The sequence below is a fragment of the Undibacterium paludis genome (assembly GCF_022568815.1).
GTDB lineage: Bacteria > Pseudomonadota > Gammaproteobacteria > Burkholderiales > Burkholderiaceae_D > Undibacterium.
The window spans coordinates 57672-142766 of sequence record NZ_JAKZHX010000016.1 but is presented as its reverse complement, the minus strand read 5'-3'; the positions used below and the strand labels follow the sequence as shown (position 1 = coordinate 142766).

Here is an 85095-nt window from a genome sequence, read left to right as displayed (position 1 = left end):
GTTAAGGGTAAGACTACATAGCGAATCGGAAGTCGATCTGAAAGAATTTTTCTGTATCTCTTTACGATGAAAGGCTGAAAAGCTAAAAACTCCCGGCAAACTGGTAACGCTTGCCGGGATGCCACATCGTCACGCTGGTTGCTATCATACCCAGCGAGCGCGTCTTGCGATGCAATACCAGGCAGGCTTCCTTGCTGGAGATGTGCAGCATTTCAGCGATCTGCTTCGGTGGCTGCATGGCTTCTATGCTGTAATCAACACCCTGCAACGGGGCGACTGCTACCAGGTATTCATTGGGCGTCATGCTGCTGAAGTCTTGTTGCAGGTAGTCAGGCGTCACGCTGGAATTGACCCAGCGGTCCTCCACCTGTATTGCTATTTCATTTTCAAAGTGGACGATGACCGAGTGAAAAAGCGGGTGTCCGGGCTTGACCTGGAATTCTGCCGCCAGTTGCTCGCTGGCTGCTTCGGCTTCCAGCTTGTGCAATTCACTGCGATGGTTATGACCGCGTGAACGGATCTCTTCGGCGATGCTTTTGATCTCTACCAGGGTGGCCTGGTATTTTTGTTGCGCCACATAGGTGCCTGAACCCTGTATGCGGGTCAGGATCTGTTCACTGGTCAATTCCCGCACTGCCCGGTTGACTGTCATGCGCGATACCCCGAATTGCGTCGCCAGGGCGGTTTCTGCGGGGATGGCATCGCCTTCCTTCCATTTGCCGGACTGAATCTCTTTGAGCAGGGTATCTTTGATGATCTGAAAAGCGGGTAGCTCGGGCTTGCTGGGTTTCACAGGGGTAACAGTAAAAATAAAACAGTAGATATAAGTTGGCGCTCATTTTCTCATAGCTGGAGACAGATCGTGAATTTATCCTGTTGGTGTGCCTCACTTTTTTGCTGGCAGGGCAGAAAACTTGCCTGCAATGTCCCGTTCCTTGAAACGCTTGAGGATGAAATCCACAAACAGCCTCGTCCTGGCTGGCATCAGGCGGCCGCTGGCATAATACATGGCAAGCGGGCCGATATCGGCATGCCAGGCCGGCAGCAGTCTTTGCAACTCGCCGCTGTCCAGGTAGGGCAGGGCGTGCAGGCGGGGTACCATGGCGACCCCCATGCCGAGCAGGGCTGCACGGCACATGGCTTCGGGGTCATCCATCATGATGCGCGCCCGGAGTTCTACTGGCGCTTCTTCACCCCTGGCGTTGCGCAGCGTCCATGAGCGTAGTCTGCCGCTTTGTGGCGAGCGTCGCAGAATGCCATCATGCCGGATCAGGTCGTCGGGTCTTGCTGGCATGCCATGCTCAGCCAGATAAGCGGGGGAGGCCACCGGTATGACATGGGCGCGGCCTATTTCGCGCGCTACCACGCCGGGTACCAGTTCTATGCCGCCGCCAATGGCTACATCAAAACCTTCGCCGATCAAGTCAACATTGCGGTTATCAAAATGCAGGTCGGGAATGACTTCGGGGTATTTCTGCACAAATTCATGAACCAGGGGAAGTACATAATCGCGCCCGAACGATAGTGCCAGGCTGATCTTGAGTATGCCGGCAGGCTTGCCGGCGACGTTTTCTACATTGGCCAGGGCTGCCTGTATGCTGTCCAGACCGCTGCGGACCTGGGCCAGGAAGATTTCACCTTCTTCCGTCAACGCCAGACTGCGCGTGCTGCGCTGGAACAGGCGTATGCCCAGGCGTGATTCGAGCTTGGCGACATTCTTGCTGACTGCTGCCGGTGTCAGACCCAGGTTGCGTGCAGCTTGTGAAAAACTGCCGGCCTCTGCACTGCGGACAAAGGATTCTATGCTGGACAGGGTTTCCATGATTTTATTTTCAACTAATGGTTGAAAGTAATGTAATCGATTATGGACTACTTGTCATCATTCACTTGGTCCAGAATGACTCCATCCAATCACGGATTATTTCAGGAGAACATCATGACACAAGCAGCAAACACAAAACTCAACGGTAAAGTCGCCCTGGTCACCGGCGGTTCACGTGGCATAGGTGCAGCGATAGCAGCCCGGCTGGCCAGCGAGGGGGCAGCAGTCGCCATCACTTATTCCAGCAGCAGCGAACAGGCAGATAAAGTAGTCGCGGCCATACGTGCAAACGGCGGCAGGGCCATGGCAATACGGGCAGATGCGCAAGATGCTGATGCGGTCAGACTGGCGGTCAATACGACTGCAGCAGAATTGGGTAGCCTTGACATCCTGGTCAACAATGCAGGTGCGCTGGCAGCGGGCCATATCGCCGACTTCAGCATGGACGATTACCAGAAACTGATTGCCGTCAATGTGACAGCTGTGTTTGTCGCCATACAGGAGGCCCAGCACCACATGAAAGCGGGTGGCCGCATCATCACCATAGGCAGTGTCAACAGTGACTATGTGCCTGTACCCGGTTTGTCCGTGTATGCCTTGACCAAGGGTGCTGTCGCCTCATTTACACGTGGCCTGGCACGTGATCTGGGGCCACAGGGCATCACGGTCAACAACATACAGCCAGGCCCGGTTGATACCGAAATGAATCCGGCCAACGGTGCTTTTGCCGACACCATGCGCAGCTATATGGCGACGGGCCAATATGGCACGGGTATACAGATTGCCAGCCTGGTTGCTTACCTGGCCAGCGAAGAAGCAGCATTCATCACTGGCGCCAATCTCAAGGCCGATGGTGGCTTTGACGCCTGATGGAGTATGAGTTGCTGAACAGCCGGGCCGCCCTCAACGGTTCGGCTTTTTTTGTGTGACAATGATGGCCGAATCCGGCGGGATATCTCCTGCTGTATTACCTAAGATTTCAATGTTTTTTATCTGATTAACATTTGGAGTTTTTCATGACAGCCACGAGCTTCAGTATATTCAAAGAATTACACACCGGCAGTACACCCTTGCTGCTGCCCAATGCCTGGGACGCCGCCAGTGCCGTCCTGTTTGAACGTGACGGCGCCAGAGCGGTAGCCACGTCCAGCGCGTCACTGGCCTGGGCGCTCGGTTATGCTGACGGTGGCACTGTGCCGCGTGATGAATTGCTGGCCGCCGTGCGCCGCATCATGCGCGTCATCAGGGTGCCTTTGTCGGTCGATATTGAAGACGGTTACAGCGATGATGCCGACACAGTTGCCGCGCTGGCGGCAGACCTTCAGCAATGCGGTGTGGCCGGCATCAATCTTGAAGATGGCGGCGGTGCGCCAGAATTGCTGGTGGCGAAAATCAAGGCGATCCGTAACAGGCTGGCTGGCGCAGAATGCTTTATCAACGCCAGGACAGATGTTTATTTGCGCGAACTGGCCAGTGGGGATGCTGCCATACAGATGGCGATTACCCGTACACAGGCTTACCAGGCTGCCGGGGCCAGCGCTGCATTTTTGCCTGGGCTCAGTGATGTGGCGACTGTTTCCACTATCTCGCAGGCGCTGGATATTTCGATCAATATTATGGCCGTGCCCGGCATGCCCGACATCAAACAGCTGTTTGCTGCCGGTTGCCGTCGTTTTTCGTTAGGGCCTGCGCCTTTCCAGCTTGCTTATCACCACGGCAGGCAAGAGGTGCACCAGTTTTTGCACCAGGGCCAGACTGCCGCATTGTTTCAGCATGAATTGAGCTATCCCTACATGAATGCAGCTTTGAGCGGTGAAGCCTGATACCGTCAGAATGATTAAATATAGGTGACGAAAAGCAGATCATCCATGCAGATGGCCTGCTTTTTTTAATTGCGACCCGCCATCACGCCGCCATCCACATCCCACACCGCGCCAGTAACCCAGGCAGCTTTTTCTGACAGCAGGAAAATGATCGTTTCAGCGACGTCCTGTGGTGTGCCGACCCTGCCAATCGGGTGAAAACTGTTAAAACCCTGCAGGGCCTGATGGACTTCAGCCTTGGGGATGAAGCCTTCATAAATTGGTGTCTGTACCACTGCCGGCGAAACGGCATTAACTCGGATATGGTGGCTGGCCAGCTCCATTGCCAGATGCTGGGTCAGTGCATGCAAGCCTGCCTTGGCCATGGAATAGGCGGAAGAGGGCGTGGCTGCAATTGCCTGCTTGCCCCACATGGAGCCGATATTGACGATGGCACCAGCTCGCTCGCTGGCTATCATGTTGATGACGACTTTTTGTGTGATGAAAAAGAAGGCCTTGTTCAAGACCATGTATTGCTCATAATCGCTGATGCCATGTTCAAGAAAAGGCTTGGGGAAGAATACGCCTGCGGCATTGACCAGATGGCTGATGTCACTGTGATCTGCAGTGATGGTGCGTAATAACTCTTGCACACTGGCTTCTTGTGTCAGGTCGGCGAGCAATGCCAGGGATTGCGAGGGGTGGCCGATGCACTTGATGGCATCTTCAAGCTTGTCGGCACGATGGCCGACGATGACTACCTGGCCGCCTTGTTCTGTAAACAGCTTTGCTGTTTGCAGGCCCATGCCGCTGGTGCCGCCAATGACCAAAAGCTTTTTGCCTGTGAATGATGTGAACGATGTGGGGTTCATGATACTCCTTTTTGCTTACCTATCAGTTGGTAGGTATTTGTTTAAAAAAATAAGCGACGATAGTCGCTTATGGCTGCTTTGCCAATGTCTGATGCTTAACTCGTTTGACGTATGGCTTTTAAAAAAGTCTGGCCCACCTGTGCAGGCCCCTGGGTTTGTATGCCTGCTGTCGTGCGCCCGACCGCCCTGCGCCCGACTATCATGGCGCCTTCCATTGCGCATAGCAAAGCTTGGGCAATTTCACCGGCACTTTGTGCCTTGTCGATCTGCCCCTGCTGCTGACCTGCTGCAATGACTGCACTGAGCCAGGTAATATTGGCGGCAAAAAAGCCGTCTACTTCATTGACCACCAGTTCAGGCAGGGAATTGGCCTCTGCACCCAGCATGCCGCAGACGCAGAGTTTTTGATCCCTGATATAAGTTGCCTCGAACAACTCGGTATAGGCAGCAAGACGCTCTGGGGCATGGGCATACTGCCCTTCTATGCGCAGCAACTGTTCGCGAAAACGGTGGGTGTAGCGTTGCGCCACGACGGCGGCCAATTCTGATTTGGTGGCGAAGTGATGGTGTATGCTCGGTTTTTTGATGCCGATCAGGCTGGCGACGTCATCATAGGAAAAGCCGTTGTAGCCGCGCTCTTGTATCAAGCCTTCGGCAGCATCGACAACGCGTTCGGCAGATGCCGATATTTCAGAAAAATGTTTCATGTATTAAGTTCCAGCGAAGTATCCGGTGTCTGTGACTGTAACAGATGCCCGGTCTTGACCAAAATAAGGCAGCCCCGGGTGCTGAAAGGGTGATGTGCACTCATGTGCGGGCTGCGCATCCAGGTACCAGCCGGATATTGACCAAATTCATCTTCAAACATGCCTTCGAGTACAAAAATCTCTTCACCCCCAAAGTGACGATGTGGCTTGAAGCGTGTGCCGGGCGCCCAGCGCACCAGGGCCGTATGCTGGGCTTCAAATTCTGACAACGGCATGACTGACAGGCCAGGCACCAGGCCGGGGAGCCAGTTGCTGGTGTTGATATCAATACGCACAGTTTCGCTGTCATCCGGATCAAGATGACGCAGTTTGACAAACAGGGTGCACCCGGTGCTTGAACCGGGCGCATGGGTAGAGCCGGGCGGGTTCTTGATATACATGCCTGGTCCGTAGCCGCCATGCTCATCTTCAAAAACGCCATCCAGCACAAAAATCTCTTCACCAAGATCATGTACATGTAGCGGGAATTGTGATCCGGCCGCATAGCGGACTATCGACGTTGCCCTGGCCACTTCTTCACCATGGCGTTCCAGCATCTTGCGCTGCACGCCACTTGCAGGGGAGTCTACCCATGGTAAATCGGCAGACTGGATGATGACACGTTGACTGAGGTCTGAGTTGAGTTTCATGATTTTTATAAAATACCGACTAGTTGGTAGGTATTCTAATCGAGATGAATTACGCCGGTCAAGTCTATTCCTGTCAAATTCTTGAAGTGAGGGCGCAGATAATGATCAAATCACTGGGGGCATAAGGTGGGCATCAAATCAATGGCGATTTTTATGCACTGTTTTACGCACTGTTACTTGGGAAGACAAAATCAAATTCCTCAAGCTCAATCTCGTCAGGTGCTTCCCACATATTGCTTGCAATGTCAAAGACATGGTCTGGAACAAGCATTGAAAAGCTGGCGCCCTGTTCCAGATTGCGTCGCTTGACCCGTTCATGGCGGATATTTTTCGGCGCATCCAGTAGATGAATTGAAAAACTGATGCCTTCTTGCTGCAATTGGCGAAGTAACTCCACCCTCGGTCCACGCTGGATGAGCCCAAGTTCAAGGGCAACACTATTGTTGCTGTCAAGAATGGTGCGGGCATAATTGATGATCAATGTGATCAGCCTGGCTTTTCGTTCTGCATACCAGGGGATGAAGTTGTCTTTGGGGCGATCCGGGCTGAACAGCCGGACAAACCATTCATCCAGCGCGATATGAGTAAAACCTCCCCTGGCGGCGAATGCTTTTGCATAGGTGGATTTTCCGGCGCCGACCGGGCCTTCAATGAAATGGATGTGTTTCATGGGGTGAGTGAGTGGTTTGAAAGTCCTGTTATGCTAACAGTAAAGTCGGGCTGGGGAAGTGAGGGGCGTATTCTCTCACCTGCCGCTGCAAGTCTTTAGTCAAACGGCAGAATCCATGCCTCCCAGTCTGTTACAGGTTCGCCGCCAAATTGTCTGTAAAACCGCTTGGCGTAGCTATTGTCTGGCAACACATCCCATTTCAGTCTGCCGCAACCATGCTGTCTGGCTTCATCAACGATGTGCAGCATCAATGCCTTACCCACGCCAAGCTGGCGGACAGGAGCGCTGACATAGAGCTCTTTCAGCCGCCAGTCTGGCCGCAGGTCATAGGTGAACGCGATTTCGACAAGGACTGAATAGCCCAGCAGCTCACCTGATGTTGTGGCAGCGACATAAGCCTTGAACTGTGGATGTTCTGTATCGAGGCCACGTGTGAGCAAATCCTGTTCTGTAACACGGAATGCATCCAGATAAGCTTCAAAGGCAGCCAGTTCGCGCATCAGTTGCAACAACCCTGCCGCGTCGGCGGCAAGGGCTGGGCGTATGCAGAATGGCGTTTTTGTCGCTATTGCACTCATGCCAGCTCAGTGACTTCTGTCGTCAGACTGAAGCCTTCGTCAAGCCAGCCGGTGATGCCGCCTATCATGATTTTCACGGGGCGCCCCAGTTGCGCCAGCCTGATAGCGGCACGGGTTGCACCATTGCAGTGAGGCCCGGCGCAATAGGTGACAAACAGGGTGTCGGCAGGGTAGCTGGCCAGTTTGGACGCAATTATCTTGCCACGCAACAGATTGATGGCGCCCGGTACATGGCCTTTGGCATAGGACTCAGGGCTGCGGACATCAAGCAGGACAAAATCTGCCTGGCCGCTGGAGATGGCGTCATGGGTGTCCCAGCAGTCAGTCTCATAGCGCAGGCTGTCTGAGAAATGGGCAATGGCTTCTGCACTGCTGGCGGCGACGACGTCGGTGACGATGGACATGGTTCTTCCTTTCTGTGGGATATATGCTTGATTGCATGTATCTATTGTCGATGCACGGGCTTTTTAGTAAAAGTGGCGTAAACGTCATAGATCGGTAAGATCGCGCCAATTGCGGCATCTGGAATGGCGTCAAGATGAGGGCAAGCCTGCAAAGAGAATATTCACGAGAATTTGCAAAAAATCGCTTGCGTAAGTTGTATATACAACTTAAAATTTCTCTTAATGATTTGCTTGGGTGTATTTTTTGACCTGGCTGGAATTTCCAGGGACTTTGATTTTTTTATATGTAGCTGCGGACCGTGCCTGTTTCCGGGTTTTTGCCGCTACCCTGTATTTAACTGATGGAGAGAGACAATGAATAACGATCCACGCTGGGATGCCAGCCGCGAAATCCATGCACCACGCGGCGCAGAAAAAACCTGCAAGACCTGGGTAGCCGAAGCGGCCTACCGCATGATCCAGAACAATCTGGACCCTGCCGTTGCAGAAAACCCCAAGCACCTGGTGGTGTATGGTGGCATAGGCCGTGCTGCCCGCAACTGGGAATGCTATGACCAGATACTCGCCTCGCTGAAACAGCTGGGCGAAGATGAAACCTTGCTGATACAGTCCGGCAAGCCCGTTGGCGTGTTCAAGACCCACGAAGATGCACCGCGCGTGCTGATCGCCAATTCCAACCTGGTGCCGAAGTGGGCGAACTGGGAACACTTCAATGAGCTCGACCGCAAGGGCCTGTTCATGTACGGTCAGATGACAGCGGGTAGCTGGATATACATAGGCACACAGGGTATTGTCCAGGGCACTTATGAAACTTTTGCCGAGGCAGGCCGCCAGCATTTCAATGGCGACTGGGGCGGGCGCTGGATCCTGACCGCCGGTCTTGGCGGCATGGGCGGCGCGCAGCCTCTGGCCGCCAGCTTCGCCGGCGCGGTATCCCTTAACATCGAATGCCAGCAGTCGAGCATAGACTTCCGCCTGCGCACCCGTTATGTCGACAAGCAGGCTAAAGACCTTGACGACGCCTTGGCGCTGATCAAACATCATTGCGACCGTAAAGAGGCTGTGTCCATCGCACTGCTCGGCAATGCGGCAGAAATATTGCCGGAATTGGTCAAACGCGCCAAAGCCGGTGGCATGAAACCAGACCTGGTGACTGACCAGACTTCTGCCCATGACCTCATCAATGGTTACCTGCCCATAGGCTGGACAGTGGAGCAATGGAAAGCCGCCCAGCAAGACGCCGCTCAGCATGCCAGGCTGACTGCTGACGCATCACAAGCCTGCGCAGTCCATGTGCAAGCCATGCTCGACTTCCACGCCATGGGCATACCGACTGTCGATTATGGCAATAACATCCGTCAGGTGGCGTTTGATACCGGCGTCAAGAATGCCTTTGACTTCCCGGGTTTTGTACCTGCTTATATACGTCCCCTGTTCTGCGACGGCAAAGGCCCGTTCCGCTGGGTAGCCCTGTCTGGTGACCCGGAAGATATCCGCAAGACCGACGCCAAAATCAAGGAATTGTTCCCGCACAATAAAGGCGTGCACAAATGGCTGGACATGGCAGGTGAGCGTATTGCCTTCCAGGGTTTGCCGGCACGTATCTGCTGGCTGGGCCTGGGCGAGCGTCATATCGCTGGTCTGGCCTTCAATGAAATGGTCAAAAATGGCGAATTGAAAGCACCGATCGTCATTGGCCGTGACCATCTGGACACAGGTTCAGTCGCCAGCCCCAATCGAGAAACCGAAGGCATGCGCGATGGCACCGATGCCGTATCCGATTGGCCATTGCTGAACGCCTTGTTGAATACTGCCGGTGGTGCAAGCTGGGTATCGCTGCATCATGGTGGTGGCGTGGGCATGGGATATTCCCAGCATTCCGGTATGGTCATCGTCGCCGACGGCAGCGATGCAGCGGCCAAACGACTGGCCCGTGTGCTGGTCAACGATTGCGGCTCCGGCGTCATGCGTCATGCTGACGCCGGATATCAGCAGGCGATTGATTGTGCCAAGCGTGAGGGTTTGAATTTGCCAATGATGGGTAAGGCTTGAATCACGGGTTAATTGCAGGACCTTTCACCACAGTGTGTAGATTGAGCTAAGTGTAGGTTGGGCTAAGCTTTACCAGCCCAACACTCGGCGGTCGATAAGGGATACGGTTGTTGGGCTGATGGAACCTAGCCCAACCTACGAATAATTTGTGCACATGTCCGGTAAGTGAAGAATCGAAAATAGTAATGCAATCGGCGATAGCGGGATACATCGCTAGCTGAGGGGGCAGTATATTTCCAGCCAAAAAAACAGCGACACCAAGACCAGGAATGATCTGTACCATGTCTGCGTGCTGTCTGGTTTTAAAAACACAGGAGACACACTATTTTGAACACGCAAGCCAGTCCGCTTTCAGGTAATGCAAATATAGAGAGGCGCACCATAGATATGGTGCCGGAAGCAGAACGCTATGGCTCTTCAAACAGCCAGTTCACGCTATGGATGGGCGCCAATCTGCAAATCACGGCCATCGTTGACGGTGCGCTGTCCATTGTGTTTGGTTCTGAAGCCCTGAGCGCCATCATCGGCCTGTTGCTCGGCAACATACTCGGCGGTGCAGTCATGGCCCTGCATTCTGCGCAGGGGCCGCGTCTGGGTTTGCCACAAATGATATCGAGCCGTGTGCAGTTTGGCGTCAAGGGTGCAGCCCTGCCTTTGCTGCTGGTGATTGTCATGTATCTGGGCTTTGCAGCGACTGGCACGGTTTTGTCCGGTCAGGCCATCAACAAGATGTTTGGTTTTGAGACCGCACAGACTGGCATGATCATCTTCGGCGCACTGACTGCCATACTGGCGATTGCCGGTTACAGGTTCATCCATATCCTGGGGCGAGTGGCGACAGTGGTTGGCATACTTGGTTTTGCTTACCTGGCATTGCAACTGTTCGGGCACTACGATGTCGCCGCTGCCTTTGGCAAAAAACCTTTCAGCATAGGCACTTTCTTGCTGACAGTCGCCTTGTCAGCGGGTTGGCAGCTGACCTTTGCCCCCTATGTGGCGGATTACTCACGTTATCTGCCTTCGCATACCACGATCAAATCCACTTTCTGGTCCACCTTTCTTGGCACGGCCATAGGCGCCCAGGTGGCGATGACATTTGGTGTACTGGTGGCCGCATCTGGTGGTGCTTTCTTGAAAAACCAGGTTGGTTTTCTTGGCGAACTGGCGGGGCCTGCGATGGCGGTGGTGATTTACCTGGTCATTGTTACCGGCAAGCTGACAGTCAATTGCCTCAACGCGTACGGCGGCTTCATGTCCATCCTGACGACTGTCAGCGGTTTCAATAACAGGTCGCAGATTTCGCCGCGTGCACGGGGTTTGTACATCATTGCCTTTGTGATTTGCTCCGTATTGATTGCAATTGCCGCCAGTGCTGATTTTCTCAATAACTTCAAGAACTTTGTCCTGCTCCTGCTGGCCGTATTCGTGCCTTGGAGTGCGATCAACCTGGTTGATTACTACCTGGTGTCGAAAGAAAAAGTCGATATCCCGGCCCTGTACGATGCCAGTGGCCGCTATGGCGCCTATAACATGGTGGCGCTGGGCTGTTATGCCCTGGGTATCATCGTGCAAATTCCTTTTTTGAATCAAAAGCTGTACACCGGCGCGCTGGCTACCATGATGGGCGGCGCCGACATATCCTGGATAGTCAGTCTGCTGGTCACCTCGCTCGTCTATTTGCCTTTGGCAAAACGCACGATGCGGGTACCCGCCGCCATGATTTATCCCAAAAATTAATTTACCTCCATTGTCTGAAAGAGCAGGTCTTACCCATGAATACGTCCACCTTTACCATAGAACCTGGTCAAATGCGCCTGGCAGACTTGCGCGCTGTCTGGGCCGCAGCCCGGCCTTTGAAGCTGGTTGATACTGCTTATGCGGCCATCAATGCCTCGTCTGCAACGATAGACAAGATAGTTGCCAAGGGGGACGCTGCATACGGCATCAACACTGGTTTTGGCAAACTGGCCAAAACCCGCATCCCGGATGAACAGCTTGAGCTGTTGCAGCGCAACCTGATTTTGTCGCACTCCGTCGGTTCCGGTGAGTTGATTTCTGATGAAGTCGTGCGCCTGATACTGTTGATGAAGATTGCCAGTCTGGCCCGTGGTGTTTCCGGCATACGTGCTTCGGTCATTGATGCCATGATTGCCATGTATAACGCCGGCATCATGCCGACTATCCCGGTCAAGGGGTCGGTTGGCGCATCTGGTGATCTGGCCCCATTGTCCCACATGACGCTGGCGCTATTGGGTGAAGGCGATGTGCGCGTCAACGGCAAACTGGTCAATGCCAAAGAAGCACTGGCAGCGGCAGGCATTGCACCTGTCGTTCTGGCCGCCAAAGAGGGTTTGGCACTGATCAATGGTACACAGGTATCGACCGCACTTGCACTGAACGGCCTGTTCCTGGCAGAACGCCTGCTAGAAGCGGCGACGATCACCGGCGCCTTGTCTGTTGATGCAGCCAAGGGCAGCGATGCGCCATTTGATCCACGTATCCACACCAGTCGTGGTCAACCCGGGCAAATTGCTACCGCACAAATTTATCGCAATCTGTTGTCTGGCAGTGAAATCCGCCAGTCCCACCTGGTCAATGATGAGCGTGTGCAAGATCCATACTGCCTGCGCTGCCAGCCGCAAGTCATGGGCGCCTGTCTGGACATCATTAACAATGCCGCACGCACACTGTTGATAGAAGCCAATGCAGTGACTGATAACCCGCTGGTATTCGTTGAAACTGGCGAAGTGATTTCTGGCGGCAACTTCCATGCCGAGCCTGTGGCTTTTGCGGCAGACACCCTGGCGCTGGCGATTGCCGAGATAGGCTCCATCTCTGAGCGCCGCATCGCCTTGCTGATTGACGCGTCGATTTCTGGTTTGCCACCATTCCTGGTGCCTTCGTCTGGCCTCAATTCCGGCTTCATGATTGCCCATGTGACGGCAGCAGCATTGGCTTCGGAGAATAAGTCACATGCCCATCCATCCAGTGTCGATACCATACCGACTTCAGCCAACCAGGAAGACCATGTCAGCATGGCTACCTATGGCGCACGTCGCCTCCATGAAATGGCGCACAATACGGCCACCATTGTTGGCATAGAATTGCTCGCGGCCGCCCAGGGGGTGGACTTCCATGCGCCGCTGCAAACCTCTGCCATGCTCAAGCAGGTTCAACAGCTTTTGCGTGACAAAGTGACTTTCTATGACAAGGACCGGTATTTTGCGCCGGATATCGAAGCTGCAAAAAAACTGGTGATTGATGGTCAATTGAGCGCACAATGCCAGCAATTGTATCAAGGCCTGTATCTGGCTTAAGTACTTGCTAAAGTGCCTGACTCAACTATCTGGGCCGGGTCTGACCCAATATTGGCCAGATAGTTTGACGCTTGTTGGTTTAAGATAATGGCTTGCCCGTTTTGGGTAAGCCATTATCTGTTTGTTTGCCTGAAGAATTGAATAAATTATGCCCAAGTTGACAGCCAGGTCAGCAAGTAAGCTGACGCATAAGTGGTCAAAACAAGACTATCAAACCATGCCGTGGAAAAATGGCGGTGGCAGCACGACTGAGCTGGCGGTGTTCCCGGCAGGCGCCGGTCTTGAACATTTCGTCTGGCGCCTGAGTACTGCGACAGTCAGCAGCAATGGCCCGTTCTCGCATTTTGCCCAGATAGACCGGACGCTGGCCATCCTGTCAGGTGACGGCCTGATCCTGCATGGCGATAGTGAACAGGCCCATGGTAGCAGCGTGTTCCTGAAAAAAGACAGCTTGCCCCACCAGTTCCGGGGCGAAACACCGATCAATGCTGAACTGCTGCATGGCACCGTACTGGACCTGAACATGATGACGCGACGCGATGTCTGCACCCATCACATGCAAAGGCTGGGCGCAGGCAATCACCTGATCGAAGCCGATGATGCCCAGCAGCTGTTATTGTTTTGCGCTGAAGGCGAGGCAGAGCTGTCCACGGGCGAAACCTTGAAAGACCATGATTGCTATCTGTTTGAAGAAGAGCATGAGCATGGTGGCATACGTCTGAAACTGCGCGCCGCAGAAGAGGCCGTACTTTACCTGGTACGCATACAATTTTTGAGCATGGGTGACAGTTGATGCAGACCACAGAACACAATTGGGACAGTCTGTGGATCAATATCCACCTTGCCTGCATGGATGCCGGTTATGGCGAGATCAGGGATGCGGCGATTGCCGTCAAGGACGGCAAAATTGCCTGGCTGGGCAAGCAGACTGACTTGCCTGCACAGCATGCGGCGACCAAGACCCACGATGGCAAAGGTTGCTGGCTGACACCTGGCCTGATCGATTGCCATACCCACCTGGTGTATGCAGGCAACCGCAGCAATGAATTTGAGGCTCGCCTCAATGGTGTGGCCTATGAAGAAATCGCCCGACAGGGCGGTGGCATTGTCTCCACCGTACGCGCCACCCGTGCTGCCACGGAAGATGAATTGCTGGCGCAAAGCCTGCCGCGCCTGCATGCCATGCTGGCAGAAGGCGTCACCACGCTGGAAATCAAATCCGGCTATGGGCTAGACCTGGAAACCGAGGCGCGCATCCTGCGTGTGGCGAGACGGATAGGGCGCGAATTCCCTCTACGGGTCAAAACCACTTTTTTGGGGGCGCACGCCTTGCCGCCAGAATATGCGGGCCGGACAGATGATTACATAGACCTGGTATGCGGGCAAATGCTGCCTGCTCTGGCAACTGAAGGCCTCGTTGACGCAGTCGATGTGTTTTGCGAGAAGATAGGCTTTAGCCCGGCCCAGACCGAGCGCGTATTCCAGGCTGCGCAACAACATGGTTTACCGGTCAAACTGCATGCCGAGCAATTGTCTGATCAGGGAGGTGCCGCCCTGACGGCAAAATACCAGGGTCTGTCTGCTGATCACCTGGAATATCTGTCAGAAGAAGGTATCGCCGCCATGGCGGCCAGCGGTACGGTGGCCGTGCTCTTGCCGGGGGCTTTCTACTTTCTTCGTGAAACCAAGTACCCACCGCTGCAAGCCTTGCGTGACGCCGGTGTACCTGTCGCCATCTCTACCGACTGCAATCCCGGCACCTCGCCGATGACGTCTTTGCTGCTGGTCATGAACATGGCATGCACACTGTTCCGCATGACACCGCTTGAAGCCTTGCAGGGCGTGACCTGTTATGCGGCGCGAGCGTTGGGGTTGCAGGCAGAAACCGGCAGCCTGACAGTTGGCAAGGCTGCTGACTTTGCCCTGTGGGCGATTGCCAGGCCGGCTGACCTCGCCTATCACATAGGCGGCAATCCCTTGCAGGCCAAGGTGTTTGCGGGGACAGTGCTGGCCTAGACATAATGTGTTTCAGTTGTGTTTCACATGCTTGTCCATCCTTAAGTTTTTTGTATTTGTTGACATAGGGTTCACATTCTTTAACCCCGCATTGGCGGGGTTTGCTTTTTATGGCCGAGGTCGGGGGCTATAATGCGGTGAAGTAAATAAGTAAGTTAATTAACAAGACAAAATACCTGCACAAAGAGACAGCGTAAAATCGACAATAATAATCACAAGAGGAAGATGCTTTTTCTCTGTGCATCTCTGTACCCCCTCTGTGTCTCTGTGTTGAGATGTTCGGTCTTGTAATAAAGCCACCGTATCAACCAAAAAAAGCAATAAGGCCGCATCATGACAAAAGTAAAGCAAACACTGACCATCGCCTATCATCGCTGGCATCTGGGGCGCTGGGCTGCAGGCTTGTCTGGTTTGCTGGTGTTGCTCATTGTCCTGAGCTGGGCCTTCTTGCCCGGTCTGGTCAAGCGCATCGCCGCTGAGCAGGTACAGCAGCAGATAGGGCGCAAGCTCGATATGGATGATATCCGCTTTTCACCGTTCAGGCTGGCACTGACCATCGACGGCCTCCGCCTGTATGAGGCGGATCAGCATACTGCCGCTGTCAAGGTCAGGGAACTGGTGCTGAACCTGTCGCTGGCATCCCTGTTCCGCCAGGCGCTGATCATTGATGAAGTCAGAATCAAAGAACCTTATGTGCATATTGTCCGCACTTCGGGTGACGGTTACGGTCGCTATAATTTTACCGACATCCTCGATAAAATCGCCGCCATGCCCAAGAGTGATACGCCCGCACGATTCTCGCTGGCGAACCTGCAACTTGAAGGCGGTAAGATCGATATTGATGACAAGGTCGTCAATGAGCAGTTCAAGATAGAAGCCTTGCAGATAGGCGTGCCGTTTGCATCCAACTTTCCCAACCAGGTTGACAGTTTTGTCGAACCGATGTTGTCCGCAAAAGTCAATGGTTCGCCATTTTCGCTGAAGGGCAGGGCCAAGCCGTTTACCAGCTCCCTTGATACTGCGCTGGCAATTGATCTCGACAAGCTTGATCTGACACAATACCTGCCTTATGTGCCAGTGAGCCTGCCGGTAAAAGTCCAGAGCGCCAAACTGTCGACCAAACTTGACCTGATCTTCAGTCGCAAGAATGCCCATCCAGAGCTCTTGCTGGCTGGTGATGTGCACCTTGATGATGTGACTGTCAATGACAAGGCTGATGCTGCCTTGCTCAAACTGGGCAGCTTGCATACACAGATCAAGCAACTCAATATCATGACCGCTGCTGCCAGCCTGACCAGGCTGGAATTGACGGCACCAGAATTGTGGATGGATATAGACCAGCAAGGTCAGCTCAACTGGGTAAAAGCTTTGGCTGCTGAAGAAAGCAAAAAAACTGCTGCCAAACCTGAAACCAAGGCAGCGGCATCTGCGCCCAAGGCTGCTTCCGCTGCTGCTTCTGCAGAAAAACCCGCAGCGCCGTTACTGCAGCTGGCAGAGCTGCAAATCGACAAGGGGCGGTTCCATTTGCGTGACGCCCGGCATGCCTCGCCTGCGCAGACGGTGAATTTGCAGGATATCAGCCTCAAGGCCCAGCATTTGTCTTCAGCGGCTGATGCCAAGCCTGCGGCTTTTCAAATGGCACTCAGCGGCGAGCATGATGAAGCTCTTAAATTTGATGGTGAAGTCCAAGCTGTCCAGGCTGCCCTGAAAGGTCAACTGGCCCTGAATGCCTGGTCACTTGCCAGCTACCAGGCATTTTTTTCCCCTTTCCTGACAGCCAGTGTCAGCGGCCAGGTTGACATGGGCGCCCGCGTGCAACTGGAAAAAGGGATTGTTCAGCTTGATGACCTGAACTTCAAGTTGAGTCAGTTTACCATCAAGGGCAAATCTCCCGATGACGGCAGTATCAGCCTGAAGACCCTGGCGCTTGACAAGCTCGCGCTCAATACCGAAAGCAAGCAAATCAACATAGGCAGTGTGGTGTTTGACGGTTTGACCAGCGACATACGACGTGATGAGCAGGCGGTGCTGAATCTGAAAAAGTGGTTGCGCAATAGCGATGCCCCCAAAAAAGCTGAAGTTGCCGGCAACCTCGACAAGGCAAGTACCGGCACACCTGCGCCAGCCTGGAAAGTCAATCTGGCCAGCCTTGATTTCAAGGGAGCGGCAGCCAGCTTCAGTGACAAGTCCATGCAGCCGGAGGTCAATCTTAAGCTGGATACCTTCAATCTGCACGCAGAAAAACTCAGCAGCGACCTGTCACAGGCAATCAAGCTGACTCTGCAAACCAATATAGGGCGCAAGGCCAAACTGAATCTGGATGCGACAGCCAGTGCACAACTGAAAAATATCAGCTTGAACCTGGATGGTCAGGCATTGCCAGTCTCAGCATTCTTCCCTTATGTATCACCGTATGTGAATGCGCAACTGACACGCGGCCGCGCCGATGTCAAGGGCAAGCTTAGCCTCAACAACATTCTGGATGCAGGCAGGCAGATCAACTATGAAGGCATGCTGGCGCTGACAGATTTTCACCTGCTGGAAAACGGCGCCGAAGAAGATTTTCTCGAATGGAAGAGCATTGCCATGGATGGCGTCAGCGCCCAGATCGGCGGTGACAAGCAACTGGTGACCCTGAAAAAACTGGCCCTCAATGATTTTTATGCGCGCGCCATCTTGTCATCCAAGGGCAAGCTGAATATACAAACCATACTCAGCACCAAGAAAGCCAGCGATGATGACGCTGCACCGGTCCAGGCTCAAAATGATAATAATGCTGATGCCACCAAAGCCGTGACCAGCAAGACAGCGACGACCAATATTGTGACCGTACCCTTGCCAGCCAAGCCAGAAAAGCTCAATCCCGTCGTGATACGCATTGCCCAAACCACACTGCGCGGCGGCAATATCAACTTCACTGATAATTTTGTTAAACCCAACTATACGGCCAACCTGACTGGCGTGACCGGCACCATTGGTGCAATTGCTTCGGACAACCCGCAGCCGGCGACCATAGAATTGACAGGCAAGGTTGATGACGATGCGCCGCTGGTTATTTCCGGCAGTCTGAATCCCCTGGCCAATCCTGTTTTCATGGATGTCAAGGCCAGTGCAAATGGCCTGGAGCTGACCCGGCTGACACCTTATGCTGCCAAGTATGCAGGCTATGTCATAGAAAAAGGCAAACTGTCCATGCAGGTTTCTTATCGTATAGAAAACCAGCAATTGCAGGCTGAAAACGATGTGCGCCTTGATCAACTGACTTTCGGAGAGAGAGTGGAAAGCCCGTCGGCCACCAAGTTGCCAGTCATGCTGGCGGTGGCCTTGCTGCGTGATAACCAGGGGCGTATCGCCATCAATTTACCGATTACCGGGTCTTTGTCCGATCCGCAGTTTTCAGTTGGCGGCATCATCTTCAAGGTATTTGTCAATATCATCACCAAGGCAGTGACTTCGCCGTTTGCCTTGCTTGGCTCCATGTTTGGCGGTGGAGGTGAAGAACTCGCCTACACAGAGTTCCTGCCAGGCCAGACCAGTTTGACCCCGGAAGCTACGGCCAAACTCGACAGCCTGGCCAAGGCCCTGAAAAACCGCTCGGGCCTGAAGCTGGACATTACGGGCCGGGTTGATACCGCAACGGACACCGATGGCATACGCCAGTTGATCCTGCTGCAAAAAATGCGTGAACTGAAATGGAAAGATGTCCACCAAAAGGATCGCACCATTAAAAAAGACGACATCACCATCTCGGAGGCAGAAAAAGCAAAGTATGTGGAAGAAGTTTATCAGGCAGAGAAATTCACCAAGCCGCGTAATGCCATAGGCATGGCCAAAACCCTGCCTACCGCAGAGGCCGAGAAAATGATATTGGCCAATACAGTAGTTACCCCGGACGCCCTGCGCAGCCTGGCGCAAAAGCGTGCTGATACCGTACGTGATTATCTGGAAGACATCGCCGGCATAGAGAGGGAGAGGCTGTTCCTGATTGCCCCGAGGTTGAATGCCGATGGTATCAAGGACAAAGGTGTCCCCAACCGGGTTGATTTTTCTCTCAAGTAATCGAGACAGGTGTTTCGCCGTAAAAGAATTCGGCCAGGTCAGCAAGTGCTGGCCTGGCCGTGTCTTCACTATGTCATTTCACAGGCTTCAGTGACAATTATTTGATAATCCTGGCATATACAAAATATGAATAAGCGACATTGTCGGCCGGTTTATTGAAACGATTCGATGTGTGGCAGGATATCTGTTTACTTTGGGTGGCATTATCGATACCGACGATCACTGCGGCATGATGGAAATCAATGGCCTGTGCCGGTTTGATGAATTGATTGTCATTGGTATAGAAGATGATATCGCCCTGTAAGTCAGGGAAGGGCACATTTACATTCGCCTGGTTGCTGGTCTGGTGATAAAACAGGTCATCTTGCAGGCCACCCTGGTCATTGAGGAATTTGATTTTATTCGTCAGCTTCAAATACCTGAGCAGGACGTTGGGTATGGTCATGCCATAAGGTTCTGGCGTCTTGCCCTTGAAGAAACCGGCAGGGTCAAGGAACAGGCCGCCGCCGCTGATCTGGTTCATGTTGTCTTTGGGCGGCTGTCCAATACAGCAACTGACAAAGTGGGTGCAGTCATTTTCATTCGGAACCGCGGCCGCCGCCGGATCGGCAAAATAGAATGCATCGGTCTGACTGAACAGATAATTGTCGCTACAGGTACGATTGAAATAGGTTTGTGCATAGATGACAGCAGCGTTTCTGTCGTAGGGTTTGGGCGCGCCGACTGATTGCGATTTGAGGTTATAGGCAATCTGCAGGAACAGCGGTTTGTTCGGATCGGCCTGACTCGCCATTTCTTCAAATTTTTGCAGGAACTCGGTGAACGGGTATTCTGCTTCACCGGCAGCAGCCGGGTCCATCAGGATGAATTGTGTCTTGTCAGCACTTCCATCGCCTTTGATACCGACCAGGATAAAGGCATGTGGCGCGATGGCATTCGGTGCCTGGTCATCGTCCAGTGTCAGCCATAACGGACCATAGGTTTTCAGCAGATTGGCATAAAAATCGATAGTGTAATTGGCTGGTGCCGCATAGCCCATACCCAGATTTTCAAAAAAAACTGGCATCTGTTCTGATTCCAGTCCCTGGCCCGCATCGAACAGGGCACGGTAGCTTGGCCCGGCTTTGTCCATGACTTCGGTGATGCTGAGCGCCTTGCCTTCTTTCCATGAGCGCAGCATTGTGGCCGTAGCAGCCCAGCAGGTATCGGATGAAGGCTGTTTGATGAATGGTACGGCCGGTGTGACATGGAAGTTGTACAGGCTGTTATTGGTGGTGTTGCCGTTACTGAGATTATCGACCAGGGCTTCAGTCAGCTTGGCCTTTTGTTCTGCCGACAGGCCAGAGTTCTTGATGGCATTGCTCCAGTCCATCAGTTGCTGCGGTCCACCGGCATTGCTACCGGGTTTGCCTATACTACCGTTGCCTCCGCCACTACTGCCACCACCACCGCTACTGTCGCTACCGCCACCGGTGCCGGTTGAACCACCGCCTGAGATGTCGCGCGCTTTCTTGCCGGCTTCTGCCATACTGATGGAATTGCTGGCCAGTTTGCCGAGCAGGTCGCTGACTTCCTTGCTCATGGACATGTTGCGGAAAATGTCGGATTTGCCCAGCAAGCCCAGCGCACCCGCCATGGCAGTTGGGTCAGGGGCCGGGCTGGGGCTGACGATATTGACAATGGCACTGGGCATTTGTGCCGGTGTGAGGTTCTTGTCGTCGTTGCGCGAGTCTGTGCTGGCTGGGGCGATGGGTGGGGCTTTCTCTGGTATGGGTGAGGTCTGCCAATCCCAGAAGCGGGTGTTGTCGATGATCTCGCTGGCGCTGCAATGACCTAGCTTGGCTTCGGCAAACACGCCACGGGTAGGCAGGGTCATCAGTTTTTCTGACTTGCCACTTTCAAACAAGGGGATGGGCAGGAGTTCGTCATTGGAAGGGAATGCGACAAAATCGCCCAGCACATCAATCGGGCGGTTGTCGATCAGGTCAAGCAGGGCCTTGCCGCCAAACTGCGTGGCTGCAAAACGGATAGCGCGTTCATTCGGGTCTTCCAATAGCCAGATGGCGCGGTTGTAATGCAGGCTGTCAGCCAGCAAGTGCTTCTTGAGCTTGAATATCTTCAGTTTTTCGGCTTCAGATAATTTGTCGTCCGGAGTCTGTACGATAGAGTCAGGCGCTGCCTTGGTCGTCAGTGACAGAGAACTGTTGGACAGCAAGTCCGAGCGGGCTGCATCATACAGCACAAAATCCCCTTCAGCAGCTATGCCGGTGAGTGTGACGTGGGCAAGACGCCAGTTGCCGCCGCCATCGAGCTTGATGATCAATTCCTTGATGTCACCCCACCTGATCGGAGTTTTGGGGGTCAACAAATAGGAGTCGTCATCACCCTGCTCAAAATCATTGTAGCCAGAGCGATCCAGGATACGCTTGTCGCTGTCGCCAGACTCATTGAAGAACAAGTCAACCTGGGTATTGTTTTTCAGGTACAGTGCCGTTGAAACATCGCTGTCCGTGCCGTCGTCCCCCGTCTTGATGCGGATCTGGAACATATTGAATTTATAGTCAGACGGTAATTGCGCCGCAACCATTGTCCCTTTGTAAAACAGCAGCTTGCTGATCAGTTCAAAGCCGGGCAACAGGGTTTTGTCGAGCAAGACTTTTTTCAGTATGGTCTGGAATTTTTCGACCGACTTGTCATCGTTGAAATCGACCATGCGACCAGAGTAATTGACCAGCAGGCAGCGCCGGGTCCGCAGGAATTCTGTGGTCACCTTATAGTGGTGCAGTACCTCGTAATACAGTATCGTCAGCGAGTGGGCATGGTTGTAATTGGCGACTACGCGTGTTTTTGCTTCTGCGTGTTCCTGCTGTGCCGACTGGACGACGACCGTGCTGCGCAATTCGCGAAAAGCTGAGCTGGCTTGCGAAAAACCGTCAGACAGTTGTTGCACTGTGGATGCGGTGACATTGCGGTCACCGGAACTGGTGGAATAGCCGCCACCTATCGCAGCTGATGCTCCCATGGACATGGCGCCTGCGCCATAACCCAGCGACCCGCCTACGCCCCCCATGACACTGCCGCCGCGTTGCCATTCTTCGAGGGCGGCTTCAACCGTTTCAGAAATGCTGCGGTCGCGGTGTGTATTGTGCATCAGTTGCTCGGCGACGCTGAGGTCGTCAAAGCGCGAATCAACTGACTTCCTGGACCAGTCCACGATGGAGATATTGGTAATTTCACCCGGCGCCAGCGGCAGGGTGTAGACCAGCTTGCCGAGGGTATGTCCGAGCGGTTCCCATGTACTCTGGTATTCGAGTGACCAGCCGTGCATGACAGGATTTTTGTGGTCGAGATTGTTCTTGCTGCCATCGCGCAAAATCTGATGGAAGCGGAATTCCTGGGTCGCAAAGTTGGCGGGGTACAGGTTTTCACACTGATCCTGTCCGATGAAAAAGGCCGGGTTGATGGAAAAAGAACTAGGCGAGATGACCCAGTCGGTCAGGCTGGGTCTTTGTATGGAAACCAGGCCGTTCCCCTTTTGTGCGGATGCCAGCTCACTATTGTTGAGCCGTATGTCTGCCAGCAGGGCATCCCTGACCAGGCCAAAGCCATGTTTCAGGATGTCGATTTTTTGTTCAGGCAGCGTCCTCAGATTGGCAATGATGCTGAAATTGCCCGGCGCTGAGGCCGGCGGTACAGTTGCTGCGGCAATTCGTGGGACATCCGTGCCGCTTGTCGGTTTCTGCGTGTCATCAAAAGGGCCTGAACCATGTAGGCGCAAATGTTGATCAATCAAGGAGTGCAAACTGCTTTCTGCATGCGTCAGGTCGAAACATGCATAGCCTGTATGGTCTGACACCAGCTTGCCAAACGGGATCGTAATATTGTTTGGCAAATGCGCTGTCAACAATACTTCCAGGCCGCACACAGGCTGTCCGGAGGCAGTATTGGTAAAAAGCAGAGCGAGCCTGTTATAGGCCAGATTGGTAGAGGGATTTTGCAGATTCATTTGATTTGTTCACTCCAGTTGTTAAAGAGACGCGCTAAAGAGAGACGATTGAAAAGGTGGTATGCAGATGACTGGCTGTCGCAGCGCTCGCTCGAAAAATACTGGCCTGACAAAGGTGCTACATACATCGCAGGTCGAGAAATGTTTTCAAAATAGCATTGCGGTCAATCCAATGTAGTATATAAATTATAATTGTCAAATTGGAAATCATTATGTGTTGATTGACACTTGCGGACTTGGGGGCGCGCACGCGGACACTGAAGCGGACAGGCATGTCAGATTTGTTCAGACGTCAGGCGTCTATATGACATGACATGGGAGAAGCTTGCTTTTGCTGGCCTTGCCAGATGAGCAATTTGCAAGAGAGGGAATTCAGGTGGACACGAATTTGTTTCTTATTGGAAATAAGTGACTGCAAAAATCCCCACGACTTTCTGATTATCAATACTGATAACAGGATTATTGTTGTTTTGTGGGTAATCTTGATTTATCCTGAACCTTATGTTTTTCCAATTGCAATAAGGAGTAGTAATGACTTCTGCAACGCTCGCCAGCATACTTTATGTCGAAGACGATGCCGATATACAAACCGTAGCTCAGATTGCTTTGGAAGTGGTGGGTGGATTTACCTTGAAGACTTGTGTTTCCGGGGCGCAGGCAATCGCCGAGGTCAATGGCGGCTTTGTCCCTGACCTGTTGCTTCTTGACGTCATGATGCCCAATATGGACGGCCCTACCACTCTGGCAGAATTACGCAAAATACCAGGCACACAAAATACGCCCGTCATCTTCATGACTGCCAAGGTGCAGTCCACAGAAATGGAGTTCTACAAGTCTCTGGGGGCAATAGGTGTGATTGCCAAGCCCTTTGATCCCATGGAGCTGTCGACTCAGGTGAGGAGTTTATGGCAGGAGAAGCCCTAAATGGCTGAAAAAATTGATAGCCTGCAAGAAAAACTGCGTGCTCTTGAAGCTGTATTTATACAAAAACTACCGTCCAAGATAGCCGAGATCACACAAACTTTGCAGCAGATAGTAGAGCGCCCGGACAACAAGGATGCGATGGTCGTCATGCACCGCCACCTGCATACCATGGCGGGGTCCGCCGGCACCTTTGGTTTCGCAGAAATAGGCAATCAGGCCAGGGCCTTTGAAGCAATACTGAAGCCGCATCTTGAGGGCGCACCCTGGACAAACGAAGAGCTGCAAGCCTATTCGCAGGAGGTCAACAGCTATTTCGATTACGCACTCAAGTACGACACCAAACCCGTCAATGGTGTGGCCGATAGCGTGCAAGAGGAAGAAAAAGATGTCGGCACGCCGCAACTGATTTACCTGGTAGACCAGGATGAAGCACAAAATCAGGAAATCACGGTACAACTGGAACACTTCGGTTATGAAGTGGTCAGGATGAACCACCTGGGCACCCTGGCGACGGCAGTTGCCCGCCGCAGGCCGCATGTGATCGTGATAGAACTGAGCTTTCCTGAAGGCAAGGTGGCGGGCGCAGAAGAAATAGGGCGCATCAAGCAGATCGAGCGTTTCCGCATACCAACGGTATTTGTGTCGCATTCAAACAGTTTTGACTCGCGCCTGCTTGCAGTACGTTCCAGTGGTGATGGCTATTTCACCAAGCCTGTCGATGTCGTCGCCCTGACTGAACGTATAGAAGCGATTTTGCAAAATCATGAAGACCAGGGTTTCCGCGTACTGATTATTGACGATGACGCCGTCACATCCAAGTTCTATGGTGCGGTGTTGCGTGACGCCGGCATGAATGTGTATCTGCTCAATGATCCTACCCAGATATTGACCGTGATGACCGATTTCAGGCCAGAAATTGTCTTGATGGATGTTTATATGCCGGTATGTAGTGGCGTGGAATTATCACGCATCATCAGGCAGGACAATTCGTATGTGGACGTCCCCATCGTGTTTCTGTCCAGCGAATCCGACATGAGCAAGCAGCTTGATGCGGTCAAGGCCGGAGCAGATGACTTCATCACCAAGCCGGTATCGCCGGAATACCTGAAGTCTTCTATCTCCAGCAGGGCAGAGCGTTATCGTTCACTGCGCGCCTTGATCATGCGCGATGGTTTGACTGGACTGTATAACCATACCGCCATCAAGGAACAACTGGCTTCCGAGATTTCCCAGGCCGGTCGCAACGGTGCACCACTGGCGCTGGCAATGATAGACCTGGATAATTTTAAGATGATCAACGATACCTATGGTCATCCGGCGGGTGACCAGGTCTTGCGTACGCTGGCGCGCCTGCTGCGACAACGCCTGCGCCGCAGTGACATCGTCGGTCGTTATGGCGGTGAAGAATTCGCCGTGATCTTCCCTGATACCACAGCTTCTGTGGCAGCACGTGTGCTGGATCAGGTCAGGGTTGCCTTTGCAAAAATCCAGCAGCACAGTGAGGGTGGCGGGCATTTTGCGGTCAGTTTTTCCGGTGGAGTTGCCGACCTGGAAGCGAGTCTTGATGCAGATGAACTGTTTGATGTTGCTGATGCCGCCATGTATGCGTCAAAGCAAAAAGGACGCAATTGTATCAGTCAGGCATGACCTGTCCATGCCAAATAAAAAGGTCGCTCTCGTAGCGGCCTTTTTTATTTGGCCAGACTGCAGAGGGGCACAAAGACGGCGGCAGCTGTATCCAAATGTTAAAAAAGTAAGTCGTTCATGTCTTCAGTGTACACTTGTATATCTTTGTTGCCTCGCAGGTTGAAGCGTGTTTTCAGAATTTCTTTTAGGTAACTCAACCCTGGCTGCCATGGCCATGCTGTATCTCTTGCTGGCGTGCGCGAGCTTTACGGTTGTCAGACATAGTTCGCCGGAGAGCCAGTTACGCAAGCAAGTCAATGCCTGGTGGCGTATTTTTCCCATCGTCAGCTTCAGTCTGTTCATCTATCCGCTTGGCCCGGCCCTGATGGCATTGTTGATCGTAGTGCTGGCAGTGCGCGAGTTGTCGCTGCATTATGTTGGCCCCCGCTGGCAATTTTTTGTACCTTGCGCTGCCTTCATCTTGTTGCAGTTTGCCCTGCCTTATTGGGGCGGGCTTGAACCAGAATTGATCTTGCCGGTGTTATTGGTGGTACAGGCGCTGCAATTCTCCATCTGGCGGCAGCGCAATCAGTTGTTGCTACTGCTTTTCCTCTTCCTTTGTTATGGCCTCAGTTTTATGCTCAATATCATGAACCTGCCATTTTCAAATGAAGTCAGGCTGGCCTGGTTTTTCTATCTTTGTGTCGTCACGGCGCTCAATGACATAGGCCAGTTTGTCAGTGGCAAGACGTTTGGCAAACAAACTATCGCACCCCGTATCAGCCCGAACAAGACCTGGCAGGGCCTGATTGGCGGCATGGTGATTTCCATGATGGTGTCAACGACACTGGGCTTGTATCTGGGGTTGGCCGGGGTTAAAACCCTGCTGATGATGGGCCTGATTCTGTCAGTCGGCGGTTTTACCGGTGACCTGATTTTTTCTGCTGCCAAGCGCTATCTGAATATCAAGGATTTTTCTGAATTGATACCGGGACATGGCGGCATTCTGGACAGGGTGGACAGCCTGGTATTGACTGCCCCCTTACTCTACCTTGGCTTATTGTTTTAAGTTGGACCAGTCATTTGAACTATGGATGAGAGCATGACAAAAGATTTACAGACAAAGTGGTTGTGCAGTGAATCTGGCTTTGACAGCCATGACAAGACACGTTTGTTTTACCGCATCTGGCAGCCACTGGCGATACAGCCAGGAGCGCAACAAAAAGCCCTGGTGTTCCTGCATCGTGGCCATGAGCACTCTGGCCGCATTCAGCCCCTGGTTGAACAATTTGGTTTTGCCAATGACTGGGCTTTTGCCTGGGATGCGCGGGGCCACGGTCATTCACCTGGTGAACGCGGCGATGCGCCTGATTTTCAAACCATGGTGAGGGATTTTGATACTTTCATCAGACACCTGCAACACACTCACGGCATCGCCACAGAAAACATGCTCATCGTTGCCAACAGCGTCGGCGCTGTGATTGCCGCTACCTGGCTACATGACTATGCACCACGTGTGCGTGGTGTGGTCATGGCGGCTGCGGCATTTGATATCAACCTGTATGTGCCCCTGGCCAAGCCCGCTTTGCGCCTTGCCACCTGTTTCAAACCTGACCTGTTTGTCACCAGCTACATACGCTCGTCCATGCTCACGCATTCTGCCGAACAGGCGCAAGCCTATGATGCAGACCCGCTGATCACCAAAAATATCTCTGCCCGTGTCCTGCTGGACCTGGCTGACACTGCCAGACGCGTGGTGCAGGATGCGCAGGCAATAGATGCACCGATTTTGATGCTGGTGGCCGACAAGGACTATGTCGTCAAGCAGGGGCCACAAAAACAGTTCTTTGAAAATATCTCATCCAGCCTCAAGCGGTATGTCTTGATAGACAATTGCCATCACGCGATTTTTTATGAGAGTGACGCCCAGTCGCGGCAGGCGATACAGGCGGCCAGGGATTTTATCGCGGAATGCTTTGCCAGAGACTTGCCGCCATTGCAGCACTACTTCAAGGCGGATACCGAGAGCAAGAGTGCTGCACAATATCAGGCATTGCAGCAGGGCAAGCTGGTCGGTGCCGTAGAGGGTGCTTTCTATGGCTTGCAGAAATTCATGCTTGGCCGTCTGGGCAAACTCAGCAATGGCATGACCATCGGTCTGGAGCATGGCTTTGATTCAGGGGCTTCGCTGGACTATGTTTACCGCAACCAGGCGGGTGGACGGCTGGGCATAGGTGGCATGATAGATCGCGGTTATCTCGATGCGATAGGCTGGCGCGGCATACGTCAGCGCAAGATGCAAATGCAACAGCTTCTTTCTGATCTGATACAGCAACATCCGGCAGACCAGCCTTTGCGCATACTGGATATTGCCGCCGGTGGAGGACGTTATGTGCTGGAAACCATCAAGCGCTTCCAGAGTCGCGACATAGAAATCTGCCTGCGCGATTACGAGCAACATAATCTTGACCAGGCGCGTGAACTGGCTGGGCGCCTGCAATTAAAGAACAGCATCAGCTATCAATGCCGGGACGCCTTTGCCAATACCAGCTATCGTGAAGACGACGGTAGCTACGACATCATCATCGTCTCTGGACTGTATGAATTGTTCAGCGACAATGCGCTCGTGCTGACATCATTGCGCGGCATACAGCAGTTACTGAAAATCAGCGGTCATCTCGTCTATACAGGTCAGCCCTGGCATCCGCAACTGGCCCTGATTGCTGGCACCCTCGACAATCATCAGGGGCAGCCCTGGGTCATGCGGCCGCGCCCGCAAAATGAGATGGACGCCCTGGTTGCCAGCATAGGTTGCAAAAAAGTGGGCACTCAACTCGGTATTGCCGGTATCTTCACGGTGTCGGTGGCGCAGCGCGATGCTGCAATGCCCGTTTTATACGATTAAACAAGGTCCATAAAGACAGTAGCAGGACGACAGCCAAGATCGCATTGAGCCAGATGCCTGCTACCTGTAAGCCAGTCAGCAAGCCCAGCAGGCCAAAGGCAAAGGCCCGGTCGCTCTTACCCATGGGGCCATCAAAGCGGCGGCTTGACCCTGCCAGCAGGGCGGCAACACCGGCAAACTCCACCAGCAGGGCCAACATGGCGACAGCGATCAGCAAAGCCGGGTGAATGCCGGCGACCAGTACAAAGGGTAAAACCAGTGCTGCATCGGATACCTGGTCGCAAATTTCGTTCAATATGGCGCCCAAGGGAGTTTTCTGATTGCTGTAGTTTGCCAGCATGCCGTCTATGGCATTGAGCGCCATCCGTACAAACATGAATACTGGCAGTCCCAGCCACAAGCAGGGTTTTTGCGGATAACAGGCCAGGGCGAGGCCATAGGCAATCGAAAGAAACAACGCCAGTAAGGTAATCTGGTTGGGGGTGACATGGCATCTGGTCAGGCTTGCCAGCACAGGGCGCAAGAGTTGCTGAAAACGCGGTTTCAATTGGTAGATGGAAAAACTCATTGTTTTGACAGATTTCCTTGCGACATGAACAGCTTGGCCAGCAATATACAGCGGCTATAGCCCATGGCGCAATGCAGGTAGACGGTTTTGCCGGCACTGATTTCCGCATTCAGACATTGCAGTACCGCCTGTATCGTGTCGGCCGGGGGCGTGCGCAAGTCCAGCAGAGGGAAATGCCGGTAGTGGCGCGAGTTGTGCTGGCGCAGGGCGGGTGTTTCACTCAATTCATTGGCCAGGTCGATGATTGTGCAATCTGGCGGCAGTTGCAGGGCTTCGGTATTGCTCAGACGGCGCCCTACCCATAATTGCGGTGTCAGCCTGACGATGGCGGGTTTGCGCCGTTCCCGCCAGGCTACCGCCAGCCAGGTCAGTTGATAACCGGATAAATAGGGCGCATACAATAACCATATCCACCATGGATGTCGGCCTTTACACTTGTGCAGAAAATGACTGTCATGCCGCAGGTAAGCCAGCGCCACCAGCGACAGGCTGCACGCTAGGTAAAATGCCAGCCAGCTATGCAGACCGCATACGCCGACAGCCAGGACGATGCCGGCCATCATCAGGTAATAGAAAGCCACCTGAGCCTCACTGACCCTGAGTTCGACAGCCCACATGCAAAACAGGGCCAGCGCGATACCGCCAAAGACGTCCAGCACATGGTGCTGGTAAGTGAAAACCGTCGAGACAGCGGTCAACAGTAGCCACGTTGCCAGCAAGATACGAGCCGGGCCGGGACGTATGCGCAGCCGCAGGCTTTGCCAGAACAACAGACAATACGCCACATGCAGGGACGGCAATTGGTTATATGGTTTATCCATGATATCGAGCGAAGCATACAGGCTGGCAAGCCAGCCTGGTGCAATAACCGGCCGCCCCCAGCTGTATTGCAGCGGATACATGATGAACACCAGCGACGCCAGCACAGTTGCCAGCAGCATGCGCTGGGCGAGTATGCGCAATTGATTCTGGCTGCCCGCCATCAGGAAAACCAGGCAAAAAAACAGGCCCGAACTCATGTAGGGGATAATCATCCACGGCAGGAAAGGGATGGCCGTTTCAAACGGCAGGGCGGCATGGCGTGTTATGCCTGCCTTGTGCGCCAGCAGGTTGGCGCTCGGATAACACAGGCCGAATACCAGCACATTGAGCAACAAATAACGCCAGCGCTGTGACACAGTTGCAGGGGGAGGCGACATGTAAGATATTGTTTGCCTTAACAGTGTGGTATTTTAGCAGTATGAATCAAGCAAAAAAATATAAACGCTGCATGGTATTTGCTGGCGGGGGCTTTCGTTTTGGTATTTACCTGGGGATGTACGCGGCAGCCTGCGAAGCTGGTCGTGCACCCGACATACTGCTGGCCAGTTGCGGCGGGGCACTGGCAGCTTCCATCATTGCCGGTTTGCCCGACGATCAGAGCCGCAGGGACTGGCTGACCTCTGAAGACATGTACCGGTTCTGGTGCGGGCTGAAGTCATCGCCGAGGGCGGGCATAGTCCGCGCCCTTGCCCTGGCGGCAAAGCGCGGCTTTTTACGCGAATCGGCCAGGACCATACCTGATCTGTTCAACGAATACCTGTTTGAAATCCCGCCGATCCTGCCTTTGCCCGCCACACCTGCAAGCGAGCAGTCTGTGGCAAGCGCCATTGTCGGCGGCAAGCTCCTGTTTACAGAGGCAGAAGCCGGGCAGCCACGAGGCCAGCGCAAACTGTTTGCCGAAACCGTGTTTTGTGACCCAAGAGCAGCCGCACTGCTTGACGGCATGAAGTCACCATTGGCAGATAAGCGCTGGGGGGAACATGCCATCGCTGACGATATAGTGCTCGACACTGCGACTGCGACCAGTCTGGCGGCGCGCATATCGATCACTGACATGTTTTATTTCCGTTGCCTCAGTCACGAAGGGGAAAATTATTTTGGCGGTGTGCTTGATCTCTTCCCCATAGAAATTGCCAGGCAGCTTGCAGATGAAGTCATGATGGAATTCAAGCAAAGTTTTGACCAGGCTTTTTCCATTCCCGCCTGGCGTTCAGTACTGGGCCTTGATGGCAATGCCCGCCTGCGCTATGTCAATGGACAGCCTGTTGATGTGCGCATAGATACTTCCGATGTCGCAGACGTATTGGCCAAAGAATCAGCTCAAAAGAAACTGGACTGGCGTCACAACCGCATCCGCCTGCTCATGCCTGTCACCCACGCCGACTATGTCGCGATGATGGACACCCAGTGGCAATATGGCTATGCCCGAGGCATGGAAGCAATGACCAGGCAGAAAGAATATGACGAAGCCAGCATACGCAATCGTGACCGTTACAGCAGGGGCATGGTCTGATGAATATCATGATCATCGGCGGCACCAGCGGCATAGGTCTGGCGCTGGCGCGTCACTACCTGAAGTGCGGTGACAGGGTGGCAGTTTGCGGACGTGACCTGCAACGCCTGCCGAATGATCTTGAAACGACGTCTCCAAAGCTGCATGCTTACCAGTTCGATATCGCCGACAGGGACGCCATTGCGCAGGCCATGGAAGCATTTACTGTTGCTGATAAAAGGATGGACCTGCTCATCGTCACTGCAGGTATCTACTACAATACCCGCAGCCATGTGCTCGATGTTGCCAGTACCATGCACATGTTGCAAACCAATGTCAGCGGTCTTGCTCACGCATTCGAGCTGGCATCGCAAAAAATGCTGAAGCAAAAATCAGGTCAGCTGGTCGCCGTATCTTCCATTGCCGGATTGCTGCATGATTATCCCGGTGCTTCGCTCTATAGCGCCACCAAACGCAGTGTGCTGAGTTTGTGCGATACCTACCGCATTGCCTTGAAACCTTTTTCAGTTGCCGTCACCGCCATCGTGCCCGGCTATATTGATACCGCAAAACTGCGTGCATTGAATGAGGGTGATGCCAGTCATAAACCGTTCATCATGCCTGAAGAAAAGGCTGTAGCTTTGATTGTTGAGGCGATTGCACAGCGGCGTGACAGACTTGTGTTCCCTTGGCAGATGAAGTGGCTCATTACGGTGTTGAACTGGCTGCCTGCGAAGTTGTTGGTGTTGCGACGTTAATGCAAAGCCTTGCTGAAAAATGGACTTGCTCAGCGTCCGTACGTACTGCACAGGAATGACAAGTTTGAGATATGGGGAATGAATAAGAGTCTGGTAAATCGAGCACGAAAATATCAATTTCTTCGCGCGTCTCCCGATGAAACCCGTATGTCAGAGCAGTTGGGATAGCTAAAAAACAAAGCCCGGTCAGAAACCGGGCTTCTTGTTTCAAGACTAAGGAATGATCATTCTTTGGCCGTAATCCTCTGCAAGCCAGAAGCCTTGATCTTCGCTTCCAGCGCCTTACCTTTGCGTGCGCGCTTGCCTATGTGGATGCCAAGCCCGCTGGCGCTGAGGCTGACTTCCTGTGGTTTGCCGCCGCGACCCAGGCCTATGACACGTACACCACGCTGGCTGATGGCCTGCGCCGACAGCAGGCTTTCCTTGTCTTCGAGTTCCATCAGAATTACGCCACGGCCACCGCTGGACAGTTGCTTGATTTCTGTCAGGCCAAAGACCAGCAGGCGGCCTTTTTCTGACAGGCAGGCAATGGCGCTGGCATCTTCCGCCACGATGGCAGGTGGCAATGGCAGGTCACCTTCTTCCAGTGTCATGAAGGCTTTACCGGCTTTCATGCGGCCGACCATGTCGCCGAGTTTGGCGGTAAAACCATAGCCTGCGGTCGATGCCAGCAAGAGGTTGATATCGATGCTGCCTGCGAAGTAATGCAGGATTTTGCTGCCTGCCGCCAGGTCTATCAGCGTGGTGACTGGCACACCGTCGCCACGTGCGCCGGGCAGGGCAGAGACGGCGACGGAATAGACGCGGCCATTTGAACCAAATACCAGCATCTGATCCACCGTGCGGCATTCAAAGGTGCCGTACAGGCTGTCGCCAGCCTTGAAGCTGAACTGGGCATTGTCGTGACCATGGCCGGTACGGGCGCGTACCCAGCCTTTTTCAGAGATGACGACGGTCACCGGCTCATCAATGACTTTTTGCTCAACGGATGCCTTGGCGGCTTCTTCTATCAGGGTGCGGCGTGCATCGCCATATTGCTTGGCATCGGCTTCGATTTCCTTGATGATCATGCGCTTCATCGATGAAGGATTGTCGAGCAGGTCGTGCAGGCCGGCTTTTTCTTTACGTAATTCATCAAGTTGCTGCTGGATCTTGATCGCTTCAAGACGTGCCAACTGGCGCAAGCGAATTTCCAGTATGTCTTCGGCCTGGATATCTGACAGTTTGAATGCAGTGATCAATGCCGGTTTGGGATCATCAGATTCACGGATGATGCGGATGACTTCATCAATATTCAGCAGAACTGCTTCGCGGCCTTCGAGGATGTGGATGCGGTCATCGACCTTTTTCAGGCGGAACTGGGTGCGGCGGGTAACTGTGGTGAAGCGGAAGGCGATCCACTCGCTGATGATGTCGAGCAAACCTTTCTGGCGGGGTCGGCCATCGCCGCCTATCATCACCAGATTAATGGAAGCCGAGGTTTCCAGTGAAGTATGGGCGAGCAGCATCTGCATGAACTCGCCCTGGTCCTGATTTTTGGATTTTGGTTCCAGCACCAGACGTACTGGCGCATCCTTGCCTGACTCATCACGCACACCATCAAGTACCGACAGGATCACCTGTTTCAATGCTGCCTGTTCTGGTGAAAGGGTTTTCTTTCCGGTCTTGATCTTGGGATTGGTCAGTTCTTCAATTTCTTCCAGTACTTTTTGTGAAGAGGTGCCAGGCGGCAGTTCAGTAACGACTGCCTGCCACTGGCCGCGCGCCATTTCTTCTATCTTCCAGCGGGCACGTACCTTCATGCTGCCGCGACCAGTCGCATAGATGTCGGCAATGGCCGATGTCGGCGTGATGATCTGGCCACCACCGGGGAAGTCCGGGCCGGGGATGTATTCCATCAGCTCGGCATGCTTCATGTTCGGGTTGCGTATCAGGGCAACAGCGGCTTTGGCGACTTCTGTCAGGTTGTGCGAAGGGATTTCTGTCGCCAGGCCAACGGCGATACCGGATGCGCCGTTGAGCAGCACAAAGGGCAGGCGGCTCGGCAGCAGCTTGGGTTCTTCCGTCGTGCCATCGTAGTTGGGCTGGAAATCGACCGTGCCCTGGTCGATTTCATCCATCAGCAGTTTGGAGATTGGCGTCAGGCGGGCCTCGGTATAACGCATGGCTGCTGCACCGTCACCATCACGCGAGCCAAAGTTACCCTGACCGTCGATTAAGGGATAGCGCAGCGAAAAATCCTGGGCCATGCGTACCAGGGCGTCATACACGGACTGGTCACCATGCGGGTGCAGTTTGCCCAGTACGTCGCCAACCACGGCGGCAGATTTGCGTGGCTTGGCCGCAGAGTTCAGGCCCAGCTCATTCATCGCGTACAGGATGCGGCGCTGTACCGGTTTTTGACCGTCGCAGACATCGGGCAGGGCGCGACCTTTGACGACAGAAATCGCATAGTCGAGATAGGCACGCTCGGCAAAAGTTGCCAGGGTCAGTGCTTCGCCATCGCCAGGTGGCGGTGGGGTTTGATCAAATAAATTGGCTTGTTCGCTCATAATTCTTTTTCGTATTTTTGATGCTGTTATATTCCATATAGCTGTTCAGAAGTTGCTGAGTAAGCGTAGCGAGTGGCGTTAGTTTGGGTTAAGAAGCGCAGTCGTACGACTGTACGGCGAGCATCGCAGGCCCAAAATCACGTCGCGCAGTAGCTTAATCAGCGGCTTCTTAAATGTCGGCTTCAACGGCATTGCCATGTTCTTCTATCCAGGCACGGCGGGCGGCGGCTTCGCCTTTGCCCATCAGCATATTGAAGCGGCTCTCTGAAAATGCCTGATCGAATTCACCCAGGGACACGGGCAGGAGGCGGCGTGTATCCGGGTTCATGGTGGTTTCCCATAACTGCTCGGCATTCATCTCGCCCAGACCCTTGAAGCGGGAGATGCTCCATGCACCATCCTTGACGCCGTCCTTGCGTAACTTGTCTTCGATGGCGATCAGTTCACCTTCATCGAGGGCATAAATCTTTTGCGCAGGCTTTTTGCCGCGTGCCGGTGCATCAACGCGGAACAGTGGCGGCCTTGCCACACAGATATGGCCACGTGCGATAAGTTGTGGGAAGTGCTTGAAAAACAGGGTCAGCAGCAGGACCTGGATGTGTGAGCCGTCAACGTCTGCATCTGACAGGATGCAGATCTTGCCGTAGCGCAGATTGCTCATATCGACGATTTCATTCAAACCATGCGGATCAACCCCGATGGCGACGGCGATATCATGAATCTCGTTATTGGCAAACAGACGGTCACGCTCGGACTCCCATGAGTTCAACACCTTGCCGCGCAGGGGCAGGATGGCCTGGAATTCCTTGTCACGGCCCATCTTGGCAGAGCCACCGGCAGAATCACCCTCGACCAGGAAGATCTCGTTGCGGTCCGTGTCGCTTGATTCACAGTCAGTCAGTTTGCCCGGCAGGACGGCCACGCCCGATGATTTTTTCTTTTCGACTTTCTGAGCAGAGCGCAGGCGCGACTGCGCCTGTTTGATGACCAGTTCAGCGAGTTTTTTGCCGTATTCCACATGGGAATTGAGCCACAGCTCCAGTGGTGGTTTGGCAAAGGAGGAGACCAGGCGTACTGCATCACGCGAGTTCAGCCTTTCCTTGATCTGGCCCTGGAATTGCGGGTCCAGCACCTTGGCCGACAGCACAAACGATACGCGGGCAAACACGTCTTCCGGCAAAAGCTTGACGCCTTTGGGCAGCAGCGAGTGCATTTCTGCAAAACTCTTTACTGCACCAAACAGGCCTTCACGCAGACCGGATTCATGGGTGCCACCTGCCGGAGTAGGGATCAGGTTGACGTAGGATTCACGCACTACATTGCCTTCTTCTGTCCAGGCGACAACCCAGGACGCGCCTTCACCTTCGGCAAAGCCTTCACTTTCCGAGGTGGCGAACTGTTCGCCTTCAAACAGCGGGATCAGCGGTTCGCCATGCGAAGATTGCGCCAGGGCTTCAGTCAGGTAGCCACGCAGGCCCTGGTCATATTGCCAGGTCTGGCTTTCACCGGACTTGGCATTGGTGAGGGTTACTTTGACCCCTGGCAACAGGACTGCCTTGGAGCGCAGCAGCCGCTGTAACTCAGCCTGAGGGATGTTGGCGCTGTCAAAATACTTGGCGTCGGGCCAGATGGTGACACGCGTGCCATTCTTCTTGTCGCCACGTGGGATAGGCTGGCTGCGCAGCGGTTCTATCACGTCGCCGTTGGCAAAAGTCAGGTTGTGCAGGCCAGCTTCGCGCCAGACGGTGATTTCCAGCCGCTTTGACAGGGCATTGGTGACAGATACGCCAACACCGTGCAGGCCGCCAGAGAAGGCATAGGCGCCGCCTGAACCCTTGTCAAACTTGCCGCCTGCATGCAGGCGGGTGAACACGATTTCGACAGTGGGCACACCTTCTTCAGGATGCAAACCTACCGGGATGCCGCGACCGTCATCTTCCACACTGATGCTATTGTCAGCATTGATGGTGACCAGGATGTTCTTGCAATGCCCGCCCAATGCTTCGTCAGAGGCATTATCGATGACTTCCTGGATGATGTGCAGCGGGTTTTCTGTGCGGGTATACATCCCCGGTCTTTGTTTGACCGGCTCCAGGCCTTTGAGTACTCGGATGGATGATTCGCTATAGTCGGACGGAGAAGTATTTTTTTTAGTGGCCATGCGAATGAAAATCTGTTGTTTTGGTTAATTTTTTGATGATGTTTTGCAATTTTTTTGCGGGACTGGCAGAATTAGGCTGTATTCTTGCAGCGTTTTTGCAGCTATTGTAGCTGCAATGATTGTAGCTGCAATGTGTAGATGGAAAAACGATGCCAACAAAAACTCCAACGATCGCGATCCGACTGCTTGGATTTTCCCCAAAAGAGGAAGAAACCTTTTCAACCGTTCTTGCCGTGCTGCGCGAGAAGGGCTATCGCTATCTGGTATTAAAAACCGGTAGTCTACAAGATGCTGACATACATATTGTCAATGCGGAAGATTTAAAGGCCCTGGCAACCCTGTCCGACCTGAACCTGGGTGGCGCGCAGCCAGTATTGCTTATTGGTAAGACCGAAGTCAACCTTAATTATCCTTCCATGCCGCGCCCGATACGCTGGCGTAAGCTGTTCGATGTGCTTGATGAGCTGATAGACAGGCGCCAGCTCTTGCTGACCACCCTGGCTGCCTTTAGCGAGGTGGCGGTGCCCGAGCGTCGTCGTCGTGAACGCCTGGACATGGACCTGACTGACCCGGCTGAATACCAGAAGATGCGCCGGCCCAATATTCCCCGTGGCGGCATCATGATCGTCGACAAGGACATGCGCTTCCGTGAATATGTGGCCATGATCATGGATAAATATGGCATTACCGTGACGCTGGCAACGGATGAGCGCAGCGCCTTGATGCTGGACAAAAATAATCGTCACGCCATGACGATGATTAATACTTCCACGCCAGATATCGACCCTTATCGCCTATGCGGTGAGTTGAAAAAACAGAACACGGACCGCAGGGCGACCGTGATTTTTCTGGTCGACAAGAGTTTTGTCTATAAACAGCCCCTGGCCCAGCAGGTCGGCTGCGAGGGTTTTCTGACCAAACCATTGTCGCGCAAGCAAGTTCTGGCGACGATACAAAAGTTCCTGCAGCTGCGCTGATGTCCTTTCCTTGGCTTTGCAAGCCTGTCTGAGCCAGCATATTCCCGAAATTTTGAAATGATTGAAACGTTGTTAACTTGCAACGTTTTAACGTGCTGATGCTTCTTCGGACTCTTTGCCGCTTGGGTCAGACATGGTTTGGGTGCATTTTGCAGGTCGGTTTTTATCAATCTGCCAAGCAGTTCAGGTCCGATATACGTTTTTGCATAAATATTTATGCGTCAAACTATCCAAGCACAGACAAGCCTTATATAATCGCGCTACTTGATCGGGAGAGAGCGACGAAAGTTGCCGCCGAAGGGGCTAATACCCAAAAAACTCTCAGGCAAAAGGACCGATCGACGGGGTAGTTAAAAGTTGCCCCAACTCTGGAGAGTGGTAGCGGCGTACATGTGAAATGAGCCAGACTACCCACCGAAGGTGCGCGCGGGAAAGCAAACATACAATGCCCCCGTAATCTCTCAGGTACCAGGACAGAGGGGTATGCGATTTCAGCGCATGTGACGATTCATCCCGTCAACATGCGCTTGTTCGTCCCTTCAACCCGGTAATGAGGCATTCATGACGCAAGCAGCGACATCACTCAAGGCAACTCCCCTCAATGCAGCCCATCGTGCGGCTGGCGCAAAAATGGTTGATTTTGGCGGCTGGGACATGCCTGTCAACTATGGTTCCCAAATCGAAGAGCATCATGCAGTGCGCACCGATTGCGGCATGTTTGATGTATCCCATATGTGCGTCGTTGATCTGCAGGGCGAGAATGTACGCAGTTTCTTGCGCGGCCTGGTCGCCAATAATGTCGACAAGTTGCAGGTGGCCGGCAAGGCACTGTACTCCTGCATGTTGAAGCCTGAAGGCACGGTCATTGACGACCTCATCATCTATTTCTTCAATGAAAACTGGTTCCGCCTGGTCGTCAACGCCGGCACAGCAGAAAAAGACATCGCCTGGATGCAGGCACGCAATGCAGAGACCAATAGCGGCCTGACCATCACCCAGCGCCGTGACGGCGCCAATGCATTTGCCCTGGTGGCAGTGCAGGGCCCGAATGCCCGTGCCAAAGCCTGGGAAGTGCTGCCAGAAACCAAAGCTGCAAGCGCAGAAATCAAACCTTTCAATGCTGTGATCGTCGCTGACACTGCCTTTGGCGAAGTCATGGTGGCGCGCACCGGCTATACCGGTGAAGACGGCTTTGAAATCGCCGTCTCTGCTGATCGCGTGACTGAATTATGGAATGCCCTGGCTGCTGCTGGCGTTAAACCTGCCGGCCTCGGCGCACGTGACACCCTGCGTCTGGAAGCAGGCATGAACCTGTACGGCCAGGACATGGATGAAAGCGTCAACCCGCTCGACGCCAGTCTGGCCTGGACCATTGACTTGGTCAGCGAGCGTGACTTTGTCGGAAAACAAGCCTTGCAGCAAAAAGGCCAGAATGCCCAGTTCCTCGGTCTGGTCCTGCGTGAAAAAGGCGGTATCCTGCGCGCCCATCAGAAAGTGGTCTGCGCCCAGGGTGAAGGTGAAATCACCAGCGGTACATTCAGCCCCACCATGCAACAGGCGATTGCTCTGGCGCGCTTGCCTATGGGCGTGACTGTCGGCGATACTGTCCATGTCGTGATACGTGACAAGCAACTGGCTGCCAGTGTCGTGAAATTGCCTTTCGTGCGGAACGGCAAGATCCTGGTTGCCTGATCAGAAGACAGTCTGTAAAAAATACAATTAAACATTCTATTGAAATAACATTTATCCGGAGTCCAACATGAACGTACCAGCAGACCTGAAATACACTGAATCCCACGAGTGGGTGCGCACCGAAGCAGACGGCACCATCACCGTCGGCATCACGGCCTATGCACAAGACGCCCTGGGCGACATCGTGTTTGTTGATTTGCCAAAAGTTGGCACATCACTGGAAAAAGGCAAGGACTGTGCCGTGGTTGAATCCGTCAAGGCTGCGGGCGACATCTATGCACCAGTGACCGGTGAAGTAGTTGCCATCAATGAAGAACTGGCCGATGCGCCAGAATCCATCAATGCCGACGCATTTGCTGCATGGCTGTTCAAACTCAAGCCTGCCAACATCGCTGATGTAGACGGCCTGTTGAGCGCAGAAGCTTACGCCAAGAACATAGCCTGATTGATCTACGCGGAGGTGGCCTGTGCCACCTCTTTGCGTTTATAGCCTGTTCCAGTCTTTTGATTTTGTTGCCCGGCCTGTGGCCTGGCCAGTTTATTCTCCCGCACCGCACATATCATGACCCGTCCCTCACTGTCACAACTGGAAGCACACGATGCTTTCATCGCCCGTCATATCGGCCCATCTGAAGCTGAACAGGCCGCCATGCTGAAAACCCTGGGCTATGCCGACCGCAATGCCCTGATTGACGCCATCGTCCCGGAAAACATCCGCCGTCACGACGTATTGCCGCTGGCGCAGTTCACTGAAGCCAAATCCGAAACGGAAGCACTGGCTACCCTGAAAGCCCTGGCATCCAAGAATCGTGTCCTGAAGTCACTGATCGGTCAGGGTTATTACAATACTCACACGCCTGGCGTCATCCTGCGCAATATTTTTGAAAACCCTGCCTGGTATACCGCTTACACACCTTATCAGCCAGAAATTTCGCAAGGCCGTCTGGAAGCGATCCTGAACTTCCAGCAGGTCATTACCGACCTGACTGGCATGGACATCGCCAATGCATCCATGCTTGATGAAGGTACGGCAGCTGCCGAAGCCATGACGCTGATACAGCGCGTTGGCAAATCCAAGTCCAATGTGTTTTATGTCGCTGACGACGTACTACCACAAACCCGTGAAATCATCGAAACCCGCGCCAAGCCGCTGGGCATAGAAGTACGCAGCTGCGCTGGTACAGAAGCGCTGGACAATGAATGCTTCGGCGTCCTGCTCCAATACCCAGGTGTAGATGGTTCCATCCGTGACTACCGCGAATATGCCGCCGCCATGCATGCCAAGGGCGCAATGGTGATCGCTGCTGCTGACCTGCTGGCCTTGACCCTGATCGCTTCCCCTGGTGAATGGGGCGCAGATGTGGTCGTTGGTAACAGTCAGCGTTTTGGTGTGCCGTTGGGTTTTGGCGGCCCGCATGCCGGTTACATGGGTACGCGCGATGCCTTCAAACGCAGCATGCCTGGCCGTCTGGTCGGTGTGACCATTGATGCGCAAGGCAACAAGGCTTATCGCCTGGCCCTGCAAACACGCGAGCAACATATCCGCCGTGAAAAAGCAACATCCAACATCTGTACTGCCCAGGTTCTGTTGGCTGTCATTGCTTCCATGTATGCCGTGTACCACGGCCCTGCTGGCTTGCGCCAGATCGCCTTGCGCACGCACCGCCTGACAGGCGTGCTGGCCGGTGGCTTGAAGCAACTGGGTCTGTCTATTGTCAACAGTACTTATTTTGATACCCTGACGATCAATGTTGCCGATGCGGCAGCCTGCCATCAGGCAGCCGAGGCAGCAGGCTACAATTTGCGCAAAATCAGTGCTACCCAGGTTGGTGTTTCGCTGGACGAGACTGTTACCCGTGCAGATATCGAAGCCCTGTGGGGCATCTTCGCCAAGGCCACCAGTGCCACTGGCCGGCTGGACTTCGCTGCGATTGAAGCTGCCGTCAACGATGCCTACCCGGCAGCACTGACCCGTGGCACGGCTTACCTGACGCACCCGACCTTCAATCGCTATCATTCCGAGCATGAAATGCTGCGCTACCTGCGCAGCCTGGCTGACAAGGACCTGGCGCTGGACCGCACCATGATACCGCTGGGTTCCTGCACCATGAAACTCAATGCCACCAGCGAAATGATACCCGTGACCTGGCCGGAGTTTTCCAGTATCCATCCTTTCGCCCCTGATGACCAGACCGTCGGTTATCGTGAAATGATAGACCAGCTTGAGGCCATGCTGTGCGCAGCAACCGGTTACGACGCCGTATCCCTGCAACCGAACGCCGGTTCGCAAGGTGAATATGCAGGCTTGCTGGTGATCCAGGCTTACCATGCATCCCGTGGTGAAGCACATCGTAACATCTGCCTGATCCCGTCTTCTGCCCACGGTACCAATCCGGCATCGGCCAGCATGGTCGGCATGGACGTGGTCGTGGTTGCCTGTGATGACAAGGGTAACGTTGATCTCGATGACCTGAAAGCCAAGGCAGAAAAACACAGCGCCAATCTGGCAGCAGTAATGGTGACCTATCCATCCACGCATGGTGTGTTTGAAGAGGGCATACAGCAATTGTGTGACATCGTGCATAGCCACGGTGGCCAGGTGTATGTCGACGGCGCCAACATGAATGCACTGGTTGGTGTGGCAGCCCCTGGCAAGTTCGGTGGCGACGTCAGCCACCTGAACCTGCACAAGACTTTCTGTATCCCTCACGGTGGTGGCGGCCCAGGCGTAGGTCCGGTTGCAGTTGGCGCACATCTGGCGAAGTTCCTGCCCAACCAGAAATCAACTGGTTACGTACGCGGTGAAGACGGCATTTCTGCCGTCAGTGCTGCACCTTTCGGCTCTGCCAGCATCCTGCCTATCTCCTGGATGTATATCGCCATGATGGGGGCACAAGGTCTGAAAGACGCAACAGAAACCGCCATCCTGGCGGCCAACTACATCGCCAAGCGCCTGGCCCCGCATTATCCTGTTCTGTACAGCGGTCATGATGGTCTGGTCGCGCATGAGTGCATCCTGGACCTGCGTCCATTGACTGATGCCACTGGCATTAGCAATGAAGACGTGGCCAAGCGCCTCATCGACTTTGGCTTCCACGCACCGACCATGAGCTTCCCTGTGCCTGGCACCTTGATGATAGAACCGACAGAAAGCGAATCACAAGCCGAACTTGACCGCTTCATTGATGCCATGATCTGCATCCGTGAAGAAATCGCCAAAGTGGCCAGCGGTGAATTTGACGCCAAGGACAATCCACTGAAATTTGCACCGCATACGGCAGAAGTGCTGGTCGCCAATGAATGGCCTCATGCATACAGTCGTGAAGTCGCCGCCTACCCGGTAGCTTCGCTGCGCAAGCAGAAGTACTGGGCGCCGGTTGGTCGTGCAGACAATGTCTATGGCGACCGTAACCTGTTCTGTTCCTGCATACCTGTCAGTGATTACGAATAATTTTCTTATTCACCGGCTTTAAGTAAAAAGGACATGCTTGCATGTCCTTTTTTTGTCAGGCCTTCAAACCGGCATCAACACGGGTATTGGAGCATGTGCCGTAATTCTTACCCGCAGCATTTTTGCGAAATGATCCGCCGCAAGTGGTCTGGCGAATATATACCCTTGTCCTTCTTCACATTGCTGGTCTTTCAAAAAACGCAGCTGCCCTGGATTCTCTACACCTTCTGCGATGACTTTTTGTTTCAGGCTGTTACCCATTGCAATGACAGCACTGACGATGGCGCCATCACCATCGGTCTTGCCGGCGCCTATCTCATTGACAAATGACTGGTCGATTTTCAGGACATCAATCGGGAACTGATTCAGGTAACTCAGGCTGGAATAGCCGGTGCCAAAATCATCGACCGCCAGTTGTATACCCATGTCTTTCAATTGCTGGAGTATGGCGATACTGTTTTCTGCATCACGCATCAGGACGCTTTCGGTGATTTCAAGTTGCAGGCAATGTGCGTCCAGGCCGGTCTTGTTCAGGATGCTGCGTACGGCTTCAACAAAATCCTGGCGGCGAAATTCAACGGCAGAAATATTGACGGAGATGGAATCTATTTTCAGGCCTTCATCCTGCCAGCGTCTGGTTTGCGCGCATGCTTCCTGCAGCACCCAGCGGCCTATGGGGATGATGACACCGCATTCCTCCGCGATGGTAATGAAGCGTACCGGTGATACCAGGCCCCATTCGGGATGTGACCAGCGCAAGAGTGCTTCAGCACCGGTGATGTCGTTGGTCGTCAGATTGATCTTGGGTTGGTAGTGCAGTACGAATTCTTTTCTGACCAGGGCCAGTCGCAGATTGGCTTCTATGATCTGTCTCTCTACCGCACGTACGTTCATCTCGGGTTTGAAAAACTGGTAATTGTTGCGCCCTTTTTCCTTGGCCTGGTACATTGCGGTGTCGGCATTTTTGATCAGGGTCCCGGCATCCTGCCCGTCTGCCGGGTAAAGGCTGATCCCTATGCTGGTGGTGATATGCAAGTCATTCTTGGCTATTTTGTGCGGCTCAGCCAGTGAACTCAATATCTTGTCGGCGACGACTGCTGCCTTTTCTGCCGATTTTTCTTCCGTCACCAGTATCACGAATTCATCACCGCCCTGACGACTGACCGTGTCTGAATGACGCACACAGGCACTGAGACGTTCTGCCACTGACTGCAGCAGTTTGTCACCGGTTGCATGACCCAATGAGTCATTGATGTGTTTGAAGTTGTCGAGATCAAGAAAGAGCACGGCCACCTGGGTATCGTTGCGTCTTGCCAGGCTGATAGCCTGCTCTATCCTGTCATTGAGCAGGACACGATTAGGCAGATCAGTCAGGAAGTCATGCTGCGCAAGGTAAGCCATTTTCTGCGCCATGGCCTGGGTTGCCGTGACGTCATGGAATACCATGACGGCGCCGGCAATCCTCCCGCTAGAATCATGGATGGGCGCGGTTGAATCCTCTATGGCGACTTCGCTGCCATTGCGCCGCAGCAGTATGGTCCCTGGTGTCAGTGTAGTGGCCTTGTCCTGTTGCAGGACCAGTTCAACCGGATTCGGTTTTGGCTCGCGCGTATCGCTGTGAATCAGGGGCATGACAACGCTGATAGGGTGGCCACGTGCTTCATCCCTGGTCCATTGGGTTATATGCTCAGCCGCCACATTGAGGTAGTCGACATTGCCTGCCATGTCCGTGCCTATCACGGCATCGCTGATGGAGTTGAGCGTTATTTCTGCGCGTGCTTTTTCCCTGTAGGCCGATTCATCGAGAACTTTATGACGCAAAATCTGGCGCAATGATTGTGAGACCAGGTAACTGCTGTAGTGTTCCTTGAACAGATATCCCTGGGCGCCGTAACGCAGGGCTTCGATGGCCAGAGCGTCGTCGTTACCACACAAGGTCACGATGGGGATTTGTGGCGCTGCAGAAGTCAGTGCATTGAGAGTCGCCAGCCCCTGACTATCCGGCAGTGCCAGGTTGACCAGTATGGCGTCCATATGTGTTCCTTGCAGACGCTGGATGGCGTCAGCCAGCTGCCAGGCTATATCGACCTTGTAATGTTGGTCTTTGGCTGTGCACAGTGTTTCTGCCAGTGTCGTGCCATCAGCTATGTCACCGGTAATAATCAGTATACGGTAAGTCATGAGGATTGCTCCTTGTCAGGCGGAGTAGTTGCAATAAGATGCAGATGACCAGCACAACACCCTGGACTTTGTGATTGCATCAATCTTGCAGCGCAGTGATAGCTGAGTTGGTAGGTAAAAATTACCGGAGGACAAGCTCGCGGTCTGTACGATATCGTACACAAACTGGATGTACTGGCAGGGCGCTGGATGAGGTGCTGGGTAGGGGGCTGTATAGGGAGGCTATATAGGGAGGCTATATGGAACTGAATTTTTAACTTGGTGGCTACAGTACCGGATCATTTCTTGATCTGGCCTTGAACGTAAAAATGGGCACGCAGCGTGCCCATTTTTACGATTGCTACTGTGACGGGCTAATTTCGGACAATAAAGGCGCGTAACCAGGTATTTTTCTACTTCCCTTTATAGATCCCGGCTTCGAGTATCACATCATTGCTGCGGACTATATAAGTGCTCTTGTTTTCCATCTGTTTGGTGACCGGATTGTTGAAGCGATAGTCAACCCAGCCTTTGCCCTTGCTCTTGGCCAGGGCAACGATGTCCTTGCGGAAGTATTTGCCGTCAGCATCGGGCAGGTCCAGCATGTTTTTACCTATCAGCTTGGGATTGATGGGATGTGCAACCATGATGCCATCGAGACCGCGTACAGAAAGGTAAATGGCACCATTCATGAATTCCGGGTTCTTGTTATTGATTTCCTGCACCAGGGCATCTTTACCATTCTTCTGCATATAGGCCAGTCCTTTGTCGACCATGGCAATGGCATCAGCAGGATTGTCGTCTGCCCATGCGAGGCTGATGTGAGTCATGAACAGAAATGCGGCCAGCAGTTTCAAGAGTTTCATATGTAAAGTCTCCCTATGGTTACATTCATTATATAAATGATTTTTTATGAGCTGCGTTTTTCTTGTTGCTTGCTTGCCTCTTGCTTCAGGCTAGTAGAGAAGAGGTAAAAAAGCAAAGCTTTCCTGACTTGTGGCAACAATTGTGTATGGTTGTAAGTTGTTTTTGGAAAACAAAACACGGCGTGCATGTGGAGGGAACAATTTTTGACATTTCTGCATAAAAATTAAGCGATTAAATGTTGCCTTGTGGAAAATTCATGCAGTAAAATACGCGCAAGTTTCCGTATGGAAATTTCTCTCTCTGGCAATTATTCGTGTTCGACTTTCCCTGACTTTATCCCATGAAAAAAATTATCCTGGCATCCCTGTTGTGCGTTTCTGCTGTTTCTGCTTTTGCAAATGAAGTCGCTCCCGCCGTAGACAAGCAAACCTGTGAAAAAGCTGTTTATCCCAAATCTGCATTGATGAATGAAGAAACCGGCACTGTGGTGCTGTCCGTACTGGTTGGGCCGGATGGTAGTGTTGTTGATTCCAAGGTGGAAAAATCCAGCGGTTCCAAAGCCCTGGATAAGGCGACACAGAAAGTTTATTCATCCTGCAAGTTCAAACCGGGCGCCAAAGATGGCAAACCACAACAAGCCTGGACCAAACTCGAATATGTCTGGAGTCTTTCCTGATACATGTGACACATGTCTTTATGCATATTTCATCTCCCCAGTCTGCCTGACCACGGTGAGGGTATGCTGAGAAAGTCAGCTGTCGCTTCAAATTGAAAAAAGGGTTCCGTCGGGAACCCTTTTTCATTGCCTGTCCGATTTTATCAAACTGACAGGCCCTGCGTACAGAGGTACTGTACCGTCAGCTCAGCCGTGTTTTTTACGCCCGGCCTTGAAGTGGGCAATCAGTGACTTGCCACTGCGGCTTGGTGCTGCCTGGCGATGCGTCACCTTGATAGCCGGAGCATGGTGACCTGCCTGTACCGCCTGTACTGTCGTCTGGTTGACCTGGGTTACGATAGGTGTTTGTATGCGCAGGGTCTGGCCGCGGGCGATGTTCTCATGCTTGAGATGATTCCATGACTTCAGTTCTGCGATGCTGACGCGGAAACGTTTGGCAACACCTGCGAGGTTCTCATGTTTGCCAACCTTGTAACTGACCTGGCGCATGCTGGTTTTTTCAATGACGATCTGTGCTTTTTCTGCGATGTCCAGCGAGATGTCATGATCAGGCGATTTATCTGATTTGGGGACCAGCAAAGTCGATCCTGCTTTGACCATCATTTTTGCCGGGATCAAATTGACTTCACGCACAACTTCCGGTTTCAGGCCCAGTTTGCTGGCCAGGGTTTCTATGCGCTCGGTTTTTTGTACTGTGTGTGCAGACCAGCTCGACAGTGGACCTTGCCATTTGTTGAGATTGGTCTTGAACAGCGCGGCATTATCTGTTGGCAGCAGTATCTTGGTATTACTGTCGCCGGCAATCACCGGACGATTGAATTGCGGATTCAGCGCCGTGAATTCATCCATGGACAGTTCTGCCAGCTGCGCTGCTACGCGTACATCGATGTCCCTGGTTTTTTCTACGGTGACAAAGTAAGGCTGGTTATCCAGTTTGGGCAGCGCCAGGTTGAATTGCTCTGGGTGAGCAATGATGTTTTTGACTGCCTGCAATTTGGGCAGGTAGTTTTTGGTCTCATTGGGCATGTGCACCGACAGGCTCTGGAAGTCTATCGGCAGGCCCTTTGCCTGTTGTTTCTTGATGGCGCGCTGTACCGAGCCTTCGCCCCAGTTATAAGCCGCCAGCGCCAGTTGCCAGTCGCCGAACATGCCATACAGCTTTTCGAGGTAATTCAGTGCGGCGTCCGTTGAATCAAGCACGCCACGCCTGTCATCCTTGAACATGGTTTGCTTGAGGTTGAAGTCACGACCCGTCGCCGCCATGAATTGCCACATGCCGGTTGCCTTGGCAGTGGAGATGGCTTGCGGGTTGAAGGCGGATTCAATAAAGGGCAGCAAGGCCAGTTCGGTCGGCATGCCACGTTTTTCCAGCTCTTCGACGACATGATAGAGGTAACGCGAGCCGCGCTGTACGGTACGCAGTATGTAGTCAGTGCGGGTGCTGTACCAGGCTAGCTGATTGCTTACCAGCTGGTTTTCCAGATCGGGGATGGCGTAGCCGCTACGTACTCTTTCCCACAGGTCCGTGGTTTTATCCGTGTAGTCAAAATTGGCCACGTCGGCTGGCAATTCAAGGGTGACGGGCAGAGTTGCATTTTGTACCGAGGTTGTGGTTTCTGGTGCCGATGCCAGCGAAAATGCCGTTGCCGGTGCGTCAGCAAGACATATTTGCGGCGTCAGGCTGACTAGCAGGGTGGCAGTGCATAGGCTTGTCAGGCTTGCGGAATGGAGTCGGAATCGTTTCATAGGCAAATAATTGTCTAATCGACCATAGTCGACGTGGATTGCAGGATCGTGAGAGTGTACGCAAGTGCGGTTTGCAGCGTCAAGAAAAATGTCAGTCAAATGACAAGATTTACATGTCAATTTGCCTAAAAAGCAGTCAATGTAATGATGTGAATGAGCAATTTCCTTTCAAAGATTGCTTAATTTCTATTAATTTCAGTGAATTGTCATGAATGTCATCGAATTTGATTGTCTTCGTACTCATCTTGATTTTTGTCAGGCCAGATCATGTTTTCAGTTTTCCCCGGTCTTGTTGTACGTACAAAAAGCGATGTTGTTAAATCATATTCAAATACAATACAGAGCCTGATCAATTTCCTGGATGCGATATGCGCAGAATAAAGTTCACCACTGTAAAGTCCGGCATCTTGGCACTGACCCTGAGTGGAGCAGGCCTGGCACATGCTGACACGATCATTGCGCATGTACGCGGCTATACCTTGAATCAGAAAGGCCAGTTGCAACAATTCAGTGCAATCGCTTTCGATGAACAAGGCAAGGTCATCGACATCGGCAAGGTGGCTGCTTTGGCGGCAAAATTGCCCAGGGCGACACGCATTGATGGCGCTGGCAAGACCCTGCTGCCGGGTATGATAGATGCGCATGGCCATGTCCTCAGCCTTGGCGTCAGCCAGATGCAGCTCAGCCTGCGTGCCACCGCCGATCTTGCGCAGGCACAGCAGGCAATCGCCGACTATGCGCGACGCTATCCCCAGCACCAGTGGATCATGGGCGGTGAGTGGAATCAGGCCAACTGGAAGCTGGGGCGCTTCCCGACTGCGCAAGAAATTGATGCTGTGGTCAAAGACAGGCCAGTCTGGCTATCCCGGGTCGACGGCCATGCAGGCTGGGCCAACAGCCGCGCCATGCAATTGGCTGGGATAGATGAGACAACCCCTGACCCAACTGGCGGCAAGATAGAAAAAGACGCGCAGGGCAAACCTACAGGCATACTGATTGATGCGGCAATGAAGCTGGTCGACAAGGTTTTACCGCCGCCATCAGAAGCCGAGCAAAGAGCTGCACTGGACCTGGCCTTGCAGGAACTGGCCAGAGTTGGGGTGACCAGTGCACATGATGCCGGCGTGTCTGAATCAGCCGACAGATTATTCAGGGAATATGCCGATCAGGGCAAACTCAGTACCCGCATCTACGGCATGATACGTGGCACAGACGGTTTTTTCGACAAAGCGGCGCAGCAGGGCCCCTTGCTTGCTTATGGCAATGATCATTACGCCTTGCGTGCCGTCAAGCTGTTTGCCGATGGTGCCCTGGGTAGTCGCGGTGCTGCCTTGCTGGCGCCATATTCTGATGCGCCGCATACCCAGGGTCTTCTGTTCAAGTCGGCAGATGACATGGCAGCCATGATAGAAAAAGCCGCGAGCAAGGGTTACCAGGTAAATGTGCACGCCATCGGCGATGCCGGTAATCGCCAGATACTTGATGGTTTTGCGCGCCTGCCGGCTTCTGCGTCGGTCAATTTGCGCCATCGCATAGAACATGCCCAGGTCGTTGCCCTGTCTGATATTCCGCGTTTCAGGCAACTTGGCATTTTGCCATCCATGCAACCTACTCACGCGACCTCGGACATGAATATGGCTGAAGACAGGGTAGGGGCCGAGCGTATCAAGGGTGCTTATGCCTGGCGCAGCTTTTTGGAGCAAGGCTCACGTATAGCCTGTGGTTCAGACTTCCCCATAGAATCACCCAATCCATTCTGGGGTGTGCATGCGGCAGTAACCCGTCAGGACATGCAGGGCCAGCCGGCAAAAGGCTGGTATGCCAACCAGGCCATGACAGTGCACGAAGCCTTGCGCTGTTTTACGCTTGATGCTGCCTATGCGGCACACCAGGAGAATATCCTCGGTACCCTGGAGAAGGGTAAGTGGGCAGACTTCATCCTGATTGATCAGGACCTCTTGCATATGCCGGTCAAAGACATCTACAAGATCAAGGTCTTGCAAACCTGGGTGGGTGGCAGGCAGGTTTATCCGGGCAGCAAATAAACCCTGCCAGTCACGCGACTGCAAGCAGCTTATGCCGCCTGCAGTTGCAGTTGTTTTTCCTGTATGGGCATGTGCACCAATGCCGCACCAACGGCCAGCGTGATATCGACGTACCAGAGCACATTGAAATTGCCATTGGCCTCCAGTACCTTGCCTCCCAGCCATGCGCCCAGGAAACCGCCGATTTGATGCGTCAGCATGACGATGCCAAACAGGCTGGCCATATTTGCCGGTCCAAAAAACTTGGCAACCAGACCCGCAGTGGGTGGCACCGTGGACAAGAATGTCAGACCCATGACGGCTGCAAATACCAGTACCACTGTGCCGGTTTTTGGTGCCAGCAAAAACAGGGTAACGGCCAGTGCGCGTGTCGCATACAGCAGCGACAAGAGCGATTTCATGCGCCACCTGCCCACCGCCCAGCCCATGGAAATGCTGCCGATGATATTGAACAGACCCAGTATGGCCAACGCCCAGCCGCCAAATTCTGCTGGCAGACCGCACAGGCTGATGACACCCGGTAAATGGGTGGCGAGAAAGGCCACATGAAAGCCGCAGACAAAAAAGCCTCCCGCCAGCATCAGGTAACTGGGATTTTTCAAGGCGATGGAGATTGCCCTCGACGTGCTGACAGGCACCTGGCCAGCACTGACAGCTTGCACAGGCCTGCCACGTAACAGATAGGCAGCGGGCAGGGCCAGCAAGACGATCACCCCCATCATTTGCATGGCATTATTCCAGCCATACTGGCTCATCAAAGCAATGGCGATGGGCGCCATCAGGAATTGACCAAAAGAGCCGCCTGCATTGACGATGCCAGTGGCAATGCCACGCTTTTCTGTCGGGATCATGCGGGTTGCTGTCGCCATGAGTACCGCTGGGCCAGCCATGCCTGCACCGCCTGCCGCCAGCATGCCAATGGCGAAGATCAGCCCGGCAGTAGTCGTCATCAATGGTGTGATGAAGGTGCCGATTGCCACCAGCAATATGCCGGCAAACAGGACGCGACCCGCCCCCAATTTATCTGCAAAGGCGCCGGCAAAGGGCTGGGTCAAGCCCCACCACAATTGACCGAAGGCGAAAGCCAGGCTGATATTACCCACCCCCAGGCCGGTTGCCGTGTTCATGGGGCTCAGAAACAAGCCCATGCTCTGCCTTGTCCCCATGGTGAGGGCAAAGGTACCGGCGGTGCCCAGCAGTACCAGCCAGATGGCAGGGTACTTGTGCAACAGATTGCTTTCAGTATTCATCGTGTCATCCATGAGTGAATTGGCGATACAGGATTTTAAATGATGGTCATCATGATTGTATATATTACGTTTATAATTTATAATGTCAAGAGAATTTTATTGATGGAGTAATGCCATGAAAGTCAGCAGAGAACAGGCAAATGAAAATCGGCAGCGCATTCTGGATGTGGCCTCGCAACTCTTCCGTGAACGTGGTTATGACGGCGTCAGCGTGATCGACCTGATGAAGGGGGCTGGTCTGACCCATGGTGGCTTTTATGGAAACTTCTCATCCAAAGAAGACCTGATTGCCCAGACCTGCGCACTCAGTCTCGGACGTTCGGCTGAGCGCTGGAAGAAATGGCAGGCAGAATCTCCTGATACTGCCTTGTCGCATATCGCCAGTGACTACTTGTCACCTGCACACAGGGATAAACCCGGCAGGGGGTGTACCCTGGCTGCCCTGGGCTCGGATATGGCCAGGCAAAGCGGGCCAGTGCGTCAGGCGGCCAGCAAAGGGGCGCATGAACTGATTACTGTCCTTGCTGCTTTATTGCCTGGTGAGACTGCTGAGCAGAAAGAAGAAAAAGCCATGCTGGCCTTCGCCAGCATGGTGGGCGCCATTGTCCTGGCGCGTGTGGAAGAGGATGAGGAGTTTTCCCGGCGCATTCTGAGCACAGTTGCTGCCGCGCTCAATGCTGCGAAAGAATAAGCTCTGTGCTGAATACTGAAGCTCTAACCACCCATGTAAAAAGCATTGAGTTTGTTGCCATCGAGGTCGCGGAAATAGGCGGCATAAAAACCGCTGTCACCTCTTGGGCCTGGCGCTCCCTCGTCTATGCCGCCCAGCGCCAGCGCCTTGTTGTATACGGCTTGCACCTGCTCGGGAGTTTTGACAACGAGCGCCGTCATGCTGCCATTGCCCACTGTCGCGGCTTCGCCATTGGAGGCTTTGATAATAGCTTGGGGCTGACAACCCAGGCAACGAACCCTTCTGACTCCATATAACGCCTGGCGCCAATTTCTGCCAGCACGGCATCGTAAAAAGCCGCAGCACGATCGATATCGTTTGTACCCTGAGTAATGTAGCCTTTCATCATGGTCTCCCGCGGATCTGTTATTGATGAGATGCTTATTTTGCCACGCTTTACAGGCTAATTTTTATTCATCATTTTTATGGAGATCAAACTGCAATGCGGCCAATTTTGCGTAGACTCCGCCTTGTTCTACCAGTGAAGCATGGGTGCCGGTTTCCACGATGCGACCATGTTCCATGACGATGATGCGGTTGGCGCGCTGCACAGTTGCCAGTCTGTGGGCGATGATCAGGGTGGTGCGGCCCTGCATGGCCACTTCCAGTGCACCCTGTACCAGTCTCTCTGACTCAGCATCTAGCGCACTGGTGGCTTCATCAAGCAGGAGCAGGGGCGGGTTTTTGAGCAAGGCGCGGGCAATTGCTATCCTCTGTCTTTGTCCGCCGGATAAGCGCACACCACGTTCACCGAGGAAGGATTGATAACCATCCGGCAAGCGCTCGATAAATTCATGCGCAGCAGCCATTCTGGCGGCGGCGATTACTTCGGCATCGCTGGCACCATCGCGACCGTAACGGATATTCTCGATTGCGTTGGCAGAAAAGATGACGGTGTCTTGCGGCACCACGCCGATGGCATCACGCAAATCATGCAACGTCAAATCGCGGATGTTCACACCATCGAGCCTGATCGTGCCATGCTGGGGATCGTAAAAGCGGAGCAGCAACTGGAACAGGGTAGTTTTACCAGCGCCGGAAGAACCGACCACGGCTACGGTTTCGCCCGGCTGTATCTCAAGATTGAGGTCAGCCAGGGCTGCTGTCTTGGGACGTGAAGGGTAGTGGAATTCTATGTCTTGCAGTGACAGTGCGGCGCCCCTGGCATCGTGTTCGGCGCGGGCAGGCAGTCTCAGTGGCTTCTCAGGGTTTTGGATGGGGGATTTCACTTCTATCAATTCCAGCAGGCGCTCGGTCGCGCCAGCGGCGCGCTGGGCATCCCCCATGACTTCTGACAGAGCGCCAATGGCGCCGGCCACTATCGATGCATACAGGATGAATTGCCCCAGTTCGCCACCACTCATGCGACCTTGCATGACCGCATGTGCACCCAGCCATAGTACAAACACGATGGCGCCAAACACCAGCAAGATCGCCATCACCGTCAGCAAGGAGCGGGCGCGTATGCGTCGCATGGCGGTCTTGAATGCACTTTCAACGCTGCCGGAAAAACGACGGGCTTCTATATGTTCATGGGTAAATGCCTGCACGGTCGGCATGGCATTCAAAATCTCGCCGGCAATTGCCGATGCATCTGCGATCCTGTCCTGCGAGTCACGCGACAGCGTACGTACGCGCCTGCCAAACAGAATGATGGGCAAGACCACAACTGCCAGCATAACGATGATGATCGATGACAGCTTGGGGCTGGTCACGAACAGCATCACCAGTCCACCCAAAAACAGCAGGAAGTTACGCAAGGCCATAGAGATACTGGTGCCAACCACAGTCTGTATCAGGGTGGTGTCTGTGGTCAGGCGTGACAGCACTTCACCGGTCTGGGTAGTCTCAAAAAATTCAGGGCTCTGCGTCACTACATGTGAATATACTGCGTTGCGTATATCTGCCGTGACCCGCTCACCCAGCCAGGACACCATGTAAAACCTGGCTGCCGTCGCAATGCCGAGGACGCAGGCGACACCAAACAGGGCGATAAAGGTCAGGTCCACATGCTTGATGTTGTGGTCGCCGCCGCCAAAGCCAAGATCGATCATTTGGCGGAAGGCATAGGGTATTGCCAATGTGGCACCGGCTGCAACCAGCAGGGCTATGCCGGCCAGGACGAATTGCCGTTTGTATGGGCTCAGAAAAGGCAGCAAGCCCTTCAGGGTTTGAAAACTGCTGCGCTCGGAAATGGGGCTGGCAGTGGGAGTGCTGGAAGGTGTCTGGGTCATGCGCAGTCCTGGGTGGGTGACTTGGGGCGAATCGTGACTAAATACGACTAAGAATCTGTTTGCGCTCTGTAGCGCGTGCTAAAGCCCAATAGATGTTGCTGGAACAGCTAAAATCAATAGAGCAGTCTATCCTTTTCTGTATGCATAGTCAGCAGGCCTTGCATTTTCGGCTTGTGTTCGTTCTTGTAAAGACTGATGCTGATCAGGTTTGAATGAGTGTCATTGTTAAAAAGATATGTTTAGTGTTCGACTGGTTTTCAAGCGTATGCCTGTGCGCAGTAAAGCCGGGCGCTGTTGTTTGGTCAGGTTTTGCGTGACTAATTGTCCGCTGATCTTTGCATCTGCCTTTGCGCCGGCTTGAGTGTAAAATTATCAAACGATTTCAAATGGGAAACCGGACGATGAAGCGCTTGTTGAAATGGGTTGTACTCAGCCTGCTTGGTTTGTTGGTCATCGCATTTACAGGTGTGAGCCTGTATATATACAGCAAGCGTGTACAGCGTAGCGGCGAAATCGTCCTGTCCGGTCTGCAGGCTGAAGTCACTGTCAATTATGACGAGCGTGGCGTGCCGCATATACAGGCAAAAAATGAGGCTGACCTGTATCGCGCTCTCGGCTATGTCCATGCGCAGGATCGCCTGTTCCAGATGGAGATGGCGCGCCGCCTGGCGCGCGGTGAGCTGGCAGAAATTCTTGGCCCCAAACTGCTGGATGCTGATCGCTTATTCCGTACCCTGGGTTTGCGTCAACACGCAGATGAGTATGTTGCCAGGCTCGACAAGAATTCAGCAGCCGTCAAGGCATTGTATGCCTATCTGGATGGCATCAACCAGTTCCAGGCCGGTCATGCAGCACCACTGGAATTTGATTTGCTGGGCATACCCAAACGCCCATTCACAGCAGAGGATACCGTTGCAGTCTCAGGCTATATGGCCTATAGCTTTGCAGCTGCATTCAGGACCGAACCTGTATTGACCATGGTGCGAGACAAGCTGGGGCCGGATTATTTGCGAATTTTTGATCTGGAATGGCACCCCAGGGGGGTAGTCAATACACAACTGTCCTTGCAACAGGCCGACTGGGATAAGCTCCAGCGCATCGCACGCACCAGTCAGGAGGTGCTGGAAGAATTTGGCCTGCCACAAATGGAAGGCAGTAATGCCTGGGTCGTTTCTGGCAGCAGGACCGCCAGCGGCAAGCCCTTGCTGGCAGGCGACCCGCATATTGCCTATTCCGCACCGGCTGTCTGGTACGAGGCGCACCTGAACATGCCGGGGTTTGAATTGTATGGTCATTACCAGGCGCTGAACCCGTTTGCCCTGTTGGGCCACAAGTCGTATCACGGCTGGACTTTGACCATGCTGCAAAACGACGATCTTGATTTGATCGCAGAAAAAGTCAATCCACAAAATCCCAACCAGGTATGGGTCAAAGGTAAATGGGTCGACATGCAGAGTCGTGAAGAAATCATCAAGGTCAAAGGTGCAGAGGCATTGAAATTGCAGCTGCGTCGGTCACCGCACGGCCCTATCATTACTGACGCGTTCAAAGATAATCTTGGTGAAGCGTATGCGGGCAAGCCTGTGGCGATGTGGTGGGCATTCCTGGAAACAGAAAATCCTGTGCTGGAAGCATTTTATGAACTGGGACGCGCCAAAAAATCGGATATGGCCGGTGTTGCCGCCAGCAAGATCCATGCACCAGGTTTGAACGTGGTCTGGGCTAATGCTGCTGGCGACATAGGCTGGTGGGCCGCCGCAAAACTGGTCAGCAGGCCGCAAGGTGTCAACCCCGCCTTTATTCTTGATGGCGCCAGTGATGAGGCCAACAAGTTGGGCTTTACTGAATTTGCTGACAATCCGCACGAAATCAATCCCGCACGTGGCTTTATCGTATCGGCCAATCAGCAACCTTTACCCAATGCTGACTTTTCCATACCTGGTTACTACAATTTGCCGGAAAGAGCGCGCCGTCTCGAGGCTTTGCTGGCGCAGCCGGGCATGAGGTGGGATGTCAAAAACAGTCAGACGCTTCAGCTTGATACGCAAACCGGCTATGCGGCGCAGGTGTTGCCGCATCTGTTGCCAGTGTTGCGCAGACAGGTCAGCGATGATGAAGGCAAGCGTCTGTTAGGCCTGCTTGAAAATTGGGATGGCAGTTATCAGCTTAATAGCGTTGCCCCAGTTTTATTCAGCCAAATGCTGTATCAGGTCTGCTTTGTTGCCATGGCAGATGAGCTCGGTGAAGCACAATTCAAGAATCTGTTGCGCTCGCGCGCACTTGATTTTGCCTTGCCGCGCCTGCTCGCTGACGAGCAGTCTCCCTGGTGGGATGATCGTAACACGGCAACAAAAAAAGGACGTGACACAGTCATCAAACTGGCCTGGACAGACAGTATTACCCATCTGAAAAAAGTCCTGGGGGCTGATAGCAGGCAATGGACCTGGGCCAGAGCGCATACGCTGACGCACAAACATCCTTTATCACAACAAAAACCTTTGGATAAATTATTCAATGTCGGCCCTTTTGCTGTTGCCGGTGGACGTGAAGTGCCGAATAACCTGTCTGGTCCCATCGGCCCGGCACCCTGGGAGGTTACTTACGGTCCCTCAACCCGCAGACTGATTGATTTTGGCGATGCCAGCAAAGCCCTTGGCATCAACCCGGTTGGTCAAAGCGGTGTGCTGTTTGATGCCCACTACAATGATCAGGCGGCCAGTTTTGCAGTGGGCAGTTATGTGCCGCAATACCTGAGCGCCAGGGATGTGGCCGCGCATACCAGAAGCACACTGCTGATGCGCGGGAAATGACATTGCATTGAAGGGGCGTTATCTTCAGCGCTTTTTTAAAAAGCCACTTGCCCCTCATTTGCTCAGCAGGCGCATTCCGCGTTCCAGGCCTTCTATGGTGACCGGGAACATGCGATTGCTCATGATCTGACGTATGACTGAAATTGACTGACGGTATTGCCACAAACCCTCAGGTTCTGGATTAAGCCAGATGTATTTGGGGAAAGCCGAGGTAAAGCGCTGCAGCCAGGTTGCCCCGGCCTCTTCATTGTTGTATTCAACCGAGCCACCGGCCTGCAAGATTTCATAGGGGCTCATGGTGGCGTCGCCGACAAAGATCACCTTGGTATCCGGTGTGTATTTGCGCAAGACGTCCCAGGTGGGGAATTTTTCTGCGTGACGGCGCCTGTTATTTTTCCACAAGTAGTCATACACGCAGTTATGGAAATAAAAGAATTCCATATTCTTGAATTCTGTCTTGGCTGCCGAGAATAGCTCTTCAGTCTGGGCAATATGGTCATCCATGGTGCCGCCCACGTCGAGCAGCATGAGCACCTTGATGTTGTTCTTGCGTTCAGGCTGCATCTTGATATCAAGGTAGCCGGCGTTGTTGGCCGTGGCCTTGATAGTGGCGTCAAGCGCCAGTTCTTCTTCTGCACCCTGGCGGGCAAATTTGCGCAGACGGCGCAGGGCGACCTTGATGTTGCGGGTGCCGAGTTCGCGTTCAGCATCATAATCGCGGAAGGAGCGTGCTTCCCATACCTTGACAGCGCTGCGGCCACCCCCTTTACCGCCTATGCGTATACCCTCGGGATTGGCGCCGCCATTACCGAAAGGTGAAGTGCCGCCAGTACCTATCCATTTGCTGCCACCTTCATGCCGCTCTTTTTGCTCCTTTAGCAACTCTTGCAGCCTGTCCATCAGCTTGTCATAGCCAAATTTTTCGATAGCGGCTTTTTGCTCATCAGTCAATTCACGCTCCATGCGCTTCATGAGCCAGTCCAGTGGTATGTCCGGGCGTTTTTCAAAGATGGTGTCTATGCCTTTGAAGTACAGACCGAAGGCTTTGTCAAATTTGTCATAATGCGCCTCATCCTTGACCATGATGGTGCGCGAGAGGAAATAAAAATCATCGAGGGACATGCTGACCAGACCTTTTTCCATGGCTTCCAGCAGCATCAGGAATTCCTTGATGGATACTGGTATCTTGGCGTCCTTTAATGTAAAGAAAAAATCGATCAGCACTTTTTGCCCCCTAAACTATCATTCTTCATATCGGATTTGCATATATTGCAAGTTTCTTTTTACGCCCGGCCATTCAGTATTGAGTATGCTATAGATCACGGTGTCGCGTATGCGGCCATCCGGCATGATCATATGGTTACGCAACACCGCATCACGCTTGGCACCCAGGCGTTCTATGGCTGCCTGTGAGCGCCGGTTGAGCCAGTCAGTGCGAAACTCGACCGCGATGCAGCCAAATACTTCAAAAGCATGTTCCAGCAATAATAACTTGCATTCAGTATTCACCGGGCTGCGCTGCACTCTTTGTGCATACCAGGTGTAACCAATTTCGGTGCGCCTGTTATTCATGTCCATATTACAGTATCTGGTTGTTCCTATGATTTTGCCACTGCTGTTTTCACGAACCACAAAGGGGATCGCCTTCTGCTGTTTTTGCATGTCGAGGGCAGTATCGAGCCAGCGCTGGGTGTTTTCTGGCGAGGGGACCGAGGTATAAAACAAGCGCCATAATTTACCGTCTGCTGCGACGGCGGCCATATCTGCCAGGTGTTGCTGCTCCAGAGGCTCAAGTGTGACGTATTTGCCGCGCAGGGTTATGGGTGTGCAGTTCATGTATTGCCTTTCAGTGTAAGATTTGCGATCTGCTTGATGGGTATCATGCGGGCATCATGCAAAATGCGCTGCCACAAATGGGTGGCTAAATGTGTGGCTTTAAGCACAAGTTTTACATCATCAGCACGGCGAGGATAGATACAGTCAGACAAAATTTAATGATGACAGCGCAGGGAACTGCTTATTTACCCCTGATAGTTACGGAGCGTGGCAGTTTTGTTGAATGAAACGAAGAGTATACTTGCTAACAAAAATAAATCCGGTTATACTGCAAAGCTGTATAGAATTTTTGCGGCGTGGCATTTATAAATCAAATGTTTTGACCTCGTCGCTTTGACCACGTTTAGGAAATCTCATGGCAAATACCGCACAAGCACGCAAACGTGCTCGTCAAGCAGTTAAACTGAATGCACACAACTCCAGCCAGCGCTCCACGCTGCGCACAGCGATCAAAGCTGTTCGTAAAGCAATCGAAGCCGGCGACAAAGCTGCTGCTGCAACAATTTTCCAAAATTCCGTATCGGTTATCGACCGTATCGCTGACAAGAAAATTATTCACAAAAACAAGGCAGCTCGCCATAAGAGCCGTCTGGCTTCCGCTCTGAAAGCACTGGCTTAATTTATCAAGCCTGGCTTGGCATTTGCAGCAAGTCTGTAAACTGCTTCAGTAGCCGATGTAAAAAAACCGCAATTTATTGCGGTTTTTTTACTTTGCCTTCTGCTTTTTGGTTTTTATTCTGGAATCCTGAATTTGCTGACGGGCTTGTTCTATTGAAATGAGTGTGCTCGAAGCAGGTTTTGCTGCAGGCGTAAAAAAAGGCAGGATAATCCTGCCTTGATTTGAAGTTGCGCTAATCTTACTTGGAAGCAGATGCGGATGCTGCGGATGCTTCTTTCGCTTTTTTATGTTTCTTCGCTTTTTTAGCTGGCTTGGAAGCGTCAGTAGATGCAGCTGCTGCTGCAGAAGCGGATGCAGCAGGAGCAGATGCTTTAGCTGAAGGAGCGGATGCTTGAGCAAAAGCGGCAGTAGCGAACAATGTGGCTACCAGAGCGGCGATCAATTTTTTCATTTTGTGTGTCCCTCAAAAAAAGTTGGATAAAGGCGATTCAATCGAATCATGGTAAATAACGCGTCCGGTCACCTGGGCGTTGACAGGAATTCTAATTAATTTAAATCGTTTCGGGATTTATTTCTGAATTTTTGTGCAAATATTGTCTAAACTTTAACTTCCTGCCATTCGCCAGGCATCAATGGATGGGTTTCCAGCGAATAGCCTCCTATACTACTGCGGATAAGACGCAAGGTTGGCAGGCCAACGGCTGCCGTCATGCGCCTGACCTGGCGGTTTTTTCCCTCAGATAAAGTCATCGCCAGCCAGCTGGTGGGTATGCTGGCGCGCTCGCGTACTGGTGGGTTGCGTGGCCATAGCCATTCTGGCTGGTGGATATGCCTGACTATGCAGGGTTGGGTGACAAAATCACCAAGATCGATAGGCTGCCTCAGTTTGTCCAGGGCTGCATGGTCAGGCGTGCCTTCAACCTGCACCAGATAAGTCTTGGGCTGTTTGTGGTCAGGATGGCTGATACGGTTTTGCAGCTGGCCGTCATCCGTCAGCAATATCAATCCCTCACTGTCAGCATCAAGCCTGCCTGCCGGATATATGCGCGGTATCTTGACGTAATCGGCCAGGGTGGGTCGGGTGGGGTGGGCCGAAAACTGGCACATCACGTTAAAAGGTTTGTTGAGCAAAATCAGTTTCATGGCAATATGGTAACCGTAAAATGCCAGGCATAGCCATGTCTGTCGCAACGACTATTGTCATCGCTATTGCAATATCTGATATGACAAAACCGGTTTTGGTTGCCGGTAGTGGTTACGCCTGATTGTGGGTGACTATGATGAGAGTTGCCATCCAGGCAAAGCAAATGGAAATCAGCCCTGGCTGGCGGCGGTAAAGCTGACAAACTGATGGCATACGGTAAAATAGTAGTGCATAATACGAAATGATGGTCTTGTGTCTTATAGAAGAGTTACTGTCCTGGCTGATTGAATTGCTGTAAAAACAGGCTATGATGGTACTGCTCTTGGCATGCAAGGCAAATGATGAGAAAAGCGCGACCCGCTTGATCGCCCACCTACGGAGAAAACGATGTATCAACATATTAAAGTACCTGCTGAAGGTAAACAAATTACCGTCAACGCTGACTTTTCATTGAATGTTCCTGATAATCCTATCATTCCTTTTATTGAAGGCGATGGTACCGGTGTTGATATCAGCCCTGTCATGATCAAGGTCGTTGATGCGGCCGTGGCAAAAGCCTACGCAGGCAAGCGCAAAATCAGCTGGATGGAAATCTATGCCGGTGAAAAATCCACTAAAGTCTATGGCCCGGACGTCTGGCTGCCAGAAGAAACACTGAAAGTACTGAAAGACTACGTCGTTTCCATCAAAGGCCCATTGACGACACCGGTTGGCGGCGGCATCCGTTCCCTGAACGTGGCCTTGCGTCAAGAGCTTGACCTGTATGTCTGCCTGCGTCCAGTACGTTATTTCAAAGGCGTGCCATCCCCAGTACGTGAGCCAGAAAAAACTGACATGGTCATCTTCCGTGAAAACTCTGAAGATATCTATGCCGGTATCGAATTCGCTGAAGGCTCTGACCAGGTTAAAAAACTGATCAAGTTCCTGACTGAAGAAATGGGCGTCAAGAAAATCCGTTTCCCAGAAACTTCCGGTATCGGCGTCAAGCCAGTATCCCGTGAAGGTACTGAGCGTCTGGTACGCAAAGCGATCCAGTACGCCATCGACAATGACAAGCCATCCGTGACTATCGTCCACAAGGGCAACATCATGAAGTACACCGAAGGTGGCTTCCGTGACTGGGCGTATGCTTTGGCACAAAAAGAATTCGGCGCTGAACTGATCGATGGCGGCCCATGGTGCAAGTTCAAGAATCCGAAGACAGGCAAAGAAATCACTGTCAAGGATTCCATCGCTGATGCTTTCTTGCAGCAAATCCTGTTGCGTCCGGCAGAATACAGCGTTATCGCTACACTGAACCTGAATGGCGACTATATCTCTGATGCGCTGGCAGCACAGGTCGGTGGTATCGGTATCGCCCCAGGCGCCAACCTGTCTGACTCTATCGCCATGTTTGAAGCAACCCACGGTACAGCACCGAAGTACGCTGGCAAAGATTACGTGAACCCGGGTTCCCTGATCCTGTCCGCAGAAATGATGTTGCGTCACATGGGCTGGGTAGAAGCGGCTGACCTGTTGATCAGTTCCACAGAAAAAGCCATCACGGCCAAGAAAGTCACTTACGACTTCGCTCGCCTGATGGAAGGCGCGACACAAGTGTCTTGCTCCGGTTTCGGCGACGTGATGATTGAGAACATGTAATTTCAGAAGTACTGTTCTGCATATGAAAAAACGGCCTCCTTTCAGAGGCCGTTTTTTTTGTATGCATCACTGGACTACATCAGGGCTACGGGACTACATCACCACATTGTTCAAGGCATACCGTATCAAATCTGCCTGACCCTCAATATTGAGTTTGCGTTTGATATTGAGCCTGTGGGTCTCCACTGTCCGCACGCTCAGCCCCAGTTCACGGGCGATGTGTTTGTTGGACTTACCGGTGGCGATACATTTCAGGATGGATTGCTCCCTCAGTGTCAATGTCTGGCTGCTTTCAGTAGAGTCCCCCTGTTTTTTCAGGCCGGAACTGAAATACGTGCCACCGGCAATGACCGTATCGATTGCTTCTATGATTTCTACTGCCGGCGCATCCTTGAGTACGTAGGCACGGGCGCCTGCCTGTATGGACTGGTTCACGTATTCGGTTTTTTCATGCATGGACAACATGATCACGGCAATGTCAGGATATTCTGCCTTGAAGCGGGCAGTCAGGCTGATGCCATTGCCAGTCCCCAGGTTGATGTCCATCAGCACCAGGTTGATTTTTGTGTTGGCGGCGATGGCCAGGGCTTCTTCGGCGTTACCTGCCTCCCCGGCAACGTGGATGTTGGCGATGGTTTCCAGCCGGGCACGCAGGCCGTCCCTGACCAGCGGGTGATCGTCAACCAGTAGCAAATGTACTTGTTGTGCTGTCGGCATGGGCTGGACCTGGTCTGGCTGTTGGTCGCTCATGTATCTTCTCCATTGGGAATGCGGGCAATGACGGTCGTGCCCGCGTTATTCGATTGTAATTCCAGGCTGCCGTTGATGGCGGCCAGCCGCTCACGCATGTTCGACAAGCCTATGCCGCGGTGAGGGTGATTGGCGACGCCCTTGATGTCGAAGCCATGGCCGTCGTCGCTGATGGTCAGGCAGATACTGCTGCCCTGGCAATGCAGCTGCATGCTTACATGACTGACTTTTTCGGCGTGCTTGTGAATATTGGTCAGTGCTTCTTGTGCCACGCGGAACAATACTGTGTTGCTGATTTCGTTCAGAGCATGAAAGTCGCCCTCAGCCTGGAAACTCACCGGCAGCGAAGTAGCACTCTCAAATTCATCTGCCAGGTGGCCAAACGCAGCCACCACGCCCAAGTCATCAAGCAGGGCAGGGCGCAAGTTGTGTGAGATGCGCCGTACTTCGCTGAGAGCCTCATTGAGCTGGTCTGTGGCGCGGGAAAACGAGTTCCTGGCACCGTCCTGGTTGCCATTGTTCTGGCTCAGCTTGACCAGACCCGATTCTATCTGCAATTTGACAGACACCAGCAGCTGGCTCAGGCCATCATGCAAATCACGTGAAAGGCGGGCGCGTTCGTCTTCTTGTGAGCTGACTACGCTCTGTGCCAGCACCTTGAGCTTGGCTTCAGCCAGCCTGGATTCGCTGATATTCAATGCCAGGCCCGACAGGGCGATCAACAAGGCACTGATAATCGCAATGCCGGCAATCCAGGACATGGTGCGCTGTATGTTTTTTGCGACTTGTACGTCAATTTTGTTGAGGGCGTCATCCACATCATCAAGGTATATGCCGGTACCCAGCATCCAGCCCCATTTTTCCAGCATGACGACATAACCCAGCTTGGGCATGACCTTGTGGATTGATGGTTTTTCCCATAAGTAACGTACGGCTCCGCCGCCGGATTTTGCCTTGTTCAACAAATCCTGAATGGTGAGATTGCCCTGTGGGTCGGTCATGCCTGACAGATCCTTGCCTACCAGTTCAGGCTGGCGGGGATGCATGAGGTTTTTACCCTGCATGTCGTAGATGTAAAAATAACCGTCATCGCCAAAATCGAGCGCAGCCAGGATTTTCTTGGCTTCTTCCTGGGTAAGTGCGCTTTGCTGCCTGGCGTTGTATAAATGAGAGATTGCCGCTGTCCCAAGGTTGACATAGTGCTTCAGTTCAGCCTCTTTGCTGGCCAGGTAGGCCTGTTCTATCGTGCTTCTCTGCTGTTTGGCTAAAAAGGTGGCTTGATAGAACACGGCGACTGCAATGCCTGCAAAGGCTAATAGCAGGGGGGCAACCGCGAGCAGGATGATTTTGTACCTGAGCTTCATCAAGAAAATGTAAACCGGGACTTTATAAAGACGCTTACTTTAACTTTTAAAGCCAATTTAAGCAAAATCGATATGTCGATTTTAGTCAGGAAGAGTGGGAAAAAAAGCCCCGCAATTGCGGGGCTTTTTAAAAAACCAGAATCTGAGAAGAATCAGAGATTAAGGGTTTTGAATGTTGGAAGCTTGCTTGCCTTTAGGGCCTTGCGTGACTTCGAACGTTACTTTTTGACCTTCTTTCAGGGTCTTGAAGCCGTTCATCTGGATTGCGGAGAAGTGGGCGAACAAATCCTCACCACCGTCATCCGGAGTGATAAAGCCGAAACCTTTGGAATCATTGAACCACTTGACGGTACCTGTTGCCATAATGCATCTTTCAAATAGAAACTAATCACACGAGCCGTAAAAGCAAGAAACCTAGCACTACGCTACCTCCCCCTTGACCTGCTCACTTCATATTGACGATTTACTACTTTATTTGTCAATAAATATCATTCTTGGCGGAAAAAAAGCTAAAGTCAAGAAACTTCTGGTTACAAAACTGCTAGTTTTGCAGTACTGTTGTATTTTTACTTAATGACAAGAAAATCCTGTTGTACGGCGAATGAAGAAATAGATTTGTCATTGAAACTTGATCTAAAGAAATCTGTCACCATCTGCGGAGAAAGCGGAAAGGGCGTAACATTTGACCGAGGTGGAAATTAAGCTGTTTTTATTCGCTTATTATTTGTCTCTGGATCGAATCAACGTACTAGAATATACGTATGGGAAACAAGCAAGAAAACGGTACGATACTGGAACGTCAGGCACAGAAGCTGAAACCGCCTTCCATGTATCAGGTTATTTTACTCAACGATGACTATACTCCTATGGAGTTTGTGGTCGCGATCGTTCAGGAATATTTTAATAAGGATCGTGAGACTGCGATGCAGATCATGCTCAAAGTGCACAGGGATGGCAAAGGGATATGTGGTGTCTATTCCAAAGATATTGCGCTGACCAAAGTGGAACTAGTATTAACGCATGCCCGTAAGGCAGGACACCCCCTGCAATGTGTGATGGAGGAAGTATGATTGCGCAAGAACTCGAAGTCAGTCTGCATATGGCCTTTGTCGAGGCCAGGCAGGCTCGTTATGAATTCATCACGGTCGAGCACCTGCTGCTGGCCTTGCTGGATAACCCTTCTGCTGCGGAGGTCTTGAGGGCCTGCGCAGTCAATATTGAGGATTTGCGCAAAACCCTGGGTAATTTCATTACAGATAATACCCCCACCGTACCTGGCACCAATGAGGTCGATACCCAGCCCACGCTGGGCTTCCAGCGCGTGATACAGCGCGCGATCATGCATGTGCAATCGGCATCGAATGGTAAAAAAGAAGTGACCGGCGCCAATGTACTGGTTGCGATCTTTGGTGAAAAAGACTCGCATGCTGTGTACTATTTGCATCAGCAGGGTGTGACTCGTCTCGATGTGGTGAATTTCATATCACATGGCGTGCGTAAAGACAGCCATAACGAGCCGCAGAAGTCGCCTGAAGGCACCGAAGAGAATCAGGCTGAAGGTCAGCCTAAAGAAAACCCGCTTGATCAGTTCACCCAGAACCTAAACAAGGCTGCTGCTGAAGGCAAGATTGATCCGCTGATTGGCCGTGACAATGAAGTTGAGCGTGTGATCCAGATACTGTGCCGTCGTCGCAAGAATAATCCTTTGCTGGTCGGCGAAGCTGGTGTCGGCAAAACAGCGATTGCCGAGGGCCTGGCATGGCGCATCACCCAGAGCGATGTCCCTGATATTCTGCAAAATGCAGTCGTGTATTCACTCGATATGGGTGCTTTGCTGGCCGGGACCAAATACCGTGGTGATTTTGAATTGCGCCTCAAAGGCGTTCTCAAGCAGCTCAAAGATACGCCAAACGGCATCCTGTTCATCGATGAAATCCATACCATCATTGGTGCCGGTTCGGCATCGGGCGGTACGTTGGACGCATCCAATCTCCTGAAGCCGGCTTTGTCCAGCGGACAGTTGAAATGCATAGGTGCGACCACCTATACGGAATATCGCGGTGTGTTTGAAAAAGATCATGCCCTGTCACGTCGATTCCAGAAAATTGATGTCAATGAGCCAACGATTGAGCAGACTGTGCAGATCCTGCGCGGCCTCAAGGCCAAGTTTGAAGAGCATCACAATGTCAAGTATTCTGCTTCCGCGCTGACTACGGCGGCAGAACTGTCGGCGCGCTTTATCAATGACCGTCATTTGCCTGACAAGGCCATTGATGTCATTGACGAGGCGGGTGCTGCTCAACGTATTTTGCCCAAGTCCAAGCAAAAGAAAACCATAGGCAAGGCCGATATCGAAGACATCATTTCGAAAATTGCCCGTATTCCGCCGCAGACCGTCAACCAAGATGACCGCAGCAAGCTGCAAACCATAGAGCGCGACTTGAAAAACGTGGTTTTTGGCCAGGAGCCTGCTATTGAAGCCCTGTCATCGTCGATCAAGATGGCGCGTGCAGGTCTGGGCAAGACAGACAAGCCTATCGGCTCTTTCCTGTTCTCCGGCCCTACCGGTGTTGGCAAGACCGAGGTGGCGAAGCAACTGGCCTTTACCCTGGGCATAGAGCTGATCCGTTTTGACATGTCGGAATATATGGAGCGTCATGCCGTCAGCCGCCTGATTGGTGCGCCACCAGGCTATGTCGGTTTTGACCAGGGTGGTTTGCTGACTGAAGCCATCACCAAGAAACCACATGCTGTCTTGCTGCTGGATGAAATTGAAAAAGCGCATCCGGATGTTTTCAACATCCTGTTGCAGGTGATGGACCATGGCACGTTAACAGATAACAACGGTCGCAAGGCGGATTTCCGCAATGTGATTATTATCATGACGACCAATGCTGGCGCCGAAAGCCTGCAAAAACGCTCCATCGGTTTCAACGACAACAAGGAAGCCGGCGACGAAATGGCCGACATCAAGCGTATGTTTACGCCTGAGTTCCGCAACCGCCTGGACGCGATCATCAGCTTCCGTGCACTCGACGAAGAGATCATTTTGCGTGTGGTTGACAAGTTCCTCATGCAGCTTGAAGAGCAATTGCATGAGAAAAAAGTGGAGGCCACATTTACAGATAATTTGCGCAAGTTCCTCGGCAAGAAAGGATTCGATCCTTTGATGGGCGCGCGACCTATGGCGCGTTTGATACAGGACATGATACGCAAAGCCTTGGCGGATGAGCTCTTATTCGGTAAGCTGGTAACAGGTGGACGCGTGATTGTTGATCTTGACGATAAGGACCAGATAAAACTGGAGTTTTCGGAAGGTGACGCAACACCGCCAGAGGCATCACAAGAGGTGGTCGAAGTCGAATAAAGCCACACTTGCTGCCCCGGTTCAAACCCGGGGCATTTAGTTAATAGTTATATATTAATAGTTGTATATTTTTACGTGATGGAGAATAGTATGGCAGGCCTTACACTTCCAACATATGTACTTGAATATACGACCAAGACCATAGATGCCGTACTTTCCCAGACTGCCCTGGAAGGCGGCGAGGTTGAGATTGATGTCTATGAGCGTAACGATGCCAGCAAAAAACATGTGGCATCCGGCAAGCGCCTCAAGGGTGAGGGTGACATGTTTCGGGTATCCGTCAGTACTGGCGCAGGTCAGCATAGTGATGACTGGAATTACACCATTTTGCGCGAATCGGCAGGCCGTAGCCGTAAAATGAAAAAATAACAAAGATCCCGGGTAGTGATTAAATCACCCGGGGTTTTGCTTTTTCAGGCTTCCCTGCACCGATATTCAGCCTGCCATGGTTTCTATCACGGGTGAGCTGGTGATGGTCTTATGCACTGGACATTTGGCGGCAATTGCCACCAGCCTGCTGCGCTGTTCCTCGGTCAATTCTTCTCCGTGAAGGATGACTTCCTTCTTGAATATGTCCTGCATGCCTTCTTTGTGATGGCTCAGTTTCACTTCGACCTTCTCCAACGGGTAGGCATGCTGGCGGGCATACCAGCGCACCGTCATAGCGGTACATTCCCCCAGCGCCGCAGTCAGCATGTCATATGGGGAAGGCCCTAGGTTGCTGCCACCGGCATCAACAGGTTCGTCACCTTTGAGGGTATGGCCAGATACGTCTATTTGAACGGCAAAGCCGCTTTCGCCAGTTTCACTGACATGGGCAAAGATGGTTTGTTCAGTCATGATATTTTTCTGTAACTTTCTGTCATTATTCGGGGAGAGGGATAAATTCATCATCGCCAGGGACTTTGGCAAAGCGACCGGCTTTCCAGTCACTTTTTGCCTGCTCTATACGGGCTTGTGACGTTGACACAAAATTCCAGAAAATAAATCTTTCTTCTGGCAAGGTGGCGCCGCCCAGTAACACCAGGTGGGTATCGCTGCGTGCAGTAATGACGACATTGGCGCCTTCGGCAAACACCGGCATGCACAAGGGCTGTATCACGTCATCTCCGATGTTTAACTCACCTGATATCAGGTAAAGGGCACGTTCTGCATAGTCGGCAGGTACCTGCAATTGCGTACCGGCCGGCATTCTGGCTTCTACATAAAACAGCGGGCTGTAAATCTTGACCGGCGCGGTATGGCCATAAGCAGTGCCAGCGATCAGGGTTAGTGCTACCTTGTTCAACTCAAACCTGGGCAGACTGGCAGCATCATGGTGATGAAATTCTGGCTCTACCTCTTCAAACTCTTTAGGCAGAGCAACCCAGCTTTGCAAGCCGTGCATGTTGCGCGTCTGCGCTTTTTGGGCTTCGTTGTTGCGCTCAGAATGCGTGATGCCACGACCAGCCGTCATCCAGTTGACAGCGCCTGGCAATATCTCTTGTTCGCTGCCGAGGCTGTCGCGATGATACATGCTGCCTTCAAAAAGATAGGTGACCGTTGCCAGCCCTATGTGCGGGTGCGGGCGTACATCCATGCCTTGTCCTGCCGAAAAAACGGCAGGACCCATATGGTCGAGAAAAATAAAGGGGCCAACCAGATGACGTTTGGCAAACGGTAAAATACGGCCAACGGTAAACCCGCCGAGGTCTTTGCTGCGGGCAGGTATGGTCAGACTGATGACGCTCATGGTGATATTCCTTTTTCAAAAGCGTTTTGTGAAGAAAAGCTTGATCATGTCATGGGCAGAAATAACTGATGACAAGAAGGCCTTTATTTGCGGCGATCCTAAATCCAAAGTATCTGTTTGAAAGCGCGTACTTTCTATTGCGCTGCAAAAAGCTCAATTCGAATTATTATATTTGATATAATTTTCGGATGATATATGGCCTGCGTGTTCGAACAGGATATTTGCATTGCCTCAGCTTTCAAAGCAGATACCCTGTATCGTACAAGCTTCGCCGTCGTCATGTCCGTCAGGTTAATGCAACGAGAAATAGCCATTCAAACCGAGCCAAGAAATTAAATGCAGCCACATGCACTGAGTCATTTGCCGCAGTTGTTCAGTGCCATGAGCCTGTTAAAGATGATGCATCGTTGTTTGCAATATTTTTTGGGCTCTGCAATTGCCTGCGTTTGCCTGAGTGCCTGTACTTTTGTCAAATTGAATGAAGACGCTAAAGTCTTTTACTCCTCAACAGTTTTTGTCGGTAGTGTCTCAAGCGATGTGCCCTGGGACAAACCTGTCGTGGTTGCCGCGTACAGTAAACATGACGGACGATTGGAAATTGCCCACTATACCGTGTTGCATGAACCGGGCGCTTATGAATTGATTGTGCCCAAGGGGCAGTACGGCATATTTGCTTTTGGTGATGCGAATGGCAACCTGCGACTGGATACGGGCGAGCCAGTTGGTCAATATGCCTCCTCCGTGGAGGCTATAGGAACAGGTGTTGTGGCTGAACTCAATTTCGTGATTTCTCCCGTGGCGCAAGCAGTTGCGACTGCCGTGCCTGCAGGTACCGTGATTGCCGAACCACCGATCAATGGCAAATTGCACAGTACACAGATAGGTGCAATCGCCGAACTGGACCTGCCTGTTTTTTCCGCAGAGTTTGGCAAGAGTGGCTACTGGGCACCGGTAGATTTTTTCAAAAAGGCGGGTGGCAATATCTATTTCCTGGAAAAATACGATCCTGCCAAAATACCTGTCCTGTTCGTCCATGGTGTTGCCGGCTCCCCGCAAGACTGGAAATATTTTATCGAGCACCTGGACCGCAACAGGTACCAGCCCTGGCTGTTTTATTACCCGTCCGGTGCTTCACTCGACTCCATGTCTTATCTGCTGTACTGGAAATTGACAAACCTGCAGCGACGCTATCACTTCGACAGAATCTACTTTACCGCACACAGTATGGGCGGCATGGTAGTGCGTTCTTTCTTAAGCAATTATGGTGCGGAATTTCCGGTGGCCAGACTATTCGTTTCATTGTCGACCCCCTGGGGGGGCGATACCATGGCTGACAGTGGCGTACGTTATTCGCCAGTCATAGTGCCTTCATGGAATGACATGCAGTCGACGGGCCGTTTTGTACAAACGCTGTTTGAGAAGCCGCTACCACCTGAACTTGACTATTACCTGTTTTTTGGCCATGGAGGCAGTTACAGCCTGCTGCATTCCGCCAATACTGACGGCAGCATCACACTGGCCAGCGAATTGCGGGCAGATGCGCAGGCCGATGCCAGGATGGTCAAGGGTTTCAACGAAAGTCATGTCAGCATTCTGTCTTCCCCCGAAGTTTTTCGCCAATACACCGCTGTGCTCGCCACCGCCGATAAAAAATACGCAAGCCGTAGTGCGGGCAAAGGCGATAGCGGTAACCTGAGTATTGCCTTTACCTACGAGGTGAAAGGCAATATACCCAAATCTGATCCTCTACTGTTACTGACCCCCGTTGATGGCAGCCGTGAAAAAATTCTCCTGCCCATGAGTGCACATGATAGCGGGGTAGCGCTGGGGCCGATCCCGCCCGGTGAATATACGGCAAGTGTCGTTGCATATGGTTTTGCGACTGTGCCAGCCAAAACCCCGGTGCTCATCAGTAATGGCAAAAAAGCTGAATTGAAATTTTCGTTCGTGCCGCAAGGGGTGTTGTCGGCCTACATAGGTGCAGAGATTAAGCCGGGCGACAATCCTGCCGGCAGTTATCGTGAACCGCATCAACACATCCAGATAGAATCCATCACGCTGACCGGGGAAAAAGAAAGTCGTACACTGACAGCCAGCGATGAAATCAGGGAGCGCGATCTGGGCGTTGATGCCTACCTTGCCGGTCGCGACTACAGTTTTCAGTCCTCGTTCTCTTTTGTGGGGCTGAAAGAAGGGCAGTATGAACTGCGCGTCAAGGCCAGGGGGTATCAGCCATACCGGCAAACTTATCACATCATCCCCGGTCAATATGCGTATCTGAAGCCTATAGATTTGACTCCATTAAAAAACTGAGCGCATCCATCAGGCTGTTTTTGAACATTCGTTTTTACTTACCAGATAACCATCATGAAATTACTCGCTTTCGCTGCCAGCAGCAGCAAAAAATCTGTCAACAAACAACTGGTCACTTATGCCGCCAAGCTGGTTGCAGGTGCCGAGATTGAAGTGCTGGATTTGAATGACTATGAATTGCCGCTATTTAGCGTTGACAAAGAAGCTGAACTTGGCAAACCTGTGCTGGCCCAGGCTTTCCTGGACAAGATCGCTGCCAGCGATGCCATCCTGGTTTCTTTTGCCGAGCATAATGGTTCGTACAGCGCCGCCTACAAAAACCTGTTCGACTGGTGCTCACGCGCCAATGGCAAGGTATTTCAGGGCAAGCCCATGGTGATGCTGTCAACTTCGCCTGGCGCGCGAGGTGGCGCAAGCGTACTGGCTGCAGCCACTACATCTGCCCCATTCTTTGGTGGGCAGTTGAAGGCGAGTTTATCTGTACCGACGTTTTATGAGAACTTCGACGTGGAGAAGCAGGAACTGAAGAATGAGGAATTGAAAACTAAATTGCTTGCTGCCCTGGCTACGCTGGCTTGAATAGTGATTAACGGCTGTGCTACTGATATGCGTTGTTTAATGACGGTGACCGCGGTATCGCCACTCCAGCACAGACTGGAGCGACGTAGCTGTGGTTGCCGTTGATTGACCCCGCAAATATTCTCAATGCTTGCCAGTACTGCCAAAACCGCCTTCACCACGCTCACTCTGACCAAACTCATCAACGACATTAAAGCCCACTTGCAATACCGGCACGATGATCAACTGTGCCAGCCTGTCCATGGGCTGTAGTGTGAATTCTGCCTGGCCACGGTTCCAGGTTGAGACCATCAGCTGCCCCTGGTAATCGGAATCAATCAAGCCAACCAGGTTGCCGAGTACGATGCCATTTTTATGTCCCATGCCGCTGCGCGGCAAGATCATGGCGGCATAACCAGGGTCAGCGATGTGGATGGCCAGGCCAGTAGGGATCAGCACGGTCTGGCCAGGTTGCAGGGTGATAGCTTCGTCTATGCAGGCGCGCAGGTCAAGACCGGCGCTGCCTGGAGTGCCATAGGATGGCAAGAAGTCTTTCATGCGGTTGTCGAGGATTTTCAGGTCTATGTTTTTCATGTTCTTGAATAAAATGAAGGTGCTCAAGGGCGAAAGTCCCTTGAGCCGGAATGAATGGCTTACATCAGGCTGGTACGCAGGGCGATTTCTGCGACCAGTTGCGTAGCCAGGGTTTGCTTGTCTGCAGGCGGGAGTTTGATGTGGCCGTGGTCGTCAAACAGCACCAGTTCGTTTTCATCCTTGCCAAAGGTGTGATGGCCGATATTGCCTGCCAGCAGAGGTACGTTTTTCTTCTGGCGTTTGGCTGCGCCATATTGCAGCAGGTTTTCTGATTCTGCTGCAAAGCCTACGCAATAAGGGGGATTCGGCATGGCGGCGACGCTGGCGAGGATGTCCGGGTTTTGCGCAAATTGCAGTTGCGGCATATCGCCATCGCTGGTCTTTTTCAGTTTCTGGGGGCTGGCATTGGCCACGCGCCAGTCCGCTACTGCCGCAACCGCAACAAACACATCCTGCTTTTGTTGCCTCAGTTGTGTGGCGACAGCATCAAACATTTGCTGGGCAGTCTGTACGTTAATGCGATGCACACCATACGGTGCATCCAGTGCTGTCGGGCCAGACACCAGGGTGACGATGGCACCGGCTTCCCAGGCTGCCTGGGCAATCGCATAACCCATCTTGCCGGAGGACAAGTTGGTGATGCCGCGTACCGGGTCTATCGGTTCAAAGGTCGGGCCTGCGGTGAGCAGTACATGTTTGCCCGCCAGGGTCTTGGCCTGGAAGGAGGCGATGATCTCCGTCAATAACTGATCCGCTTCCAGCATGCGGCCCATACCGGTTTCGCCGCATGCCTGGTCGCCTGCCGCCGGGCCCATGACTTGTATGCCATCAGCCTTGATCTGCTGCACATTGCGCTGAGTTGCCGGGTTTTGCCACATTTCTACATTCATGGCGGGGGCTATCAGCAATGGCACATGCGCCGGGCGGGCGATGCACAGGGTAGACAGCAAATCATCGCAGGCGCCATGCGCGAGCTTGAACATGAAATCAGTGCTGCAGGGGGCAATGACGATGGCGTCGGCATCACGGGTCAGGTCGATGTGCGGCATATTATTGTGTATGCGCGCATCCCATTGGTCGGTGTAGACCGTATTGCCTGACAGTGCCTGCATGGTCACCGGTGTAATGAAATGGCAAGCGGAATCTGTCATCACGACCTGTACGCTGGCCCCTGCTTTGCCGAGGGCGCGCGTCAGTTCGGCAATCTTGTAGCAGGCGACACCGCCTGTCAGGCCCAGGACGATTTTTTTGCCAGTCAGTCGCAGATTCATGTCGCTACTCCTTATTTCTTCACACGGCGTAATTCATCCAGTATGAATAATGCCGCACCCACACAAATCGCGCTGTCAGCGACGTTAAAGGCTGCGAAGTGATAAATTTCCTTGTAGTGGAAATCCAGAAAATCGATGACATGCCCATACAGCAGCCTGTCAATGACATTACCCAGTGCGCCGCCCATGATCAGCGTCAGGGCCGTACAAAACAGTTTTTGCCCGGCGTGACGTTTGAGCAGGTAAATGATGTAAGTTGCTGCGATCAAGCCGATGGCAGTAAAGAAATAACGTTGCCAGCCACCTTCGGCAGCCAGGAAGTTGAAGGCGGCCCCCTGGTTATAAGCCAGGGTCAGGTTAAAAAAAGAAGTGATGCTCAGGGTCTCGCCGTAGGCAAAGGCCTTGTTTATCGTCACTTTGGTTACCTGATCAAGCAAGATGATGATGGCTGCCAGGCCCAGCCAGGGTACCAGGCTGGAGCCTGAAGAATTATTGGATGCAGCAGAACTTTTTTTTGTTGCCATTGGCATTGAACTCTTTTGTCGTCTTGGTTAATGCAGGCCGGCTCAGGTGTATACCTTCCCGGCCTGCATGACTTGGGGGTGCTCAGGCAAAGCGACGTGCTTCGCCCTTGCCAAACAAGTTGCTGACACAACGGCCACACAGGGCAGGGTGTTCTGCGTGGCTGCCTACGTCCGCACGATAATGCCAGCAGCGCTCGCATTTTTCATATTTGGACGGGGTGACTGCTACCGCTTCTTCTGCTTCGCTGGCTACCTGTTCCACGCCTGCCGCTGAAGTGATCAGGGTAAATTTCAGGTCATCGGCAAAGCTGCTCAGTACCTCAAATTTGCTGCCACTGGCCTTGATCGTCACTTCTGCCTGCAAGGAAGAACCTATGCCGCCGGCAACCCGAACTTCTTCCAGCTGTTTGGTGACATCATTGCGCACTGCACGCAAGGCTGCATATTTGGCCAGTAAGGCTACCGCATCAGCGACCTCTGGCAGGCTGTAATAGGTTTGCGTGAAGATGGTTTCATCGCTGTCCTTGTAGGCATCGGTGCTGGCAAAGAATTGCCAGGCTTCTTCAGCAGTAAAGGACAACATCGGCGCCATCAGGCGCAGCAGTGATTGCGTGATATGCCAGATGGCAGTCTGGGCAGAACGGCGTGCATGTGAAGTCACACCGCTGGTGTACAGACGGTCCTTGAGGATATCAAGGTAAAAGCCGCCAAGGTCTTCAGAGCAATATGATTGCAGCTTGCTGACCACGGGGTGGAATTCAAATGCCTGGAAATGTGCAACGACCTCAGCTTGTAATGCCGCCATGTTGGCAATGGCGTAACGGTCGATTTCCAGCATGTCGCTGACAGCAACGCTGTCTTTGGCGATATCAAAATCGGACGTATTGGCCAGCAAGAAGCGCAAGGTATTGCGGATACGGCGATAGGCTTCTGTCACGCGCTTAAGGATTTCGTCGGATATCGACAGCTCGCCTGAATAGTCAGATGACGCTACCCACAGACGCAGGATATCTGCACCCAGGGTGTCAGATATCTTTTGCGGCGCCAGCGTATTGCCCAGGGACTTGGACATTTTCTTGCCATCACCGTCAACAGTAAAACCATGTGTCAGCAATGCTTTGTAAGGCGCACGGCCATCGAGCATCGATGCGGTCAGCAATGAAGAGTGGAACCAGCCACGATGCTGATCAGAACCTTCGAGATACAGGTCGGCCGGGAAGTCTGACTGCTCTTTGTGTGAGCCACGTAATACTGTCTGGTGCGTGACACCAGAGTCAAACCACACATCCAGCGTATCGCGGTTTTTTACGTACATGGCAGCTTCGTCGCCAAGTAAATCGGCAGCCTCGAGTTTCTGCCAGGCTTCTATGCCTTCTTTTTCTATGCGCAGGGCGATCTGTTCCAGCAACTCCGGCGTGCGTGGATGCAGTTGGCCAGTTTCTTTGTGCAGAAAGAAGGCCATAGGCACCCCCCATTGACGCTGGCGTGACAGCGTCCAGTCAGGGCGGTTGGCGATCATGCCATGCAGACGAGCCTTGCCCCAGGCGGGGAAGAAGGCGGTGTCATCAATGGCTTTCAACGCTGTCTGGCGCAGACTGTCGCCACCGGCTTTGGGCGTGTTGTCCATGCTGGCAAACCACTGTGAAGTGGCGCGATAGATGATAGGTGTCTTATGACGCCAGCAATGCATGTAGCTATGCTCAAACATCTTGAACGCGAACAGGGTGCCAGCTTCGCGCAGTTTGTCGCAGATAGGTTTGGATGCTTCCCAGATCGTCATGCCGGCAAAGAATGGCAGGCTGGATGCAAATTTGCCATCACCCATGACAGGGGCGATGATGTCGTCATCCTTCATGCCATGCGCCTTGCAGGACTGGAAATCTTCTATACCATAGGCAGGAGCAGAGTGGACCACGCCGGTACCAGTTTCTGTACTGACATATTCACCCAGATAGACTGGGGAAAAACGGTCGTAACCAGTATCCAGTGACGACAATGGATGTTTGAATTTGATTTCAGACAGATCAGCACCCAGGCAAGTGGCGATGACTTCGCCAGTCAGGCCATAGTTGGTCAGGCTTGCTTCAACGAGGTCTTTGGCCAGGATCAGCAGGATGTCTACACCTTCGCGCTGGGTCTTGACCAGTGCGTAAGTGATTTCCGGGTGCATGTTCAGCGCCTGGTTGGATGGGATGGTCCATGGCGTTGTAGTCCAGATAACGCAATAGCCTTTATCCAGTGGCAGTTTGTCCAGCTTGAAGGCGGCAGCCAGCTTGTCATGTTCAGCAAACGGGAAGCCAACGTCGATGGAAGGGTCGCGTTTGTTTTCATATTCGACTTCAGCTTCGGCCAGGGCAGAGCCGCAGTCAAAACACCAGTTGACCGGTTTCAGGCCGCGATAGACGTAGCCTTTTTCCAGCAGTTTGCCGAGCGCGCGCAATTCATCGGCCTCATTGCCAAAAGCCATGGTTTTGTAGGGGTTATCCCATTCACCGAGTACGCCCAGTCGAATGAAACCTGCTTTTTGTTTTTCTATCTGTTCATTCGCATATACACGTGCCTTGGCATGTACCTCTGCCACAGGCAGGTTCTTGCCAAACAGTTTTTCTACCTGGATTTCGATAGGCATGCCATGGCAGTCCCAGCCTGGTACATACGGTGCATCAAAACCAGCCATGGTGCGGGCCTTGACGATCATGTCTTTCAGGATTTTGTTGACAGCATGACCAAGATGGATATCGCCATTGGCATACGGTGGGCCATCATGCAGGATGAACTTGGGACGACCGGCGGAAGCCTTGCGTACGCGTTCATAGATTTTCTTGTCTTGCCATTCCTTGACCCATTTGGGTTCGCGCTTGGCCAGGTCGCCGCGCATGGGGAAGGCTGTTTCCGTCATATTGACAGGGTACTTACTGGCAGGTTTTGCCGCTTTATTTTCAGACATAATCAGTTTTCTATTTTTAAAATCAGGGTGAAGTCACTGCATACTGCAAGCGTGAGCTTCAAATTCGGTCAGTGGCAGAGCGGGCAGGGCGGTGGCTGTCGGCAAAGTAGGCGCGAGCCTGTTCCGCATCCTTGTTGATGGCTGCAGTCAAGGTTGGCAGGTCTGTATATTTTTCTTCATCACGCAGTTTCTTTAAAAATTCTATCTGCACGACTTTGCCATAAGCATGGCCGCTGTAATCAAATACATGGGTTTCCAGCAGCACGCGGCCACTGTCATCGACAGTCGGGCGAACACCCAGGCTGGCAACGGCTGGCAACGGCTCATCCGCCAGGCCATGTACCTGCACGATGAAGATACCGTTGAGGGCCGGTCGGTGATGGGCTATACGCAGGTTGAGCGTAGGAAAACCGATGGTGCGCCCCAGCTTTTGGCCGTGCACCACATGACCCGAAATATAGTAAGGATGACCGAGCAAGGCTTCGGCTTCATCAAAGTCAGCATTCGCCAGGGCCAGCCGTACTGCGGAAGACGAGATGCGCACCCCCTTGTTCTGGACGGAGGGCAGGGTTTCCACAGTAAAGCCAAAACGTGCTCCAGCCTCAGCGAGGGTGGCGATATCGCCTGCACGTTTGGCGCCAAAGCGAAAATCTTCACCCACCATGACCCATTTCACATGCAGGCCATCAACCAGGACTTTTTCTATGAAGTCTTGCGGTGATAAAGAAGCAAAATGGGCATTGAAATGTTCCACGATGACACGGTCGACACCAGCGGTTTGCAATGATGTCATGTTGTCACGCAGGTTGGCGATGCGCGTCGGCGCTTTGGACAGGTCGCCCATCATCTGCGCAAAAAAAGCGCGCGGATGTGGTTCAAATGTCATGACGGCAGCTTCCAGCCCCAGGCGCGTGGCCGCATCCCGCAAACGGGCAAGCAAAGCCTGATGACCAAGATGCACGCCATCAAAATTGCCTATCGCCAGTGCGCAAGGGGCACGGGAGGCAGCATTGGGTAGTCCGCGAAATACCTTCATTGTTTCCAGAAAACTGCTGCAAAACCAGAGATTATAAATGCTTTCGTCTGGCTATAGACCTGATCTGAGGTGGAAATGTAAATTTCACAAGGGATTAATTTGTGAAATCATCACATTTCTCAGCATTTGGTGCATGAATCAATGATGATGCGACCACAAAACGTCATTGGAACTCAGGTAGGAGGCGACCGCTTCCTTGTTGCCGGTCGCATGTTTCATGATTTCGCCGCAGCTGCAAATACCCTGATAAGGCTGAATGTGAGAGCAGGCAGATACTTTTTGCAGGAAAACCTGGACGGATTTGCTGCAGTTTTTGCATTTGAAGGTCAGGATACGGGCGGGCTTGTTGATCATGATGCTAATTTTCCAAACAATTTATTCATTTTGTGGCCAGCACAGGTTTGCGCACTGGCCGAGATTGCAGCCACTATTTTAATTTCAAACGCCACAATGAAGTAATTTCTTTGACACGCGCCGCATGTAAAGGATCATTTTCATCTGTGGATTTGGGGTGGCGCGGTTTGATATCCAGCTTGCCTGCTACTATCAGGCCACCGGCAGCTATCCATTCCGGTAAATCGCTTGCGCTGCGCAGGCCCAGGTGCTCGGCAAAGTCGGACATGATCAGCCAGGCTTCACCCTGAGGTTCCAGATGGGCTGCCACACCGGCCAGAAAGCCACGCAACATGCGGCTGTCAGGGTCATACACGGCATATTCTATCGGTGAATTCGGTCGGGCGGGCAGCCAGGGCGGGTTGCAAACCACCAGTGGTGCACGACCTGGTGGGAACAGGTCAGCTTCCAGCAATGTCACCTGGTCAGACATACCCAGCCTGTTCAGGTTGTCTTGCGCACAAGCCAGGGCGCGCCGGTCCTGGTCGGTGGCGACGACCTTGTTAATGCCACGTTTGATCAGCAAGGCTGACAGCACACCAGTCCCTGCACCGATATCAAAAGCCAGTGCTGTTGACGGCAGGGGGGCATTGGCGAGCAGGTCCAGATACTCACCGCGCACCGGGGAGAACACGCCATAATAGGGATGAATTTTCGCTCCCAGCGTGGCAATCTCCACACCATTCTTGCGCCACTCATGGGCGCCGATCAAACCCAGCAGTTCACGCAGTGAAGCAACAAAGGCTGTTGTTGCTTCGCCATAAACCTCCTGGCAGGCAAGGCTGACATCAGGTGCACGACGCAAGGGTATGCGGTAGTCGGCCTCAAAGGGGATCAGCAACATGGCCAGTACGCGTGCACGTTGTGACTGTGCCTGTCTGTGCAAATGAAATGCCTCTGTTGCGCTGGCAGGGGACTTGCCTTTTTTTGCCGCCTTGCCCGGTTTTTTATCCATGCGTCTGGCCATGGCCTGCAATAATTGCTTGGCATTGTGGTAGTCGCCACGCCATAGCAGGGCGGTACCTTCGCATGCGAACTTGTAGGCGGTTTCCACGTTCATGCGGTCATCTGCAAGCTGTACGCGTTTCGGCGGCTGGGCACCGCTTTCTGAATGCCAGCGACAGGATCTGGCCTGGTCGTTTTCTATCCAGTGTAATTCCGGGGTAGGGCTGGGGGATGAGCTGTTCATATTGTTCTTTTTAGAAGGGGGTAAGCGTGTAAAGGTCGCTGGGACGGGTTTCTCGCCCGGTTTGTGGAAACTGTTTTTGCGCGACCAGCAAAGCTTGTTAAGGCTGGAGTGTAACAAAGAAAACCAGGTTTCTCTCTGGTACTTGTCTCTTGCATGGATTTCTTGTCACTGACCCAGCCATAATCTTGCCAATAATTTATCTTTGTGAGCATCCGATAAAAATATGAGTGAGCCTGTTCATCTTATGATAGCCTTCCGTTCTTAATATATTAAGCCCGTGAGACTAAAACCATGCCCATATCTTTTCGTCCTGCCCTGATCGCCGCCTTATTCTCTTCTGTAACTTGCCTGGGCCTGTCTGCCACTGTCGGACTGACCCAAGCCGTTGCTGCCCCTGCATCTGTTGCTGGCAGTACCAGGGCGGATCAACAGTTCGTTAAAACCAAGGCGGCTTTTCTCCAGGCTTTGTGGCAGCAAGACCCGGATATGGCAATGGCAGCAGGCAAATATCAGGACGCCAACAAACTGGTTTTGCCTGATCAGGCAAGCCGTGCAGCTTACGTCAGTTTCGTTGATCACTGGCTGGCGCAACTGGACAAGGTGAATGATGAGCAATTGTCAGCAAAGGAGCAGACTGACCTGGCATTGATACGTAACTACCTCAAAGGTTCGCACTGGTACCTGACGCAGTTCCGTGAATTTGAATGGAATCCGACGCAATATAATATTGCCGGCAGCTTTGATGCCATTCTCAATACCGATTTTGCTCCCAAGGCGAAACGGGTGCGGGTGGCAATCCAGCGTCTGCAGAATGTACCAGCCTATTATCTGGCTGCCAAGGCCAGCATCAAGAATCCGACACCTGAGCATACACGCCTGGCGATCAAGCAAAGTGCCGGTGCCATATCTGTACTGGCTGAACTCGAAAAAGCAGCGGCAGCAGAAAAACTGGACAGTAAAGACAAGGCAGCTCTTGATGAAGGGCTGAAAAATGCCAGGGCAGCGGTCGGCGATTATGTGCAATTCCTCGAAGCGCTGGAAAAGACGCTTGACCCGGCTACGGCACGCTCTTTCCGCATAGGCAAGGAGCTGTATGAGGGCAAATTTGCCGCTGACATCCAGTCCAGCTTCAGTGCGGAGCAGGCTTACCAGCGCGCCATCAAGGCCAAGGAAGAGGCGCACCGCAATATGGAAAAACTGGCTGACCAGCTTTGGGATAAAACCATGGGTGGTCAGGCCAAGCCGGCAGATGGCGTCAAGAAAATCGCCATGGTCATCGACAAGCTGTCAGAAAATCATGTGGCAGCCAAAGACCTGTATCCTGAAATCCGTCGCCAGCTTCCGCAACTGGAAAAATGGATACGTGAACATGACCTGGTCAGCCTGGACCTGAAAAAGCCGCTGGTCGTGCGTGAAACGCCGGAATACCAGCGTGGTGTCACTGTGGCGTCCATCGAAGCGCCAGGCATCTTCAGGCCCAACGACAAGACCTATTACAACGTTACTCCCTTTGACGGGCAACCGGCAGAGCAGGTAGAAAGCACGCTGCGTGAATACAATCACTGGGTCTTGCAGGTGTTGAATATCCATGAAGCCATCCCTGGTCATTACACGCAATTACAGCATGCCAACCAGTCTCCCTCCGTGATCAAGACATTGTTCGGTAACGGCGCGATGGTGGAAGGTTGGGCCGTGTATAGCGAACGCATGATGCTGGAATCAGGCTATGGTGGCAACACGCCTGAGATGTGGCTCATGTATTACAAATGGAATTTGCGTGCAGTCTGCAACACCATACTCGATTATCAAGTCCATGTACTGGGCATGACGGAAGCAGAAGCCAAAGACTTTCTGGTGAACCAGGCTTTCCAGACCAAGGCGGAGTCGGACGGCAAATGGTTGCGCGTGCAATATACCTCTGTGCAGTTGACCAGTTACTTCAGTGGCTATAGTGAGATACTTGAGTTACGCGAGCAGCTCAAGAAACAGCAGGGTGATAAATTCAAGCTCAAGCAATTCCATGAGCAATTCCTGAGCTATGGCAGCGCCCCGGTCGGCATGATCAAGAAGCTGATGCTGAAGGATGCTGTCAAATAAAAACTGATTCTTTCTCTAAAAATTATCCATGCGCCCTGATATTTATAAAGTCAGCCAGATCGGAAAAGGCTTCCTGGCTGTCATGGCCAAACCTGTCGCGGGAGAATGGATAGAAGATGAATTTCGTGGGATTGCGCAGTTCGGCATACGCAGACTTGTGTCCTTGCTCGAGTCCCATGAAATCCGTGAACTGGGTCTGCAAACGGTACCCGGCTTATGTGCTGCACATCAGATTGATTTCGTGCATTTCCCCATCAAGGACAGAGGCTTGCCATCGTCTCTTTCTGCCACGCAGGAATTGGTGACGCAAGTACACAACGACCTGCTCCATGGACAGAATACTGTCATCCACTGTCGTGCCGGGATAGGGCGGACTGGTTTGCTTGCCTCGGCAGTCCTGATCCGGCATGGACTTGATGTGATGACGGCGCTGGCGACAGTCAGCAAAGCGCGTGGCATTACGGTTCCCGATACCGAAGAACAAATTGACCGGCTGAAAAAGCATCAGGCTGCGTTGCGCGCTTGAGTCCCGGATTTTTATCCATTTCCCAATAAATATTCTTCCAGGGAATTTTAATTTCCCTGTAGAAAAATATTTCCTTGTCTGTTTTGGTGCAAGCGAAAAAATTGTGGTGCAAAAACTGTAGAAATGCACAAAACAGATAAGCAACAGTGGTTTTTTCACAAATCTGTTAAAAAAAGTCAAACCAAGGTAACAAAACTGACATATGTCGATGTTAATCTAGTAATCGTTTGCGCAAACGATTGCCTGTTTAAATTGTCGTTAAATCTCGTTTCTGGAAAGCTGCAAACAGCATGGTGGTAAGAATAATAGGTAAAAGCTGTACAAGAATGGCTGCTTACAGATATCTGAACAAGGCTGAAATCAAGAAGCGAGGGGGCAAACCTGTACCGGCAACGGGCAGGAGCGCGATGGCAATATTTCCCCTGCTTTGACAATTTCACCTGAGTGACGATGTTCTGCTGGTCAGCCTCACACATCAAATCAAATAGATTCACTCAGGGGGAATATCTGTATGCAATGTTTTCAAAGAAACAGCAAACTAAAAGTGCTGGCTTTACAACTGGGCTTGATTTTTACAGTTGGTTTTACTGGTATGGGGTCTGCTTACGCATCCATACCCGACCATCATGAATTTGATGCCAGTTTGCACGTACCGTACCGTTCTGACGCCAAGGCTGGTACCGAATCCCGTTATTTCACGATGGAATTTGAGTATCCCTATGTCAGCAAGGAGCAGGCAATCACCTGGCGTCTGGAATTGCTGGGCGCTGATGGACGTGTCATTGATCACTGGTATGGCGTGGAAAAGCTGTTCAAGAAAACAGTTAGCACACAAATGTTCTGGAGTGGTCGTGGTCCGAACGGTGAAGTACTGAGAAGCGGCGTCTACCAGGTCAGGCTGACCGCCAAGGCCAGCGATGCATCGGCAATCCAGGTCACAGCTGGCAACAATGCGGCAAACAACATGGCTGCTATAGTTGAACGTGCGCTGGCAGTACACGATACAGAAATCATCACGCAAAGCTGGCCTTTGCAGGTCGGCAGCTTACCGGCAGCAAAAATGCCTGCTTTCGCCGGTCTGGCAACCAAGACCAGCAAAGCACAGGCAACAGTGGCCCGTCAAAGTACCGCTGGCGTAGCACCACCGCCGGCTGCGGCTGCCGGCTCCTTGCCCTATACCGTTTATTACGGCAACCTGCACAGCCAGACCAATCATAGCGACGGCGGCGGTGAGTTGAGTTCCTGTACCGGTGCGCAAAATCCGCAGTCATCTGCCTATGGCCCTACCGAGGCTTACCAGTTCGCGCTGAACAAGGGGCTCGATTTCCTGATGACATCAGAACACAATCATATGTATGACGGTTCTGACAGCACCAATACTTCAGCCAATCCGGCGACTGCCAAGAACCTGTTCCAATCCGGGCTTGCAGCTGCCACCAGTTTCAATTCCAGCCACCCTGGTTTCCTCGGTATTTATGGCCTGGAATGGGGAGTGATCAATAACGGTGGTCACATGAATATTTTCAACACCACTGAATTGCTGGGTTGGGAATATAACAGCAGTAATCAGCTGATTGCCGACACGCTGACACCGAAAAATGATTATGCAGCCCTGTACACATTGATGCGCCAGCGCGGCTGGGTAGGGCAATTCAATCATCCTTCCAGCAGTGGCCAGTTTATTGTCAATGGCACCGCCCTGGGTTATACCGCTGACGGCGACCAGGCCATGGTCGCTTGTGAAGTCATGAATA

Annotated in this window: 68 protein-coding genes and 2 riboswitches (1 of these 70 cut by a window edge); of the genes, 32 read left to right on the top strand and 36 right to left on the bottom strand. The window is 52.7% G+C overall.

Annotated elements, in window-relative coordinates:
- Positions 1 to 82 precede the first annotated feature (82 nt).
- Both hutC and LZ463_RS24130 read right to left on the bottom strand, forming a co-directional pair.
- Positions 83 to 793 carry a histidine utilization transcriptional repressor HutC gene (hutC, locus tag LZ463_RS24135; RefSeq protein ID WP_241458854.1) on the bottom strand — a complete coding sequence of 237 codons (711 nt, stop codon included), beginning with the start codon at positions 791 to 793 and terminating at the stop codon, positions 83 to 85.
- 93 nt (positions 794 to 886) lie between these two features.
- Positions 887 to 1822 (bottom strand): LysR family transcriptional regulator, encoded by a 936-nt coding sequence (locus LZ463_RS24130; protein WP_241458853.1) that lies wholly within the window; start codon positions 1820 to 1822, stop codon positions 887 to 889.
- A gap of 114 nt (positions 1823 to 1936) precedes the next feature.
- On the opposite strand from LZ463_RS24130, the gene LZ463_RS24125 reads away from it, so the two are divergent.
- Positions 1937 to 2692, top strand: coding sequence for a 3-oxoacyl-ACP reductase family protein (locus LZ463_RS24125; protein ID WP_241458852.1), 756 nt, complete (start codon positions 1937 to 1939; stop codon positions 2690 to 2692).
- Positions 2693 to 2838: 146 nt separating this feature from the next.
- Positions 2839 to 3645, top strand: coding sequence for an isocitrate lyase/PEP mutase family protein (locus tag LZ463_RS24120; RefSeq protein WP_241458851.1), 807 nt, complete (start codon positions 2839 to 2841; stop codon positions 3643 to 3645).
- A 65-nt stretch (positions 3646 to 3710) separates the two neighbouring features.
- Here the strand turns inward: LZ463_RS24120 and LZ463_RS24115 are convergent, their stop codons facing one another.
- The 6 genes from LZ463_RS24115 to LZ463_RS24090 form a co-directional block, all read right to left on the bottom strand.
- Positions 3711 to 4496 carry an SDR family NAD(P)-dependent oxidoreductase gene (locus LZ463_RS24115; RefSeq protein ID WP_241458850.1) on the bottom strand — a complete coding sequence of 262 codons (786 nt, stop codon included), beginning with the start codon at positions 4494 to 4496 and terminating at the stop codon, positions 3711 to 3713.
- A gap of 95 nt (positions 4497 to 4591) precedes the next feature.
- Positions 4592 to 5203, bottom strand: a complete 612-nt coding sequence (locus LZ463_RS24110) for a TetR/AcrR family transcriptional regulator (RefSeq protein ID WP_241458849.1) — start codon at positions 5201 to 5203, stop codon at positions 4592 to 4594.
- Positions 5200 to 5892: a cupin domain-containing protein gene (locus LZ463_RS24105; protein WP_241458848.1), complete on the bottom strand. Its 693-nt coding sequence runs from the start codon at positions 5890 to 5892 to the stop codon at positions 5200 to 5202. The genes LZ463_RS24110 and LZ463_RS24105 overlap by 4 nt, the downstream gene beginning before the upstream one ends.
- A 163-nt stretch (positions 5893 to 6055) precedes the next feature.
- The gene (locus LZ463_RS24100; protein WP_241458847.1) at positions 6056 to 6562 is read right to left on the bottom strand and encodes a P-loop nucleotide/nucleoside kinase family protein; all 507 of its coding nucleotides are present in this window, start codon (positions 6560 to 6562) and stop codon (positions 6056 to 6058) included.
- 95 nt (positions 6563 to 6657) lie between these two features.
- A complete protein-coding gene (locus LZ463_RS24095) occupies positions 6658 to 7140 on the bottom strand; it encodes a GNAT family N-acetyltransferase (RefSeq protein ID WP_241458846.1) in 483 nt (160 codons plus the stop codon).
- Positions 7137 to 7544: a rhodanese-like domain-containing protein gene (locus tag LZ463_RS24090; protein WP_241458845.1), complete on the bottom strand. Its 408-nt coding sequence runs from the start codon at positions 7542 to 7544 to the stop codon at positions 7137 to 7139. The genes LZ463_RS24095 and LZ463_RS24090 overlap by 4 nt, the downstream gene beginning before the upstream one ends.
- A gap of 354 nt (positions 7545 to 7898) precedes the next feature.
- Between LZ463_RS24090 and hutU the strand changes: the two genes are divergently transcribed.
- The 6 genes from hutU to LZ463_RS24060 all read left to right on the top strand — a co-directional run bounded on the left by hutU (position 7899) and on the right by LZ463_RS24060 (position 18988).
- Positions 7899 to 9596 (top strand): urocanate hydratase, encoded by a 1698-nt coding sequence (hutU, locus tag LZ463_RS24085; RefSeq protein WP_241458844.1) that lies wholly within the window; start codon positions 7899 to 7901, stop codon positions 9594 to 9596.
- Between the two features lie 387 nt (positions 9597 to 9983).
- Positions 9984 to 11333 carry a purine-cytosine permease family protein gene (locus tag LZ463_RS24080; RefSeq protein WP_241458862.1) on the top strand — a complete coding sequence of 450 codons (1350 nt, stop codon included), beginning with the start codon at positions 9984 to 9986 and terminating at the stop codon, positions 11331 to 11333.
- A 35-nt stretch (positions 11334 to 11368) separates the two neighbouring features.
- On the top strand, positions 11369 to 12913 hold the full coding sequence (gene hutH, locus LZ463_RS24075; protein ID WP_241458843.1) for a histidine ammonia-lyase: 1545 nt from the start codon (positions 11369 to 11371) through the stop codon (positions 12911 to 12913).
- Positions 12914 to 13061: 148 nt separating this feature from the next.
- Complete coding sequence (locus LZ463_RS24070) at positions 13062 to 13706, top strand: HutD/Ves family protein (RefSeq protein ID WP_241458842.1); 645 nt, start codon at positions 13062 to 13064, stop codon at positions 13704 to 13706.
- Positions 13706 to 14929 (top strand): imidazolonepropionase, encoded by a 1224-nt coding sequence (gene hutI / locus LZ463_RS24065; protein WP_241458841.1) that lies wholly within the window; start codon positions 13706 to 13708, stop codon positions 14927 to 14929. The genes LZ463_RS24070 and hutI overlap by 1 nt, the downstream gene beginning before the upstream one ends.
- Before the next feature lie 333 nt (positions 14930 to 15262).
- Positions 15263 to 18988, top strand: a complete 3726-nt coding sequence (locus LZ463_RS24060) for a DUF748 domain-containing protein (RefSeq protein ID WP_241458840.1) — start codon at positions 15263 to 15265, stop codon at positions 18986 to 18988.
- Between the two features lie 97 nt (positions 18989 to 19085).
- Here LZ463_RS24060 and LZ463_RS24055 read toward each other — a convergent pair whose 3' ends face one another.
- Positions 19086 to 22994 (bottom strand): papain-like cysteine protease family protein, encoded by a 3909-nt coding sequence (locus LZ463_RS24055; protein ID WP_241458839.1) that lies wholly within the window; start codon positions 22992 to 22994, stop codon positions 19086 to 19088.
- 531 nt (positions 22995 to 23525) lie between these two features.
- On the opposite strand from LZ463_RS24055, the gene LZ463_RS24050 reads away from it, so the two are divergent.
- The 4 genes from LZ463_RS24050 (at position 23526) to LZ463_RS24035 (ending at position 28449) form a co-directional block, all read left to right on the top strand.
- The gene (locus tag LZ463_RS24050) at positions 23526 to 23918 is read left to right on the top strand and encodes a response regulator (RefSeq protein ID WP_241458838.1); all 393 of its coding nucleotides are present in this window, start codon (positions 23526 to 23528) and stop codon (positions 23916 to 23918) included.
- Complete coding sequence (locus tag LZ463_RS24045; protein ID WP_241458837.1) at positions 23919 to 25565, top strand: diguanylate cyclase; 1647 nt, start codon at positions 23919 to 23921, stop codon at positions 25563 to 25565.
- 166 nt (positions 25566 to 25731) lie between these two features.
- Entirely contained in the window at positions 25732 to 26613 is an 882-nt protein-coding gene (locus LZ463_RS24040) for a phosphatidate cytidylyltransferase (protein WP_241458836.1), read from the top strand.
- Between the two features lie 33 nt (positions 26614 to 26646).
- Positions 26647 to 28449, top strand: coding sequence for a bifunctional alpha/beta hydrolase/class I SAM-dependent methyltransferase (locus tag LZ463_RS24035; protein ID WP_241458835.1), 1803 nt, complete (start codon positions 26647 to 26649; stop codon positions 28447 to 28449).
- Here LZ463_RS24035 and LZ463_RS24030 read toward each other — a convergent pair.
- Both LZ463_RS24030 and LZ463_RS24025 read right to left on the bottom strand, forming a co-directional pair.
- A complete protein-coding gene (locus LZ463_RS24030) occupies positions 28397 to 29017 on the bottom strand; it encodes a CDP-alcohol phosphatidyltransferase family protein (RefSeq protein ID WP_241458834.1) in 621 nt (206 codons plus the stop codon). The two genes, LZ463_RS24035 and LZ463_RS24030, sit on opposite strands and share 53 nt — an antisense overlap.
- Positions 29014 to 30216: a phosphatase PAP2 family protein gene (locus tag LZ463_RS24025; protein ID WP_241458833.1), complete on the bottom strand. Its 1203-nt coding sequence runs from the start codon at positions 30214 to 30216 to the stop codon at positions 29014 to 29016. Before LZ463_RS24025 ends, LZ463_RS24030 begins: the two co-directional genes overlap by 4 nt.
- 41 nt (positions 30217 to 30257) lie before the next feature.
- Here LZ463_RS24025 and LZ463_RS24020 point away from each other — a divergent pair, with 41 nt between their 5' ends.
- Both LZ463_RS24020 and LZ463_RS24015 read left to right on the top strand, forming a co-directional pair.
- Complete coding sequence (locus tag LZ463_RS24020) at positions 30258 to 31352, top strand: patatin-like phospholipase family protein (protein ID WP_241458832.1); 1095 nt, start codon at positions 30258 to 30260, stop codon at positions 31350 to 31352.
- Positions 31352 to 32089 (top strand): SDR family NAD(P)-dependent oxidoreductase, encoded by a 738-nt coding sequence (locus LZ463_RS24015; protein ID WP_241458831.1) that lies wholly within the window; start codon positions 31352 to 31354, stop codon positions 32087 to 32089. Before LZ463_RS24020 ends, LZ463_RS24015 begins: the two co-directional genes overlap by 1 nt.
- A 224-nt stretch (positions 32090 to 32313) precedes the next feature.
- Here LZ463_RS24015 and parC read toward each other — a convergent pair whose 3' ends face one another.
- Together parC and LZ463_RS24005 are read right to left on the bottom strand one after the other, a co-directional pair.
- Positions 32314 to 34641 (bottom strand): DNA topoisomerase IV subunit A, encoded by a 2328-nt coding sequence (gene parC / locus LZ463_RS24010; protein WP_241458830.1) that lies wholly within the window; start codon positions 34639 to 34641, stop codon positions 32314 to 32316.
- A gap of 169 nt (positions 34642 to 34810) precedes the next feature.
- Positions 34811 to 36802: a DNA topoisomerase IV subunit B gene (locus LZ463_RS24005; RefSeq protein ID WP_241458829.1), complete on the bottom strand. Its 1992-nt coding sequence runs from the start codon at positions 36800 to 36802 to the stop codon at positions 34811 to 34813.
- A 149-nt stretch (positions 36803 to 36951) separates the two neighbouring features.
- Here LZ463_RS24005 and LZ463_RS24000 point away from each other — a divergent pair, with 149 nt between their 5' ends.
- The 4 genes from LZ463_RS24000 to gcvP all read left to right on the top strand — a co-directional run bounded on the left by LZ463_RS24000 (position 36952) and on the right by gcvP (position 42922).
- Positions 36952 to 37779 (top strand): response regulator, encoded by an 828-nt coding sequence (locus LZ463_RS24000; protein WP_241458828.1) that lies wholly within the window; start codon positions 36952 to 36954, stop codon positions 37777 to 37779.
- Between the two features lie 259 nt (positions 37780 to 38038).
- A riboswitch (glycine riboswitch) is annotated at positions 38039 to 38126 on the top strand.
- Between the two features lie 11 nt (positions 38127 to 38137).
- Positions 38138 to 38266, top strand: a riboswitch (glycine riboswitch).
- Positions 38267 to 38340: 74 nt separating this feature from the next.
- Entirely contained in the window at positions 38341 to 39471 is a 1131-nt protein-coding gene (gene gcvT, locus LZ463_RS23995; RefSeq protein ID WP_241458827.1) for a glycine cleavage system aminomethyltransferase GcvT, read from the top strand.
- 67 nt (positions 39472 to 39538) lie between these two features.
- Complete coding sequence (gene gcvH, locus LZ463_RS23990) at positions 39539 to 39916, top strand: glycine cleavage system protein GcvH (RefSeq protein WP_241458826.1); 378 nt, start codon at positions 39539 to 39541, stop codon at positions 39914 to 39916.
- A gap of 117 nt (positions 39917 to 40033) precedes the next feature.
- Positions 40034 to 42922 (top strand): aminomethyl-transferring glycine dehydrogenase, encoded by a 2889-nt coding sequence (gcvP, locus tag LZ463_RS23985; RefSeq protein WP_241458825.1) that lies wholly within the window; start codon positions 40034 to 40036, stop codon positions 42920 to 42922.
- A 63-nt stretch (positions 42923 to 42985) separates the two neighbouring features.
- On the opposite strand, the gene LZ463_RS23980 is transcribed toward gcvP, so the two are convergent.
- Together LZ463_RS23980 and LZ463_RS23975 are read right to left on the bottom strand one after the other, a co-directional pair.
- Positions 42986 to 45103, bottom strand: a complete 2118-nt coding sequence (locus LZ463_RS23980; RefSeq protein WP_241458824.1) for a putative bifunctional diguanylate cyclase/phosphodiesterase — start codon at positions 45101 to 45103, stop codon at positions 42986 to 42988.
- 392 nt (positions 45104 to 45495) lie between these two features.
- Positions 45496 to 45948: a cache domain-containing protein gene (locus LZ463_RS23975; protein ID WP_241458823.1), complete on the bottom strand. Its 453-nt coding sequence runs from the start codon at positions 45946 to 45948 to the stop codon at positions 45496 to 45498.
- Positions 45949 to 46289: 341 nt separating this feature from the next.
- On the opposite strand from LZ463_RS23975, the gene LZ463_RS23970 reads away from it, so the two are divergent.
- On the top strand, positions 46290 to 46625 hold the full coding sequence (locus tag LZ463_RS23970; protein ID WP_241458822.1) for an energy transducer TonB: 336 nt from the start codon (positions 46290 to 46292) through the stop codon (positions 46623 to 46625).
- Between the two features lie 186 nt (positions 46626 to 46811).
- Here LZ463_RS23970 and LZ463_RS23965 read toward each other — a convergent pair whose 3' ends face one another.
- Positions 46812 to 48371 carry a transglycosylase SLT domain-containing protein gene (locus LZ463_RS23965; RefSeq protein WP_241458821.1) on the bottom strand — a complete coding sequence of 520 codons (1560 nt, stop codon included), beginning with the start codon at positions 48369 to 48371 and terminating at the stop codon, positions 46812 to 46814.
- A gap of 368 nt (positions 48372 to 48739) precedes the next feature.
- Between LZ463_RS23965 and LZ463_RS23960 the strand changes: the two genes are divergently transcribed.
- Entirely contained in the window at positions 48740 to 50416 is a 1677-nt protein-coding gene (locus tag LZ463_RS23960) for an amidohydrolase (RefSeq protein WP_241458820.1), read from the top strand.
- A gap of 29 nt (positions 50417 to 50445) precedes the next feature.
- Here LZ463_RS23960 and LZ463_RS23955 read toward each other — a convergent pair whose 3' ends face one another.
- Positions 50446 to 51666 carry an MFS transporter gene (locus LZ463_RS23955; protein WP_241458819.1) on the bottom strand — a complete coding sequence of 407 codons (1221 nt, stop codon included), beginning with the start codon at positions 51664 to 51666 and terminating at the stop codon, positions 50446 to 50448.
- Positions 51667 to 51781: 115 nt separating this feature from the next.
- Here LZ463_RS23955 and LZ463_RS23950 point away from each other — a divergent pair, with 115 nt between their 5' ends.
- Entirely contained in the window at positions 51782 to 52357 is a 576-nt protein-coding gene (locus LZ463_RS23950; protein ID WP_241458818.1) for a TetR/AcrR family transcriptional regulator, read from the top strand.
- Between the two features lie 23 nt (positions 52358 to 52380).
- Here the strand turns inward: LZ463_RS23950 and LZ463_RS23945 are convergent, their stop codons facing one another.
- The 3 genes from LZ463_RS23945 to LZ463_RS23935 form a co-directional block, all read right to left on the bottom strand.
- Positions 52381 to 52557: a VOC family protein gene (locus tag LZ463_RS23945; protein ID WP_241458817.1), complete on the bottom strand. Its 177-nt coding sequence runs from the start codon at positions 52555 to 52557 to the stop codon at positions 52381 to 52383.
- Entirely contained in the window at positions 52554 to 52745 is a 192-nt protein-coding gene (locus tag LZ463_RS23940) for a VOC family protein (protein WP_241458816.1), read from the bottom strand. Before LZ463_RS23940 ends, LZ463_RS23945 begins: the two co-directional genes overlap by 4 nt.
- Before the next feature lie 61 nt (positions 52746 to 52806).
- On the bottom strand, positions 52807 to 54630 hold the full coding sequence (locus LZ463_RS23935; protein WP_241458815.1) for an ABC transporter transmembrane domain-containing protein: 1824 nt from the start codon (positions 54628 to 54630) through the stop codon (positions 52807 to 52809).
- 401 nt (positions 54631 to 55031) lie between these two features.
- On the opposite strand from LZ463_RS23935, the gene LZ463_RS23930 reads away from it, so the two are divergent.
- Positions 55032 to 57440, top strand: coding sequence for a penicillin acylase family protein (locus tag LZ463_RS23930; RefSeq protein ID WP_241458814.1), 2409 nt, complete (start codon positions 55032 to 55034; stop codon positions 57438 to 57440).
- A gap of 54 nt (positions 57441 to 57494) precedes the next feature.
- On the opposite strand, the gene LZ463_RS23925 is transcribed toward LZ463_RS23930, so the two are convergent.
- Together LZ463_RS23925 and LZ463_RS23920 are read right to left on the bottom strand one after the other, a co-directional pair.
- Positions 57495 to 58664, bottom strand: coding sequence for a vWA domain-containing protein (locus LZ463_RS23925; protein ID WP_241458813.1), 1170 nt, complete (start codon positions 58662 to 58664; stop codon positions 57495 to 57497).
- 18 nt (positions 58665 to 58682) lie between these two features.
- On the bottom strand, positions 58683 to 59276 hold the full coding sequence (locus tag LZ463_RS23920; RefSeq protein WP_241458812.1) for a GNAT family N-acetyltransferase: 594 nt from the start codon (positions 59274 to 59276) through the stop codon (positions 58683 to 58685).
- Between the two features lie 355 nt (positions 59277 to 59631).
- Between LZ463_RS23920 and rpsT the strand changes: the two genes are divergently transcribed.
- On the top strand, positions 59632 to 59895 hold the full coding sequence (gene rpsT / locus LZ463_RS23915) for a 30S ribosomal protein S20 (protein ID WP_162058396.1): 264 nt from the start codon (positions 59632 to 59634) through the stop codon (positions 59893 to 59895).
- Positions 59896 to 60133: 238 nt separating this feature from the next.
- On the opposite strand, the gene LZ463_RS23910 is transcribed toward rpsT, so the two are convergent.
- Positions 60134 to 60346: a hypothetical protein gene (locus LZ463_RS23910; protein WP_241458811.1), complete on the bottom strand. Its 213-nt coding sequence runs from the start codon at positions 60344 to 60346 to the stop codon at positions 60134 to 60136.
- Between the two features lie 146 nt (positions 60347 to 60492).
- Entirely contained in the window at positions 60493 to 61038 is a 546-nt protein-coding gene (locus tag LZ463_RS23905) for a pseudouridine synthase (RefSeq protein ID WP_241458810.1), read from the bottom strand.
- Between the two features lie 388 nt (positions 61039 to 61426).
- On the opposite strand from LZ463_RS23905, the gene icd reads away from it, so the two are divergent.
- Positions 61427 to 62680, top strand: coding sequence for an NADP-dependent isocitrate dehydrogenase (gene icd / locus LZ463_RS23900; RefSeq protein ID WP_241458809.1), 1254 nt, complete (start codon positions 61427 to 61429; stop codon positions 62678 to 62680).
- A gap of 93 nt (positions 62681 to 62773) precedes the next feature.
- Here icd and LZ463_RS23895 read toward each other — a convergent pair whose 3' ends face one another.
- The 3 genes from LZ463_RS23895 to LZ463_RS23885 form a co-directional block, all read right to left on the bottom strand.
- The gene (locus LZ463_RS23895) at positions 62774 to 63430 is read right to left on the bottom strand and encodes a response regulator transcription factor (protein ID WP_241458808.1); all 657 of its coding nucleotides are present in this window, start codon (positions 63428 to 63430) and stop codon (positions 62774 to 62776) included.
- Entirely contained in the window at positions 63427 to 64794 is a 1368-nt protein-coding gene (locus tag LZ463_RS23890) for a cache domain-containing protein (protein ID WP_241458807.1), read from the bottom strand. The genes LZ463_RS23895 and LZ463_RS23890 overlap by 4 nt, the downstream gene beginning before the upstream one ends.
- 159 nt (positions 64795 to 64953) lie before the next feature.
- The gene (locus LZ463_RS23885) at positions 64954 to 65157 is read right to left on the bottom strand and encodes a cold-shock protein (protein WP_162021162.1); all 204 of its coding nucleotides are present in this window, start codon (positions 65155 to 65157) and stop codon (positions 64954 to 64956) included.
- Positions 65158 to 65555: 398 nt separating this feature from the next.
- Here LZ463_RS23885 and clpS point away from each other — a divergent pair, with 398 nt between their 5' ends.
- The 3 genes from clpS (at position 65556) to LZ463_RS23870 (ending at position 68530) form a co-directional block, all read left to right on the top strand.
- Positions 65556 to 65864, top strand: a complete 309-nt coding sequence (gene clpS / locus LZ463_RS23880; protein WP_110257372.1) for an ATP-dependent Clp protease adapter ClpS — start codon at positions 65556 to 65558, stop codon at positions 65862 to 65864.
- Positions 65861 to 68161, top strand: a complete 2301-nt coding sequence (gene clpA, locus LZ463_RS23875; RefSeq protein WP_241458806.1) for an ATP-dependent Clp protease ATP-binding subunit ClpA — start codon at positions 65861 to 65863, stop codon at positions 68159 to 68161. Before clpS ends, clpA begins: the two co-directional genes overlap by 4 nt.
- A gap of 90 nt (positions 68162 to 68251) precedes the next feature.
- Complete coding sequence (locus tag LZ463_RS23870) at positions 68252 to 68530, top strand: hypothetical protein (protein WP_241458805.1); 279 nt, start codon at positions 68252 to 68254, stop codon at positions 68528 to 68530.
- 66 nt (positions 68531 to 68596) lie between these two features.
- Here the strand turns inward: LZ463_RS23870 and LZ463_RS23865 are convergent, their stop codons facing one another.
- Both LZ463_RS23865 and LZ463_RS23860 read right to left on the bottom strand, forming a co-directional pair.
- Positions 68597 to 69001 carry an OsmC family protein gene (locus tag LZ463_RS23865; protein WP_241458804.1) on the bottom strand — a complete coding sequence of 135 codons (405 nt, stop codon included), beginning with the start codon at positions 68999 to 69001 and terminating at the stop codon, positions 68597 to 68599.
- Positions 69002 to 69026: 25 nt separating this feature from the next.
- Entirely contained in the window at positions 69027 to 69893 is an 867-nt protein-coding gene (locus LZ463_RS23860; RefSeq protein ID WP_241458803.1) for a pirin family protein, read from the bottom strand.
- A 336-nt stretch (positions 69894 to 70229) separates the two neighbouring features.
- Here LZ463_RS23860 and LZ463_RS23855 point away from each other — a divergent pair, with 336 nt between their 5' ends.
- Positions 70230 to 72206: a lipase family alpha/beta hydrolase gene (locus LZ463_RS23855; RefSeq protein ID WP_241458802.1), complete on the top strand. Its 1977-nt coding sequence runs from the start codon at positions 70230 to 70232 to the stop codon at positions 72204 to 72206.
- Positions 72207 to 72260: 54 nt separating this feature from the next.
- Positions 72261 to 72785: an NADPH-dependent FMN reductase gene (locus tag LZ463_RS23850; RefSeq protein ID WP_241458801.1), complete on the top strand. Its 525-nt coding sequence runs from the start codon at positions 72261 to 72263 to the stop codon at positions 72783 to 72785.
- A gap of 123 nt (positions 72786 to 72908) precedes the next feature.
- On the opposite strand, the gene dut is transcribed toward LZ463_RS23850, so the two are convergent.
- From dut to LZ463_RS23815, 7 genes are all read right to left on the bottom strand, one after another.
- Positions 72909 to 73358, bottom strand: a complete 450-nt coding sequence (gene dut / locus LZ463_RS23845) for a dUTP diphosphatase (RefSeq protein WP_241458861.1) — start codon at positions 73356 to 73358, stop codon at positions 72909 to 72911.
- Positions 73359 to 73417: 59 nt separating this feature from the next.
- On the bottom strand, positions 73418 to 74623 hold the full coding sequence (gene coaBC, locus LZ463_RS23840; protein ID WP_241458860.1) for a bifunctional phosphopantothenoylcysteine decarboxylase/phosphopantothenate--cysteine ligase CoaBC: 1206 nt from the start codon (positions 74621 to 74623) through the stop codon (positions 73418 to 73420).
- Between the two features lie 17 nt (positions 74624 to 74640).
- Positions 74641 to 75153, bottom strand: a complete 513-nt coding sequence (gene lspA, locus LZ463_RS23835) for a signal peptidase II (protein WP_241458800.1) — start codon at positions 75151 to 75153, stop codon at positions 74641 to 74643.
- An 82-nt stretch (positions 75154 to 75235) separates the two neighbouring features.
- A complete protein-coding gene (ileS, locus tag LZ463_RS23830) occupies positions 75236 to 78100 on the bottom strand; it encodes an isoleucine--tRNA ligase (protein WP_241458799.1) in 2865 nt (954 codons plus the stop codon).
- Between the two features lie 58 nt (positions 78101 to 78158).
- Positions 78159 to 79136, bottom strand: a complete 978-nt coding sequence (locus LZ463_RS23825; RefSeq protein WP_241458798.1) for a bifunctional riboflavin kinase/FAD synthetase — start codon at positions 79134 to 79136, stop codon at positions 78159 to 78161.
- Positions 79137 to 79274: 138 nt separating this feature from the next.
- Positions 79275 to 79490, bottom strand: coding sequence for a hypothetical protein (locus LZ463_RS23820; RefSeq protein WP_241458797.1), 216 nt, complete (start codon positions 79488 to 79490; stop codon positions 79275 to 79277).
- Positions 79491 to 79563: 73 nt separating this feature from the next.
- Positions 79564 to 80718 (bottom strand): methyltransferase, encoded by a 1155-nt coding sequence (locus LZ463_RS23815; RefSeq protein WP_241458796.1) that lies wholly within the window; start codon positions 80716 to 80718, stop codon positions 79564 to 79566.
- A gap of 291 nt (positions 80719 to 81009) precedes the next feature.
- On the opposite strand from LZ463_RS23815, the gene LZ463_RS23810 reads away from it, so the two are divergent.
- The 3 genes from LZ463_RS23810 to LZ463_RS23800 form a co-directional block, all read left to right on the top strand.
- Positions 81010 to 82815 carry a DUF885 domain-containing protein gene (locus LZ463_RS23810; RefSeq protein WP_241458795.1) on the top strand — a complete coding sequence of 602 codons (1806 nt, stop codon included), beginning with the start codon at positions 81010 to 81012 and terminating at the stop codon, positions 82813 to 82815.
- 28 nt (positions 82816 to 82843) lie between these two features.
- Entirely contained in the window at positions 82844 to 83341 is a 498-nt protein-coding gene (locus tag LZ463_RS23805; RefSeq protein ID WP_241458794.1) for a protein-tyrosine phosphatase family protein, read from the top strand.
- 511 nt (positions 83342 to 83852) lie between these two features.
- Positions 83853 to 85095, top strand: partial view of an Ig-like domain-containing protein gene (locus LZ463_RS23800; RefSeq protein ID WP_241458793.1) — the 5' portion only. Its footprint extends 1559 nt past the window's final position; only the first 1243 of its 2802 coding nucleotides appear in the window; the start codon lies at positions 83853 to 83855; its stop codon lies off the right edge, out of view.

Excerpts from the sequence above, each read along its gene's own strand:
- LZ463_RS24070 (WP_241458842.1), top strand. The coding sequence starts at position 13,062 with ATGCCCAAGTTGACAGCCAGGTCAGCAAGTAAGCTGACGCATAAGTGG.
- LZ463_RS23855 (WP_241458802.1), top strand. The coding sequence starts at position 70,230 with ATGCAGCCACATGCACTGAGTCATTTGCCGCAGTTGTTCAGTGCCATG.
- LZ463_RS23945 (WP_241458817.1), bottom strand. The coding sequence starts at position 52,557 with ATGACGGCGCTCGTTGTCAAAACTCCCGAGCAGGTGCAAGCCGTATAC.
- LZ463_RS24105 (WP_241458848.1), bottom strand. The coding sequence starts at position 5,892 with ATGAAACTCAACTCAGACCTCAGTCAACGTGTCATCATCCAGTCTGCC.
- parC (WP_241458830.1), bottom strand. The coding sequence starts at position 34,641 with ATGAGCGAACAAGCCAATTTATTTGATCAAACCCCACCGCCACCTGGC.
- LZ463_RS24030 (WP_241458834.1), bottom strand. The coding sequence starts at position 29,017 with ATGAGTTTTTCCATCTACCAATTGAAACCGCGTTTTCAGCAACTCTTG.
- LZ463_RS23910 (WP_241458811.1), bottom strand. The coding sequence starts at position 60,346 with ATGAAAAAATTGATCGCCGCTCTGGTAGCCACATTGTTCGCTACTGCC.
- LZ463_RS24120 (WP_241458851.1), top strand. The coding sequence starts at position 2,839 with ATGACAGCCACGAGCTTCAGTATATTCAAAGAATTACACACCGGCAGT.
- LZ463_RS23940 (WP_241458816.1), bottom strand. The coding sequence starts at position 52,745 with ATGATGAAAGGCTACATTACTCAGGGTACAAACGATATCGATCGTGCT.
- LZ463_RS24060 (WP_241458840.1), top strand. The coding sequence starts at position 15,263 with ATGACAAAAGTAAAGCAAACACTGACCATCGCCTATCATCGCTGGCAT.
- LZ463_RS23960 (WP_241458820.1), top strand. The coding sequence starts at position 48,740 with ATGCGCAGAATAAAGTTCACCACTGTAAAGTCCGGCATCTTGGCACTG.
- LZ463_RS23810 (WP_241458795.1), top strand. The coding sequence starts at position 81,010 with ATGCCCATATCTTTTCGTCCTGCCCTGATCGCCGCCTTATTCTCTTCT.
- LZ463_RS23825 (WP_241458798.1), bottom strand. The coding sequence starts at position 79,136 with ATGAAGGTATTTCGCGGACTACCCAATGCTGCCTCCCGTGCCCCTTGC.
- clpS (WP_110257372.1), top strand. The coding sequence starts at position 65,556 with ATGGGAAACAAGCAAGAAAACGGTACGATACTGGAACGTCAGGCACAG.
- LZ463_RS23980 (WP_241458824.1), bottom strand. The coding sequence starts at position 45,103 with ATGACTTACCGTATACTGATTATTACCGGTGACATAGCTGATGGCACG.
- LZ463_RS24130 (WP_241458853.1), bottom strand. The coding sequence starts at position 1,822 with ATGGAAACCCTGTCCAGCATAGAATCCTTTGTCCGCAGTGCAGAGGCC.
- hutU (WP_241458844.1), top strand. The coding sequence starts at position 7,899 with ATGAATAACGATCCACGCTGGGATGCCAGCCGCGAAATCCATGCACCA.
- LZ463_RS23860 (WP_241458803.1), bottom strand. The coding sequence starts at position 69,893 with ATGAGCGTCATCAGTCTGACCATACCTGCCCGCAGCAAAGACCTCGGC.
- dut (WP_241458861.1), bottom strand. The coding sequence starts at position 73,358 with ATGAAAAACATAGACCTGAAAATCCTCGACAACCGCATGAAAGACTTC.
- clpA (WP_241458806.1), top strand. The coding sequence starts at position 65,861 with ATGATTGCGCAAGAACTCGAAGTCAGTCTGCATATGGCCTTTGTCGAG.
- LZ463_RS23930 (WP_241458814.1), top strand. The coding sequence starts at position 55,032 with ATGAAGCGCTTGTTGAAATGGGTTGTACTCAGCCTGCTTGGTTTGTTG.
- LZ463_RS23975 (WP_241458823.1), bottom strand. The coding sequence starts at position 45,948 with ATGAAACTCTTGAAACTGCTGGCCGCATTTCTGTTCATGACTCACATC.
- rpsT (WP_162058396.1), top strand. The coding sequence starts at position 59,632 with ATGGCAAATACCGCACAAGCACGCAAACGTGCTCGTCAAGCAGTTAAA.
- LZ463_RS23890 (WP_241458807.1), bottom strand. The coding sequence starts at position 64,794 with ATGAAGCTCAGGTACAAAATCATCCTGCTCGCGGTTGCCCCCCTGCTA.
- LZ463_RS24100 (WP_241458847.1), bottom strand. The coding sequence starts at position 6,562 with ATGAAACACATCCATTTCATTGAAGGCCCGGTCGGCGCCGGAAAATCC.
- LZ463_RS23870 (WP_241458805.1), top strand. The coding sequence starts at position 68,252 with ATGGCAGGCCTTACACTTCCAACATATGTACTTGAATATACGACCAAG.
- LZ463_RS23895 (WP_241458808.1), bottom strand. The coding sequence starts at position 63,430 with ATGAGCGACCAACAGCCAGACCAGGTCCAGCCCATGCCGACAGCACAA.
- LZ463_RS23815 (WP_241458796.1), bottom strand. The coding sequence starts at position 80,718 with ATGAACAGCTCATCCCCCAGCCCTACCCCGGAATTACACTGGATAGAA.
- LZ463_RS24020 (WP_241458832.1), top strand. The coding sequence starts at position 30,258 with ATGAATCAAGCAAAAAAATATAAACGCTGCATGGTATTTGCTGGCGGG.
- LZ463_RS23905 (WP_241458810.1), bottom strand. The coding sequence starts at position 61,038 with ATGAAACTGATTTTGCTCAACAAACCTTTTAACGTGATGTGCCAGTTT.
- LZ463_RS23965 (WP_241458821.1), bottom strand. The coding sequence starts at position 48,371 with ATGAAACGATTCCGACTCCATTCCGCAAGCCTGACAAGCCTATGCACT.
- LZ463_RS23885 (WP_162021162.1), bottom strand. The coding sequence starts at position 65,157 with ATGGCAACAGGTACCGTCAAGTGGTTCAATGATTCCAAAGGTTTCGGC.
- hutH (WP_241458843.1), top strand. The coding sequence starts at position 11,369 with ATGAATACGTCCACCTTTACCATAGAACCTGGTCAAATGCGCCTGGCA.
- LZ463_RS24080 (WP_241458862.1), top strand. The coding sequence starts at position 9,984 with ATGGTGCCGGAAGCAGAACGCTATGGCTCTTCAAACAGCCAGTTCACG.
- ileS (WP_241458799.1), bottom strand. The coding sequence starts at position 78,100 with ATGTCTGAAAATAAAGCGGCAAAACCTGCCAGTAAGTACCCTGTCAAT.
- LZ463_RS23805 (WP_241458794.1), top strand. The coding sequence starts at position 82,844 with ATGCGCCCTGATATTTATAAAGTCAGCCAGATCGGAAAAGGCTTCCTG.
- LZ463_RS24055 (WP_241458839.1), bottom strand. The coding sequence starts at position 22,994 with ATGAATCTGCAAAATCCCTCTACCAATCTGGCCTATAACAGGCTCGCT.
- LZ463_RS24090 (WP_241458845.1), bottom strand. The coding sequence starts at position 7,544 with ATGTCCATCGTCACCGACGTCGTCGCCGCCAGCAGTGCAGAAGCCATT.
- LZ463_RS24035 (WP_241458835.1), top strand. The coding sequence starts at position 26,647 with ATGACAAAAGATTTACAGACAAAGTGGTTGTGCAGTGAATCTGGCTTT.
- LZ463_RS23820 (WP_241458797.1), bottom strand. The coding sequence starts at position 79,490 with ATGATCAACAAGCCCGCCCGTATCCTGACCTTCAAATGCAAAAACTGC.
- LZ463_RS23970 (WP_241458822.1), top strand. The coding sequence starts at position 46,290 with ATGAAAAAAATTATCCTGGCATCCCTGTTGTGCGTTTCTGCTGTTTCT.
- LZ463_RS23935 (WP_241458815.1), bottom strand. The coding sequence starts at position 54,630 with ATGACCCAGACACCTTCCAGCACTCCCACTGCCAGCCCCATTTCCGAG.
- LZ463_RS23955 (WP_241458819.1), bottom strand. The coding sequence starts at position 51,666 with ATGAATACTGAAAGCAATCTGTTGCACAAGTACCCTGCCATCTGGCTG.
- LZ463_RS24025 (WP_241458833.1), bottom strand. The coding sequence starts at position 30,216 with ATGTCGCCTCCCCCTGCAACTGTGTCACAGCGCTGGCGTTATTTGTTG.
- gcvT (WP_241458827.1), top strand. The coding sequence starts at position 38,341 with ATGACGCAAGCAGCGACATCACTCAAGGCAACTCCCCTCAATGCAGCC.
- LZ463_RS24095 (WP_241458846.1), bottom strand. The coding sequence starts at position 7,140 with ATGAGTGCAATAGCGACAAAAACGCCATTCTGCATACGCCCAGCCCTT.
- LZ463_RS23950 (WP_241458818.1), top strand. The coding sequence starts at position 51,782 with ATGAAAGTCAGCAGAGAACAGGCAAATGAAAATCGGCAGCGCATTCTG.
- LZ463_RS24125 (WP_241458852.1), top strand. The coding sequence starts at position 1,937 with ATGACACAAGCAGCAAACACAAAACTCAACGGTAAAGTCGCCCTGGTC.
- LZ463_RS24015 (WP_241458831.1), top strand. The coding sequence starts at position 31,352 with ATGAATATCATGATCATCGGCGGCACCAGCGGCATAGGTCTGGCGCTG.
- LZ463_RS24005 (WP_241458829.1), bottom strand. The coding sequence starts at position 36,802 with ATGGCCACTAAAAAAAATACTTCTCCGTCCGACTATAGCGAATCATCC.
- hutI (WP_241458841.1), top strand. The coding sequence starts at position 13,706 with ATGCAGACCACAGAACACAATTGGGACAGTCTGTGGATCAATATCCAC.
- LZ463_RS24045 (WP_241458837.1), top strand. The coding sequence starts at position 23,919 with ATGGCTGAAAAAATTGATAGCCTGCAAGAAAAACTGCGTGCTCTTGAA.
- LZ463_RS23865 (WP_241458804.1), bottom strand. The coding sequence starts at position 69,001 with ATGACTGAACAAACCATCTTTGCCCATGTCAGTGAAACTGGCGAAAGC.
- LZ463_RS24000 (WP_241458828.1), top strand. The coding sequence starts at position 36,952 with ATGCCAACAAAAACTCCAACGATCGCGATCCGACTGCTTGGATTTTCC.
- LZ463_RS24115 (WP_241458850.1), bottom strand. The coding sequence starts at position 4,496 with ATGAACCCCACATCGTTCACATCATTCACAGGCAAAAAGCTTTTGGTC.
- gcvH (WP_241458826.1), top strand. The coding sequence starts at position 39,539 with ATGAACGTACCAGCAGACCTGAAATACACTGAATCCCACGAGTGGGTG.
- lspA (WP_241458800.1), bottom strand. The coding sequence starts at position 75,153 with ATGGCAACAAAAAAAAGTTCTGCTGCATCCAATAATTCTTCAGGCTCC.
- LZ463_RS24050 (WP_241458838.1), top strand. The coding sequence starts at position 23,526 with ATGACTTCTGCAACGCTCGCCAGCATACTTTATGTCGAAGACGATGCC.
- icd (WP_241458809.1), top strand. The coding sequence starts at position 61,427 with ATGTATCAACATATTAAAGTACCTGCTGAAGGTAAACAAATTACCGTC.
- LZ463_RS23850 (WP_241458801.1), top strand. The coding sequence starts at position 72,261 with ATGAAATTACTCGCTTTCGCTGCCAGCAGCAGCAAAAAATCTGTCAAC.
- LZ463_RS24110 (WP_241458849.1), bottom strand. The coding sequence starts at position 5,203 with ATGAAACATTTTTCTGAAATATCGGCATCTGCCGAACGCGTTGTCGAT.
- gcvP (WP_241458825.1), top strand. The coding sequence starts at position 40,034 with ATGACCCGTCCCTCACTGTCACAACTGGAAGCACACGATGCTTTCATC.
- LZ463_RS23920 (WP_241458812.1), bottom strand. The coding sequence starts at position 59,276 with ATGAACTGCACACCCATAACCCTGCGCGGCAAATACGTCACACTTGAG.